The sequence below is a fragment of the Kitasatospora sp. NPDC056076 genome, assembly GCF_042266305.1.
GTDB lineage: Bacteria > Actinomycetota > Actinomycetes > Streptomycetales > Streptomycetaceae > Kitasatospora.
The window spans coordinates 1-110,357 of sequence record NZ_JBHJWG010000002.1 but is presented as its reverse complement, the minus strand read 5'-3'; the positions used below and the strand labels follow the sequence as shown (position 1 = coordinate 110,357).

Sequence of the window (110,357 nt, the reverse complement as noted above, 5' to 3'; positions counted from 1 at the left end):
CGCGGCCGATGAGCTGGACGTCACCACGCTCGGCAAGGAGTAGCGGACACACCGGAGGGCCGGCCCCCGTACGACCGGGGGCCGGCCCTCCGGCACGTCCGGGCTCAGCCCGCGGCGGCGACGCCCGCCTCGCCCATCGCGCCGATCCGCCCGAGCAGGTCGACGATCCGGGACTGGACGTCCTCGCTGGTGGAGCGCTCGGCGAGGAACAGCACCGTCTCGCCGGTGCGCAGCCGGGGCAGTTCGCGCGGGTCGAGGTCCACCGAGGTGTAGACCACGAGCGGGGTGCGGTGCAGCCGGTCGTTGGCGCGCAGCCAGTCCAGCAGTCCGATCCGGCGGCGGCGGATCTGGAACAGGTCCATCACCACCAGGTTGGGCTGCACGCTGCTGGCCCGGGCGACGGCGTCGTTCTCGTCCACCGCGTGCTCGACGTGCATGCCGCGCCGCTCCAGGCTGCTGATCATGGCGGCGGCGATGTCCGGGTCGCCCTCGACCAGCAGCACCCGCGGGGCGTGGTGCTCGCCGTCGCGCGGGGCCAGGGCGCGCAGCAGCACGGCCGGGTCGGCGCCGTACGCGGCGTCCCGGGTGGCCTGGCCGAGGCCCGCGGTCACCAGCACCGGGACCCGGCTGTTGAGCGCCGCGGTGCGCAGCGACTGCAGCGCGGTGCGGGTGATCGGGCCGGTCAGCGGGTCGACGAAGAGCGCCGCCGGGAAGGCGTTCGCCTGGGCGTCCACCTCCTCGCGGGAGCGGACGATCACCGGCAGGTAGCCGCGGGCCTGGAGCGCCTGGCCGGTGGCCGGGTCGGGCTCGGGCCAGACCAGCAGCCGACGGGTGTTGGCCAGTTCACCGGACGCGGCCTGCGGCTGCTCAGTGTCCGGGCGGTCGCTCCGGGCGGCGGGCAGTTCGGCCAGCGCGCGCGGCGCGGCCGGTACGGGCGGCTGCGGGGCGACGGGCACCGGGGCGGCGGACGGTCGCGGCGGCGCCAGTTCGGCCAGTCCGCTGCCGACCGGGCGGGGTCCGCCCGGCTCCTCGGCGGCGGGCAGCGCGGGCCGGGCCGGCTCCAGCGCGCCGCCGGTCTGCGCAGCGGGTGCTCCGGCCGGGGCGTCGGCGCCGGGCCCGGGCGGTACGGAGAGCCGGCGGCGGCGCCCGGTCGGTGCCACGGCGGGTTCGGCCGGGGCGGGTGCCGGACCGGCGGGCAGGGCGTGTTCCAGGCCGGGGTAGACGGGGGTGTCGCCCACGCCGGGGAGCGCGAAGCCGCCCGAGGAGTCCTCGGCGGAGGGCAGGGCGCGGCGTCTGCGCGGCTTGGCCTCGCCGCCGTCCTCGGCGGCGCCGTTCGGCGGCGGTTCGACGGGAGCGGAGGTGGGCGCGGACGTAGGAGCGGAGGAGGGGGTGGCGTCGGCGGGCGCCGGGCCGAGCGCCAGCGGCTCACGGCCGGCCGGCCGGCCCTGCGCGGGGCGCGTGCCCTCCACGGGTACGGCGTAGGCGGGGCCGGAGCGGCCGTCGTCCTTGCCCCAGGGGTCGCTCTGCGCCGCCTCCGGGGCGGCCGGGCCGGGGCGGCCGTAGGCGGGGTCGTTGCCGGTGCCGTTCCACTGCTCGGGGACGGCCCGCTCGACCCGGGCGGGGGCGTTCGGCCACTGGTCGGCGGGAGCGGTCGGGTCGGAGCTCCCGGAGGGTCCGGCTTCGATGGCGGGTCGGCCGCGGCGGCCGCGGCGCTCGGCCGGGGCCTCCTCGGCGGGTGCCTGCTCCGGCTCGGCGGCCTCCCGGGTGACCGGTGCGTCGCCGGGGCGGCCGGGGCCGGTCGGGGTGCCGGTGGGGGTCGGGGTGCCGGAGGCGGGGGCGGGCCGGGTGGATCCGGCGGCGTCGCCGCTGGTGGGCAGCTGCGGAATGCCCGGCAGCTCGGGCAGGACGGCGCTGTCGCCCTCCTTGGGCCGGTCCGAGCGGCCCTCGGCGGAGGCGCGTTCGGCGGCGGCCTTCGCGGCGGCCGGGTCCAGCGGCAGCTCGACCACGTAGGTGGTGCCGGCCTTGCCGGGCAGCTCGTGCGGCTGGAGCACGCCGCCGTGGCGCTCGACCACCGCGCGGGCTATCGGCAGGTGGACGGGGCTGCCGCCGACGCCGGGGCCGCGGATCTCGACCCGGGCGACCTCGCCGCGCTGGGCGGCGGCCAGGACGACGGTCGGCGGTTCGGCGGGAGCCGGCGGGGTGGGCGGGCCGCCCAGCCCGGGCACGGACAGGCCGGGGACGGACAGGCCGGGGGAGGGGGCGGTGGGGGCGTCCAGCGCGAGGCCGGTGCCGCTGACGTCGGCGACCAGGTGGGCCAGCGCCTGGGCGAGTCGCCGCTCGTCGGCGATCACCTCGACCGCGGCGGCGTGCACCGAGAAGCGCACCCGGCCGGGGCCGACCAGCTCGCCGGCCTCCTCGACGGCCCGGCGGACCACCTTGTCCAGGCCGACCGGGACCTGCTTCGCGGTCCGGCGCCCGCCCTTGCCGTCCTTGCCGTCCTTGGTCTCCTTGGCGTCCTTGCCGTCCCGGCCCTCGGCCGGTGCGCCCTCGCCGGCCTCGGAGCGCTGGTGCTCCAGCACGCCGTCGATCAGCTTGCCGAACCGGCGGCACTCGTCGGCGAGCCGACGCAGGGTCCAGTTGGCCTCGGGCCAGAGCTGCCCGGCGGGGTCGGCGGCGAGGCGGTCCAGCCGCTGGTTCAGCGCGCTCAGCGCGCCGCCGAGCTCGTTCTCCAGGACGGCGGTGAGGTGCTCGTTGCGGGCGACCAGGGCGAGTTCGCGGCTGCGGTCGGTGAAGGTCATCACCGCGCCCACCAGTTCGTCGCCGTCCCGGACCGGGGCGGTGGTGAGGTCGACGGTGACCGGGCGGCCGTCCTTGCGCCACAGCACGGTGCCGCGCACCCGGTGCTTGCGCCCGGAGGTCAGGGTGTCCAGCAGCGCGGACTCCTCCAGCGCCAGCGGGGTGCCGTCGGCCCGGGAGTGCTGGATCAGCGGGTGCAGCTCGCGCCCGCCCAGCTCGCTCGCCCGGTACTCCAGGATGTGCGCGGCGGCCGGGTTGACCAGGACGCAGCGGCCTTCGAGGTCCACGCCGAGCACGCCCTCGGCGGCGGCCCGCAGGATCATCTCGGTCTGCTTGTGCTGGCGGCGCAGTTCGGTCTCGACGCCGAGCCGCCCGGAGAGGTCGCGGACCAGCAGCAGGAGCAGGTCGGAGGACGAGGACGCGCGGGGGCCGTCGCGGTAGGGCTCGTAGGGGGAGCGTCCGTAGCCGTCGCCGCCGTCGGTGGCGAAGTCGTTGCCGGAGACCTCGACCGGGAAGGTCGTCCCGTCGGTGCGGTGGGCGGTCATCCGGACCGGACGGTCCAGGGCGTCGGCGTCGCGGGTGGCCGGGCGCATCGAGCCCGGGATCCGGCTGGGATCGAACTCGGGCAGCAGGCCGAGCACGCCCATGCCGACCAGCGAGGTGCCGGGCGCCTGCAGCGCCTGGACCGCTGCGCTGTTGGCGTCCACCACGGTGCCGTTGCTGTTCACCAGCAACAACGCTTCGGGCAGGGCGTCGAGTATGGCGTCGAGGCGAGCAGCGCCTCGGATCGGCCTGCTGCTCACGTCGACAGGTCTCCTCGGCTCAAGGCAGCTCCTCCGGAGTCGGCAGTATCTCATTCTTCTTTGCGGCGGGAGTGACCCGCCTAGTAACGTTGGCGGTGGTTGGTGCCGAGCCCCACGGTTGTGGCATCATCACTGACACACGGAACGGGTCCGCTCGCGCGGGTACGGTCCATGTGGGGAGGCTTCGCCTAGTCCGGTCTATGGCGCCGCACTGCTAATGCGGTTTCGGGGTTATTCCTGATCGAGGGTTCAAATCCCTCAGCCTCCGCCAGCCGGGGAGCCCCGTCGACGATCACGTCGGCGGGGCTCTTCGCATGTCCGGGGCCCGTTCGCCGGCCGGCCGGGACGGGGCCCCGGGTGGCCGTCCCGGGGTCGGATCAATCGATTTCGTCCTACGTCGCAGGTCATGTAATGTTGTCCACGCAACGCCCCGGGGGCATGGTTCACCAGGGCGAGCGCTCATAGCTCAACGGATAGAGCACTTGACTACGGATCAAGAGGTTGCAGGTTCGAATCCTGCTGAGCGCACCAAACTCCGCAAGATCGGGTTCGCCCGTTCCTTGCGCTCATAGCTCAACGGATAGAGCACTTGACTACGGATCAAGAGGTTGCAGGTTCGAATCCTGCTGAGCGCACCAGCGAGAAGCCCCCGGCCACCGGCCGGGGGCTTCTCCGTTTCCGGGCACGGTTTCCGCCGCTGAGCGGGCGCTGGTCACTCCAGGTCGGTCCGGTTGATCCAGGGCACGTCCCGGCGGTCCAGGAACCAGTCCGAGCTGGTCAGCGGCCGGGCCCGGTTGAAGGTCACCGGCGCCGGGTCGTGCCGGACCAGCTCCGGGGCGGCCCCCAGGGCGAGCAGCAGTCCGGCGAGCTCGGCGACCAGCTCCGGCGGCCCGGAGAGGTGGACCTCCCAGCCGGTGAAGTCGCCCTGCCCGAGCAGCGTCTCCCGCAGCAGCGCGGTGGTCGCGCCCGGACCGGCGGGCCGGTCGGGGGCGGCGGTCAGCACCCGCAGCCGGGCCTGGCGGGTGAGCATCCGCCGCACGGTGTCCAGGTCGTACTGCCCCGCCGTCGACCGGGCGGCCAGCAGCACGGTGGCCACCCGCTCCGGCTGCCCGGCGGCGAGCTCCTCCAGCAGCGCCTTGGTCTGCCCCCAGCCGCTGCCCGCGGCGACCAGCAGCAGCGGCCGGTCCGAGGCGGGGGCGAGCACGGCCTCGCCCAGCGGCGGTCCGAGCCGCAGCAGCTCGCCGGGCATCACGTCCTCCACCAGGACCGGGCTGAGCAGCCCGCCGGGCACCCGCCGCACGTGCAGTTCCAGGCTGCCGTCCGGGCGCGGGGCGTTGGCGAGCGAGTACGGCCGCCAGATCCGGGGCCTGCGGGGGCTGCTGAGGGTGACGTACTGGCCGGCCGTGAAGGGGTACGGGCGCATCGGGGCCAGGGTGAGCACGACCAGGTCGGGCGCGGCCCGGCGGCGGCGGGCCACCTCGGCCTCCCACCAGGCGGGGTGGTGCTCCGGGAGCTCCCCGGCGGCCCCGCACATGATCCGGGCGATCACGGTGTAGGCCTCGGACCAGGCCTTCTCGGTCTCCGGTGTCCAGGAGTGGCCGGAGCACTGCCGCAGCGCGGCGATCAGGCTGGCCCCGACGGCCGGGTAGTGCTCGGGCGCGGCCTGGAACTTCCGGTGGTCGCGCCCGAGCGCCCGCAGGTACGCGGTGAGCCGCTCGGGGTCGTCCAGTTGCCGCACGATCCGGGTGAGCGCGGCGAACAGCCGGTCCCGCTGCTCGTGCAACTGGGCCGGGAAGAGCGGACGCAGGCCGGGGTTGTGGCTGAACAGGTGGGCGTAGAAGTAGGTGGTCAGGTGGTCGGCCCGGCGTTCCACGACGGCGAAGCTGGCGCGGATGACCGCGGGGTCGAAGGCCACCACGCCGCTCCCGGCTAGACCGACCGGGCTTCGGTGAGGGCCGCGCCCATGGTGTCGCTGACCACTCCGTAGACGGCGGTCCAGGCGGCCTCGGCCTCCGGGGTCCACGCGTCGCCGGCGTAGTGGGCGAGGGTGGCGAGCAGGCTCGCGCCGACCGCCGGGAAGTGCTCCACCAGCGCGCCGTACCGGGCGTGCCGCGCGCCGAGGTCGCGGAGCAGGCCGACCACGGTGTCGGTGTCCTCCAGGTGGGTGACCAGCGCGCCGAGGGCGGCGAACAGCCGGTCCTGCTGCTCGCCCAGGTGCTCGGCGAAGAGGCCGCGGACACCGGGATTGTGCTCGAACAGGTGCTGGTAGAAGTATTCGGCGACGACCGGGCCGTGGGGCTCCACCGCGGCGAAACTGCGCTTGACGAGTACGGGGTCCATAGTCACGGTGCCCGACTCTACTGAGCGGGTGGGTAATTCGAACAGAGTTCCTCGATGAATGGTCAGGTACCGGACACTGGTGTCCGTCTGATCAGCCGGAATTACCCTCTCTCCGCCATTCGGGTGGGTCCGGGCGTTCCCGGCGGGATCCATTACCGCCTAATGGATGAAATGCAGTCGTTTCGGGTACATCCCGTCCTGCCGCCCGGATGGCCGCCAATCGGGTGGGACGCGGCCAAAAGCGCAGGTGTCGGAGTATGACCGGTCCAGGATCGTGATTCCGTTTTGTCGGATCTTGTGCCCGGACTGCCCGCCGCCCCGGCAGCCGACCGTGAAGGAGAGCCGGATGAGCCGACAGTTTCCCCGCACAGCTGCCGTCCTGGCCGTTCTCACGGCCGGGGCGCTGAACGGTTGGAACGCCCCGCTCTCGGCGGCCCGGCAGGCCCCTGATTCCTGGTCGGCCGAACACCGGGCGGTGCTGCCCTCCGGACTCTCCGTCCAGTTCGACCTCACGGCCGAAACCGGAACGGCGGTCACCGCCGAGGCGGGCCGATTGGCCGATCGTTCCGGAGGGGGGCGTTCCGTCGGGTACGCGGACGGAATGCACGCCGGAGACCCGGCCCAGACCTTCCTCCTCACCCCCGACCGTCCGCAGACGGACGGTTCCTGGCGGACCGTCGGAACCCTCCGGCTGGGTTTCTCCCGGCCGGTCCGCAATCCCCGGCTGCACCTCAGCGGACTCGCCGCCGTCGCCACCGGGAATTCCGGCACCACCAGCACCGCGGCCCGACTGACCCTCACCGGCGGATCCCCCGCCGCCCCCGGCCTGATCGGGCGCACCGACTGGCCCGGCTGGACGGTCGACGGCAACGCCCTGGCACCCGCGGGCACCGACGGCTCCACCGACGCCGCCGCGGGCTCCGCCGCCGAGGGCACCCTGGAACTCACCGGGCCGGTCCGCACCGCGGTGTTCCGGATCGAGCAGCGCTCCACCCCCCGGGCCGGCAGCACCACCGCGCCGCCCGTCCTGCGGCAGGCCTACACCGTCACCGTGGACGAGGACCTCGGCACCGCGCCGCAGGCCTACGGCAACGCCTCGCACGTGCTCTCCGACCTCTTCCTGGGCGCCGACGCCACCGGCCCCGGCCACCGCGACCGCCGCCGCCCCGCCGCCGTCACGGCCGACCGGCCGCTGGTCGAGCTCGACCACGACGCGGTCCGGCGCGGCAACCCCTTCGCGAGCCTGCCCGCCGGCCCGTCCGGCAGCCCGCCGCCGCCCAAGCTCCAGCCCGGCCGCGGCGAGTACCAGGGCGCAGACCCCTCGCTCGGCTTCCCCGACGAGGCCGCCATCGGCCGGTACTACCGGGTCACCGTCCCGGTCGCGGTGGGCGACCAGCCCGCCACCTTGGCCGGCTGGATCGACTTCGACCACAGCGGCCGGTTCGACCCCGCCGACCGGGTGCAGACCGAGATCCCGGCCGGCGCCGACACCGCGACGCTGGAGTGGACCGTGCCGGCCGGCGCCGCCTCCGGCGACACCTGGGCCCGGCTGCGGATCGGCCGCGACACCAGCCAACTCGTGCCCTCCGGCGGCTTCGCCGACTCCGGGGAGGTCTCCGACCAGCGGATCAGGCTGACCGTCGGCGCCGCCCGGCCCGAGGTCGCCGAGCCGGTCGACGGCACCGTGCTGGCCGACGCCCGCCCCAGGATCAGCGGTGAGGGCGCCGTCGCCGGCGCCTCGATGGAGATCCGGGACGGCGACACCGTGCTCTGCCGGGCCAAGGTCGAGCGCAAGGGCGACTGGTCCTGCCGCCCCGGCAGCGCGCTCGCCGCCGGGCCGCACTCCCTGACCCCGGTGGAGACCACCACCGGCGGCGTGGTGCTGCGCGGCGAGCCCGCCAAGGTCACCGTGAAGACCACCCCGCCGACCGCGCCGGTGCTCACCCTCCCCGCCTACACCAATGACCCGGGGCTGCAACTCACCGGCACCGGCGAGGTCGGCAGCACCGTCTCGGTCACCGACCGGTCCGCCCCCGCGTCCACCCCCGCCTCCGCCTCCGCCTCCGCCGAACTGTGCAGCAGCGCGGTCCGCCCGGACGGCGGGTGGTCCTGCCTGCCGGTCGAGAACCTGGCCGACGGCAGCCACCAGCTCGCCCCCGTCGCCGTCGACGCGGCCGGGAACCGGACGGCCGGACAGCCGGTCGCGCTGGTCGTGGACACCGTGCCGCCGGACAAGCCGGTGCTCACCGCGCCCGCTCCCGGGGATGTCCTGCGGGTCAGCCGGCCCAAGCTCGCCGGACGGGCCGAAGCGGGGGCGAACGTGCAGGTCGCGGCCGCTCCGACGGCGGGCGGCGACCGTACGGTGCTCTGCGGGGCCACGGCGGCGCTGGACGGGAGCTGGAGCTGCACCGCCGGACGGGACCTGACGGACGGGGAACAGTGGCTGACCGTCACGGTCACCGACCGCGCGGGGAACGGGACTTCGGCGGATCCGGTGCGGGTGCGGGTGGCGGCTGCGGGGGTGGCGAGCCCTTCGGCGGCGGTCAGTCCTCCGGCGGTCAGTCCTCCGGCGGTCAGTGCGCCGGTCGTCAGTTCTCCGGCGGTCAGTCCGTCCGCGGCCGGTCCGTCCGTGGTCGGTCCTTCGGCGGTGAGTCCTTCGGTGGTCGGTCCGTCAGGGGCGGTTCCGTCGGGGGCGGGTGGGGTGGCATCCGTGGCGGCGAGTGCGAGCGTGAGTGCGAGCCCGTCGGCTTCGGCTTCGGCTGCGCCGTCAGCGGTGGTGGCGCCGACGGCCGTCGGGTCGCCGAGTCCGACCGAGGTGCCGGTGTTCCCGCCGATCCCGGTGGGGCTGCTGCCGATCGTCGTGCCGCCGGTGGCGCCGTCGGTGCTGGTGGCGCCGGCGGTGCCCCCGGTGCCGGTGCCGGCGCCGTCGGTGACGTCCGTTCCCGCGGTCCCGGCGGGGGTCGCGGCCGCCCCGACGTCCCCCGGGGCCTCCACCGGGTCCGGCGCCTCGGCCCGTCCGCCGGTTCCGTTCGTTCCCGCCGGTTCCGCCGTCCCGGCCCCGCCGTCCGGGAGTGCGGTGCCGTCCCCGGGCGTCGGCTCGTCGAGAGCCCTGGCCGCCTCGCCCGGCGGCCGCCCGGCCCCGGTGGCCGCGTCCCCGTCGGAGGTCGCCGCCGTGCCGCTGTCGGCCGCTGACCAGGAAGGATCCAGGGCGAGCGGCACCGCTGCCCGGCCGTTGCCGGCACCCCCGGCCGAAGGGGCGGCGGCCGCCCGGCCCCGGGAGGCCGGCCGGCACGGCCTGCTCGCCGGGGTGCTGCTGGTGCTCGCCGGAATCGGGCTGATCACCCGGCGGGTGTTCGCCCGTGGATCCGGTGCCCGACGGCGCTGACCTGCGCCGAACCGTCCCGACCACCCGACCATGTGCCTGCGCGTCAGGTCAGCTTTGGACGATTCGTCAGCAATTGTCGACACACCTCGGCTCAAATGTCGCATTTGATGACGTATGAACTTAGCCTGACTCTGGCACTGCCCGTCAGATCCGGGCCGCCCGTTGCGCGACACACCAGACCCAGAGGATCCGTGCATGGACGTCACCCGCGATTCTTCGCAGCGACCCGACCACCTGCCCAAGGCGTTCCCCCCGGCCCTGCCGGAACGTTCCGCCTCCGGCGCCAGCCCGCTGCCCAAGGTCTCGACCGTCAAGGCATCCAAGCCGGTCGGCCCGGCCGGCCCGGTCGACGGCGGTCCGGCCACGGCCCCGCTGGCGGTCGTCCCCGCGCCGTCCCCGGCCGGTCCCGTCGACCGGCGGGACCCGCTGGAGGCCGTCGCCCCGGAGACCGTCGAGCTCCCCGAGCTCGGCCCGGCCGATGCCTCCGCCGTCACCACCTCGCGCCGCCCCCCGCGGGCGGACCGGGCGCTGCGGGAGCACACCGCCGCCGTCCTGCCCGGCTGGGTCGCGCTGCTGGTGGTGCTGCTCGGCCTGGCCGCGGTGGGCTACGTGCTGCTGCGCACCGGCGTCCTCCCGCACTGGGACGGGCTGCCCGAACTGCGCGGCCCCGCCGCGCTGGCGAGCGGCCGGGCCGGGATCGACGCCCCGGCCATCGCCGCGGTCAGCGCCGCCGGGCTGCTGGTGGTGCTCGCCCTGGCCGGCCTGCTGGCCAACGCGGGCGGCGAGACCCGGGTGCTGAGCCGCTGGGGCCGCTACCGGGGCACGGTGCGCAGAACCGGCCTGGTCTGGGTCAACCCGCTGCTGCGCCGCCGCCGGGTCGACGTGCGGCTGCGGCACTGGCGCAGCGAGCCGGTCAAGGTCGTCGACCGCACCGGCACCCCGATCGTGGTCCGGCTGCTGATCGTCTGGCGGGTCAAGGACACCGCGCGGGCGCTGCTGGCGATCGAGGACCACGAGGGCTACCTGCGCGAGCAGGTCCAGGCGGTGCTCACCCGCACCGCCTCCACCCTGCCGTGCGACAGCAACGCGGCGCCCGGCCCGGCGCTGCGCGACGGGCAGTGGTTCGCCGACGAGCTGACCCGGGCGCTGGCCGCCGAGGCGGCCCCGGCGGGCCTGGAGGTCTACTCGGTGCAGCCGCTGGCGTTGGACTACGCGCCCGAGGTGGCCGAGTCGATGCGCCGCCGCCGGCTGGCGGACCTGGACGCGGGCCTGCGGACCGTCCTGGTCGACGACGCGGTGGAGGCGGCGGCGCTGGCCGTCCGGCGCCTGGAGCGCGCGACCGCGCACGAACTGGACGAGGCCGCCCGCAGCGCGCTGATGGAACAGCTGCTGGTCGCCTTCGTCGCCCCGGCCGGAGTGGCCGCCTCGGTACCGCCCCCGGCCGCCCGGGCCGGGCGGAAGGAAGGACGACCCGCATGAGGATAGCCACCGGCGCGTACGCCGAACCCGGCACCGGCTCCGACGCCGATCCCGGTCTGATCGGCTTCGAGGAGCGCCTGGGCAGCATCCCCGCGATCACGGGCTGCGGCTGCCCGAACTGCGCGGCCCGGCCGCGCACCGCCCGGGACGCCGCGGTCGGCGGTGGCAGCCGAATACACCGGGCCGTGCGAAGTACCTGCCTGGCCACCACCGTGCTGGCGGGCGCCGGCGTGGTCGGCCTGACGGCCGGTGCGGGCTCCGCGCAGGCGGCGGCCGGCAAGCAGGGCTGGGACGGGTCGAAGTACTGGTTCAAGAACGGCAGCGGTCAGTGGCGTTGGACCAGCCACTACGACGTCTACGCCAGTCGCACCGGCCAGTCCGGCCAGTCCGGCCAGTCCGGCCAGTCCGGTTCATCCGGTTCGTCCGGCTCGAAGACCGTCTCGAACGGCTCGGCCTCCTCCTGGGGCCCGCGCCAGGGCTGGGACGGGTCGAAGTACTGGTTCAAGAACGGCAGCGGCGAGTGGCGTTGGACCAGCCACTACGACGTCTACGCCAGTCGCACCGGCCAGTCCGGCGGCGGATCGGACCAGGGCTCCGGCGGGTCGGGCAGCCGCCCGTCCCCGGACACCACCCCGACCGCCGGGACCACCGAGGCGGCCGTCGACTACGCGCTCGCCCAGCTGGGCAAGCCGTACGTCTGGGGCGGTGACGGCCCGTCCGGCTACGACTGCTCCGGGCTGGTCCAGCAGGCCTTCCGGCGCAGCGGGATAGGCCTGCCCCGGGTGGCCGACGACCAGTACGCGGCGACCACGCCGATCAGCGCGGGCCAACTGCGCCGCGGTGACCTGGTGTTCTGGTCGGACAGCGGCCGGGCCTCGGGGATCCACCACGTGGGGATCTACCTGGGCGGCGGAAAGTTCGTCGAGGCACCCCGGCCGGGCAAGACCGTCCGGATATCGACGCTCAACTCGGGCTACTACCCGACCCACTTCGGGCGGCCGTAGCCGGGGAGCACACCGGGCCCCCGACAGCACGCCGCTGTCGGGGGCCCGGCGCGTGCTCAGGCGGAGGCGTCGGTGAGCAGGGCGGTCTGGGCGGGGGTGAGGGTGAGGGCGGCGGCGGCGAGCAGCGGGGGGAGCTGGTCGACGGTGCGGGCGCTGGCGATGGGGGCGGCGACCGTGGGGCGGGCGGCGAGCCAGGCGAGGGCGACGGTGGCGGGCTCGACGCCGTGGTCGGCGGCGACCTCGTCGAGGGCCGCCAGGACCTTGGGGCCGCGCGGCTCGGCGAGGTAGCGGGTGGCGCCCTCGGCGCGGGCGCTGTCGACGCCCGGGCCGCCCGGACGGTACTTGCCGGTGAGGAAGCCGGAGGCGAGCGCGTAGTAGGGCACGGTGGCGAGGCCGTGCTCGGCGACCACCTCGGCCAGCGGGCCCTCGAAGGTGCCCCGGGACACCAGGTTGTAGTGGGGCTGGACCGCGACGTACCCGGCCAGGCCCTCGCGCTCGGCGAAGGACAGCGCCTCGGCGAGCCGCTCGGCGGAGATGTTGGAGGCGGCGACCGCCCGGACCTTGCCCGCGCGGACCAGCCCGTCCAGCGCCGTCACGAACTCCTCGACCGGGGTGTCGTCGTCCCGGTGGGTGTAGTAGAGGTCGATGTGGTCGACGCCCAGGCGGCGCAGCGAGCCCTCGACGGAGGACTTGATGGTGGCCGCGGCCAGGCCGGTCGCCTCGGGGTGGCTGCCGACCTTGGTGGCGATCACGATGTCGTCGCGGTTGCCCCGGCTGCGCAGCCAGTCGCCGATCACCGTCTCGGACTCGCCGCCGGTGTTGCCGGGTGCCCAGGCGGAGTAGGCGTCGGCGGTGTCGACGAAGTTGCCGCCCGCGGCGGCGTAGGCGTCGAGCACGGCGAAGGACTGCTGCTGGTCGGCGGTCCAGCCGAAGACGTTGCCGCCGAGGGAGAGCGGGTGGACGGACAGGTCGGAGGTGCCGAGGCGGACCCGGCTCTGGTTTCCGGTCATGCCCGCAGTCAACCAGGCCTGTGCGGCGGGTCATTCCGTCGGTCACACGGATTTCACGATCCGGTCGTACCGCCGTCGCACGCGCGGGTGGCGGGTTCGCCCGGAGAGGGGTCCGGGGTGTGCCTGAGGTGGGCGGATTCGTTAGAGTCCCTGCCATGGCTGACAACGACTACGACCCCGCCGGTAACACCCAGATGTTCCGGGCGTTCGTCGACGAGAGCCCGGCGCGTCCGGCACCGGGCTCCGTCTCCACCTACGGCAGCAGCAAGACCGGCGGCAGTCGCACCGGCGTGATCGCGCTGATCGCCGTCGTCGCCCTGGTCGTCCTGGGCGCCGTCGTCTGGCTGGCGGTCAAGTGACCCTCGCGCGGGTGGCCCCGGTGAGGGTCACCCGCGCGACGGGAAGTTCCGGCCTCAGCAGGGCTTGCGCCAGGCGTTGAGGTCGAGTTTCTTCTGCATCGAACTGAACCCCAGGGCCTTGGTCTTGGCGCAGAACTGGTCCGTGTCGAGCTTGTACTCGACGTGGAAGACCGCCTTGCCCGCCTTGACGAAGGGCGCGACCCGGTCGCACTCGTCGAACTGCGAGCACTCCTCGTTGACCGCGAAGTCGAAGTCCGGCAGCAGCGCGGAGATCTGGTCCAGGTCGTTCTTGAGGCCGATGGCGAGGCCGCGTTCGTGGGCGAGCTGGGCCAGCATCCGGTTGTACTTGATCTGGTCGTCCGGGGTCAGCGGGAAGCCGCTGTTCTGGTTGTAGGCCTCGATGGTGTCCGGCTCGATGGCGTCGAAGCCCTTGCTCTTGCACATGTCGAAGCGGGCCGCCATCAGCGGCCGGAGCTGGTCGAGCTTGCGGATGTCGAACCACTTCTCGCCCTTCCAGCCGGTGTCCGAGCCCTGCAGGGCCTTGGCGAAGGCCGCGGAGTCGGGGCGGAAGTCCTCCCAGGAACCGGCGTTGATGTAGCAGATCACCTTGCGGCCCTTGGCGTGCAGCGCGGCGACCACCGAGGCGTCGTTCTCGAAGCCGTCGATGTCGTAGACCGGCACGTCCACCGACTGGTCCACGGGGCCGCCGCCGAGCTGCCACTGCCAGGTCAGGCCCGGGGTGGGCTGCCAGCGGGCGCCGGCCGCCGGCGGGGTGGTGGTGCCGGGCGGGGTGGTGCCCGGCGGGGTGCCCGGGGCGGTGGTGCCGCCCGGGGTGCCCGGGGCCGAGGTGGTGCCGGGGTCACTGGGCGTGCCGGGGGTGCTGGGCGCGGCGGTGCCGGGGGTGCTCGGCGCGGTGGCCGTGGGCGAGGCGCTCTGGGTGCCGTCGGCCGAGTCGTTGTCGTCCTCCGAGCCCGAGCTGCTGCACGAACTGACCAGCAGCGCGGTGACGGTGGCGAAGGCTATGGCGGCGGGCAGCAGCCGGGTACGGCGGTTCACGGTAGTCGAACTCCGGATCGGGTCAGGTCAGTTCAGCGGCGGTCAGGCCGTGCGGCAGGGTACGCCAGGGGTTGTCCCCGGCGCCCGGTACGGCGCAGCCGACGCCGGCTCGCCGGGCGGTGATCAGTGCGGAGGCGTCGCGGGCGGACTCGGCGGGGACGTCGTAGACCAGGTGGCAGAAGCGGGAGGCCGCGTGGCGGCCGGTCCACAGCGGCAGGGTCATGGCGCGGTACGCGTCCCAGTCGCCTTCGAAGGTGACCAGCAGGTCGGCCAGGCCGACCTCGGCGTACGCCGGGTCCGGGTGCTCGCCGTGGCCGAACACCACGGTGCCGCAGCCGGCCGCCCGGGCCGCCGTGGCGAGGCGGCGGTAGTGCGCCAGCGCGCCCGGGTGGGTGGCGACCTGGTCGAGGTACACGCCGGTGATGCCGTGGCGCTGACGGTACGTCAGGATGTCGGCGACCACGGCGGCGTGCGGCCGGCGGCCGTAGTCGGTGTCGGCGTAGCCGACCAACGGCAGCCCGGCGGCGCGGAGTTCCTCGGCGGCATCGGCGAAGACGTGGTCCGGGACCTCGCCCGGACCGTCCGCGAGGTTGAGCACCACGGCGGCGATCCGGGCGGGGTCGGCGGCGGCGACCGCCCGCCAGGCCGCCGGGTCCACCGCGGGGTGGACGTACAGCGGCACCAGCAGGCGGCCGTCGGGGGTGGTCCCGGAGGTCATGCGACCACCGGGGTCGGCGTCGGCTCGGCGGTGCTGAGCCAGAGGTCGCGCAGGGTGTCGGCGAGCCCGGTCTCCGGGTGCCAGCCGAGTTCCCGGGCGGCGGCCGACACGTCGGCCTGCTGCCAGGAGACCGCGGCCGAGCGCTCGGAACCCGCCCCGCTCTCGTCGATCCGGCCGGTGAAGCCGGACGCCGCGACCAGGCCCTCGGCGATCGCCCGGACCCGCTGGGCCCGGCCGGAGGCGAGGTTGAGCACCCGGGGCAGCGGGCCCTCGGCGGTGACGGCGAGGCCGACCGCCCGGGCGATGTCCCGGGCGTCCACGAAGTCCCGGTAGGCGGAGAGGTCCCCGACCGTGACCACGGCGTCGGCGCCCTCGGGCGCCGCCCGGCGCAGTTCGGCCGCCAGTCGGCCGGGCAGCGAGCCCGCCGGGGCGCCCGGGCCGACCGGGTTGAACACCCGCAGCACCACCGCGTCCAGCGGCGAGCCGGCCACCGCGAGGGAGCCGGCCAGCTTGGTCGCGCCGTACACGCCCACCGGGCGGGCGTCGGCCTGCTCGGAGAGCGACTCGCCCTCCGCGCAGACGCCGTACTCGCCGGCCGAACCGACGTGCACCAGGCGGGCCTTCGGGGCGCCCAGGGCGAGCGCCTCGCAGAGCACCGCCGGTCCGCGGGCGTTCACCTCGGCGAGCTTGACCGCGCTGCCGGCCACCGCGCCGGCGAAGTTGACCACCACGTCGGGGGCCAGCGCGGCCAGTTCCTCGCCGAGCGGGCCGGCCTGGGCGGTGCCCAGGTCCAGCCGGAGGTCGTGGGCGGGCCGCCGGCCCGCGGTCAGCACGGTGGCCCCGGGCAGTGACCGCAGGACGTCGGTGGCGTGACGGCCCAGGAAGCCGTCGCCGCCGAGCAGCAGGATTCTCACGCGGCCCGTCCGTCGCTCTCGGCGCCCGCGGTGGCGGGCTGCTCGGCCGTGTCGTCCGGGGCAGTGCGGGCGGCCGGGACCGGCAGTTCCGCGACGCCCGGCACGGTGCCGGCCGACTCGAAGGGCATCAGGACCGGGCGGATCGAGGAGAACTCGGCGTTCGCCCGGTCGTAGTCGTCCGGGCGGCCGATGTCCAGCCAGTAGCCGCCGAAGTCGTACGCGGCCGGCGGGGTGTCGGCGGCCAGCAGGTCGAGCACCAGCTCGTCGAAGCCCAGCGGCAGGCCCGGGGTGTACTTGGCGAGCGCGGAGCGGGAGACGCCGTACACGCCCATCGAGACCCGGTAGTCGATGCTGGGCTTCTCCTGGAAGCCGGTGATGGTGCCGGACTCGGCGGTCAGCACACCGAAGTCGATCTTCACCTGACGGGCGTAGGTGGCGATGGTCAGCGGGGCGCCGGACGTCTCGTGGTGCTTGAGCACCCCGGCGAAGTCCAGGTCGGTGAGGATGTCGCCGTTCATCACCAGGAAGTGCTCGGGCAGGCGGTCCTGCATGGTGAGCAGCGGGCCCATGGTGCCGAGCGGGCTGTCCTCGACGGCGTAGCCGACCCGCAGGCCCCACTGGGACCCGTTGCCGACGTAGGCGCGGATGATGTGGCCGAGGTGGCCGATGGCCAGGGTGACGGTCTTGAAGCCCGAGGCGGCGAGCTGGCGCATCACGATCTCCAGGATCGCGTGCTGGTCGCCGATCGGGACGAGCGGCTTGGGAAGCGCGGTGGTGTAGGGGCGGAGTCGAACGCCCTTACCGCCGGCCAGGATCACTGCGTGCATGGTGTTTCCCCCACGGAAAGGATGTGCAGGCCACGAACCTTGGTAACCAGGACGAGCATGATCGTTACGACGGTCAGACGTTGTAGATGTCGGTCTTGTAGCGGGCCAGGTTGGCCGGGTCGCGGAAGAACTCGATGGTCTGCTCCAGGCCCTGCTCCAGCGTGAACTGCGGCGCCCAGCCGGTGGCCGTGCGCAGCCGGGTGGCGTCCGCGACCAGGCGCATGACCTCGGAGTTGGTCGGACGGATGCGCTGCTCGTCCTCCTTCACCACCAGGTCCACGCCCATCAGCTTGCCGACCAGGGTGACCAGGTCGCCGACCGAGATCTCGCCGCCGGTACCGGCGTTGAAGGTCCGGCCGACCACGGTCTCGGCGGCCGCGGTGCCCACCGTGCGGAAGGCGTTGGCGGTGTCCTTGACGAACATGAAGTCGCGGGTCGGGCGCAGGTCGCCGAGGGTGATCTCGGTCTGGCCGGCCGCGACCTGGGCGATCACGGTCGGGATGACGGCGCGCATCGACTGCCGCGGGCCGAAGGTGTTGAACGGGCGCAGGGTGACGACCGGGGTCTCGAAGCTGGCGTGGTAGCTGTCGGCCAGCCGGTCCCCGCCGGCCTTGGAGGCGGCGTACGGGGACTGGGTGTTGATCGGGTGGTCCTCGGTGATCGGCACGGTCTGCGCGGTGCCGTAGGTCTCGCTGGTGGAGGTGTGCACCAGACGCGGGATCTCCAGGTGGCGCACGGCCTCCAGGACGTTCAGGGTGCCGGTGACGTTGGTGTCCACGTACGAGTGGGGGGCGCTGTAGGAGTACGGGATCGCGATCAGGGCGGCCAGGTGGTAGACCGCCTCGGTGCCCTTGACCAGGCCGTTGACCGAGCCCGGGTCCCGGACGTCGCCGAGGACGATCTCGACCGAGTCCAGCACCTCCGGCGCCAGGGTCTCCAGCCAGCCGAAGGAGGAGAAGGAGTTGTACTGGACCATCGCGCGGACGTGGTGCCCGTCGGCGACCAGGGTCTCGACGAGGTGGGAGCCGATGAAGCCCTCGGCTCCGGTAACCGCGACGCTGCTCATGCGTTTTCGCTTTCTCGTTTTCGGGAGCGGCCGGACGTCTGAGCACGACCGGCCGGTGGTGCCTCGGAAGAGGCGGATTATCAGCGGTGTTGGGTGGTGCGGCCGAGCGCGGGCCCGGCGGTTGCGGTGAGGACGAGGGCGGCCGCCCCGCAGCCGATCAGCTGCAGGACGATCGGGTCCGCACCGGTCAGCAGCCCGACGCTCTCGGCGATCGCGGCGGCCAGACAGATGAGGGCGGTGCTCCAGCTGAACCCGAAGGCGTTCAGCAGCAGCGCCAGCCAGAGCGAGCCGCCCAGGAGCAGCATCGCGCCGAGCTGCGGTACGCCGAGCGACGGGGCGCCCGGCCACAGCACGGTCGCGGCGGCGTCCAGCGCGGCCACGGTGGTGAGGTAGATGAACAGGCAGCCGAGCAGGATCCCGCCGGTGCGGCGGGTGAACTGCCCGGTGGTGTGGCTGGTGCGCAGCGCGGCCACGGCCATCGCCCGGTAGCGGAACAGCAGCCACTCGGCGAGGCCCAGGCTGAGCGTCAGGGCGATCATGGCCGGGCCGGTCGGGGTGGTCCGCACCTCGTGCACGGCGTGCGCGCCCTGGGCCGCGGCGTGCACCGCGGGGCCGGCGGTCCGGACGGCCTGGTGGATGGTCTCGCCGAGCCCGGCGATCAGCGTCAGCGCACCGCAGGCCAGGCCGAACAGCAGGTGCGGGACCTCCTGGCGGATCGGCAGCCTCAGCTCCACGCCGTCCCGTTCGCCGCCGCGGGCCGCGACCAGCAGCTCCCGGACGGCCAGGCCGACCGCGAGCACCACCGAGGCGAGCAGCACGACCGTCCGGACCAGCTCCGGGACGTCGACCGCCAGCACCACGCCCGCGCCGACCGAGGCCGGGGCGAGCGCCAGCAGCAGGAACTTCTCCCGCCCGAGCACCAGCAGCGCGGTGGCGGCCGCCAGGTAGCAGGACTGGCCCGCGGCGAACCACAGGGCACCGAGCGGACCGCCGACCACGTACGCGGACGCGGCGGCCAGCAGCGCGCCGACCGGCGCGCCGACGGCCAGGCAGACCGCGGCGTCCCGGCGGCGCAGCCGGCTCAGCCAGCGGTACGCGCGGTGCGCCAGGGCCTGGTTGAAGCCCCAGCTGACCAGCGTGGCGATGGACAGCGCGAGCATGCCCGAGGGCAGGCCGAAGCGCATCCGGGTGGTCGCGAACAGGTTGGCACCGAGCAGGTAGCCGAGCCCGGGCAGGGCGAACACCAGGCCGCGCACCACGCAGCGCCAGGGATCGGCCCGCCAGGGGTTGGCGAACTCGGAGCTCGGGCCGGGGTAGCGGCGCTCGACCTTCTCGAACAGCTCCTCGGCGACGGTGAACGCGTCGGGGCGGCCGTACAGCAGCGCGGCCTGCTCGTCGGAGAGGCCGTCGGACTCCAGGAAGGCCGCGATCTCGTACGGGTGGACGGCGTCGGCGCAGACGTCGCGCAGGCGCTCGGCCAGTTCGTCCAGCGGGTCGTCGGAGAGGCCGAGCTGCTCGGCGGGGTCGGGCTCGGCCGACGGTGCGGGGCGGCGGAGCTTCAACGGCAGGGTGCGCAGCTGCATCGTCCGCTCCGCGCCGCCCTCGTCGGGAACCAGGCGGATGGGACCGCTCATGCCCCCACCTCGCTGGGCTCGGGGCGGGCGGCGGCCAGCTGCTGGTCCCAGTCCGGGCTGGGGACGGCGTCGGTGACGGCGACCATGCCGCCGGGCATCCAGCGGGCGGTGCCCAGGAGTTCGGTGTAGATGCCCCGGAAGCCGTCGATGTTCTGGCGGAGCGTGAACTGCTCGATGACCCGCAGTCGGGCGCCCTCGCCGAGCCGGGCGCGCCGCGCGGGGTCGCGCAGCAGCTCGATCGCGGCGGCCGCCATCGGCTCGGGCTCGCGCGGCGGGACGACCAGTCCGGTGTCGCCGACCGCCTCGCGCACGCCGCCGACGTCGGTGGAGACGGTGGCGCGGCCGCAGGACATGGCCTCGATCAGGGTGAACGGGAAGCCCTCGCTGATGCTGGAGAGCATCACCACGTTGCCCGCCGCGTACGCGTCGGTGATGTCGGCGACGCGGCCCTCGAAGGCCACCGAGTCGGCGATGCCGAGCTCGGCGGCCAGGGCTATGCAGCCGTCCCGGTACGCCTCGCCGCCCTTGGGGGTGCCCCCGAAGAGCCGCAGCCGCGCCTCGGGGATCTCCTGGTGGACGATGGCGAAGGCCCGGATCAGCGTCTCCAGGTCCTTGATCGGGTCGACCCGGCCGGCCCAGCTGAGGGTCGGCGTCTCGGGTTCCGGCCCGGCGGGCGGGAAGGCGGCCGGGTCCACGCCGTTGTAGACGGTGCGGATGTGGTGGGACGGGGTGCCGCCGCGCTCCTCCCAGCGCCGGTTGTACCGGTTGCCGGGGGTGACCAGCGCGGCCTGCCGGTAGCTCTCCTCGGCGAGCATCCGGTAGAAGCCGAGCAGCAGGGCCTTGACCGGCCAGCGGTACGGGCCGGTGCGGTAGCCGAGGTAGCGCTCGCGCAGGTAGATGCCGTGCTCGGTGAGCAGGAACGGTACGCCGTACTGCTGGGCGGCGATCAGCCCGGGCAGGGTGGCGAGTCCGCCGCTGGCCGCGTGGGCGACGCCGTCGGTGGGCGGGTCGACCGAGAGCGGCCGCAGCGCGTGCTCCAGGAGGTCGGTGGCGTTCAACGCGTCGTGCAGGGTGGGCCGGGAGACCGCGGTGGGCAGGTAGTCGCGGGTCCACACGTGCTGGAGGGTGCGCAGGGCGCGCTCGCTGCGCAGCGCCGGGCTGAGCAGCCCGCGCCGGGCGAGGTCGGCGAAGCCGTACAGCTCGGTGCCGAAGTGGGTGGTGTAGACCGGGTCGAGGATGGAGTGCAGGAAGCGCTCGTACGCGTTGAGGAAGCGGCGCATCTCCTTGCCGCGCGGCGCCCGGGCCTCGGAGGCCGGGCCCCACAGCGGTGCGGTGGTGACCGACCGTACGTTGGCGGGCAGCTCCCAGGCCAGCGGTTCCTGGCCGGTTCCGGTGACGGCGATGACGTCGAAGTCGACGTCCGGCATGCCCTGGACGAGCTGGTCGCACCAGACGCTCACGCCGCCGTGCTGGTGCGGGTACGTCCCCTCGGTGAGCAGGGTGACGCGCATCTCCTGTCCCCCCTCCTGTTCTTGCGTCGGTTGTCCGGCCTGGGTGGCCGGAGCGGGAGCCGTGGCGGGGCCGGGCCGGGCGACCGGCCCGACCCCGCCACGGGGTGCTACGGATTACCGGTTGCCGGGGCGTCCGGTGGTGGTGGTGCCGTGCGAGGCCGTCCCCCCAGAGGCCTTGCCGGAGCCGTTCTGGCCGTTGCCGGCCGGGGCACCGTTGCCCTGGGTCTTCGCGCCCTGGACGACGTCCTTGCCGGGCACCGGGGTGCCGCTGCCGGGGACGAGGGACTGGGCGGGCTTGCGGGTGACGTCGCCTGGGCCGGCCGGGACCGGGGTGGCGACGCCCTGCGGCACGACCTTCTTGTCCGTCGGCGCCGGTGCCGGGACGGACTTGGCGGCCACGTTCGGGGCGACGGCGGCCGGGGCGGCCGGCGCACTGCCGGACGGGAGCTGCAGGGTGATGCCGCTCTGCAGGGCGCCCGGGGACGCCCAACCGGAGAGCGTACCGGCGTAGGACGAACCGAAGGCGGCCGTTCCGATGGCCATCTTCTGAGCAGTTCCGGTCGGCATGGTGGCCTGGACCTGAACACCGGCGGGCGCGTTGACCGTGACGGTGTTGCCGATCTTGTAGGCGGTGACCTGGCCGGCGGCGACCGCCTTGTCCCAGGCCGCGCGCTTCTGGAACTCCTGGCCGATCTCGCGCTCGCCGAGGTTCACGATCGGGGCGTTGTCGGCGTACAGCGAGCGGTAGGTGCCGAGGATCTTCTCCAGCACCGGGTACAGGATGCGGTCCTCGGAGAGGTTCGACTGGTGCACGAAGTGCGGGCGCGGGTCGTTGCTCAGCACGTGGCCGAGGTCGATCCGGGCCTCCAGCGGCACGATGTACGACTGGTAGCCGGTGGTGGTGTCCAGCGGCGCGGGCAGGCAGGTGGAGTTGGCGTTGTTCTCGCAGACGCCGCTGCCGCCGTTGGCCTTGCTGGTGTAGATCCAGTTGTACTCGTCGGCCTCCTCCTTCGCCGAACCGGCGTTGTAGAAGACGTTCATCGGGTACCGCGGCACGGTCAGCGTGGACGAGCCGACGGCCCGCTGGGCGGGCTCACGGGAGGCGTCGCTGCCGGTGAACTTGATGCCGTTGGCGACCAGCGCCGGCGCCAGGTTCGGGTTGTCGCTGGTCTCCTGCGGGGCGGTGAGCAGACCGGAGTGCTCACCGGTGACGAGCACCTGCGGGTCGACCTTGAGGCCGTTGGTGGCGGCCCAGTCGAAGTTCTGCTTGATCTGGGTGGAGATGGTGTTCTGGTCGGTCCAGACGGTGTTGCCGGACGCGTCCTTGGTGCACTTCCACGGGACCACCGAGACGTCCTGCACGCAGCCCAGGTAGGGGTGGGTGTAGGTGTGGTTGACCCAGCGGTAGCTGGTCTGGTCGGTGATCATCTGGGTGGCGGTCGGGTCCACCGTGGTCTGGTGGTCGGACTTCCAGTCCTCGCTGCCGCCACCGTTGAACACCATGTCCAGGGTGAAGTTGTTGGCGGTCTGCCACTGCTTGAGGTACTGCGCGTCGGCGGGGGTCATCCGGATCGGGTTGGCGGTGTCCGGGGTGCCGGGCGGGCAGGTGACGTCGCCGGGGGTGCACTTGAGCGTGGTGTCCCAGCGGTCGTCGGCCAGGAACACGTCGTCGACGTGGGTGGCGAAGTAGTTGCGGTCGTAACCGAGGTGGACGCCCTGGGTGATCCAGTCGACCATGCCGCGGGCCAGCAGCCGGTACTGCTGCTGGTACTGGTTGTAGACGAAGGTGACGACCAGTTCCTTGCGGCCGTCGTGGGTGTACTCACCGACCAGCGAACCGCGGCTGGTCGAGTCGGGTATCGCCGCGTCGACCAGCGGGACGAAGGAGGCGCCGGACGGCAGGTTGGCGAGCGGGGTCGCCAGGTAGCCGTAGCTCTCGCTGACCTTCGGGTCGTTGTCCTCGAACGGGACGCTGCCCTTGAGGTACCCGAACGGGCCCGAAGTTCCGGCCGTGGTGGTGGCGGCCTGGAATCCGTCGAGGGTCCCGACGAATCCCGGATTCTGGGCGTAGTTCAGGCCGACGGCCGGGCTGGCCCAGGTGTAGGCGTCGATCTGCCGGACGTTGAAAGCCGCTTCGTAGGTGGCGATCGCGGTCATCTCGGCGGCGCTGTTCGGGAAGGGGTTTTCGTTGGGCAGCACGATGCCCTGGTACTTGCCCCGGGGGAGCCCGTTCACCGTGTCGCTCAGGAAAGCGGCGTTGATGACGGGGCGGTTGGTGTCATTGAGGCTGACGACCTTGTAGGGCGTGCCCTGGCTCTTGAGCTCGGCGGTGATCGCGGCGACCGACGGGCCTCCGTCGTCGATGACCAGGATCGTGAGGTCGATCCTGGGCGGCGTGGTGTCGCCGTGGGCCAGGGTGGTCTGCAGGCCGCTGGCCAGCAGAACTGCCGCTGCGCAAGCGGCGACTCTTCGGGTCGCTCGACCCATGTCTGATCCTCCCCTTGGGTCAGGCGCCGCGCTGCTTCGGCGCTCGCCTGCCCGTGTAGCTGTTCGCGGGCAGCAGGCTGCCCGGCGCCCATCCTGGTCGAGGGTCGGCAGTCCGGGGGACCAATTGGGCGATAGTGCAGCGAACCTGTTACCAACGTTCATGGTGAAGCCATGGAGGCGCTGATTGTGACCGTAACCGGACCGCTCGCGCAAATAATGAATTGAAAATGAAAAACCGGAAGCCGACTGCTACAGCTGGTTACCGACTGTGCGCCTCGCACGGCCCCGTGCGGCACCTACACTGTCGTCGTTGCGCATGACACTCTTGCACATCCTGCCGCTCCAATGGGCAGGTTCATGCAATATCGGGCGCCGCTGTGCCATGTGACAGTCCGAATATGCAATGGAGGTCGCGGGTGGTCGATCGTCAGATCGCGTCCGAGCGAATCGGGGACGCACGGAATGCGCGCCCGGAGCCCGCCGGAACCATCCTGGTCGGCCGCAGTCTCGGGCTGCGCGGTGCGGTCAACGCCCGCGATCTGGGCGGGTACCGGACGGCCGGCGGAGGGGTGCTGCGGGCCGGCGTGGTCCTGCGCAGCGATGGCCTGAACCGTGTCACCGCCGAGGACCTCGACCCGCTGGGCGCGCTCGGCCTGCGCGCGGTGGTCGACCTGCGCAGCGCCGACGAGGTCCGCGAGGCCGGTCCGGACATCCTGCCCGGCGGTGTGACGGCGCACCATCTCCCGCTGCTGGCAACGGACTTCGACATCCACGCGACGCTGCGCGGCGCCCTGGCGGAGCGCAGCCCGGACAAGCAGCGCACCCTGCTCGGCGACGGCCGGGCGGCCGCCATGATGACCGGCCTCTACCGCTGGTTCGTCACCGACCGGGAGGCCCGCGAGACCTTCGCCGCCCTGCTGCGGCTGCTGGCGGCCCCGGACGGCGTGCCGCTGCTGTTCCACTGCTCGGCGGGCAAGGACCGCACCGGCTGGGCCGCGGCGCTGCTGCTGACCGCGCTGGGTGTGGACCGCGAGACCGTGCTCGCCGACTACCTGCTCACCAACGAGCGGGTCGCGGCCGTGGTCGAGCTGGTGCTGGCGGACTTCGCCGGCCGCGGCCTGATGCGCGAGCCCGAGCTCCTGCTGCCGGTCTTCCGGGCCGAGCGCGACTACCTGGACGCGGCCTTCGCCGAGGTCGCGTCCGGCTGGGGCGACTTCGCCGCGTTCTGGCGCGAGGGGCTCGGGCTGGACGACCGGGTGCTGGCCGGGCTGCGCGCCAACCTGCTGGACGGCGACGGGAGTTGATCCCGCCGCCGTCGGCGGTCAGCCCTCGTTGATGAGTCCCGCGCGGAGCTGGGTCAGCGTCCGGGTGAGCAGGCGGGAGACGTGCATCTGGGAGATCCCGATCTCCTCGCCGATCTGCGACTGGGTGAGGTTGCCGAAGAACCGCAGCATGATGATCCGGCGCTCGCGCGGCGGCAGCTTGGCCAGCAGCGGCTTGAGCGACTCCCGGTACTCCACGCCCTCCAGCGCGAGGTCCTCGTAGCCGAGCCGTTCGGCCAGCGGCCCCTCGCTGTCCTCCTCGCCGGGGCTGGAGTCCAAGGAGGAGGCGGTGTAGGCGTTGCCCACCGCGAGGCCCTCGACCACGTCCTCCTCGCTGACCCCGAGGCAGACGGCCAGTTCGGCGACGGTGGGGGAGCGGTCCAGCCGCTGGGACAGTTCGTCCCCGGCCTTGGTGAGCGCCAGCCGCAGCTCCTGGAGCCGTCGGGGCACCCGGACCGACCAGCTGGTGTCCCGGAAGAAGCGCTTGATCTCGCCGACCACGGTGGGCATCGCGAAGGTGGGGAACTCCACCCCGCGTTCCGGGTCGAAGCGGTCGATCGCCTTGATCAGGCCGATGGTGCCGACCTGGACGATGTCCTCCATCGGCTCGTTGCGGCTGCGGAAGCGCGCCGAGGCGTACCGGACCAGCGGCAGGTTGAGCTCGATCAGGGTGTCGCGGACGTAGGTGTGCTCCGCGCTGCCGGGCTCCAGTGCGGCCAGCCGCAGGAAGAGCGAACGGGAGAGCGTCCGGGTGTCCAGCCCGGAGCCGGGCGGTGCCGCGCCGGCGGCCCCGGCGCCGGGCGCTCCCGGGCCGGGCCTCGCGGGGGACGTGGCCCGCTGGAGCGGGATCCGGTCCCCGGCGACCGCCGTACCCTCGGCCTGACCAGCGTGGATCTCCGCAGTGCCCAGCTCTCCGGACATGCACCCACCCCCTCGTGACTGACAGTTGAACGGGGGCCGTCGCACGGAGGTTCCCGGCGGGGGCCCAACCCCCTGCATACCGGAACACGGTGCACGGCAAACCCGAACGTCGCAAGATGTCACGCCGGGGTAACGCGCTGCAATCTCACTCTTCCCAGGAGTTGCCGGTCCGAAGCCTGGTCAGGATCCGTGAGAGCAGCCGGGAGACGTGCATCTGGGACATCCCCAGTTCGGTGCTGATCTGCGACTGGGTGAGGTTGGCGAAGAACCGCAGCATCACGATCCGCCGCTCCCGCTCGGGGAGTTGGACCAGCAGGTGGCGCACCATGTCGCGGTGCTCGACCTCGGCCAGTGCGGCGTCCTCGTAGCCGAGCCGGTCCAGCAGGGCGAGTCCGCCCTCGTGCTCCTGGGCGGCCTCCAGCGAGGCGGCGTTGTAGGCCCGCCCGGCGTCCAGGCAGGCCCGGACGTCCTCCTCGGGGATCCGGAGGCTGGCGGCGATCTCCGGCACCTTGGGGGCCCGCCCGTGCAGCACCGTCAGCTCCTCCATGGCGCCGCTGACCTGGACCCAGAGCTCCTGGAGCCGGCGCGGGACGTGCATGGTGCGGACGTTGTCCCGGAAGTAGCGCTTGATCTCGCCCAGGATGGTCGGCAGCGCGTAGGTGGGGAACTGGACGCCCCGGGTCGGGTCGAAGCGGTCGATCGCGTTGATCAGGCCGATGGTGCCGACCTGGACGACGTCCTCCATCGGCTCGCTGCGGCTGCGGAAGCGGGTGGCGGCGTAGCGGACCAGGGGGATGTTCACCTCGATCAGGGCGGCCCGGACCCGTTCCCGTTCGGGGGCGTCGGGGGGCAGCTCGGTGAGCCGCTCGAACAGCACCCGGGTGAGCGTCCGGACGTCCACGGCGGGGCGACCGCCGGGGCCGCGGAGCCCGTCCGGGCGGAGCTCGCCGGCCGGACTGATGATCGCGGCCAACACCTCGTCCACGGACACGTCCCCCCTCCCAAATCGACAACGGTGGGCCCTGCGGATCGTGTGTCGCGGCTGGTTCGGTACCTCGCCATGTCCGGCAAAACCGGTCATAGCATCACAAGGTGGGCGCAGGTCGGGCAAGCACCCGGTGGAGGTGTGTTGGTGGGCTGCGCGGCCGGTGGCCACCCGGTCGGCGAGGCGCCGCAAGGGTTGTTCCGGGGCAGACGGAGACGCCCCGCCCGGGAGCCGGGCGGGGCGGGCGCGGGCCGTCCGGGGGACGGCGGCGGGGGTCAGACCTCGATGTCGGCGATCACCCAGGTCGCGAACTCGCGCCACAGGCCGGCCGCGGCCTGGTGCGCGGGGTGGGTCAGGTAGGCCTGGAGGGCCGTGCGGTCCTCGACCAGGCTGTTGATCGCGTAGTCGTACGCGATGTCGCGCTCGGTGGTGTTCCAGCCGCACTCCCACTCGCGCAGCTCGGGGACCAGTGCGCCGAGCTCCTCGAACGCCTTGGCGGCGGCGAGCACGCGCTGCTCGTCCTTGGCGACGCCTTCGTCGAGCTTGAACAGGACCAGGTGGCGGATCACGATTGCCGCTCCTTACTTGATCAGACCGGTCATGAAGGTGCCGACCGCCTTGGCCGCGTTCGAGATGCCCTCGAAGCCCAGCTGGACGAGTTCGGCTGACCGGGCCGGTGAGGTGATGATCGAGTAGAGCACGAAGATGAGCAGGAGGGCCATGCCGATCTTCTTCGCCTGCGCCATCGTGACCTTCCTCCCTGCGGTGGGCCGCCGTCATCCGGTCCCCGAGCAGCCCTGCACGGCAGCTTATCCACCGGACGGGCTATCAAGTGTGCGACGCGTTCGCCCGGCGGGACGAAGGTCCCCGCGAGTGGGGCCTTTCTCCGGATGCCCGGGCCGGGGCCGGGCGGCAGGATGGATGACGTGCCGAGGATCTGGCAGGAATCCCCGGCACGTGGATCCGGAGCCCCCGCTGTGGGACCGGTGGTCGCGGCTTCCCCCCTCGCGGCCCCGGTTGTGGGACTCCGCCGGGGGAGCGGTCAGTCCCCCCGAGCCGCTCCCCCTCCAAGGCTCCGTACGAGCCGGGCAATGGTGGTCATCGGCCCGGAGTACGGAGCCTTCTCCGCGTCCGGGAGCCTTTCCCGCGTCAGGTGGCGCCCCGCCGCCGTCCGGAGCGCGCGAGCGGGCCGGGGTGCGCAAATGCCGAGGGCCCGTCCGTGATCGGACGGGCCCTCGGGCTTTCGAGCGGTAGCGGTGGGATTCGAACCCACGGTGGAGTTGCCCCCACACACGCTTTCGAGGCGTGCTCCTTTGGCCGCTCGGACACGCTACCGAGGGGAACTCTACCGGACGGGTGGCGCGGTCACGAAATCCTTACCGGGCGGGCCGTCGCCGGGCGGCTCAGCGGTGGGTGTCGAAGAAGGCGCGCAGCTGCTCGCCGCACTCCTCGGCGAGCACGCCCCAGATCACCTCGGGCCGGTGGTTGAGCCGGCGGTCGCGCATCACGTCGAAGAGCGAGCCGGCCGCGCCGGCCTTCTCGTCGAGGGCGCCGTAGACCACCCGGTCGATCCGGGACAGCACGATGGCGCCGGCGCACATCGTGCACGGCTCCAGGGTGACCACCAGGGTGCAGCCGCTGAGCCGCCACTCCCCGACCCGTTCGGCGGCCTGCCGGATCGCGACCACCTCGGCGTGCGCGGTCGGGTCGCCGACCGCCTCGCGCTCGTTGTGGCCGCGCCCGATCACCTCGCCGTCCGGGCCCAGGACGAGCGCCCCGACCGGGACGTCCCCGGTGGCCGGCGCCAGGGCGGCCTCGGCGATGGCGAGGCGCATCGGCGCCGCCCAGCGGTCGCGGACCGGGTCGGGGCGGACGGGGGCGGGCAGCGGGGGGACGTACGGGACGGTCAGCGGGGTGGATGCGGGCTGCATGGCATCCAGTGTCGGGCATCCGGTGGCGGACACCGGTGCGACCGGTGCCGCTACCGGACCGCTTCCAGGACCTCGCCGCAGCCCAGGGCCTCGGCGATCTCCTCCAGGGCGTCGCCCGGCACCGCGCCCTCGCCGCTGAGGGAGAGCAGGGCGTCGGCGGCCAGGCCGAACTCGGTCAGCAGGTGGGCGTCGCCGAGCGGGCCGACCGGGACGCCGCCGTGGGCGTCCGCGTCCTCGTCGTCCTGCTCCTCGGTCTCCGCGTCCTCGTCCAGCAGGTGGTCCAGGTCGCCGAACTCGCTCTCGCCGGCCTGGTCGACCAGTTCGTCGGTGAGGACGGAGCCGTAGGAGCTGCGGGCGGCGGCGGCGCCGTCCGACACGAAGATCCGCGGGTCGTCCTCACCGTCCACCCGGACGATGGCGAACCACGAGTCCTCCTGTTCGATGAAGATCAGGACGCTGTCGTCGTCCTGCGCGCAGGCGCGGGCCAGATCGGCCAGATCGGCCAGGGTTTCGACGTCGTCGAGCTCCGTCTCGCTCACGTCCCACCCGTCCTCGGAGCGAGCAAGCACTGCAGCGAAGTACGCCACCAGGGACACTCCCAAGATCATCGGTCTCGGCTGTCGGCGCGCTCGGGCGGCGCGGAATTCTGGCCGCCCCCGCGCCAGAGGCGGTCCGCTTGTTCGGACCGTCCCATCGGAATCGTGACAGAAAGCCCGCCCTCGCGGGGGGTGTTCGGCAGCGCGTCTTTGCAGGTCGTGTCGGAAGGGCCGGGCGGTGCGGGGAGGAGCCGGGCCGGGGCCGTCCGAAGCCGGTCGAATTTCGGCCGGACCGCCCGGTGGGGCCGCGGTGGGGCGGCGGTGGGGGTGGTCAGATCCGGAAGGTGCGCATCCGCATCGCTTCGCGCATCCGCCGTTCCTTGGTCCGCCGGGGCTGGACGCGCTCCCTCAACTCGCGGGCCTCGGCGAGTTCGCGCAGGAAGACGGCCCGCCGCTTGCGGCGCTCCGTCTCGGTCTCCGGGGGCTCCTGCGGCGGGCCGGCGCGAAGGGCCGGCCCGTCGACGGGCTCGTCGGCCGAGCCGTCCCCGGCCCTCGGGTTGCTCGTCATAAGACGTGACATTCCCAGAACGGCCGGGTTGATACCACAGGAGCCGGTTCCGTCCGGACATTCCTGGCACGTCACGGCGTGTCACCGGAAGGTGACCGCCGCCGGTCGACGGCCTGGCACGGCGTGTCGTACAGGCGTCCAGGACCGGGCTAACCTCGGTACATGCGTCTCCACGTCGTCGACCACCCCCTGGTCGCCCACAAGCTCTCCACCCTGCGCGACGAGCGCACCGACTCGCCGACCTTCCGTCGCCTGACCGACGAGCTGGTGACCCTCCTCGCCTACGAGGCCACCCGGGACGTCCGCACCGACGAGGTGGAGATCACCACGCCCGTGGCGGTCACCCTCGGCACCCGGCTCAGCTACCCGCGCCCGCTGGTCGTCCCGATCCTGCGGGCCGGCCTCGGCATGCTGGACGGGATGACCCGCCTGCTGCCGACCGCCGAGGTCGGCTTCCTCGGCATGGTGCGCAACGAGGAGACCCTGGAGGCCTCCACGTACGCCACCCGGATGCCCGACGACCTCTCCGGCCGCCAGGTCTACGTGCTCGACCCGATGCTGGCCACCGGCGGCACCCTGGTCGCCGCGATCAGGATGCTGATCGAGCGCGGTGCCACCGACGTCACCGCCGTGGTGCTGCTGGCCGCGCCGGAGGGCGTCGAGGTGATGGAGCGCGAGCTGGCCGGCCTGCCGGTCACCGTGGTCACCGCCGCCGTGGACGAGCGGCTGAACGAGAACGGCTACATCGTCCCCGGCCTGGGCGACGCGGGCGACCGGCTGTACGGCACGGCCGGCTGAGCGACCCCCCTCCGAACGTCCGAGAGCCCCCCGGCACTGCGTCTGCCGGGGGGCTCTCCTGGTTCCGTGCCGCGCCTCAGCAGCTGCCGGTGGCGCTCGGGGTGGGGGAGGGCTTGACGGCCAGGGCGAGGGCCGCGGCCGCCTGGGTCTCGTCCAGCAGGGCGTTGTAGCTGTCGCCGATCACGAAGTCCACGCTGGTGTCGGTACGGGCGTCGGCGGTCACGCTGGCCCCGGCGATCTGGGAGCCCACCAGGGTGCCGGCCGCGACGCCGGTCGGGCCGGCGATCACCTGGGCGGTGCCGGGCACCTTCTTGTCCAGCTCGGCGGGGGCGTTGCCGACCTTGCCGATGGTGAAGCCGCGCTTCTTGAGCTCGTCGGCGGTCCGTCCGGCCAGGCCGGCCTTGGTGGTGGCGTTGTAGACGTTCACCGTGACGGCCGAGGGCTGCGGGACGGCGTGCGGGTCGACCGGCGCGCCGGAGGCCGCGGGAGCGCCCGGGGTGGCGCCCGCCGTCGGGGCGGCCAGCGGCTTCCCGGACGGGGTGGCGCAGGCCTGGGCGGAGGCGTTCCTGTCCTTGCCGCGGAAGATGTCGTACAGCTGGACGCCGCCGAGGCCGATCAGGGCCAGGGCGAGCAGGGCCGCGAGTGCGGCGATCACCTTGCGACTCTTCTTCGGGGGCCGGCCCAGCCGCGGGTAGGCGTTGCCGGTGACGCGGTACTGCTTCCCCTTGAGGCCTTGGGGAGTCAACATGCTCACGGGTCTGTCTCCCCCTCGTGCCGGGGCGGGGTCGGGATGACGGGTGGGCCAGGGCGGGGGGTCCTCCGGGAGCGGGCGGATCCCCTGGTCGCGGCCGTAGTCAGCAGCGTAGTGCCGGACAGCTGTGAAGGTACTAAACGATCATCATCTGGAGTACCCCGGTACCCGAAAGGGGGTACCCGGGTACGCGCGGAACGCCCTCCGCCGGGTGGCGAGGGGGCGGTCCGGAGTCGGCGGAGTGCGGCCGTCAGTCCATTTCCAGGACACGGGCGTGCAGCACCTGGCGCTGCTGCAGCGCGGCCCGTACGGCCCGGTGCAGCCCGTCCTCCAGGTAGAGGTCGCCGCGCCACTTGACCACGTGGGCGAAGAGGTCGCCGTAGAAGGTCGAGTCCTCGGCCAGCAGGGTTTCCAGGTCGAGCTGGCCCTTGGTGGTCACCAGCTGGTCGAGCCGCACCGGGCGTGGGGCGACGTCAGCCCACTGTCGGGTGCTCGTCCGGCCGTGATCCGGGTACGGCCGCCCATTGCCGATGCGCTTGAAGATCACACGGAAAGCCTACCGTTCGGACGGCGCACGGCGCAGCAGCCGTGCCTCCGCCACGCGCACCGGTGCGAGCTGCGCGGGGGCGATTGCGGCTGTTTGATGGGAAATGTCGCGAACATCGCCCGGTCCCGGCCGGGTTCAGGCCCGGCTTCCGACCGCCGATCCCGTCCAGGAGCGTGCACCGATGGACTCCGCCCCCACCCCGACGACCGTCCGGGAGATCGCCGACGGGTACGCCTTCACCGGGCCCGCCCTCGACCTCGGCGCGGTGCTGCTGGACGGCACCGCCTACCCCGACGCGCAGGTGCGCGTCCCGCTCGCGGTCCTCAACCGGCACGGACTGGTCGCCGGGGCCACCGGCACCGGGAAGACCAAGACCCTCCAGCTGATCGCCGAACAGCTCTCCGCCCAGGGCGTGCCGGTGTTCCTCGCCGACGTCAAGGGGGACGTCTCCGGCATCGCCGCGCCCGGCACGCCCGGCGAGCGCACCGCCGCCCGCGCCGCCGAGGTCGGACAGGACTGGACGCCGCTGGGCTGCCCGGTCGACTTCCACTCGCTCGGCGGGCAGGGTGCCGGCATCCCGATCCGGGCCACCGTCACCAGCTTCGGCCCGCTGCTGCTGTCCAAGGTGCTGGACCTGAACGAGACCCAGGAGTCCTCGCTCAGCCTGGTGTTCCACTACGCCGACCGCAACGGCCTGGAGCTCTACGACCTCAAGGACCTCACCGCCGTCATCGGCCACCTCACCTCGCCCGAGGGCAAGGAGGAGCTGCGTACCATCGGCGGCCTCTCCGCCGCCACCGCCGGGGTGATCCTGCGGGCGCTGACCGTGCTGGAGAACGAGGGCGCCGGGGCGTTCTTCGGCGAGCCAGAGTTCGACACCGCCGAGCTGCTGCGCACCACCGCGGACGGCAGGGGCGTCGTCTCGGTGCTGGAGCTGCCCGCGGTGCAGGACCGGCCGCGGCTGTTCTCCACCTTCCTGATGTGGCTGCTCGCCGACCTCTACCAGGAGCTGCCCGAGGTCGGCGACCTCGACCGGCCCAAGCTGGTGTTCTTCTTCGACGAGGCGCACCTGCTGTTCAAGGGCGCCTCCAAGGCCTTCCTGGAGGCGATCACCCAGACCGTGCGGCTGATCCGCTCCAAGGGCGTGGGCATCTTCTTCGTGACCCAGACGCCGCGGGACGTCCCCGCCGAGGTGCTCGCCCAGCTGGGCAACCGGGTGCAGCACGCGCTGCGCGCCTTCACCCCGGACGACGCCAAGGCGCTCAAGGCCACCGTCTCCACCTTCCCCCGGTCCACCTACGACCTCGCGACGGTGCTCACCTCGCTGGGCACCGGCGAGGCCGTGGTGACCGTGCTCTCCGAGAAGGGCGCGCCGACGCCGGTCGCGGCGACCAGGCTGCGGGCGCCCCGCTCGCTGATGGGGCCGATCGAGCCGGGGGCGCTCCAGGCGGCCGTGGACGCCTCGCCGTTGACGGCGCGCTACCGGGACGCGATCGACCGGGAGTCCGCGTACGAGAAGCTGGCGGCCCGGGCGCCCCGGCCGGACGCGGCACCGGTCGGGCCGGCGGAGCCCGAACCCGCGCCCGCGCCCGCACCCGCTCCGCGGCGGGAGGAACCCCAGGGGGCGGGCGGGCTGCTGGGCTCGCTGCTCAACAACCCGACGGTGAAGTCCTTCGCGCGCTCGGCCGGGAAGCAGCTCGGGCAGGAGATCTCGCGCAGCCTGTTCGGGACGTCCAAGCGGCGGCGCTGAGTTCGGGCCCCGGGCGCCGGGCGCCGCTACCCGGCGAGGGCCGCGCCGATCCGGTCCAGCGAGGACAGCCGCATCAGGCCGTAGTGGTAGAACTCGACCTCGGGGACGCCGAGTCGGCGCAGTTCGGCGAGCTTGGCGGCGAGGTTCTCCGGGCCGTCGCAGTCCGAGGCCATCGGGCGCAGGATCACCGCCATCCGCTCCGGGCGGACGCCGTGCAGGGCGAACGCGGCGACCTTCTCCCGGACTTCGCGCGCGGTCGCGGCGTAGCCGAGGGTCTCGATCTGGTCGGTGGCCCGGGCGAGGGCGGGCAGGTCGATGCCGGACAGCCAGCCCTTGCCGGGGCCGCCGCCGTCCATGAAGCTCAGCCGCATGCCGTGGCGGCGGGCCTGCTCGGTGAGGTCGGCGGCGAGCGCGGTGACGGTGGCGGCGGAGGCGTCCACGTACGCGGCGAAGGCGCCGTCGGCCAGGGTGCTGAGGTCGGCGGGCGCGGCGGCGGCGTGCTGGTCGGCCAGCCGGCGCCGCAGTTCGGCCCGGACGGCCTCGGCGACCCGGTCGGCCGGGACGCCCGCGCGGGTGGCGGCGGCGCGGCAGTGCGGGCAGAAGCAGACGCCGAGCAGGGCCTCGGCGGTCGGGCCCAGCTCCTCGAAGTAGCGCTCGTGGTGGTAGCCGTGGCGCAGGCCGTGGAAGTGCAGGGACTCGGCGCGGATCGCGTCCACGCCGTAGCGGGCGAGTTCCGCCACCAGGGTCAGCGCGTACTCGCGGACCTCGGGGTGGGCCGGGCAGAGCTCGGTGAGGTGGCGGTCGCCGAAGGCGTTGGCCGGGGCGCAGTCGGGGTGGGCGAAGCCGAGCCGGTCGTTGTGGCAGAAGACCGTCCAGGCGTGCAGTTTCAGGCCGCGGCGGCCCGCCTCGGCGGCGGCCTCGGCGAAGGGGTCGCGGTCGCCGATCGCGGTGGACGGCACGGGCGCCAGTCGGCGGCCCTGCCAGCGGGCCGGGTCGGGGCGGAAGTAGGCGGCGCCCGGCTCCAGGTAGCGGATCACCCGGCGGGGGTTGTGCGGGAAGACGTCACGGGCCTCGTGGTAGACGGAGGCCAGGGTGACGCCGCCGACGCCGGCCCGGTCGGTGAGGTTGCCGAAGAAGGTGTCGGCGCCCTCGTCGAGCAGGTCGGTGGCGAAGGCGAGGACGGACGACTCCACGGTGCGGCTCCGGAGCTGGGGGCAGGTGCGCCGTTCACGCTAGCCGCAGGGGTGACAATGGTCTATACCTGACGGGGCCGATCGGCCGCGGGCGCCCGCTCGGCCGGACGGGCTGGACGGGCTGGACGGGCCGGACGGGCCGGACGGGCCGGACCCTAGAGGCCCAGGTCGTCGAGCTCCTTGAGCAGGGCGGCGTTGGGGCTGCCCGGGGCGGGGGTGGCGGCCGGGGCGGGGGCCGCGGGCACCGGCTTCGACCGGGCCCGGTCGCGGAGCAGGACGGCGGCGGCCAGTCCGCCGATCAGCCCGCCGAGGTGGCCCAGCCAGCTGACGCCGGGGAAGACCGGCAGCACGCCGATCAGGATCGTCCAGTAGACCGCGGCGACGCCGAGGCCGACGACCGCGTCCAGCACGTTGCGGTCCAGGACGCCGCGCAGCACCACGTAGCCGAGGTAGCCGTAGACCATGCCGCTCGCCCCGGCCGTCACGTGGTTCGGGCTCTCCAGCAGCCAGACCAGCAGCCCGCCGGAGACCGTGATCACCAGGCTCGCCAGCAGGAACTTCCGCATGCCCCGGTAGGCGGCCAGGAAGCCGAGCACGAACAGCGGCCAGGAGTTGGAGACGATGTGGTCCCAGCTGAAGTGCAGGAAGGGCATGGTGAACATCTCGGGCAGGTCGTCCACCCGCTCCGAGCGCAGCCCGTACTCCCTGGACAGGTCGTAGTCGTCCAGCCAGTTCACCACCTGGACCGCCCAGATGACGGCCTGGATCCCGAGCATGGTCAACAGCGCGCGGCGGGAATCCGAGAGCAACTGGGCGAGTTTCGAGGCCATGAGGTCGACTGTAGGGGCCGCCGGATCGGTCGTGCACCCCATTACAGTGACCGATGTCATCCCGACCGTGAGAGGTGCACCCAATGAGTGTTCGCCCGCCGCTGCCGTACGAGTTCCTGCCGCAGGTGCCGTCCTTCCCGCTGAGCAGCGAGGACTTCACCGAAGGCGCCACGCTGGACCGGGAGTTCATCCACGCGGGCGGCAACCTCTCGCCGCAGCTGGCCTGGTCGGACCTGCCGGAGGGCACCCGGAGCATCGCCGTCACCTGCTACGACCCGGACGCCCCGACCGGCTCCGGCTGGTGGCACTGGCTCGCCCTGAACCTGCCCGCCGACACCGTCGAACTGCCGCGCGGCGCCGGTTCCTCGGACGACGCCCTGCCCGGCGCGGACTCCTTCCACGGCCGCAACGACTTCCCCTCCCACCAGTACGACGGCGCCGCCCCGCCGCCCGGCGCCCCGCACCGGTACGTGTTCGCGGTGCACGCGCTGGACGTCGAGAAGCTCGACGTCGGCGCCGACACCCCGCCGGCCCAGGTGGGCTTCCACCTCACCTTCCACACTCTGGGCCGGGCGCTGCTGACCGGCGAGTACGGGGTCTGAGCGGCGTGGTGCCCGAACGTCCGGTCGAGGTCTGGCGGCTGCCCGAGGAGGAGCGGCGGGCCGGCCGCCGGGCCGTGACCTGGACGGTCGGGCCGGACGGGGACCTGGCCGTCCTGCTGGTGCCGGAGGAGTACGCGGCGCCGGCCGGGTCGTGGCCGGCCGTCCGGCTGCCCTACGACGGCGAGGTGCTGGTGGCACCCGGGACGGCCGGTGAGCGGCGGGTGCCGCTCACCGGCGTCGCGGTGCCGCCGGACCACCTGGCGCTGCTGCCGGGCGGGCGGGTGCTGCTGGCGGCCGTCCGGGCGGACCGGGACGGCGAGGAGTGGCTGCCGAACGGCTCCGTGTACGGCCCCGACGGGACGCCGGGGGCGGAACTCGTCCTCGGTGACGACACGGGTGTGCTGGTGACCGACCGGGACGGCCGGATCTGGATGGCCTACGGCGACGAGGGCATCTACGGCGACCACCCGACGGCCACCGCGGGACTGCTGGCCGCCGACGCCCGGGGGCGGGTGGTGTGGAGTCCGAGCGGCCTGCCGGCCGACCCGCTGGAGGGCCTGGCCGGTGCGACCGAGGGCCGGTGCGCCTGGCTGGCCTGGTACCCGAGCTCCTCGGGCAGCCACCTCACCCGGATCGACCCGGCCGACGGGACGTCGGGCACGGTGCCCTGCCCCGCCCGGCAGCCGGTCGGCTTCGCGGTCCGGGGGCGCGAGGGCGTCTTCCTCACCGGGGGCGGCGAGTTGACCTGGCAGCTGCTGGTCGGGAAGGCCTGGAAGCAGACCGCGCGGCGCAAGCCGGACCTGCCCGGCGAGCTCGACCGGCAGCGGGCGTACGGGCGGGACGGCGTGCTGTGGTTCCGCCGCGGTGACGGCTGGTACCGGGTGTCGGCCTAGGGTGTGTCCGTCCAGGCCCGGTCGGGCCTGGGCCCGTCGTTCGCGGCATTCGCGGCCCGCGCCGCGACCGTGCGCAGGTGCTCGCGCAGCTCCGGGGGTTCGTGCACCTCGAAGTCGCAGTCCAGCATGAGCAGTCCGGCCGCCATCCACTTCAGCGAGTCCGCGCGGGCGCGCAGCCGGCAGCTGCGGTCGTCGATCGGCTCGATCTCGTAGTCGCCCGTCCAGGGCATCCAGCCGTCGACCTCGGCGGCGGGGCGGTGCACGGTGGCCACCATGGAGCGGGTCGGCGAGCGGCGCAGCCGGTTGGCCACGAACACGGCGGCGTCCTCGGCGGGGAGCGGGCGCGGGGTGAAGCGGGCGCCGGTGGCGAAGGGGTCGGCGATCCGGTCGACCCGGAAGAGCCGCCAGTCGTCCCGGTCCAGGTCGTAGCCGATCAGGTACCAGCGGCGGCCGGTGGAGACCAGGCGTTCGGGTTCGACGTTGCGCCGGGTCTCGGCGCCGTCGCGGGCCCGGTAGCCGAAGCGCAGCCGCTCGTGGTTGGTGACGGCGCCGGCCAGCAGGGTCAGCGCCTCCGGGTCGACGGTCGGGCCGTCCCCGGTGAGCAGCGGCACGGTGGCGGAGTTGAGGGTGCCCACCCGGTGCCGCAGCCGGGCCGGCAGCACCTGGAGCAGCTTGCCGAGGGCCCGTACCGAGGCCTCCTCGATGCCGACCACGGCGTGCCCGGCGGCCGCCCGCAGGCCCACCGCGATGGCCACCGCCTCCTCGTCGTCCAGCAGCAGCGGCGGCATCGCGGTGCCCGCGACCAGCCGGTAGCCGCCGACCGCGCCCATGCTGGCCTGCACCGGGTAGCCGAGCTCGCGCAGCCGGTCGATGTCGCGGCGGATCGTGCGGGGGCTGACGCCGAGCCGCTCGGCGAGTTCGCTGCCGGGCCATTCGCGCGGGGTCTGCAGCAGGGAGAGCAGGTTGAGCAGTCGGGCCGGGGTGTCGGTCATGCCGTCCAGCATGCCGGAGCAAGTGGGACAGCTCCTGACCTACATGGCCGTTACCGTCCTCGATGTGGAGAAGCGGACGAGCGAGGAGAACGGCATGAGTACGGCGGGAGCCGACCGGCGGAGGTGGATCGCGCTGGCGATCGTGATGGTCGCCTCCTTCATGGACCTGGTGGACGTGACCATCGTCAACATCGCCATTCCCAGCATCCAGCAGGACACCGGCGCCTCGTTCAGCGCCATCCAGTGGGTCACCGGCGGCTACGCGCTGGCCTTCGCCATCGGGCTGATCACCGGCGGACGGCTCGGCGACATCCACGGCCGCAAGCGGCTGTTCCTGATCGGGATCACCGGCTTCACGCTGGCCTCCGCGCTGTGCGGTCTGGCCGGCGGCCCGGAGATGCTGGTCGCGATGCGGATCCTCCAGGGCGGGACGGCCGCCCTCATGGTGCCGCAGGTGCTGTCGATCATCCACGCGACCTTCCCGGCGGAGGAGCGCGGCAAGGTCTTCGGGATGTTCGGTGCGGTGGTCGGCCTGGGTGCGGTGTCCGGTCCCATGATCGGTGCGCTGCTCACCGAGTGGAACCTGCTCGGCCTCGAGTGGCGGCCGATCTTCCTGATCAACCTGCCGGTCGGCATCGCCGGGCTGCTCCTCGGCCGCCGCTTCATCGACGAGTCCAAGGCCGAGCACGCGCTCAAGCTCGACCTGGTCGGCGTCGCGCTGGCCAGCCTCGGCCTGCTGATGCTGATCTACCCGCTGACCCACGGCCGGGAGGCCGGCTGGCCGCTCTGGGGCTACCTGTCGATGGCCGGCAGCCTGCCGGTGTTCCTGCTGTTCGTGGCGTACGAGAAGGTCAAGACCCGGCGGGACGGCTCGCCGCTGGTCGAGCTGTCGCTGTTCCGGGTGAAGAGCTTCGCGGCCGGGATCTGCGTGCAGCTGGCCTTCGGCGTCGCGCTGGGCATCTTCTTCCTGGTCTGGACCCTCTACATGCAGGTCGGCCTCGGCTGGAGCCCGCTCAAGGCCGGTGCCACCGGCATCCCCTTCTCGATCGCCGTCTCCACGGCGGCCGGGCTGTCGGTGCAGAAGCTGGTGCCGCGCTTCGGGCGCAAGGTGCTCCAGGCGGGCGCGCTGGTGATGGCGGCGGGCGTGCTCACCTACATCTGGGAGGCCGACCGGTACGGGACGGCCATCTCGGCCTGGCAGATGGCGCTGCCGCTGGTCGTGATGGGCCTCGGGATGGGGCTGATCGTCGCGCCGATCACCGACGCGGTGCTGTCCGAGGTGCCGCGCCGGCACGCCGGCTCGGCCTCCGGCCTGATCAACACCGTGCAGCAGGTCGGCAACGCGCTCGGGCTCGGCCTGGTGTCGGTCGCCTTCTTCGGCGCGATGGACGACGTGGTCGCGCCCGACGCGCTGGGGGCGGCCTTCGGCGGGGCGTTCGTGCACGCGATGTGGTGGGTCACGGGGGTGCTGGTGGCGGTGTTCCTGCTGATGTTCGCGCTGCCGCGCAAGCGGGCGGTGGCGCCGGTCGAGGCCGGCGGGTCGGAGGGGACCGACGCGGAGCGGCCCGGTGGCCCGGCGGAGACCGGCGGCTCGGATGAGGCCGGCGGTTCGGAGGAGACCGCGGTGGAGCGGCCGGTCCTGGTCTGAGCCCCGCTCCTTCCGGCCCAGGGCCCCGGTCGCACTGCGCGACCGGGGCCCTCACCGCACACTGGGAGGGTCATGGACCGTACGGCGGTGGACTCCTCGGTGCTGCGCTCGGTCGGGTACGACCCCCGGGCGCGGGTGCTGGAGCTGGAGTTCACCGGCGGGCGGGTCTACCGGTACGCGGGCGTGCCGCCCCGGGTGCACCGGGAGCTGCTCGCGGCGGAGAGCCACGGGCGGTACTTCGTACGGTCGGTGCGCGGGCGCTACGCCTACGCGGCGGTGCCGGCCGGTCGGTAGGTTCAACGGGCCCCGGTGACGGCCGCGGTGACGGACCGACTGGTGGTGCGGGGCTTCGCGGCGGCCTTGGCCTCCTTCGCGGCGCGCTTCGTCTCCTGCTTGAACTCCCGCACCAGGATGAGGGATTCGGGCCCGGTGATGTCGGCGACCGAGCGGTGCGCGCCCTCCTCGCCGTACGCGCCGGCCGCCTCGCGCCAGCCCTCCGGCCGTACCCCGTACTGCTTGCCGAGCAGGGCCAGGAAGATCTGCGACTTCTGCTTGCCGAAGCCGGGCAGCGCGTTGAGCCGGCTGAGCAGCTCCTTTCCGGTGCGGGCGTCCTTCCACAGCGCGGCGGCGTCGCCGTCGTACTGCGCGACCAGGAACTGGCACAACTGCTGGACCCGTTTGGCCATCGCGGCCGGGTAGCGGTGGACGGCCGGTTTGGCCGACAGCAGGGCGACGAACTCCTCGGGGCCGTAGGTGGCGATCTCGTGGGCGTCGAGATCGTCCCCGCCGAGTCGTCGGGCGATGGTCAGCGGGCCGGTGAACGCCCATTCCATCGGGACCTGTTGGTCCAGCAGCATGCCGACGAGCGCGGCGAGCGCGCTCCGTCCGAGCAGTTCGTCGGCCTCGGGCTGCTGGGCGAGCCGGACGGTGACGTTCATGAGGTGGGGCCTCCTCGGAGTTGACGTCGGTCGGCGCCCAGTCTGGATGACGCGGCGTGGGCGGACACCGTCAACACGCCCGTAGCTGGGGAAGTCTTGGTGTTCAAACCCTTGTCAGGCCTGCTTTGTTCGTTGGCGGAGCGGTTGTCGGGGGCTGCTCGCGGGTGCGACGGAAAAATATTTGTCCGTGGCTGTCACATCGGTCGCGCGGGCCGGGTCAGTGCTGTGTCCGACCGGATCCGAGCACATCGGATCGACCACCCACCGAACGGGGAGCACTCCAATGTCCGTCGCCCACACCGTCGTCACCGTCCTCGGCGCCCTCATGGTCGGCTTCTCGGCGTACTCCGTCTTCGCCGGGGCCGAGTACGTCGTGGGGCCGCTCGCCGAGTACGGCGTCCCGCGCGCCTGGTGGACCTGGCTCGGCGTGGCCAAGGCCGCCGGCGCCCTCGGCCTGCTGGCCGGCCTCGCCGTCCCGGCCGTCGGCTACGCGGCCGCCGTCGGCATCGTCCTCTACTTCCTCGGCGCCGTGGTCACCGTCGCCCGCGCCCGCGCCTACGCCCACATCCCCTTCCCGCTGATCTACCTGGCCCCGGCCGCCGCCTCCCTCGCCCTCGGCCTCGCCGCCTGACCCACCCCCCGCCCCCTGGGCCGGCCCACCGCCCGGCGGCCGGTCCCGGGGGCGTTCGTTCGACTACATGGACATATCGCCAACTCGTTTTGTTCGCATGGCTATTCGAGGCGGAAAGAGGAAACGGGAAACCCGCCGAACCCCGTTTGACCGGCTCGGTCGCATGCCAATATTCAGGCGGAAGCGAGGGGTGACCGCTTCCGGCCCACGACGCGACAGACGCATGGGCGGTTGGATTCAGAGCGGGGGTTGGCATGATCGCGTCCAGAGGGTCGTCCGGTGAGTTCGGTCCTGAACTCCGCCGTCGGCGGATCGCCGCCGGACTCACCCTCACCCGGCTTGCCGAACTCCTCAGCTACAGCAAGGGCCACCTCAGCAAGATCGAACGAGGGCACAAGGCGCCACCGCCCGAGCTCGCGCGGCGCTGCGACGTCCAGCTCCGGGCCGGCGGTGAGCTGGAACGCCTGATCGAACCCGCAGAACCGCGACGACGGCGCGTGAGCGCGGCCATCCTCGGACACGAAGCGGAGAGGGACCCGCTCGTCCGGGTCGACCGTGAGGGCATCCATTGGTCCGGTGCGCTCGGGCGACGGCAGTTGTTCGCCGCCGGAGCCACCACCCTGCTCGGCAGCGGCCTCTCCGCGGGAAGTCCGGCAACGATGGCATCGCCGACCGCTCCTCCGGCCGTCGCCGTGGACTCCAGCCCGGTCGAGGTCTTCCGGGCACAGTTCGGTCAGATGCGGCAACTCGGCCAGAGCAGTGATCCCAACCTGCTCCTGTCGCTGCTCACCGTCCAGACCCACACCCTGCGCGAACTCGCCGTCCGGGCGGACGCGACGTGTCGAGGGCCGTTGCTGGTGCTCGCCGCCCGATACGCGGAATACGCGGGCTGGATGGCCCAGGAAGCCGGCGACGACTCCTCGGCGCTGTGGTGGACCGCCCGGGCCGTCGAGCTCGCGCAGGCCGGAGGCGATCACGACCTGGCCTCGTACGCGCTGGTCAGGCGTGCCCTGGTCACCTTCTACGCGGGTGATGCGGCACAGACCGTACAGCTGGTGAAACCCGCCCAGAGCGGAGAGTTGCCACCGCGGATCCGTGGCCTCGCCGCTCAACGTGAGGCCCAGGGCCACGCCCTCGCCGGGGACCTAAGCGCTTGCCTGCGCAGCCTCGACCGGGCCAGGGAACTGCTGGCCCGGGCCGACGTGGAGCACGACGGCGCGCCCGTCCTGGGCACCACCAGCCTGGCCGACCCCGCGGCCGTCGTCACCGGATGGTGCCTCCACGACCTCGGCCGTCCCCGTGAGGCCGCTGAGGTCCTCGACCGCGAGTACCCGAGGATTCCGGCGGATGCCGTCCGCAGCCGCGCCCGGTACGGCCTCCGTCGCGCGCTCGCCCACGCCGGAGCGGGCGAACCGGAACACGCCTGCGAACTCGCTGCGGAGCTCCTGCCGACTGTCCCCGGACTGCACTCGGCCACCATCCGCTCCGACGTCCAACGGCTCGACCGAGAGCTGCACCGCTTCCGGGCGGTCCGCCCCGTGCAGGACCTCCAGCCGCTGCTCGCCGGGGCGCTGCGGCCCTAGGCAATGCCCCGCAACCGGCCCGACCCCGGCCCGACCCTGGCCGTTGGGCCCAGCCGTATCCGCACCCCCTACCCCTCACTCACCGGAGAGGTGATTCGTCATGCCCGACATCTTCGTCAACTACCGCACCAACGACGAGGACAGCACCGCCACCTTGATCGAGCGCGAGCTCTCCCGGCGTTTCGGCACCGATCGGGTGTTCCGCGCCAGCAAGTCCATCAAGGCCGGGGGTCGCTTCCCCCAGGAACTGCTGACCGCCGTCCGCCGCTGCGCAGTGCTGGTCGCCGTCATCGGCCCGCGCTGGTCGGACGCCCGGACGGCGGACGGGCGGCGCGCGCTCGACGACCCGGAGGACTGGACCCGACGGGAGATCATCGAGGCCTTCGAGACCGGTGCGCTGGTCATTCCGGTCCTCGTCGGTCGGGCGACCCGACTCGGGCGGCGCGACCTTCCGGCAGAGATCGCTGAACTGGCCGACTGCCAGTACCGCCGCTTCGACAACCGCGACGCGGAGTCCGGGTTGCGGAGGATCGGCGATGACCTCGCTGAGGCAATGCCCCGACTCGCCGAGGCGGAAAGGAAGATCGCCATGGACAACGGCGGCGTGCGCGAGACGCACAACGAGATCGACCGGCTGAACGGCAGCGCAGTGCAGGCCCGGGACTACCGGCACGACCAGAGCGGGGGCATCGGCAACGTAGGACGGGACGTCGGGACGTTCATCAACAATGCGAACGGGCCGCTGCACACCGGAAGCGGCACGCAGAACAACACCATCCGGCACGGCGGGGTGGAGTTCCACGGGGAGGGCAGCAACTACGTCGAACGCGGCACCGTGAACAACGACTTCGGCGGTCGTTCCCGCGGTGAGGACCGCCGCCGGTGAGCGATGCGGGGGGTAGGACCCAGATCGGCAGCACGCAGGGGCCGACACACACAGGCAGCGGAGACCAGAACAACTACCACTACCACTACGACTCGGAGCGGTTGATCCGTGATGGTGCAGATCCTCTTCGGGTGGCGGTCGAGCGGAGACGGTGGCTGAGCGAGCGGTTCGTGCCGCCCCCCGGGTACGAGAGGGCGGATGCCGGACTGCGAGCTTGCGGCACGGCGGTCCTGATCTCGGGTGCCGATGGCAACGGGCGTCGCACCGCAGCAGTGGTGCTGCTTCACCGAGCGGGAGCGCCAAGCGATCCGTTCCGTGAGGTTGCGCCGGACGAGAAGCTGAGCGAAGCGGGCTCATTGGCGGAGGGTGAGCGGGTTCTGCTGGACCTCTCCGGAGCGTCCGAGCAGCAACTCGTCGACGCACAGACCCTGGTGCAGTCCTACTGGGACAAGGTCGAGGCATGCCGGGGGCGCCTCGCTGTGGTCCTGTCCAGCGAGCACGAGCACCGCTTGCACCAGGACTTCCGTCAACTGATGGTCAGAGTAGGGCGCCCGGCTGGTGACCAGGTGCTGGCCAGGCACCTGCGCGACGTGCCCCTCCCAGCGAGGCGTCGGCCGGAGCTCGGCAAGCTGCTCGACGGTTCCCCGATGCGGGACCTGCAGCGTCTCTCCGAGCTGGTGATGGAGGCGCGCACGGCAGGCGGTGACTCCGGCGTGTGGTTCGCGAAGGCCATCGCCGCTCTGCGCAACCGTGGGCGAGAGGTGGCCCGGCAGATCGCCGATCTCAAGGACGGGCGCCAGCGTGCGCTTCTGTTCGCAGCAGCGATGTTGGACGGGGCCTCCACGGACGCGGTCTTTCGGTTCGCGGAGCAACTGCTCAGGAAGGTCGGCCATCCTGAGGACGAACGGCCACGCTTCGATCACGTTGACCTGAAACAACGGTTGACCGAGTTGCGGGTGGACGTGGTGGGCGGGCGTGTTCATTTCGCTGCACTGGCGTACGCCGGCGCCGTCCGTACGCATTTCTGGCAGTACTACCCGGACCTGCGCGCGGCTTTCGGGGAGTGGGTGGGGGACGTCGTCGGCACGACGGCTGGGCTGGAGACTCCTGACAGGCGCAGACTGGTCGATCGGTTCACGGAGCAGGCACTGAGTTCCGGCGACGTCCAGGTCCTGACCGGAATGGTGGAGTCGTGGGTGGCGGAGACGCGGTTGCTGCCCGAGGTCATGCGGGTTCTGGAACAGGGGCTCAGAAGTGAGACCAGTGGTTCCGCCTTCCGGAAGAAGACCTACGACTGGTCGGTGACACCGAGATTGCACCCCAGCCTGGTGCAGGCCTTGGCGCTGATCTGCGTCGACGTCATGGCTCCGGAGCGTCCTGACCAGGCACTTGTCCGTCTGCACCAGCTCGCGCGGCGGGAGCCTGACGGGGTGCCGAGGTATGCCAGGACGGCGCTGCTCGAACTGGCAGGCAGGAAAGAACAGTTGTACCTGAGACTGCTGGGCCGTGCGATTGAGGGAATGGAGCGGACGCCTCCGTGGCGGGCTGATTCCGGGATCTTCCAAGCGCTGGTGGAGGCACTGCTGTCGGCGGCCCGCCAGGAGCAGGACGGAGGCGAGCGGCTGATGGGGATCCTCATCGACGCCGCCGAAGGTGGGAATGTCGCGCTCAATCGGCTCTACCTGCATGCTCGCGCTTGGGCCGCCGGGCCGGATGACGTTCCCGGCCGGCTGAGCCGGGCGGAGGTGGCGGTGCGGTTCTGTCGGCGTATCGACGAGGCACAGGGGATCGGACCGCTGGTCGGGGGGAGCAGGCGATGAGGGGCGTGGGCAAGATTCCGACGGTCGGGTTGGCCTTGGCGGCAGGGACAGCGATCGTTCTGCTCGGGGTGTCGGCCCGTTGGCCGGTGTGGTTGTGGGCGGTGCCGGCAGTGGTGGCTCTGGTGCTCGCCGTACTGTTGGCGACGGCACGGGTGCCGAGGGTGGAACCGGCCGAACCGCCCTGGGAGAAGACCCGGGTGACCGGGGTAGCACTGCCCAGTCTGGTACCGGACTACGACTTCCACTTCTCGGCGACGGTCTGGTGGCGACCGGTCCTGAACGCGACCGGCACGGTGCACGCGGATCCGGCGGGCTTGGCGGTCGAGACGGTGTTGTCCCGGGCGCGAAAAGTGACTGAATGTGAGGTGCCGGGGCGCCTGGATCTGCTGCAGCACCGTTTGAACGGGGTGCTCGGCACGACGAGCCGGGACAGATCGGAGCTGGTGGAAGCGATGGGTGGGCGGGTTGAACTCAGGCTTTCGGACGACGACTGGCGCCGTCTGGGAAAGCTGTCCGAGGTGCGAAAGACCGAGGAGGTCTGGGAACACGAGCGGCGGTACGAGCAGAGCCGGAGGGCATACCTGGGTGAGGACGTGTTCAAGTCGGCCGGCAGCGCGGCGATGTGGTGGCTGGCCCGGCATGACGACCGGATCCAGGAGGCCGTCGATCTGATCGGCCCGCTCGCGCAGCTCTCGGCGGCAGCGAACAACCAGGCGGTGAGCGAGCTGTACGAACACCTGGTGCCCGGGGCGTTCCCGGAGGGAGAGGGGCCGGACGGGCCTGATGCGGAGCCGCCGGTGGTCGGTCCGCTCGGCCGGATGATGCGAGACATGAGGATGCAGAGCTCCTCCCCCGAGGGGCAGGTCTATGTCCACCGGGTGGCCGATGCGACGGATGTCGCCGGTCGGCCAGCCGACGCCGGACTGATCCGGGAGAGCTTCATCGAGGACCAGGAGCCTCCGGCCGGCCCGGGCGTCCGTTTCACGAAGTTCAACGGCTCCGTGAACGGGTTCGCGACGAATGGTACTTCGCCGGAACCCGAGGAGTAGGAACCATGGCTCATCTCGTATGACTGTTTCGGTTGTGGCGGTGCCGGGAGGTGACGGGGGGTCATTCTTGATCCCCAACGACGTGTCGAGAAAGGCCCGCCGCCGTGAGCCAGCCGTTCGAACTGCCGTCCTTCTACGTGCCGCACCCGGCGCGCCTCAATCCCCATCTGGAGGAGGCACGGGCCCATTCCTCGGTCTGGGCCCGGGAGATGGGGATGCTGGAGGGGTCGGGGATCTGGGACCAGGCCGACCTGGACGCCCACGACTACGGGTTGCTCTGCGCGTACACCCACCCCGACGCCTCCGCCGAGGCACTGTCGCTGGTGACCGACTGGTACGTGTGGGTGTTCTTCTTCGACGACCACTTCCTCGACATGTACAAGCGCACCAACGACCGCCGGGCCGGCAAGGCGCACCTCGACCGGCTGCCGCTGTTCATGCCCGCCGATCCGGCCGCGCCGGTGCCCGAGCCGGAGAACCCGGTCGAGGCCGGGCTGGCCGACCTGTGGCGGCGCACCGTGCCGGTGATGGGCGAGGACTGGCGGGTCCGGTTCGCGGAGAGCACCCGCAACCTGCTGAACGAGTCGCTGTGGGAGCTCGCCAACATCGACGCGGGCCGGATCGCCAATCCCGTCGAGTACATCGAGATGCGCCGCAAGGTCGGCGGCGCGCCGTGGTCCGCGCAGCTGGTGGAGTACGCGGCCGGGGCCGAGGTGCCCGCGGAGGTGTCGGGCTCGCGGGCGCTGCGGGTGCTGATGGACGCCTTCTCCGACGCCGTGCACCTGCGCAACGACATCTTCTCCTACCAGCGCGAGGTCGAGGACGAGGGTGAACTGAGCAACGGGATCCTGGTGTTGGAGCGCTTCCTGGAGTGCTCGACCCAGGACGCCGCCGAGGCGGTGAACGACCTGCTCACCTCGCGGCTGCAGCAGTTCGAGAACACCGTGTTCACCGAACTGCCGGTGCTGTTCGAGGAGACCGGGCTGGACCCGGCGGGCCGGGCCCGGGTGCTGGCGTACGTCAAGGGGTTGCAGGACTGGCAGTCCGGCGGGCACGAGTGGCACATGCGGTCGAGCCGGTACATGAACGGCGGTGGTGCCGCGGCGACTTCGGCCGGTGGGGCGGGTTCGGCCGGCGGGGTGGCGCCGGGCAGCGGGGGCGGGCTGCCGGGGTTGCCGGGGTTGCCGGGGCTGCCCGGGGCCGGCAACTGGTGGGACCAGTACGCGATCGGCGGGATCGGGACCTCGGCCCTGGACATCCTGCGGAAGGGTGCGGCCGGCGGCGGTGCACCGGCGGGCGGTGGGTTGCCGTCCGGCACCGGGCCGACGGCGGCACCGGCCGTGCGGCGGGCGCGGTCGTACGCGCACCGGCCGTACCGGGCCGTCGGGCCGTCCCGACTGCCGGAGTTCGAGCTGCCGTTCGGCCTCACCCTGAGCCCGCACCTGGACGGTGCGCGGGAGCGGGTGATCGAGTGGGCCGAGCGGGTCGGGCTGCTGGACGCGGCCGTCCCCGGCGTCCCCGGCTCGGGCATCTGGGATGCTGCGTCGATGCGCGACTACGACCTCGCGCTCTGCGCGGCCGGCCTCCAGCCGGACGCCACCGTCGACGAACTCGACGTCGCCTCGGCCTGGTTGGCCTGGGGCACCTGGGCCGACGACTACTACCCGGTGGTCTACGGCCGCACCCGCGACCTGGCCGGGGCGAAGGCCGCCACCGCCCGGCTGCCGCTGTTCATGCCGGTGGACGGCACCCCCGCGCCCGAGCCCGCCAACGTGCTGGAGCGCTCCCTCGCCGACATCTGGGAGCGCACCGCCGCCCCGATGACCGTCGAGGCCCGGGGCCGGCTGCGGGATTCCGTCGAGGTGATGACGGCGAGCTGGATCTGGGAGCTCGCCAACCAGATCCAGAACCGGATCCCGGACCCGGTGGACTACCTGGAGATGCGCCGCACCACCTTCGGCTCCGAGCTCACCACCCTGCTCGCCCGGCTCGGCCACGGCCGGACCGTGCCGGAGGAGGTCTACCGGCACGGCTCGATGCGGGCGCTGGAGAACTCCGCGATGGACTACGGCGCCATGGTCAACGACCTGTTCTCGTACCAGAAGGAGATCGAGTACGAGGGCGAGCTGCACAACATCGTGCTGGTGGTGCAGAACTTCTTCGACTGCGACTACCCCTCGGCGGTCCGGATCGTCGACGACCTGATGCACTCGCGGCTGGAGCAGTTCCAGCACGTCGCGCAGAAGGAACTCCCGGTGATGTACGAGGACTTCGGGCTGTCGGCGAAGGCCCGGGGGCTGCTCGACGGGTACGTGCGGGAGCTGGAGAACTGGCTGGCCGGCGTGCTGAACTGGCACCGGGAGTGCCGCCGGTACCGGACCGAGGACCTGGAGCGGCACTTCGGCGCGGAGCGGGACCTCGCGGGCGCGGTCCGGGACCGGGCGGGGACTGCTCCGGCGGGCGCGAACCCGGCGGGCGCTCCGGCGGCCTCGACCCCGGCAGCGGCGCAGGTGCCCCGGCCCGGCGTGGGTGCGGCCGCGGGGCCGCTCGGCCCGACCGGTCTGGGCACCGCCTCGCTGCGCCCCCCGTTCGGCGCGGCGGCCCCGGCGAACTGACCTGACCCTCCCGGACGGAGCCCTCCTGGACGGAGGCGCACCTGGACGGAGGCGCACCCGCGCGGCCAGCCCGCGCGGGTGCGCCGCGTCGTGGCTAGGCTGGCGAGTCGGGGGCCGTGCGCGCCTTCCGGCGCGCGCCCGCACCGTCGTACACGAGGGCTGAGAGATGGCAGTGCTACCTGAGGGCACACCCTGCTGGGCCGACGCGATGTTCACCGACCTGGAAGGCGCCAAGGCCTTCTACGGGGACGTCCTCGGCTGGACCTTCGGCGAGAGCTCGTCGGAGTACGGCAACTACACCCAGGCCTATTCGGACGGCAAGGCGGTGGCCGCGATCGTGCCGCCGATGCCCGGCCAGCAGGCGCAGTCCGCCTGGTGCCTGTACCTCGCCTCGCCGGACGCCGCCGCCACCGCCGAGCGGATCCGCACCAACGGCGGCGAGGTGGTGATGGGGCCGATGCAGGTCGGCGACTTCGGCACCATGGTGATCGCCAAGGACCCGGGCGGGGTCGTGTTCGGGGTCTGGCAGGGCGGCACCCACGAGGGCTTCGAGAAGCAGGACGCGCCCGGTGCGTACGCCTGGGCCGAGCTCGTCACCCGCGAGCCCGGGAAGGCCGACGCCTTCTTCCCGGCCGTCTTCCCGTACGGCGTGCGGAAGATGGACTCCGAGCAGTTCGACTACCGGATGTTCCTGGTCGGCGGCCGGCCGGTGCTGGGCCGGATGGGCGCGGAGGGCGACTTCCTGCCGCCCGAGGCGCCCTCGTACGTGAGCGTCTACTTCGCCGTGGACGACACCGACGCCGCGATCGGACGGCTGACGGCGCGCGGCGGCAAGGTGTACTTCGGGCCGATGGACAGCCCGTTCGGGCGGTTCGCGGCGGTCGGCGACCAGCAGGGTGCGGCCTTCGGGCTGATCGACCTGGGCCGCACGGTGGGGGACCAACCGCCGACGGTGGACGTCTGATGGGCGAGCGCGAGGACCTCGTCGAGACCCTGGACAAGCACCGCGGCCTGCTGCGACGCACCGTCCGGGACCTCACCGACGAGGAGGCGGCGCGGCGCACCACCGCCAGTGAGCTGTGCCTGGGCGGTTTGATCAAGCACGTGGCGGCGGTGGAGGCGCGCTGGGCGCGGTTCATCACCGGGGGAGCGGAGGCGATGCGCGGCGGGGACGGCGGCTCCGGTGGGCACGGCGGCTCCGGTGCCGGCGGCGTCGACGAGTGGGCGGCGCAGTTCCGGATGGCCGAGGGCGAGACCCTGGCCGGGCTGCTCGCCGGGTACGAGGCGGTGGCGCGCGGCACGGACGAGCTGGTCCGGAGCCTGCCCGACCTCGACCACGGCCACCCGCTGCCGTCGGCGCCCTGGTTCGAGCCGGGGGCGAGCTGGTCGGCCCGGCGGGTGCTGCTGCACCTGATCGCGGAGACCGCGCAGCACGCCGGGCACGCGGACATCATCCGGGAGGCGCTGGACGGGGCGAAGTCGATGGGCTGAGCGGGTGGTCCCTGACACCTCGGCTCACACCTCGGCTCACACCTCGGCTCACACCTCGACGCCGAGCAGCTCGCGCAGCGCCCGGCCGCCGTCCGGGGTGACCCGCAGGGCCCGGCCGGAGCCGATCCGCTCGACCCAGGCGCGGTCCAGCGCGGTGCGGCAGAGCGCCGCGCCGAGCGCGCCGCCCAGGTGGCTGCGGCGCTCCGTCCAGTCCAGGCAGCTGCGCACCACCGGGCGCCCGCCCGGGCGGCCGGCCCGGGCCGGTAGGTCGATCCGTTGGGCGGCCAGCCAGGCGTGGCCGCGCTCGGTGACGGCGAGCCCGGCGCGGTCGCTGACCAGGCCGCGGTCGATCAGGGCCTCGGCGACGGCCACGCCGAGGCGCCCGGCCAGGTGGTCGTAGCAGGTGCGGGCGCGGGCCTCGGCGCTCTGCCGGGTGGCCTCGCGCAGGGTGCGGGGCGCCGGTCCGGCCCGGCGGGCGGGCCCGCGGGGACTCCCGTCGGCCGTACCCCCGGCGGGCTCCGGGCCGGTCTCGGCGAAGACGGTGAGGTCCTCGATCAGGGTCGCGACGGCGGGCGAGGCCAACCGGACGTACCGGTGCCGCCCCTGGCGTTCCTCGCTCAGCAGGCCGCCCGCGATCAGCCGGGACAGGTGCTCGCTGGCCGTGGACGGCGCGACCCCGGCCGCCCGGGCCAGCTCGCCCGCCGTCCAGGCGCGGCCGTCCAGCAGGGTGGAGCAGAAGGCGGCGCGGGTGGGGTCGGCGAGCAGCGCGGCGAGGGCGGCGAGCGGGGAGCCGCGGTGGTCCACCGGCGTGCGTTCGTGGTCGGGCATGCCTCCATGGTCGGCCCGGCACGGTTCGGCCGGGGCCGAAACGACTCGGGGCCACGATGACGGCATGAACGAAGTGATCTTCGCCCGCTACGAGGACGTGACCGCGGCCCTGGCCGACCCGGCGCTGGTCCCGCCGCCCGCGACGCCCGGCCGGTACGGCACGGTGGCCTGGCTGCGGTCCACCGTCGCCCGGTTCAGCGCGGGCGAGCCGCACGCCCGCCGCCGGGCGCTCGTCCTCGCCGACCTGGCCCGGCTGGACCCGGGCCGGCTGCGGATCCTGGCCGCGGGCGGCTACGAACCGGACGTACGGCTGCGGGTGGTGCGGGTGCTGGCGACGGCGCTGGGGCTGGCCGGGCCGGAGGCCGTCGCGCGGGACGTGAAGGCGGTCGCCCGGGCGTACTTCGACCCGGCGCCGGACGGCTCGGCGCCATCTGGCTCGGTGGCGGAGGCGGACGCGGCGGTGGCCCGGCTGCTGCCCGCGATGGGCGACGCCGACGCGGAGACGGCGGCGAACCGGATCGGCCTGCTGGTGCAGGCCTGCGAGGCCACCGCGGCCCTGGTCGAGCACGCCCGGCACGGCGGCGGGGTACCGGACCTGGCGGCGGTGCTGCGGGAGGACCCGCCGGTCCGGGCGATGCGCCGGTTCGCCGCCCGGGCGACCGTGGTCGGCGGGGTCGCCGTGCCGGCCGGCGCGCGGGTGCTGCTCGACCTGGACGCCGCCCGGGAGCCCGGGCGGGAACCGCTGGCCTTCGGTGCCGAGCCCCGGCTCTGCCCGGGCCGCGCGCACGCCCTGGTGATCGCCGAGGGCATCCTGTTCGGCGCCTCCGACCCGGCGGACGGCTCGGGCCCGCCGGCCGGGGAGCAGCCCGGCCCGGCCGAACCGGCCGAGCTGATCCCGGCGGCGGTCCGGCACGTGCTCGCCCTGGCGGACACCTGGACGGCCTGGGACGGCCGACCGGTGGTCAACGCCGACGGCCGGACGTACACCCCGCACAAGGTGGTGCGCCGGGTCGCCGACCACCTGCTCGACCACTTGGCCGAGGTGGAGGCCCGGCTGGCCGGCGAACCGACGGCGCCCGACCACTGGCACGCCTCCCTGGTCACCACCCCGGCCGACCTGGCGCCGTTCACCGTCGCCGACCTGGACGAGGCCCGCAGCCGGCTCACCCGGCTCGGCGCGATCTGGGCCCACCGGGTCGCCGCGCTGCCGGAGCGGCAGCTCGACGACTCGCCGGGGACGGGCTGGAGCATCCGGCAGATCGTCCGTCACCTCGCCGAGGCCGCCGCCTACTACGCGGACTCGCTGGGCCCCGTCGGCCCGGTCGGAGCCGCTCCGGCCGCACCCGCCACCACGACCGAGGAGCAGACCCGATGACCACCCTCGCACCGCCGATCGCCCCCGCACCGCCGACCGCCTTCGCGGCCCTGCACCACCGCCCCGGCCGCCCGCTGCTGCTCCCGAACGCCTGGGACCACGCCTCGGCCGCCGCCCTGGCCGCCGCCGGCCACCCCGCGATCGGCACCACCAGCCTGGGCGTGGCGGCCGCCGCCGGACTGCCCGACGGCGCCGCCGCCACCCGTGCGGAGACCGTCCGACTGGCCCGCCGGCTGGGCCGCGACGACTACCTGCTGAGCGTCGACGTGGAATCCGGATTCAGTGACGACCCGGTCGAAGTGGCCGCGCTGGCCGTGGAGTTGGCGGGCTTCGGGGCGGTCGGCATCAACCTGGAGGACGGCCGGCCGGACGGCACCCTGGCGCCGGTCGAGCTCCACGCGGCCAAGGTCGCCGCGGTGAAGGCCGCCGTGCCGGAGCTGTTCGTGAACGCCCGCACCGACACCTACTGGTGCGGGCACGACGAGCCGGAGCCGGAGACCGTACGACGGCTGGACGCGTACCGACGGGCGGGCGCGGACGGCGTGTTCGTGCCCGGGCTGAGCGAGCCGGCGGCGATCGCCGAGCTGGTCGGAGGGCTGTCCGTCCCGCTCAACGTCCTCTGGATGCCGACCGGTCCGAGCCTCGCCGAGCTGGCCGGGCTCGGGGTGGCCCGGGTCAGCACGGGCGGGCTGCTGTACCGCGCGGCGCTGGCGGCGGCGGTGGCGACGGCCGCCGCGGTGGCCTCGGGCGGGCCGGTCGGTCCGCTGCCCGGCTACGCCGAGGTCCAGGCGCTGAGCGGGAGTTGACGACCTGCCGACGGGGCGCGGCGGTCCGGGCTCAGGCCCTGGACCGCCGCGCCTCGACGCCGTCCAGGAGAATGTTGAGGCCGCGCAGGAAGCTGCTGTCCCGGCCCGCGTCGATCTCGTCCGGTACCTGGGTGGTGTACAGCCGGTGCAGTCGCGGGTGCGAGCGGGTGGCCTCGACGACGGCGGGCAGCAGCCGGTCCATGAACTCCTGCTCGCCCTGTCCGCTCCTGGTCAGCGCGCTCAGCCAGGCGGCCTCCACGGTGGCGGTGCCGATGGTGTAGCCCATGACGACGCCCATCACGTCGTTGGCCTCGCCGAGTTCGAAGCCGGCCGTCTCCATCAGGCCCAGCAGCGCCTCGGAGAGCCGCATCCAGTTGGGGCCGAGGTAGACCATCCCGACGTCGCCGATCATCGAGACCATCCACGGGTGGCGGACCACGGCCGCGCGCAGGCCCTCGGTGCACTCGACGATGGCGGCGCGCCAGACCGCCGGGTCCTCGGCGCCGGTGGCCCGGGGCAGCGGGAGTTCGCCGAAGACCTGGTCGACGACCAGGGCGAGCAGTTCTTCCTTGTTGGCGACGTGGGTGTAGAGGGAGGTCGCGCCGGCGTTGAGCCGGGCGCCGAGCTTGCGCATGCTCAGCGCCTCGATGCCGTCGGAGTCCAGCAGGGCGAAGGCCTCGGCGACGATCTGCTCGCGGCTGAGGGCCGGCTGGGTGCGCCGCTTCTGCGGGCGGTTCCACGGCGAGGCGAGGCCGGGCTGCGCTTCGGTCCGGTGCTCCGGCGCGGTGTCCTCCGACTTGGCCGTCATCTGGCCCTCCATTCCACGTGCCCCCTGGTCGGGTGCGGTCCGTCCAGCATAGGCCCCGGCGCCGAACACCGTACGGTCTTGCGAACACTGTGCGGCGGGCGCACACCGTACGGCCTTGCGCACAGTGTTCGGCCTCCGTACAGTGTTCGGCGTAGCGCACACCGTTCGGTCGGGGACGGCGGACGGTGTGCGCCACGGGGACTTCCGCGCGGCTGCCGCCGACGCGAGGACGTGCGCAGGGCTGCGGCCGACGCGCCGAACCGAAGGGGGAACGCGGTGGATCGTCACCCGCGTCGCTGGCTCATCCTGGTCGTGCTCTGCCTCAGCAGCCTGGTGCTGGTGATCGACAACATGGTGCTCACGGTGTCCATCCCGCCGATCGCGGAGGACCTCGGGGCCGGGGCGCAGGACATCCAGTGGATCATCGATTCGTACATCCTGGTCTTCGCCGGCCTGCTGCTGACCTCGGGCAGCCTGTCCGACCGGTTCGGGCGACGAAAAGTGATGATCATCGGACTGGTGCTGTTCGGCGCCGCCTCCCTGGTCGCGTCCGTCGCCTCCAGCCCCGGTGAACTGATCGCCGGCCGGGTGCTGATGGGCGTCGGCGGGGCCCTCGTGATGCCGAGCACGCTCTCCATCCTGATCACCGTCTTCGACGACGCGGAGCGGCCCAAGGCGATCGCCGCCTGGACCGCGGTGGCCATGGTCGGCCTGGTCGGCGGCCCGGTGCTGGGCGGCGTGCTGATCGCCCACTTCTGGTGGGGCGCGGTGTTCCTGCTCAACGTGCCGGTGGCGGCGGTGGCCGTCGTCGCGGCGATCGTCCTGATGCCCGAGTCCAAGGGCCCCTGGCGCAGGACCGACCTCCCCGGCATGGTGCTCTCGATGGTCGGCATGACCGCGCTGGTCTGGTCGATCATCGTCCTCCCGAAGGACGGCTTCGCCCACGTCAACACCCTCGGCCCGCTGGCCGTCGCGATCGCCGCACTGGTCGGCTTCGGCATCCGCCAGGTCCGCACCGATTCGCCGATGGTCCCGCTCAAGCTGTTCCGCAACCGGGTCTTCACCGGCGCCAGCTTCTCCCTCGTCCTGCTCACCTTCGCCACCGGCGGCCTGATGCTGGTGCTCACCCAGTACCTGCAGTTCGTGCTGGAGTTCTCGCCCACCGACACCGGTCTGGCCTTCATCCCGCTGGCCGTCGCCTCGCTCGCCTTCAACGTGATCGGCGCCGCGATCGGCAAGAAGGTCCCCGCGCGGGTGGTGACCTCGATCGGCATGGTGGTCATCGCGGGCGGCTTCGGCCTGCTGGCCACCCTCTCGGTCGGCGACGGCTTCCCCAAGGTCGCCCTCGCCATGCTGGTCCTCGGCGTCGGCTCCGGCCTCGGCATGCCGGCCGCCGCCAACGCGCTGATGGGGGCCATCCCCGGCGAGCACGCCGGCGTCGGCTCCGCGCTCAACGACACCATCCAGCAGTCCGGAGCCGCCCTGGGCGTGGCCGTCCTCGGCACCGTGCTCTCCAGCACCTACACCGGCGCCATGCCCGCCGACGCCCCCGCCGCGGCCCGGCACGGCATCACCGACGCCCTCGCCCTCTCCGCCGGCAGCGGCGACGGCGCCCTGGCCCGGGTCGCCCGGGAGGCCTTCAACACCGCCACCTCCACCACCTTCACGGTCGGCGGGATCGCGGCCCTGGTCGCGGCGGCACTCACCCTGGTGCTGATGCGGGGCGGGCCGGCGGGCGGGGCGGGGCCGGCGGCTGCGGAGGGCACCGAGGGGCCGGAGGGCGTTGAGGCTTCGGAAGGTGCCGGGGCCGCGGTGGCCGCCGCCGAGGTGGCGGCCTGACCGTACGCCCTGGGGCCGTAGGCACCCCGAAGGCACCCCGAAGGCCCCGACCGGTTCGCCGGTCGGGGCCTTCGGACGCTCCGGAACGCGGTGCCCGTGCGGCGCGCGTAGCCTTCGAACATGCCCACCGACTACGCGGAACGCGCGTCCAGGCTGCCCGGGGCGGTGCTGTGGACGAAGGGCCCGAGCGTGGGCGCCGACGGCGGTGGCCTGGTGCTGCCGGACGGCTGCATGGACCTGCTCTGGACCGAGGGCCGGCTGCTGGTCACCGGACCGGACACCCGGGCGTTCCGGCCCGGCCCCGAGCTGCCCGGCCCGTGGGCCGGCGTCCGCTTCCGGCCCGGCACCGGGCCCCTGCTGCTCGGCGTACCGGCCTCCGAACTACGCGACCGCCGCGTCGGGTTGGCGGACCTGCTGCCCGGCGCCGAGGTGCGCCGACTGACCGGGCGGATCGCCGCCGCCCCCGACCCGGCCGCCGCCCTGGAGGAACTGGCGCTGCACCTGGCCGCCGCGGCCCGGCCCGAGGACCCGCTGGTACGGGCGGTGGCCGGCGCGCTCGCCGCCGGGCGCAGCGTCGCGGCGACCGCCGAGGCGGTCGGGCTCGGCGCCCGGCAACTGCACCGCCGCTCACTGGCCGCCTTCGGCTACGGGCCCAAGACACTGGCCCGGATCCTGCGGCTGCAGCGCGCCCTACGGCTGGCCCGCGCCGGCGTCCCGCTCGCCGACACGGCGGCCCGGACGGGCTACGCCGACCAGGCTCACCTGTCGCGCGACGTACGGGAGTTGGCGGGCGTCCGGGTGACGGACCTGCTGCCGGGCGGGCCGTAGCCCGGATCCCCGGACGGGCGCGTCGGAGCGGGCGTCGGAGCGAGCCTCGGACAGGCCTCGGACGGACCTCGGACGGGCCTCGGAGCGGGCCCTGCCGTCAGCCCTGGAGCGGCGCGAGCAGGTCGACCCCGTTGCCGTCCGGGTCGCGCAGCGAGGCGTAGCGCTGGCCCCAGAAGGCGTCCCAGGGCTTGAGTTCGCCCTGGTACCCGGCCTCGGTCAGCTCCTGGTACACCGCGTCCACGTGCGCCGGGCTCTGGCAGCGGAAGGCCAGGGCGGCCCGGGCGCCGCCGGTCGGCGGCTGCCAGTCCGGGTGGAAGGAGCGGATGGTCGATTCGGCGTCCAGGACCAGGAGCAGCCCACCGGGCAGCTCGGCCTCGACGTGCGGCTCCTGCTCGGAGCCCTCGGGGAAGACCAGTCCCAGCCGCCGGTAGAAGGCGACGGAGGCGGCCATGTCGGAGACGGCCAGGCCGATGAAGGCGAACCGTGGTGCGGATGTGCTGTCCATGGCTCCGACGGTAGGCGGCCCGCGGGGGCGGGGTCTTGAAGGAATCGGACGTCCCCGCCCGCTACCCTCCGGTCATGTCGAACAGCACCTCCGACCTGGACGAACCGATCCACGTCGTCCCGTACGACCCGGCCTGGGCCGGTCTCGGCCGGGCCCTGGCTGAGCGGCTCGCGGCCGGGCTGCGCGGGCTTCCGGGCGCGGTCGGGCTTCCGGGGGCGGTCGGGGTCGAGCACATCGGCTCGACCTCGGTGCCCGGCCTGGCCGCCAAGCCGGTGCTCGACGTACAGGTCGGCTGCGCGCCCGGGGACGTCGACACGGTGGTCGCGCACGTCCGCGCCCTCGGCTTCGAGGACCTCGGCGAGTCCGGCGTACCCGGTCGGCGCTACCTGCGGCGGCGGGCGGAGCAGCCGGCCAACGTCCACGTGGTGGCGCTGGGCGGCGGGCTGTGGACCGACAACCTGCTGCTCCGCGACCACCTGCGGGCCCACCCGGAGGCGGCCGCCCGCTACGCCCGGGCCAAGCGGGAGGCGGCCGCGGCCACCGGGCGGCTGCTCGCGTACTCGGCGCACAAGGCGGCGACGGTGGCGGAACTCCTGGCCGAGGCACGGGAGACGGGGGCCTGATCGGCCCGCCGTCGGCCGCTCCTTGTACTGTCGATCACACTGTCGATCTTGGGAACAGTGACACCAGTACGGGGGAATGACGCATGTTCAGGACCGATCCGGAGACGCCCGACGCCTACCGCACCCCGGTCGAGGAGGTCTTCATCCGCAACCACCTCGGCCGGCGACCGGAGCTCGACGCCGACAGCTGGTCGCTCACCGTCGAAGGCCTGGTGGAACGGCCCCTGCGGCTGGACTTCCGGGCCCTCCGGGGGCTCCCGCAGACCAGGTTCACCGCCGTCCACGAGTGCTTCGGCAATCCGCTGCACCCGACCGTGCCGACCAGGGCCGTGACCAACCTGGACTGGGAGGGCGTCCCGCTCGCCGAGGTGCTGGCGCTGGCCGGCCCGCTCCCGCAGGCCCGGCACGTCTGGCTGGAGGGCGCCGACCGGGGCGACTTCGCGGGGGAGAGCGACGTGAGCTTCCTCAAGGACCTCCCGCTGGAGCAGGCCCGCACCGAGGTGGTCCTCGCGCACCGGATGAACGGCGAACCGCTGGCCCCCGACCACGGGCACCCGGTGCGTGCGGTGGCGCCGCGGATGTTCGGCACCAACTCGGTCAAGTGGCTGACCAGGATCGTGCTGGCCGCCGAACGCGCCGAGCACCTCTTCACCACCCGCCTGTACACCCGGGTCCTGCCGGGGGAGAGCGAGGTCCGGCCGGTCCGCGAGAAGGACGTCTGCAGCAAGCTGCTCAGCCTCAAGGACGGCTCCACCGTCCCCGCCGGGGTCCGTGAACTGGCGGGCTACGCCTGGAGTTCCACCGAGGTGACGGCCGTCGAGGTCGCGGTGGACGACGCCGACTGGCAGCCCGCCGAGCTGGACGGGCGCGGCCCGGACCCGAGTTGGCAGCGGTTCCGGCTCCGGCACGACCTCGCTCCGGGGGCGCACCGGATCCGCTGCCGGGCCACCGACTCCGCGGGGCGGGTGCAGCCGCTCACCGGTGACCGGAACGCCGTCCACGAGATAGCCGTCGTGGCGGTGTGACGCCTGCCCGCCTCTCCGCGGCTCCGCGGTGACACCCGTCCGCGGCTCTGCTGTGACACCCGTCGGTCGCTCCGCTGTGACACCCGTCGGCCGGATTCAGTGGCTGACGGGGCCGGCGGTGATCGCCGGGCGGACCTTGGTCAGCATCAGCTGGAGGAACCGGTCGGGGTGGCGGAAGCTCGCGAAGTGGCTGGCGTCGTCGATCAGCGCGAAGTCCTTGACCGGCGCGGTCACGTCGTCGAAGAAGCGGCGGGCCGGCGCGGGCGGGGTGAGGACGTCGTCGGCGCCCTGGAAGACGAAGAACGGGATGCGGAAGTCGGTGCCCTCGGCCCGCTCGTCGAAGGTCGCGGCCTCCAGCTGGAGCTGCTCGGAGAACTCCATGGCCTTCAGGTAGGACCGCAGCCCGCGCAGGGTGTGCAGCGGTGAGAACCAGAGCGAGCGCATCACCACGGTCTTCATGGTGTCGTAGGAGAGCGGGTCGCTGGTGAGGACCAGCTTGTTGTACTCGGCGACGTCCTTGGTGGTCCACCGGGTGCGGTCCGCGCCCATGGCCAGGGCGGTGGCCAGTTCCTTCTCCTTCTTCCGGCCCGCCGCGCGCAGCCGGGCGACGAGGGCGTCGTAGGCGGTGCGCTCCCGGCCGCCGTCGATGATGTTCTGGTCGGTGCCGACGTAACCGGAGTACAGCTCCGGGTGGTTGCGGGCCAGCCGCAGGCCGAGGACGGTGCCGAAGGAGTTGGCGACCAGCAGCAGCCGGTCGACCCCGAGCCGGGTGCGCAGGTGCTCGGTGACCTCCAGGGCGTCGCGGTACAGCTGCGGGTAGCTGAGCTCGCCCTGCCCCTCCGGGCCGCCGGCGGCGAAGGTGAAGCCGGCACCGCGCATGTCCCAGCGGACGATCGTGAAGTGTTTCTCCCAGCTGTGGGTGCGGGGGAGGAAAACCAGGTTGGAGGCGCCGGGGCCGCCGAGGATCTCCAGGATCACCGGGTTGCGGCGGTCCTCGCCGCGGACGGAGACCCACTGGTCGATGCCGCCGATCCGGACGAAGCCGGACTCCTCGATGCCGTTCGGCGCGGTGATCCGCAGCTTCTTCGCGAACGCCGCGCGCTTGAGCTGCCGGTAGCCCAGCAGTCCGGCGACGGGAGTGGCGAGGGCGGCGGTGGTGACGGTGGCGATGGTGGCAAGCATGGTGTATCCCCCAAACTGTTTACCGCGTCAGCAGATGTGTTTAAGGTATATACAGTTCTGGGTGCTGTCAACGGGCGACGCACGGGCGCCGCGCACGGACATGGCACGGACATCGCATTGGATTCGAGGAGGAGACCGGGATGGCCAAGGAGAAGGCACGCGATCTGCGCGCGGGCGTCGCACTGCTGTGGGGCGAGCAGGAGCAGCCCACCCGCGGGCCCAAGCCCAGCCTGACCCCCCAGCGCATCGCCGCCGCCGCCGTGGTGATCGCCGACGCCGAGGGGCTGGACGCGGTCTCCATGAGCAAGGTCGGCGCCGAGTTCGGCGTCTCGGCCATGGCGCTCTACCGCTACGTGCCCGGCAAGGCCGAACTGGTCGAGCTGATGGTCGAGTCCGTGCTCGCCGGTGCCCCCGACCTGTCAGCCGCCGGCGACGGCTGGCGGGAGCGCATCACCGAGTGGGCCCGCCGCTCCGCCGCGATCCACCGCGCCCACCCGTGGCTGCTGGCCGCCACCGCCATGCGCCGCCAGCTGATGGGCCCCCACCAGCTCGGCTGGCTCGACGCGGCCCTCGCCGCCCTGGAGCCCTCCGGCCTGAGCGCCGCCGAGCAGCACCGGGTCTTCGTCCTGGTCGCCGGCCTGGTCCGCACCCTCGTCCAGCAGGACCTCGACTTCGACGAGCAGCACAGCCGGGAGTGGAGCCGCCTCACCAACGAACTCCTGGAGCGCCACGCCGACCGCTTCCCCACCCTCACCCGGGCCATCGCCGCCGGCGCCTTCGCCCCCGACCCCGTCGACCCCCTGGAGTTCGGCCTCGCCCGCATCCTCGACGGCGTCCAACTCCTCCTCGACCGCCCCACCGCCCCCGCCCCGCCGGCCTGACCCGGCCCGCCTGGCCCCACCCCCGCCTGGCCCCACCCCGCCCCCGGCCCGGCCCGCCGCAGCAGCGATCCGGACCGGGGGCGGTCGCGGTCGGACGTTACTTCGCCAGCAGGATCGCGTACTCGCGGATCAGTGCGGCGGTGCCGTCCTCGATCCGGGCGAAGACGAACACCTCGTCGAGCGAGCTGAACGACCCGAGCTCCTGGCGTGCCGCCACGATGCTCTCGGCCAGGGCGGGTTCGATCGAGCAGGCCGCGGCGATCGCACCGGCCGGCGCGTGGTTGAGGTCGATGAGGCCGCCGTCGTCGTACTCGCGCGACAGGTCGGGGCGTCCGATGTGCAGGTCGCGGGCCAGCACCGGGTCGTTCTGGGCGAGGGCCCGCGCCTCGTCGCGGCGGGCGCGGGCGGCGAGCCGGGCGGCGACCACGGGATCGGCCGCTGCGGGGTGGGGCGGCCGGTCCGCTCCGGCGGCCGGGCCGAAGACCTCCCGGCGGAGCGGGACCAACTGGTAGCAGGCGGTCACGATCACGGCGATCGCGAAGAGCACGGTGATGCCGCTCAGCACGTTGCCGACCGCGCCGACCGCGTTCCCCTTCGGGTCCTTCGGCGTCAGTGAGGAGAGCACCCCGAAGACGACCGCGGCGCCCGCGTAGCACCCGGCGCGGACCAGCAGGTCCTTGCGCTGCAGCCGGGCCGCCGCGTGGGCGAACGGGACGGCGCTGAACATCCCGGCCGACAGCAGGACGACGAGGAAGTACCAGAAGCCGGGCCGCCGTTGCCGGCCCGTCGGGGCGGGCGCCTCCCCGGTCGGCTGCGGGGTGCTGCTGCTGGTGGCGGTGTGGCGGATGCCGGTCCCGGGGACGGACAGCGTGGTCTGGACCCGGCCGTCGGTCCGCCTGGTCACCCGGGCGCCCTTCGTCCCGGCGGAGTAGCTCAGGCCCGACTTGGAGGCCGTGACGCGGAACGGGCCCGCCTTGAAGCTCTTGCGGGAGGAGAAACCCATGCGGATGGCGCCCTTCGATGGTTCGTCGAGGGCGCCAGCCTTCCAGAGCGGATCCGCGTCGTGACGGACCGTTGTCGACTTGTGATGGTCATGTGACGGCCCCGGGCCCGGGCGGGGACGACCGACTCCGGGCCTGCGCACACGTGCGATCCCGTACCGGTCTACCGTCGTCCGACGCGCGCTACCGGTCGGCGGGGGCGTCGCCCGTGCGGAGGGTGAGGACGGTGATCTCGCTCGGGGCGAAGATCCGGAAGGGCGGGCCCCAGAAACCGGTGCCGCGGCTGGTGTAGAGCCTGGTCCGCTGCCCGTGCAGGCTCAGGCCGTGCACCACGGGCTGGTCGATCCGGACGAGGAAGTTGAACGGCCAGATCTGGCCGCCGTGGGTGTGTCCGGAGATCTGCAGGTCGATGCCGGCGGCCGCGGCCTGCGGGACGTACTTGGGCTGGTGGGCGACGAGCAGGACGGGCAGGTCCGGGTCCGCCCCCGCGAGGGCGCCGGCCAGGTCGGTACGGTGCCCGGCCAGGCCGGAGGACTCCGCGGTGACGTCGTCCACGCCGGCCAGCACCAGGGTGTCCCCGCCGCGCTCCACCAGCACGTGGCGGTTGTGCAGGGGTTCCCAGCCGAGGTCCGCCATGCGGTCCAGCCAGCCCTGGGCCTCCCCGCCGTACTCGTGGTTGCCCGTGACGTAGACCTTGGCCAGCCGGGCCCGGACGGTGCCGAGCGGCGCGGACTGCTCGCGGCGCTGGGCGGGGGTGCCGTCGGCGATGTCCCCGGCGTGGACGACCACGTCCGGGTCGAGCGCGTTGACCGCCTCGGTCACCCGCGCCGACCAGTCCGCCCGGTCGATCGGCCCGTAGTGGGTGTCGGCCAGCACCACGACCCTGGTCCCGTCCAGCCCGCCGCCGAGCCGCGGCAGGTGGACGTCCAGCCGCTTCACCCGGGGCACCCGCATCGCCTCGTGGTGCCCCCAGGCCAGCAGCCCGGCCGAGACCGCGGCCACCGCCACGGCCACCGTCCTGGCCCGGTCGGCGCCGCCGACGTCGAGCCCGCCCAGTACGAGGTTCACCAGGCCGCCCAGCACCGACCAGGTGAACAGGACCCACATCACCCCGAGGCTGGTGTCCCCGAGGCGCGCCGCCCGGTCGTTCCGCCGCGATCCGTGGCCCGCGACCATCAGGAACGGGAACGACACCAGCCAGACGGCGAACACCGCCGTGCCCGCCACGACCACCGGCAGCGGCCAGCCGGCCCCGGACCCGAGGAGCGTCCACCAGGGCGGCAGGCACAGCACCAGCAGGACGAACACCAGAACGGCCACCCGCCGAACCACCGACCGCCGCCGCCCCGGCCCCGCCGCCTCCGTCCCACCCGCAGGCCGTGCGGCAGCCGCGACCGCCCCGCCCTCCGCCCCGCCCTCCGCCCCGACCCCTGCTCCCGACCCGCCGGATCCGCTGTCAGCCACTGCGTCGCCCCTCACGTCTGGACCCCCTGCCCTCCCCATCATCCGCCACCCGCCACCCCACGAGCCCCGGCCGGCTCAGCCCCCGAGACTGCGGAGGTCCTGGGCGGTGAGTCGGCGCACGAAGTGCAGGCTCACCGGTACCCGGGCTGGCTCTGAAGCACCTCAGCAAACCCCTGCCCCACTAACCCCGCCAAACAACGAAGGCCCGGACCGTCGAAACGGTCCGGGCCTTCACGAAGCCGGAGAGTACGAGATTCGAACTATGGACCTCCAACCCGGTCGTCGCGGTCAGCCAAGCCGAAGCGTGTCGACTCAGATCGGGTCGGGCAGGCTTCGTAGGCGAAGCGATCGACGCTCTGGAGCAGGTTCTCAGGCGACGCGCAGGTATGCCGGTCGGTAGGCGCTCGTCACCTTCGTCCGACAGAACTCCAACCACTGGCGGTCCCAGTCCGAGAGCCTCTCAGCGGCTTCCGCCCTGCCCAGCTCGTCCACGGCGGCCATCAGTTGTCCAATCCCCACGAAGGCGATGTTCTCGGCGATGTAGTCGCGGACATCGCTGTCGCTCAGGGGTGAGATGTCCTCCACGGCGTCGAACGTGAAGCTGTAGAGCGCTGCTGTGAGGTGGAACTCGTCGAGCTCGAGGTCCAACCGGACGTGGAACTTGTGTCCGTGCTGGTCGTCCATGGCGATGTGAGTCATGATGACGCCTCTCGCGTCCGCGAGCGCTTTCTGCTCGCGCTTGTACGGAGAGAGCCCCGCAGCCCCGGGCGATTACATGAGTTTCCCGCCTCCATCTGAACGGCATCCGGACCGGGATGGGCCGCCCCGGATGGGGTCGGGCGACGGCTCGCGCGCACTGCGCGGTCGGTGGCAGAGCTCGGTTCACGGGACGAGGCCGGAGGGTCCTACGGGGCTGAGGTGGCGCGTCGTCAGTACACCACGGACACTGTCCTCGACATCCCACTCCTACGCGTCGACGGCTCCCTGCACGTCGTCGAACTCAAGCGGGTCAATGTCAGGACCTTGGCCGTTCGCCGCAACGGGCACCTGATGGTGGGCGCGCCGCCCCACCAAGCGGTTTCCCCGGCGCAGAACTACCTGAGCATTCTGGACGAGAACCGACGGACCATCCAAACATCAGGCAGCGTTTGAACGATGGCCTGTCAGCGAGCCCGGTTGTCCGCCGATGCGTCACGATTTTCCGCTGGTCGCGTTGGTAGGTGTGTGAATCAGATCCTTCCTCACCACAGCGGTTCGAGCGGTCATCCCAGCATCCTCCTGCGTCCGTTGTATGCGGCCCGCTTGGACCGGTCGTTCGTGTTGGAGCTCCAGGCCACCGAGTTGTTGCCCCTTGTCGTCGGTCCGGGCGTGGGCAAGCGCCTCGACACTGCGCGCAAGTACCTTCACGACAGCACGCCGAACCGGGAGTTGCAGCGCCTCGCCCGCGAATCTCCGGAGGCATTCGGTCTGATCGACTGGATCACGCTCGGCGCTGACTCGATGAGCCCGGCAAGTGGACCGGGGGGACGCTTCGCAGACCGCATCCGGCTCGACGGTGCCGAGCTCATCGATGGCAACCAACGACTCAGGACGGTGGCCTTGGTGCTGGACGAGTTGGGCGAGGAGCACTTGGCGAAGATGCGGTTGAAGGTGGAGGTCTTCTTCGGAGCGGAACGAGACCAGGCGCGCCTGCTTCACGGGACGGCGGATCGCTACCGCAACCTTCGGACCGCTCAGGACCGCCTGATTCTCTGCTCCAACATTCGGAGGTTGGCGCACGCGAACTGGGAGCGCTTGGGCTTCGACCCGCGACGGGGAGTGTCCGCAGGCCCGAACAGCGACGACTTCTCCATGGCGGAGGTGACCCGTGCCCTCGCCTGCCTGTCTCTCCGCGGGCCGGAGGCGGCCCATATGGCCAGCACAGTCGAAGGGCTGACTGGACTCTGGGAAGACCAGCGATCGCTCCTCTACCTGGACCTATTCCACGCCGAGATGACCCCACTGGGGGTGGTGCGCGCGGTTGAGGCGCGGCGGGCGGCACGGGGCGCGTTGGAGGAGCTGCCGAAAAGCCGCCAGAAGGGCCATGGCCGACTGATCATGTATGCCCCGGAGCTAATTTACTGGGCCAGTTGCCGCTACCTCCCGCTTGACCGGCTACACGAGGAGTCACGTCAGTTCGATTGGAACGGCGCTCTTCGCCAGCACATGAAGGAGGCGACACTGAAGGCTGTGGACCGGTTGGTCAAGCTCTACGAACGATTCTTCCCGGTGGTGGGGGCGACGGCCGGCCACTACAGCAAGACCGCTCCCGACCTGTCGGTTTGGACGGCCCTGGTCGAAGGATGAGGGCCGTCTACTGTCAACCGCGGCTCCAGTCGATAGTTCCCGGATTCTCCTTCCGGGTGGTCGTTGTCTGCTGGCCCGGAAGGCTGAGGGCACTCTCGACATCGGGGGCGGTGATGCGGGGTAGGTTCTGTGCTGAGGCCACCTCGAGGACGGTATGTGCCTTGCGAAGGACGTCGCGTGGCTTCCGGGCGGAGAGTTCGAAGAGACGGTCCACGGCGTCACTGGTGAACGGATAGATGTCGCTCTCCCGTTCCGTCCCCTGCTTGGCGGCTGCGGCCAGGTAGAGCCTCAGCAGCTGGGCTACTTGATCGGCGTTGCGCAGGGGTGGCATCTCCATCGTGCTCATCTGATTGGCTGGAGTGAGGTCGAAGCTGGGCAGATCGGCAAGGTCCCAGGCGCGCTTCATGGCCAGCGAGGCGCGCGGGTGGAGTGTGGTGACGAGGGCGACCATGTCGGCCATGGGAAGCGTTTCCACGACGATGTCGCGGAACCGTTCGACCTCGAGTTCCCGTTTGGCCTTCGTGGTGGTGGTGCTGGCAAGGTCCTCCAACTGGTCGCAGCAGAGCAGGACATGCTTAATGCCGGCGGCTTCCGCGAAGACGAGGAAGGTGGCGAAGTGGACGGCCCCGTTGCGTGAGCGGGACATGGGTGTGATGTTCCCCAGGTAATTGACGGCGGCCTGCGGGTCCTCGTCGCAGAGCGCGACGATCAGTTTGTCGTTCGGTGGTCCGAGAGTCCGGCCGCGCAGGGAGCGGTGAGCGTCCGCGACTGTCTTGGTCAGTACTTTCACGTCGTCGTCGCCGACTCGCTCGATCAGCCGATCGCGGAGTGTTCTGGCCAGCGGCTTGGTGTCATTCAGGTGAAACCTGACCGCGTATTCGACAGCAGTGAACAGGGCAGCTCCGAGGGATTTGACCTGGGTGGTGTCAAAGCTGGTGAAGAGCGAGCAGATCGGCACTTCCGCAGCGTCGGATTCGTCCAGCCCGGAGTCCTGGTAGGCGGTCGCGCCGAAGTCAGCGTTGATTAGGCCGGTCAGGTGCTGCAGGAAGACGGACTTGCCGAATCCTCGGGCATCGGAGTCGTTGGGAGAGGTGCCGGCCGACCACAGATAGCCGAATTTGAGCCCGGAGAAGGCCATTCCCAGGACGAACTTGTCGATGGCCTCCCGTAGTTGTTCGGTGTGCACGCCCGGTTCGTAGAGCTGACCGTTTTCGCGGTCGTCGTTGCCCCCGACCCGGGCCATTCCGGTGGCAGGGAAGGGATTCTTGAGGAGCTTCCATTCCCGTTTGATCCAGACGACGCCGTTGATCGGGGTGGCGGGGGTCATCCGGCCAGCACCTCCTCGGTCTGTCGAGCCCCGACGAGGCTCATCACGTGGAACACCCGCTCCCGCCCTGTGCCTTGGCCCAGGACGAGCGGACGGACCGAGCCGGGGGTCCTGAGGTTGCTCGCCTCATCCAGGTGCACTCGAAACCCTAGTTCTGAGAAGTTGCCCCGGTATGCGGCCTCGATCGCCGCGTCGAATTCCTCGTCACTGATCCGCAAGTCCCAGCAGACGGCGGCCCGGATGCGCCACACCGGGTGGTAGGAGGCGTCGTCGAGCAGCCCGTTCGTCGAGCTCCAGATCCGGGGGAGCGCCCGGAGTGCGGCCAACCGAACCTGCTCCCCGACGTTCCGGTCGAATCCCGGGGCTTCCCCGCTCCCCTCGACCAGGCCAGTGGCCCACAGGCGCAGCGCTTGTGGCCCCGGGGCGTAGTAGCTGAAGTTCGCGAGTCCGAGAAACCTTGTCCAGCGACGGAGCAGCTCATGGCTGATGTAATCCATGGAGCAGCCTGCTGCCGTGAACGCGAGACGGACCGCGGCCTCCTCGCAAAGGATTGCGAACCGTTTGCGGGTGATCGGTGGGGCGGGAGCTGTCCCGCCCTGGCTGGCTCGGGCTTGGGAGCGGAGCACGGCTCGGTTCACGTAGCCCCGCAGCCCTTCCTCGACAGCTTCGGATGAAGTCGTCCAGCCCAAGCCACCTGCGAGGACCGCTTCCGTGACGTGGGAGACGAATGCGTCCAGGTAGTGATTGTGATCGCCGGCGGGCGGTCCGTCGTTGCGCAGTAGCGGGATGGTCAGGTGATCGGAGGCGCTGTCCGGGCGAGCTCCGACAAGCCGCAGGTAGCCCTCGAACTGGGGGTGCGCCGTCAGCAGTGCGCCGGTCAGCGCGTTGTAGCCGGCCGGTCGGTCCTGGCGGATCAGATCGGCCCATGCGCGTCCGGCCGCAGTCGGCTCGTAGGTGACATGGGCGTGGGCGTAGGCGGAGCGCGGAGTTGAGGGCAGCACGTGGCGCTCCACCCAGCCCAGCCGCATCAGCTCCTTGAGCACGTCAACGGTGTTGTGCACATAGGCCATCGAATTGGCACGCCGCTGGTTCCACTTCTTCTGGTCGAAGAGGCCGTCGTGGTCCCCGTTGAGGGCGATCATCTCGGCCTGCCGGAGGATGGCCAGACGGATTTGTTCGAACGGTTCGCGGGCAGCCACGGCCAGAGCCGCAGATTCGATGTACGTCAGCTCCTGGAGGCGAGGAATGCCCGCGCCACCCACGCTCATCGGAACAACTCCAGGGCAAGCCTTTTAAGGCTGATCATCCTATGATTCGGAATATTCACTGCGACTTCCCTTCCGTGACGTCCTCATAGGGCATGAGGCCAGTATGCGGCCCAGGGGAGGTGCGGCAGGCCAATTGGTGGAATTGCGGCAAGGTCGTGCCCGGGGGTCTAAGTAGCTGCGAGCTCTCATGGGGCATGGGTGGAGCTGAGAAGATTTTGTCCAGGCGGGCCGTTTTTTCGGGACGGGGAGCCGGGGGTTCGCCTACAGTTCATCCCGACCGCTTCCCCGGAGTTCAAGGGAATGCGTGATCGAGGCTTCTGTTCAAGCTTTCGAAATCAGCCGACCCTCGTTGCGCCCGGGCATTCTTGTGTCCGAAGGTGCAGGAAATGAGATGAAATGACCGACGCTACGGGTTCCGGCCTCATCGAGGTGACCTTCCCCACCGCTTTCTTCCCCGGCTGGAGCCGTCTGCCTGGGATCCGGGTCGACGGAAGGACGGTCGTCATCGACCCGGGCAAGTACTTCTTCCGTTTCCAGTCGGCCACCTGGCTGGTCGCGGACTGGAGGAAGGTGCGGGCCGAACTGCTCCCCGTGCGGGAGACCGCCAGTAGCGCGGTCGAGCAGTTGACCCTGGACTTCATCAAGGCGAACGCGAGGCCGACCAGCGACCCGGTGCTGCTGCTGCGCACCGCCTACGAGGTGTACGCCCACCTCTTCCGGCCTGAACTGCTCGTGGAAGCCGGCCTGCTGGGCGTCACGGCCGAGCACCTGCGCATGCTGCACGAGGCGGCCACGTTGATGGCGCTCAACAAGGTGGAACTGGACGGGCGGATCTCCAACGTCGGCCCGTGCTGGTTCTTCCCTGCGGCCACCTCGGTGGTCTTCGGCCTCGATGACGCGGAGGGCCGGATGCTCGACGAGCTCTACCACGGGGGGTGGTTCAACGAGCACCGGCGGATCGAGTCCGTCAAGGCCCACGCTGCGCTGGGCGGGCGGCTGGTGCACGGGTGCCAGGCCGCCGCTGACCAGTCGGGTGGTGTGGTGGCGCCCTACGGTGCGGCCATGACCGTCTTCCGGGAAGACCTGGACTCCTTCAAGGCCGACTGGATCGCTCGGGTCTACGCGCACCGGGGCGAGCTCGCGAGCTGACTGCCTCCGCCGCCGGGGAGGCGGTTGCCCCGGCGGCGGTGCTCGCCGCACCGCTGTGCCTGTGAGAACGCCACTGCTTGGAGACCAGTGTGATCAACACCTGCCCATTGTGGTCCGCTTACGCCCGCCACTTCCCACCGCCCTCAAGAGAGAGGTCACGGCCGCCCTCTCGCTTCGAGTGGGGTTCCCACCCCGGTGCCGGGAAGGGTGCCCTGGCCCTCGGCGGCGCACTCCAGGGAAGGAAGATCCTGGAACTCGGCTGCGGCTCCGGGCAGAACGCCGCCCACCTCGCCGCCTGCCATGGTGCGGTGGTCACCGCCGTCGACCTGATCGATCTCCAGGTGCGGTACGCCTGCGACCAGTACGGGCACCTACCCGGTTTGCACTACCTCACCTGCGATGCCCTGCGTTACTTGCGAACGGGCGGGGAGATGTTCGACGTCATCTACTCGGTCTTCGGGGCGGTGGGTCTGATTGAGCCCGGGCAACTGCTGACCGCCATCTCGGGCCGGATCAGGCGCTACGGACTGCTGGCGTTCTCCGTGCCCCATCCGCTGCGTACCGGTGCGCCGCTCTGGAAAGGGCCTCAGCCCCGCAACAGCCACCTGCGGTTCCCGAACGGAAGTCGGCGCCCGGTTCCCCGGTGGGAGCTGGACGGGCCCGGATGGGCCCGGGTCGTGACTCGCGCCGGTATGCGAGTCACCGCCGTCGAAGATCTTCGCGACCCCTTGAGCGGCCGCCTTTCAGGGCTCATGCTCACTGCCCGTCGGACCTGAGTCCCGGGCCTCTGACAACGAAGGCCCGGGCCGCTGAGCGGTCCGGGCCTTCGTGAAGGCGGAGGATACGAGATTCGAACTCGACTTTTGCTGAGATTTGACCTGCGGTGATGCTCAAAATCGGGACATACCGTCTCAGGTTGCATGCTGGTTCGTGTTGGCCAATGCCCACTCGTGTCGCACCGTGCTGACATGGCAGCACAGATGATCATGGTCGCATTGGTTGCTCGCCCGCGCCCTGGGCTCGCCCCGATCGTCACTCATGGTCACATGGGAGTGGGGGTCGGGTTGGTGTCGCTGCCGGTCGCCACAACGACGGCGGCCCCCGCCGGGAAGCGGGGGCCGCGCGTGGTGGAGCAGCATTCGGGGCTAGCGGTCGATCAGCGCTCGCAGGCTCGGCGCGCACGTCGGGCAGCCCCAGACCGTGAAACCGGGACCGGTGGCGCCTTCGATGCTGCCGACGGCCACCACGTCGGGGCCGCTCCTGTGGCAGCCGTGGCAAGTGCGGACGGCGGTGCCATTCTGCTCGGGAGTGGAAGCCGTCATCAGGCCACCGCCCCGGCGAGGGTGTGTGGGACGCCGGTCGTTACGGTGTCGAGCCAGTGGATCGGGTCGGGCAGGCCGGTGTCGGCGGCGAAGGCGGCGGCGCGGCGGGCGCGCTGTTGTTCTGCGGTGTCGCGGCGGCGCTCTCGTTCGGCGGCTACCGTCCTTTGCCACCTCGACGCGACTGCCTCGGCGTGCTCGGTCAAGATGCGCTGCTGAGTGGCCTTGGGAGTCTGCTCCCACGCTACTTGCCGGCGGGGGACCAAGCCCCGGAGCGGCGGAACGGCCAAGATGGTCAGCGCGAGTTCGAGTACCGGCACCGGCGCCGTCGGGGCACAGATGGTGGCGCGCCGCCTCGGGACGGTGAGCTTCACGGGTTCCGTGGGCGCGCAGATGATCAGGGGCCGGCGGCGGTGCTTGCCGCGGGCGGGCAAGATCAGGTGAGCGACCCAGAGCAGGGCGAGAACGGTAAAGTGTCGCAAGTCAGCTCCCAACAGCTGGCGGGCCCCGGTGACTGTTCGCGCAGTTCCGGGGCTATTTGTGTTACGACGGTAATGCCACTTGTCTACCCCTGTCTAGGCATGTCTAACTCTGTCTAAGTGGGCGTGGGGTGGGGGTGCCGTTTACGCTTCGGCGCATGGCAGAGACCCCGATTGATCCCCGCAGCCGGCTTGCGCCGTACCGACAGGTGGCGGAGGCGATCAGCCGAGAGATCAACGCCGGGCTGTACGGCGAGGACGGCCCGATTCCGTCCGAGCCCGAACTGTGCAGGAGGTTCGGCGTAGCGCGCGAGACTGCACGGCGGGCGGTAGCCACCCTGCGGGAGGCGGGGCAGGTTGAGACCCTGCGGGGCAGGGGGTCGTTCGTGATCAAGCGCGGTGGCGCTGTCTCCGAGGACGAGTAGGCCCCGCCCGGGCGGACCCGGACGGGGCTCGTCGGCTCAGGGCCGGACGATCGTGGCCGACCACCGGCCGCGGGACAGGTGGATCACGCCGTCCGGAGTGATGACCGCTTTGCAGCCATAGAGGGGCAAGCCCCCTTCGACTTCGCGCCAGGTTCGGATCGATTCGAGTTCCGACCACAGTTGGCGGGGGCCGGATTGGCGGACGGTCGGCGCCTCGTACTTCTCCGCTTCCGCGCGGGCCCATGATCCGTCGGGGTGGGCGAGGTAGGCCGTGCGGCGGTCGGCTGTCTGCTCGTAGTCGATCTGGATTCCCGGGTGGGTGATCGTGAGCATCGACCACACCTCCCAGGCGTTCCGGATGTCGGTGACCGGGTACCGGAACGTTCGGTCGGCGGCCTCGCCGTCCTCCTCACGGGCGCGCTGGAACAGGCTGTCCAGCCCCGGTGGGTACGTCGGGCCGTGCCGGGCCACCATGAACCCGGCCCAGTCCCGTTCGACGTGGCCCTCGGCCCCGCCGTCGGGCGTCTGCCAGGCGGTCAGGATGAGCGCCGTGTCCGCGATGGTGGTGACGAGCCGGCCCCCGCGCCGGAGCGCTCGGAGCCACGGGACCGGTACCGGGCGGGCGGATACCGTGGCGATGATCCGGTCGTAGTCACCGGGAAGAGGCTCGGTGGCGTCCTGGGCGTGGAACCTGGGTTCCAGCCCCATACCGGCTAGCCGGTCCTTCGCGGCTTCGACCAGGTAGGGGTCGATGTCCACGCTCGTCACGTGCTCGGCGCCCAAGCGCCGGGCCGCGATCGCGGTCAGCCCGCCGGCGCCGGTCCCGATGTCGAGAACATCGTGTCCGGCGTTGATCCGGCCGTGTCTGAGCATCTTGATCACGAGCGGTGTGAGCGTGGCGGACGACGTGGGCGAGCCGGTCGGTTGGTCGTCCGGCTTCGCGTGGTCCGCGTGCAGGCCGTCCACACTGGTGACCAGGGACTCGCTGCCGTACGCCGCGTTGAGCCATCGGTCCGGGTCGTCCTCGCCGATCCGGAGCGTCCAGCGTCCGTCTTCGGCCTGCTCCCACCACCGGGGCACGAGTTCGTGCCGGGGGACACTGGCGACGGGGATTCGCCACCGGGAATCCGGGTCCGTCGACTGGGCGGCCAATTCGGCCGCCCACCCCTCCCACTGAATGCGGTTCATACCTCAGCCTCTCAGTACTTCGGGGCGCACGCCTCGGTGTTGGCCGGTCCGCAGTCGTTGCTGTCGTTCGGCGGGCACCCGCCGAGCAGGACCGGGAGGAGGCCCGACGTTGTGACCTTGGGGACGCACAGCTCCGCGGTCGTGGGCTTCGGCGCGACGTAGGCCGGGGCGCAGGCCTCGGTGTTGGCCGGGTTGCAGTCGTTCGAGTCGTTCGGCGGGCACCCCAGCATGACCGGTGCGACTTCCTGGGGCGCGCATCCGGTCGGGGCGCACGAGCTTCCGTCGTTGGGGCCGCACGCCTGCTGACGTCGGGGGATGCTGGCGGCGGTCGTCGCCCACTGGGGGCTGGCGAGGACGGCCCGGAGTCCTCCCGAGTCCGTGACGTTGCCCGTCGGCAGGAACCGGCCGAGGACGCACGGAACGACCGTCCCGTCGGGCAGGATGGCGGCTTTCCCGAGCGCGCACTGCCCGCACAGCGCGTCCATGGTCGGCTCGTCTTCGCCGGCCGCCCGCCCGACGGCGCGCGCTCCGTCCAGGGTGACCCGCTCGACACCGAGCGCGCGCAGTTCTGCGACAGCCAGTTCTTCGAGCTGCCCGTCGTGGCAGCGGACGACTCCGGCCCGGATCGGGATGCCGAGTTCGACGGCCTTCTCGATGTTCGCCCGGGTCCGCTCGTGGCTGCCCGGCTTGGTGGTCACCCGGTCGTGCTGGCCCGCGTTGACGGAGTAGTACGACGTGCCCAGGGAGACACCGGGCTGCGAGAGCACCCGCCAGCCCTTCGCGGTCACGTGGTAGAGGTTGGAGAACACCTCAACTCGGAGCCCCAGGGCCAGAGCGTGGTTCACCAGCTTGTCCCAGCCGGGGAACACCGTGGGTTCGCCGCCGATGAGCTGCACGCCCTTGACTCCGAGCGCGGCACACTCGTTGATCACGCGCGTCCAGTCGTCCAGGGTCATGGTGCCGTGGGGCACGGACGGGCTTGAGGTGCTGAGGCAGTGCCCGCACGCCAAGTTGCACTTGTCGGTCAGTTCCAGCTCCACCGTGCTCGGCACGGCCGGCGCCGAACTCATGATCGTGGTCACGTTGCGCTCCCTTCCGGGGTGTTGGTTCGGATGGGGCCCGCCCCGGCCGGATTCCCAGTGAGCAGCGGCCGGGGCGGGGGTATGTGGGGTTACCTGACGGACGTCGGCGGTCGGCTGTCGCGCTCCGCCTCGTACCGGTTCTCGACGTGCAGCGGGCCGGCGCACTTCAACGCCCACGTGGCGGTGCGCCCGTCGCTGTTGACGCACTCGAACTTCACGGCGGTCTGCACGATGGCGCCGGACAGTGGGTCATGCCGGGCCTTGCGCAGGACGAGCGTGCCCGTACGCCCGTCGTAGTGCACGTACCAGCCACCGCGCGGCGGGAGGCCAAGGCTCTGTACGCACAAGCCGGCGGCCCGCTGCGGGCACTGGCAGTCGCTCGTGTCGACCTCGAACTCCCGCACCCACGCGCCGCCGTCGGGCTCGGCGTGCGGGTCGGGCCCCACCCGTGCGGCGCGTGGCCGTTTCGGAATGGGCATGCTCTCGCCTCCCTGGTGGTCTTGGTGGTCTGGGCCCGCTCCGGCCACGGGGCCGTGTCGGGGCGGGCGGTGGTACCCCGTTCTGGCGGTTCGGTTCCCCAACAGGTCCGCCAGAACGGGAGTCCTGGCTAGCTGTCCTTCCGGAGCAGCGTCACCTTGGCGTCGAGGGACTGGGCGCGCTCGGCGTCCGCCACGGAGGGGCGTCCCACGTCCCACACGGGGCAGTCCCAGATGTGAGCAGTCGTTCCGGGCTCGCGTAGGAACGCGACTCCGTGGCCGAGGTGGTGCACGATTCCGATGCGACCGCCGGCCCGCGTGTCGACCGCCACGGAGCCGACCGACGGGCCGAACGAGCGGCGGAACCGCTGTGCTGTGACGCCGAGTTGGGCCAGACGCATCCGGATGGTCCGCTCGGTGCGGCCGAGCCCGCGCCCTGCCATCCGAGCCTCCTGTTCGAGTGCGATGTGCGGGCGGCCCACCCCGGCCGGTCTCGCTGCCAAGTGCTCCCGGCCGGGGCGGGGTCGATGGTGGGCGCCTACGCGGCGACGAGTTCCTCGACGTCCGCGCCCAGGTACGGCCACGGCAGCTGGACGAGCAGCCGCGCGGCGGTGTGGGCGGCGCGGATTCGGTGCTCGGTGAACGCGAGTACGTACGCGTGCAGCTGGTCGACCGGGGCCCAGTCAACGGCGGTGAGCCGCTCGGTGTCGACCGGCAGGGACAGGGCGCGTGCCTCGGCCGTGGTCATCACCCCGCCGTCGACGACGACGGTCACAACCTCGACGGCCCCGGTGTCGAAGTTGTGGCCGGCGCAGTCGATCGCGCGGACCGCCGTGATCGGCCTGTGGATCTGCAGGCTGTCGACGAGCACTCGTGCGGCAGCGTCGGCGATCGACTCCCCGGGGTGCACACCACCGCCCGGCAGCAGCATGTCGTCGCGGTACGCCGGCTGGACCAACAGCACCCGGCCTCGCGGGTCACGGACGAGCACGGACACCTCGACTCGACGCCCGAGGGGGCGAGACTCAATACGGGTCATTTCCAAGGCAGTTGATCCGTTCGGTTGGTGGGATTCGATCGGCCGGGCCCCTGCCCCGCGAGCCATGCGGGGCAGGGGCCGGCGTTGCGCGCGTCGACGGGGTCACCCGCCCCCGGAGCGCGGTCCCGGCACAGCGCGGACCCTCGTAGCCGCGTGTACCGAGTTGCGGGGGCCGAGCCCCTGCCCGTCGAGCTGAGGTCCGGGCAGGGACTCGGCGGACGCGCCCGGGATGCCATCTATCCGGGGCGCTTCCCGGCACGTGCGGCCCTGTTTCCGCGTGCCGGGCGTGTGCCCCCGTCCTGGTCGTCCGTGTGATGACACGGCGCTGCGCCAGGACGGGGGTCCGGTGCGAACTCCAGCCGTCGCACCGGGGGCCCGCTCGGGTCACGGATCTGGGGGGCACGTCACCTAGGGGGAGGGGTGGGCGTGCGCGTGACGAGAGCGGGGGACTTGGGGGAACTCGGCCCCGACCGACCGGGTGTCGGGCGATCAGCCGGGGCCGAGCCGGATACCGCCGAGCTGCGGGGCGGTACCTCAGCCCGTACCGGGGACGTCCCGCGGCGAACGGGACCGGCACGGGGGCTTGGGGCGGGCGCTAGGCGGCGAGCAGCCCGGCCGCGGCGTCGAGCGCGGCAGCGTCCGCGGTGTTCTGCGTGCCGGAGCAGGCCAACGAAGCCGGGGTGTCGTCCTCGGGCGGGTTGTCGCCCTCGGGGGTGTCCGGGGTGCCGGTGGTCGTGATGGTCTCGGTGTCGGTGTTGGGCGGCGCGGGCATGGCTTCCTTCCGTGGTGCGTCGGGCGGAGTCCTAGGTCGGGCTCTGCGGTTCAGCGCGGTCGGTTGGGCGGCCGGCGGGAACGGGGGCGGCGGGTCACGCGGCCAACTCCCGCCTGGCTGCGGCGTACGCGACCGCGAAGGCTGCGGCGGTGCCGGTGTGCAGGCTGGTCGGTCGGGTGTTGTGGTGCAGTCGTTCGAGCTTCCACGCGCAGGCGAGGCAGGCGTCGAGCTGTACGGCCACGGCGCCGACTGTCAGCTCACCGATCACGGTCACCTGCACGGCACGTTCGCACTTGAAGCAGGTGCCGAACTGCCAACCGGTGTAACGGTGGTGGAACTCGGTGGGTGGGTTGCGGTCCAACTCAAGCCACCGCGTTTCGGTGCGCGCTGCGGTTCCAACCGAGGACGGCGAGCGGTTCCTCGAACGGCTGGTCAATCAGGTACGCGGTCGACCACGCGATGCCCCACCGACCGCACTCGCAACTCCACGTGCGGCCAGTCTCGGTGGCATCGTCCCGCAGGGTCGCCGGCCTACCGCAACCCCTCCCGGGGCAGAGCGGACCCGCGGTCACCGCAGGTGGTTCTGTCTGCGAGGGCGGGGGTGGCCGGCGGTCTCGTCCATGGCCGGATCGCGGAACTGCGCGGTGGGGGGCGTGGGGGGTCGCTGACGCAACACAGCAGGGCTCCGTTCCGTAACGCAATGGCTACCGGGTGCGCCAACTGTGCTCTAGGCTTGCGCAGTTATCAACCAGTCCTAGCTGGTTAGATTGGTAGGACGAATCGTCATGAGCGAACGCGAGTCCGATCCACAAGGCGACTCCGCCATCGAGTTCGGGACACTGCTCCGCACGTCACGAGTGCAACGAGGCTGGACGCAGGAACACCTTGCGCACCTGTTGGGGTGCAGTGCGGCGTACATCTCGGCGCTTGAAAACGGCAGGAAGAAACCAAGTCAACCATTTGTAACCAGACTTGACCGCGTGTTTGAGTCCGGAGAACAGTTCCTTAGAGAGTGGGGGAAATCAGGGGGACACGCCCTGTTCGAAGGCTTTGACGAGTACCTGCGTAGCGAGGCGAGGGCTGTGTCGCTTCGAATCTTCGAAGTCAACATCCTGCCGGGCCTGTTCCAGACTCGGGAGTACGCCACCGCCTACCAAAACGCGCCGGTGATCCGGGGCGCCGCAACCCGCCAGCAAGCTGACGACCGGACGGAGCGACTACTTCGCAGACAACTGGTACTCGCCCGTGATCCTGCGCCCGTCATCACGGCGGTGATAGACGAGAGCGCACTACGGCGGGTGATCGGGGGCCGTGACGTCATGATCGCGCAACTGGAACATCTAGAGACCCTTGCCGCACAACCACGCTACCTGGTGCAGATCTGCCCTGCCTCGGCAGGAGAGAACCGGCCGTTCGGGCATCCAATTACGTTGCTGACCATGCCGAATCGGGCCACCCTGGGGTATGGCGAGACGGAGCGGCGAGGCTTCCTCGAACGTGATCCGGCAACGCTAGCCGCGTGGACCAGTGAGTACGATCACCTCCAGGCCGAGGCGTTGCCGCGGGCGCCGAGCCTGGAGTTCATCAGAGACGTCCGGAAGGGTCTTGAGCATGGATGATCTGCAACGTGTTACCTGGTACAAAAGCTCCTACAGTACCCAGGCAGGAAACTGCATCGAGGTGGCCAATGGACTGCCCGATGCCACCCCCGTCAGGGACTCCAAGGACCCCGAGGGTCCCGTGCTGGTCTTCCCGGCCGGCGCCTGGTCGTCTTTCGTTGCTTCGGTTCGCTCTGGCGAGTTTGGCGCCGTCTGACGTACCAGCAACGACGAAAGCGCCCCCTGTACCGGCCGGAGCCGGTACAGGGGGCGTTGGTGTTCAGTGGCCGGCGGCCTGCCAGATGAGGGCGACGGCGGCGGCGACGGCGGACGCGATGCTGAGTGCGGAGTGGGGCAGGCGGCGTTCCTCCAGGCCGCGGAGTCGGCTTTCGTGGTCGGCGATCCGGCCGCGGTGTTCGGCGAGGGCGTCGAGCTTTCCGTCGACCCGGACGAGCGCCTCGCGGATGCCTTGGATTTCCCGGTAGACCGGGTCGGGCGGGGTGAGGATCTCGCCGGGCGGGCTGGTCATCGGGCCTCCGGCGGGACGGCGGCCGGTGGCGTCGACGGGGTGGTCGAGGTCTTGCGGAGCCAGGCGGGCATCAGCTGGTCGACGACGTCGAGGTTCATCACGCGGGTGACGCCGCCGGCGACGGCGAGCGCGAGGGCGACGCCGGGCAGGGCTTCGGGCAGGCCGGCGGCGTGGATGATCAGGGGGAGGCCGGCGGCGAGTGCGAGCACGGTCTGCAGGACCGTGCGGACGGTGCGCCGGGTGGAGTCGGTCACGGGGTACCTACCTCTCGGGTCGGTGGGTGATCAGGCGGCGGGAACGTGCAGGGCCTCCCAGGACGCCTGTCCGGGTATGCCGTCGGCGGCCGACCCGGTGTAGCCGAGCTGGCGCTGCCATGCGGCGTAGGACGCCTGGTCGGCCGCGCCCCAGGACGGGCCGGGACCGACCCGGTAGTGGGAGCAGCCGACGGCGACGAGGCGCCGGCCCATGCGGGTGATCACGTCGGAGTTCTGGCCCGGGTGGAAGAAACCGGCGCCGGGGAACGGCTCGTCGCCGGCGCCCTGGTCGCCGAGCAGGCGCTGCAGGGAGGCCTCGCCGGGCACGCCGTCGGCGTCCGCACCCGTGTACCCGATGCTGCGCTGGAAGTCGGCGTAGTTGAGCGTGTCGGCGTCCGTCCACGTCGGGCCGGGGCCCTGGGCGTAGTGCTGGCCGAAGCCGGCGGCGACGAGCGCCTCGCCGACCCGGGTCACCTGGGCGCCCTCGGCGCCGTACCCGTAGGCGAGACCGCCGATGGTGACCTGGTAGCGGGCGGGGATAGCCGGTGCCGGGTCCGGGGAGGGGGCGGGCGTGCTCGGCGTCGGGTCGGGGGCGGGACTCCACCGCCACTCGGTGACGGCCGGGCCGCCGCGGGGGTCGGCCGGGTCCGCGGTCGGCGGGCACACGCCGTCGCCGAAGTGCGGGGCGAGGTAGCCGGTGACGTAGGAGTCGGTCCGCAGGTGGCTGTGCGACCAGACGCCGTTGCCCTGCCCGCGGTCGGTGGCGCCGTCGGCGACCGAGTTGCCTCCCTTGGTGTAGACGAACCGGCTGTCGAAGCCGATCACCACCTCGCAGTGCTGGCCGTTGCCGAAGTTCGTCCAGCTGCCGACGCTGGGGTACTCGCTCCACTGTCCGTGGGCGCGCGCCCAGTCGGTGAACACCGAGACGTTGTCGGTGCGGGGCACGATGTCGTCGAGTCCGAGGTCGTGGAACATGTCCCACGCCCAAATGACGCACCACGAAACGCCGTTCTCTCCGAACTCGGCGCCCCACGGCGTGATGTTGTCCCAGCCGTCCGAGCTGTTCCAGCCCTCGTAAATCCTCTCCGGGACGTTCATCACATGGTCGGTGAGCTGCTGCCACTGCGGCGCCATCACGCGCCCTCCATCTTCGTTGTGGTGTTGGTGAGTTGGGCGATCTGGTCGCGTTCCTCGCGCAGCAGCGCGAGTTCTTCGAGCACGGCGTCGTGGGTCTCGGTGGCGCGCCGTTCGGCGGCCCGGCCGAGGACCTGCTGCCCGACCATGAGGAGCGGGAGCGCGACGAGCTGCACGCAGTTCGACCAGTAGAGGAGCTGGGCCTGCTGGTCGGGGAAGACGAGCGGGAGCAGGCTGAACGCGACCAGGGCGTAGCAGGCCCACATGGTGCCGAACCCGCGGGTGGCGACCACGGCAAGCCGCTCGTTGAAGGGGGTCACGTGATCAGCCCCGGAACGTACAGCTGCGCCTGCCAGTCGGCGTGGCTGGCGACGTGGGCGCCGCCGGCGCCCCTGTGGTGGAAGGAGCAGAGCCATCGGAACTCGCCCGGGGAACTCTCCAGCCACCGGGCGATCTCGTCGGCCGTGGCGTCCGCGGCAATCTCGGGGAAGTCCTTGTGCAGGGCGGCCGGGTCGGCGGCGTTGGCGACGGCGAACTCCAGCACGGAGTGGTGGAGTTCGAGTTGGCCGGTGCACTGGGCGTGGCCGGCGCGTTCGCCGACGTAGCAGCGGGCGCCGGCGCGGTGGTGGCGCCGGAATGCGTTGAACGCGGCGTAGTGCGGGTCGCCAGCGCGCGGGGCGTGGTCGGGGAAGTGCATGGTGTACCGGTGGGTGGTGGTCGCCGCATGGGCGGCGACGGTGCGGTGCGGGTGACGGTTCATCACGGCGTCTCCGGGCATGAGAAAGCCCCCGGCGCCGCCGGGGGCAGGACAGGTCAGAGGGACGGCGTCGCCGGGGCCGGGGCTGGCGGCGTTGTCGGGGTGGCGGCCGCGGGGACGGCCCACCCGGTCGGAAGCGTGGTGGGAGCGGGCGCCGGGGCGGCCGGGGCCGGGAGCGGTTCGGGCGTGCACGTGCAGCCGGCCGGCCCGGGCGCAGCGCAGGCGGGGCTGTGGATGCGGGCCGCGGCGGCGAGGCTGATGGCGTGCGCCGCGCAGGCGAGGACCGGCACCGTCACGTCGGGCAGGGCGGCGTGACGGCGCCGCCACTGCACGACCGGGGGCGTTGCGCACGCGCCGCATGCCGGCGCCGGTGCGGTGCCCGGGAGCAGGTCAGACATGGGACCACCGGGCCCACAGCGCCGACGCGATGTCGGAGTAGACCGCCGTGTTGAGCGGGTTTCCGCAGTTCTGGTAGGCCGCCACTTCGAGGACGTCACCGGCGTTGAGGCGGACGTCCCGCGTGGGTGTGGGAACGGCCATGTCGACGCCGGCCCCGGACGGGATGAACGCCCCGGTGCCCTGCACCGGCGCGCCGTTGACGTGCAGGCGGGCGCCGCGCGGCCCGGTGCCGTTCTGCGAGATGCAGGCGACGCCGGCGCAGGTGTACCAGCCGGTCACGGGGGCGACGTACCGGCTGGTGTTGCTGGTGGTGCTGTGGCCGCCGTAGCTGTCCAGCGGCGCAGTGTCCAGCGCGAGCGCGGTCCAGGTCCCGTTCGGCAGGGACTGGGCGATCGTCTGGACGCCGAGGAAGGCGGGCGGGCTGATCAGGAACAGGAGGGCGTCGCGGGTGGTGTTGCCGATGGCGGCGGTGAACGTGTCGCCCACCGACCAGGAGTAGGGCACGGGTACGGGCAGGTTGGCCAACAGGGGCTCCCGTGGTCAGTAGGCGGCGCGGGGGCCGCCGGTGGCGGTGAGGGTGGCCGAGGCGTCGAGCGCGGCCGGGTAGACGGCGCCGGCCGGCAGGGTGACCGGGCCGGGCAGGGGCTGGCACACCGCCTCGCCGGTGATGTGGCCGTTCGCGAGTGGGGCGGTGAGGGTGACGGCGACGGTGGTGTAGCCGGGGCTGGTCGCGGCGACGCCGCCGGGCGCGACGGTGACCTGCTCGGCGGCCGCGGTGCCGTAGCCGACGGTCAGCACGGTGCCGGCGGGTAGCACCGCGGAGGCGGGGTTCGCCGCGGCGCCGGTGAGCGCGGCGAGCGTGACCACCTTCGCCCCGGCGGCGGCCGGTGCGACGAGGGTGGTGTGCAGGGCGGCGGCGACCATCCACCCGGAGTACGGTGCGGCGGCGCCCTGCTGCACCGACACCGTCAGCCCGCCCTTGTCGTCCCCCTTCCACTCGACCTGTTCGACGTAGGTGTCGAGCTGGATCGGGGCCGCGGCGTTGGGGCGGCGCATCGTGCGCGCGCGGGTGCCGAACTGCAGGGCGAGCAGCTTGGGCCAGACGCCGGGGGTACCGACCGGGTCGATGGTGATGCGTGAGACCCGCGGTACTGGGGCCGCGTACTGGCCGGCGAGGTAGGCGGCGGCGTACCGGGCCTCGTTCGGGTCCTGCACGTTGATCGTCCGGGCCAGGCTGGACGGGAAGAACGCGGCCTGGCTGACCGCATTGCTCGCGTAACTGTCCGGCTGCTGGGGCGCGTTGGGGGCGACCTGGTTGGTGACCTGCACCGTGTTGTAGACGTGGTCGGGGTCGAGGTCGACCTCGACGTCGCCCAGGTAGGGCACTTCGCCGGCCGCGGCCTGCTCGCCGAAGACGACGGCCGGGGCGTTCTGCAGGTAGCGCCAGCGCCGGCCGGCGAGGGTGATGGTGCCGGCCGGGTCGGCGTAGACCTGCCCGGCCTCGGAGTCGGCGACCATCTGCAGGGCCGCGCCGGCGTTCTGGCCGGCCATGTTGGCCGCGCCCATGACCGTCTGGGTGTCCAGCGCGGCCACGCTCCCGGGGTACCCGGAGGCGGTGAGGATGCGCTGCGCCCGGGTGGCGCTCGACTCGCCGGCCCAGCCCTGGGCGAAGCCGCGGCCCAAGTCCAAGGCGGTGCCGACGTCGAGTTCGACGGGCACCTCGACGGCGTAGGCGATGTCGCCGGTGAACATGGCCGTGCTGTAGCCGGTGACCATGACCCCGGCGATGATGTCAGTAACACAGCCGGTGGGGTGGCAGTCCCCCGTCGTGGTGTTGAAGTACGCCGTGTTGTCCACGCTAAGCGTGACCATGCTGCCGTCGGGGCTGACCTTGGCGAGCGCCAGGTGCCAGTTCCCGTCACGGACGTTGCCGGGGACGGTCACGGAGATGCTGGCGGAGCTGTCGGCGTTGTTGACGTTCGCGGTCACCGTGCCGTCCGCATTGATCAGGAGCACGAACCCGGACCGCGGGCCGGCGTAGACCTGCGCGCCGCCGCTCATCAGGGCTCCGGGCCCGTGGCTCGACCACAACGCCATGGGCCCGGCCGGAGTCGCAGTGGTCCGGAAGACGATCAACCGCGTCCAACCCCCGCTGGACGGCGGGCCGACCGCGGCGCCGGCCGGTGCGCTGAGCATGACGCCGGGCGGCGACTTCGAGGCGCCCGCGTTCGGGTTGGAGAGGGTCACCACGGGCCCGGTCGCGCCGACGAACCCGACACCCTGCAGCGAACTGCCGGCGGCCACGGTCCCCCCGCCCGCGCCGGACGGCGAGGTGGCCACCGTCCACGCCGGGCGCCGGCCGGTGGCGTCCGCGAACTGGCTCGACCCGGCCGGCTCGTTGAACGGGTACAGGAAGTTCGGGCCCAGATTGGCGAGGGACTGCTGAAAGCCAGGCTGCAGGGTGAGGCGGGCGAGCGGTGCGAGGGGGTCGACGCACGGCAGGGTGACGGTGCCGTACGCGGTGCCCCGCCACCGCTGCTGGAACCGCTCGACGAACCCAGCCCACAACGGGTAGGTGGTTCCCGGGTCCGCCCACCCGGTCGCCGCGGCCGCCTGCTCGAACTGCCACCCGGTGAGGTACACGGTGGTGGCGGTGGTGGTCACGGTGGGGGCCGGGCTGATGACGGCCGGGCGCGCCCAGACAGCGCCGGACGGGGCCGTGGCCGTCACAGCAAGGCGCGTCCACCCCGGCGCCGTTGCGACGGTGACGGCGGCGGCGTCGCTCGGCGCGATCCGGGTTCCGTCCTGCCGGTACCAGCTGATGCGGGCGTTCAACAGGAGCCCGGCCTGTCCGCCGGCGGCGACCGCGGCGTACACGGTGAACGTCCACGGTTGGCCCGGGACTTGCCCGGGCTGGCCCAGGACCGGAACGGCGTCCGAGTCGCAGCCGACCCAGTTGTTGTTGGTGGCGCCCAGCCCGCAGGCCTGCCCGCCGGAGATCGCCGGGTAGACCCAGGCGATCGCCTGGGTGTGGCCGGACGGCGCGGCCGCCACCGCGGCGACGGTGCGGGTGCCGTTGGTGGCCTGCACATCGGCCAGCGAGCTGCCGTTCGCCAGGCCCTGGGGCAGCAGGTTCTGCGAAGGCGGCCACGTCGCGGTGAGCCTCACCCGCCGGTACGGCTGAATGCTGCCGGCGTACGGCCCGGCCGCGTTGGCGGAGTCGAGCGCACCGTCGGTGTTGTCCAGGGTGAACGTCGCCGTCCCGGCCTGCACCGCGTCTTGCTCGTACTGCCGGCCGCCCTGGGTGGCGGTCCACGTCTCCCGCAACCTTGCCGTGAGGTCGGTGAAGAACGGCACCGTCCCGCTCGTCCCACCGACGTTGAACGCCACGGCGAACGACAGCCGCGGCCAACTCGCCAACATCTGAACGGACATGGTGAACGCTCCTCCCTTCGGTCAGGCGGCGGCCCGGGCGTAGACCAGGCCGGGCCGCGGGTTGCGGCGGTCGTTGCGCAGCGCGTGCGGCTGCACCGCGCGGAAAAGCTCGTGTCCGTCGAGCTGCACGATCGTCGTCACCTCGGCCACGGCCCCACCGGAACCGGCGCCACCTGCTGCGCCCACCGAGCTTCCGGCGAGGGCGAGTTGCGGGGTGACGGTCTGCGCGGACAGGCCGGCGGACAGGGCGGCGACAGCGCCGGCCGCCACGTGGGCGTGGTCAACAACGCCCTGCGCGATGCCGTGCGGAATCCACCGGCCGACCTCGTCCGCCATGACCCGACTGGGGCTGTTGATGCCGAGGAACTTCTTCGCCCCGGCGAGCGCGTCGGAGGCCAGGTGCTTGAGCTTGTCGACGACCCAGTGCCCGGCGCCCTCGATGCCGTGCACGATCCCCATCACGATGTTCTTGCCGACGTCGAGGAACTGCCCGCCGACGTCGGCGGCGCTGTGCAGCGCGGCCGACAGGGCGGAGCCGACGGCGTGCGCGATCTTCCCGAACACGCCGGACACATCGCGCCACACCTGCAGCACCGGCTCAAGGATTCGCTCACGAATCTGCGCCCAAATTCGCGCCGCGAGATTCGATATCCGCTGCCAGTTCTCCGACAGCCAGGAGGCGCAAATCTGCCACAACGAGACGATGTCCGCGTAGAGTTCGCGAAGGGGCTGAATGATCAGCATCTGCGTGTAGCGCCAGGAGAAATCGGCCGCCGCGGCGATGGCCCGCCAGATCGCCGAAAAGAAGTCGGCCACGGCCGACCACACGGATTTCGCCGTTCCGATGATCTCTTCATGCCAGTGGTTCCAGATCGCCAGGAGAATCGCGATCGGCGGCGCGAAAATGACCAGGAGCAACGGCCACCATTTGCGGAAAAACGCGGCTATTCCACCGAAAATTGCGGTCGTCAGATTCTCGACAAACCGCCAGCCGGCGACGACGGGGTCGGCGACAGCGTGCCAGGCGGTGGTGAAGAAATTCGCGATTCCGTGCCAGGTGTCCGACAGCCAGCCGGTCAGCCGACGCCAGATCGACGACGTTTCGTCTGCGACCCACCGCCAGGTGCCGGTGACGACCCGACCGACCTCGACCGCAACGCCCTTGACCACCCCCCAGGCGCTGCGCCAGTGGGTGACCAGCAGGACGACCACCGCGATGACGGCGACGATCCCGACGATCACCCAGGTCACGGGGTTGGCCAGGGCCGCGGCGGTCCACGCCCACATCTGGGCGGTGGCCGCCGCGAGGGCAATCACCAGGACGCCGCCGATCACACCCGCGGCGACCTGCGAGGCGACCTTGTGCCGTCCCAGCCAGCTGGCGCCCGAGGCGATCAGAGCCACCGCTCGGGATGCCACCGGCATGAGGTACTGGCCGACCTGAATAGCCATGGCGCCGGTCGCCGCCTTGGCTTCCGCCATTTTCTGGTTAAACGTTCCCTGAACGTCGCCCCAGCCCTCGATCTCCTTTCCGCCCTTTTTCACGTGCTCGGAGATCGCGGCGGTCTTCGCCTTGAAATCCTCCATGTGCGGGCCCGTCAGCTGCAGAGCCGCCATCATACTTTTGGTGCCGCCGACCATATTCGCCAGAGAGGCGATATAGGTCTGCTGCTCGGGCTTGAGGTCGGCGAGGACCTTTTCGTAGTCGGTGGTGCCCTGGGCAGCTTTCCGCAAATGCTCGATGAGCACGGTGCCGCTCGGGCCCATGCGCTTTTCGATCGCGTTGGTCAGCATTTCCAGGGTCGACGCCAGGCCGTTCTTCCCCAGGTTCTGGCCGACCTGTACGGCGTCCAGTCCCAGCGATTTCATCTGCTGGGCCGCCTTGCCGGTCGGGTTGCTGAGCGCCCCGATCGTCTGGCGAAGGTAGGTCGCCGCGACCGCCGCCGGCGTGCCCTGCGACGTCATGGTCGCCATGGCGCCGAGCACCTCGTTCAGGCCCACGTGCGCGGCGGCGGCCGTCGGCAGGATCGACGACATCGAGGCGGCGAGCGCTTCGAGGTTCGTTTTGCCTTCGCTCTCCGTCGCGATCAGGGCGTTCGTCGCCGAAGCCGAGTCCGACGCCGACATCTTGTAGGCGTTCATCGCCGTCGTGGTCGCGTCCGCGACCGTTGACAGCTCCGCCGCGCCCACTCGGGCGCCCTCGGCCGAGTTGCGCAGCACCGTGAGCGCGTCGGCCCCGTGGTAGCCGGCGCTCTCCACCTGGTAGAGACCCGCGGTCAGGTGCTCGGTCGACTGGCCGACCTCGCCGGCCATGGACAGCACGCCGGCGGACACCGCCCGCATGTTGCCCGCGAGTTCACCGGCGCCGGTGCGCACCCTGACCATTTGCGTTTCGAAATCGGCGGCGGCCGTGATGGTGTGCTTGGCGGCCTCGGCGGCGGCGACCGCGACGCCGGCGAGCGCCGCCTTCCCCAGCTGGCCGGTCTTCTGGAACGCGCCGGCGCCCTCGGCGTCGGCCGCCGCAAGGGAGGTCTTGACGTCCGCAAGCGCGGTCTTGACGCCCTTGGCGGACCCGAGGAACTCGATGAAAACCGGGGGCAGGCTCGACAACTCGCCACCCCCCGACCGCTGTTCAGTTGTTGTTCAAGAGGCCCGTGTCAGTCCCACCGGGCCGTGGCACGCTGCCATGCGGCAGCCCACACGGTGGCCATCTGCGGCTCGGCCGCCCTCAACCCGGGCTGGACGTAGGGGAATCGGGCCTCAACGCGCTTCTTGTAGAGGTTGGCGGCCCGGCCGCCGACGCCGACACCGCCGGCGACGGTGCCGGCGACCGGGTTGATCGTCGGGCGGCGCACGCCGCCGACGCCGCGGTGCAGGCCGCCGGACAGCCGGCCCGGGCCGCCGCCGCGGGCCGCGTGGTGCGGGTTCAAGTCGAGGTTCACGGCGGGGCCGGTGCGGGTCGAGGCGCCGCGGTGGTCCCACCGCGGCCGGGCACGCATCCCCGCCCGAATGGAACGTTTCGCCAGGTTCTGGCACGCGCGCAGCGCCCGCAGCGAGGCGACGTCGATGCGCCGCTCGGCCCGCGTGATCGCGGCCTCGGCCTGGGCCACGCCGCGCACGACGGCGGAGACGTCACCCACGGGCCGCCTCCTCTTCAAGGTTGCGCCGGGCCTCGGCGACGGTGTCGTCGACGGCGAGCACCCAGTCGAGTTGCTCGGCCGGCAGGTCGAGCCAGGAATCCGGCGGCCCGACCACCTGACACAGGCGCCACGTCCGGTAGGCCTCCATCGGCAACTGGTCGGCGGTGTAGGAGAATCGCCCCTCCAGCGCGTACCTCAGGCGGCGGAGGGCACGGTAGGGCTGTTCTCGTCCTGGGAGGGGCCGGTGTCGAGACCTGCGTCGAGAGCACCGTCGGCGCACAGCGCGCGCAGCTCGTCGTACGCCGCGCCGGGCAGATCCTGCAGAGCGTCGAGGGTGACGTCCGGCCCGAACGACCACCCCATGACCCGCGAGATCACGAGGCGGTCGTTCAGCTGGTCGATCAGGTCGTAGGAGTCGCCCATCTGCGTGACCATGGCGGCCGCCTGCTCGTCGGAGATGTCCGACACCGCGGCCACACCCTTCGTGGTGGCGTCCTTGACGACGTCGGCGAACGCCGGCGAGGCGGCGAGGGCCATCTGCAGGCGGCGCACCGGACGGCGCAGCCGCTCGGGCACCTCCGCCGGCGGGCGCAGGTCGACCCAGCCGCCGGCCTTCAACATGACGTGCTGCATCAGGAGTTGCTCCCTTACTTGTAGGTGCCGGACGGCATCGCGTTGGTCACCGTGGCCTTGATCGGGCTGTAGCCGCCGGACGCGCCGACGTCGGCGGTGTTGCCGAGGCCTTCCCAGGTGACCGGAAGCTCGATGTAGTCCTTGCCGTACGTCGGGCTGCCCTCGGTGTAGACCGCCTGGGAGCAGTGGAAAGCGAGGCCGCTCTGCGTCGCGCCGGACCCCTGGGTGAACGAGACGTCCAGGCTCTGCGGGGTGACGTTCTGGAACGCGGTTCGCTGGCTGGTGTCCTCCATGACCAGGGTCAGCTTCCCGTCGACCTCGACGTCGCCGGACCAGATCCTGTACGGGTTCTGGGTGCCGTTGGCGCCGCGGATCGCCTCGACCTTGCGCTTGATCGTCAGCTCGCCGTCCTGAACGAAGACCGGCACGTTGTTGATCTTGACGGTAATGCCCCAGTTCGGCTGTGGCCGCAGCGCGCTGTACGACGTCGTCGGCGTGGTGCCGATGACGTAGCCCCAGCCGATGCCCTTGGCCGAGTACTCGACGAACCCGTCGGCGCTGAACTTGATCTGCAGCTCGGACACCTGCAGCCCCGGGTACTGCCACGTCCCGAGCGGGTCGTAGATGGTGGCGGTGAGCGCCGGGGGCTGGGTGTCGCCCGTACACAGCACGCTGAACGCCGTGGTGTAGGGGGCGGCCGCGCCGGTGACGACGACGTCGGGCAGCAGCGAGACGAGCGGCCAGCCGATCACGTCGGCGATCACGTCGCCGCCCCAGTCGAGGGAGGACCCGCGCGGGCCCGCCTGGGCGCCCATGGTGGCGACCGGCGCCCCGCGGTTGCCCTCGTCCTTGATGATCTTCACCTCGTCCTTGGGCGCGAGGGATTTCCACGGCGCCCACATGGTCGCCGGCACGGCGGTCCCGGGCACCGCTTCCTTGCCGAGGCCGAACTGTGCGAGATGGGACGGCTTAGGCACCGGCGCTCACCCCCTTCTGTGCTGGCTTGGCGGTGGCGGGCGCCGGGTCGGCGGCCGGCGGCGCGGCCGCGGTGGGGGCGGCGGGTGTCCACCGGCCGTCGCCGGGGTCGACGGGCAGGTCGGTGGTGTCGCCGGGCTGGGCAGTGAGGGCGAGCGCCGGGTAGTAGCGGCCCGGGTCGCCCGTGTACGTGTAGGAGGTCAACTAGCGGCTCCTTAAAGGACTTTGAGACAGTCGATGTGCAGCTCGATCGCTGCGGTTCGGCCCTTGTGGTCCGCCTCCCACCCGGTCGCGTGGGTGGCGCTCGCCGGACGAGCGCGGTCGACGGCGCCGCCGAGCGAGGGGTCGGCGCGCACGACGGCGACCACGGCGTCGGCCAGAGCGCGGGCGCGCGCGAAGACGGCGACCGGGTTGTCACCGCCGCGGAAAATGTCGATGTGGACGGTGACCGTGTAGTCCTCGGTCAGCCACTGCGCGCCGCCCGAACCGGAGTTGGCGTGAGGGCTGTAGGTCTGGTGGACGTCGCCGAGGTAGACGATGTCGTCGGGCTGCCACGGTCCGGGCTCGCCGTCGCACACCAGCAGCTCGGATGCCGGGGACTGCGGGTCGGCGGTGAGCGTCGCCTGCAGCTGGGCAAGCAGCCACGCCCGGGCGGCGGGGATGGAACTCGACGGGATCACAGGGGCCGACATCAGGCGATCCCCGGGGGCCGCCGGTAGGGCGCCCACAACTCGACCACCCGGTCGGGCAAGGCGAACCCCGAGGGGACGTGGACCTCGCCGCCGTCCAAGGCGCCGCCGCCGATCCGGGGCCGGCCGCCCTGTTGGGTGAGCTGCCACAGATGCCGAATCAACTCCAGCACCCCGAGCCGCACCGTGTAGGGGACCTGCCCGGCCCTCCCGACCGTGTAAACGATCTTGACGTTCTTCGAGCCGACGGCGAACAGCGCGGACTGCCCGCCGAAGGTGCGCCGCACGATCGCGCCCGTCCGGTAGTCGACGGTGAACGCGAACGCGTTCATCTGGCTGCCGAGCGGCTGTTCGGTGAGCGGGAACGCCGACAGCCCGTAGTACTCGGTGATGCTCTGCACCGTCGCGACCGGCAACCAGTCGGGGACGATCACGCCCCGGCCGCCGTCGTGGAACTCGGTGTGCTGCTCGGGCAGGAACGGGCCGCAGACGTCCCTCGCCAGCTCACCAGCGGCGAGCACGAATCCGGCGAGTTCGTCGTCGTTGGCCGTGCTGCTGGCCGGCATGCCCAAATGCGCCTTGACGCTGGGCAGGTCGACGAGCTGCTCGACCCCCAACGGCCTTACCTGGAACTGCCCTTCGGCCGCCCAGCTGCCGGCGATGCCCGGGCCGGTGGCCGTCCACCGGTACAGCCACACCCCGGCGACGGACACCGACGGCACCACCGCGGCGTACCCGCCGCCGGTCGCCGCTGCCGCCGGTGTGCTGATGGTGCCGGCCGGGTCGGTCACGGTGAGCGTGACCACCACCGCGCCGGCCGCGGGGGTCCCGGCGTCGGTCAGGACGACGGTCGTCAGCCCGACGTCCTGCCCGGAGAAGTAGACGAGAGGCACGAGGCACCGCCCCCCTTCCAGGCCGGCACTCACCGGATCAACAACGCTGCAGGTCAAGTTGGTTGGTGAGGCGGTAAACACATCCGGGGGCGGTGAGGCCCTATGCTGAACGGGTGTCCCGTCCGATCGCGATCGAGGTTCCGCAGATCACCTCGCCCGACCACTCCCGCTTGCGACGCCCGTCGCGCAAGACGCCGGAGCACTCAGTCGAGCCATGGCTCAGCGCGGTCTCGGTGGGCAACTTCCGGACCGTTGTGACACCCCCCGGATGGCACGGCGACGATCAAGCCCCTGCCCACATCCTTGTGAGTACTGCACCCGGATCGGGCAAGACCAGGCTGTCGGGGGCCTTTTGGTCCGCCATCATGGAAATGACCGCCAAACCTGACTGGCGCGAGCTGCTTGGCAGTCGGCGCCACAGGGTTGCCAAACCGGATTCGCTACAGAGGTTGCTGGGCTTCCTCGACCGGGGCCCGGAGCCGCACTCACCGCCCAGCCCCCTTCGCCGAGCGGTGGAAGCTGGCCAGAGGGTGGAGGCTGAGCCGATCCCGGCCCCGGCAATGGACGCTGCTGTGGTCTCGGGTGCGCGGGTCTTGCGCCGATTCGCCGTCGCTCTCTCCGCCGCGCTGCTGTTCTACTCCCTGTGGTGTCCCTATGTGCTGCCACGAGAGCCCACCGTGGTCGCACCGGACTGGCCGCCGGTAGACCGATTGTCGATCGCCTGTGGCCTCACACGGCTGCGGGTGGCCTTGGTGCCCAGGGCTCCGGGGTGCGTCGCCGCAGGTGGCGGCGCACCAGGGAGTGCGAGCGCATGCCCCCAGAGCGGTTTCCGTCTGGCTGCCTAGATCGTCTGGGTAGACGCTCTCCCGTTCAATCTTCCTTTGAGCAACGGGAGTTGTTATGCAGGACGACCAGTTTCCTTGGTCGGTGGAGAAGTTCGCGGCGAGCCTGCTCGCGAACCTGATCGTCAAGGGCGCTGAGGCGCTGGTTCGCCTCCGGCAGCAGCGCAAGGGCCGCGAGGACGAGCAGACCCGCGCCGTCCGGGGCCGCCGGGCGACGGGGAACCGTCGGCCGGGCGGCAGCACCCGCCCGCCGCAGAAGGACGCGGCGCCCGGGCGGCGTTCCCGTCGCCATGGTCGGCGCAGCAAGCACTAACGAGTACTGACAGGGTCCGGCGTCCTCGGACGCCGGGCCCCGCGCCGTTCGGCTACCGGTAGCGACGGTGCTGCCGGTGGGTGGAGCCGCGGCGGTGCTGGTGGTGGGCCGTGCGGTGGTGGCCGGCGCCGTGGTGGGCCCGGCGGTGGGCGAGGTGGCTGCGGCGTTGGCGCCGGTGGTGGGCGCTGGTCAGCCGGTGGTGGTGCACCGTTCGCCGGTGGCGCGCCCGGGCCCGGTGACGCTGGACGTGGCGGGTGTGGCGGTGCTCGGCGCGGGCGTGCCGGCGGTGGTGCAGGTGGGTGCGGTGGTGGCGCCGCACCCGGTGAGCGTGGCGCAGGTGGCGGCCCTTGGGATGGCGCTTGACGTGCCGAAGCCGCGGTCCGGTGTGGTGGCGGTGCTTGTGGTGGTGGGTCTGCTTGTGGTGGTGGCCGTGGGCGCCGGGTCGGCGGCGGTGGGTGGTGCCGACCCGGCTTCGGTGGCCGGAGGCCGGGCGCCGGGGCCGGTGCTCGGACCGGACCCGGCGCAGGTGGCTGCCAAGCGGATCGCGCTGCACGGCTACGCGGCCGGCGGGCCCGGCTGCTCGGCCGGCGCCGGGGTGGCCGGCGGGGTGAACCCGGCTGCCGGCTTCGCCGGGGCGGGCTTGGCGTCGGCGAGCGCCTGGTCGAGCCGCTCGTCGACCGCACGGAGCTCGGCGGCGACCGGGTGCTCGACGGCGTGCAGGTCCGACAGGGTGCGGACCTCGGCGCCGGCCGCGGCCGCGGCGCGCGGGAGTTCGGCCTTCACGTCGGGCGCGATTCGCTTGATCTCGGCCCGGACCCGGTTGGCGACGGCCTTCGCTTCGGTGCGCACGGCGCCGTCGAGTTCGTCGAGCAGGCCGCGGACGTAGTTGATCAGGTTCATGGGCGGTGGTCCTCTTCGGGAGGGGGCGGCCCGGCCGCGGAGTAGTCGGCCGGGCCGCCCGGGCGGGGTTAGAAGGTGGGGGCGGTCAGCCCGGTGCCGCCGACGACGGAAATGGACTGCGGGTAGCGGCCGGGCTGGAAGCTCACGTAGTTGTAGAGCCTCACCAGGACCGAAAGATTCGCGGCGTAGGTCTGCTGGAAGGCTTCCGCCCGGACGGTGGATTCCCAGAGCAGCAGGTCGGACATCCGGGCGACCAGGATGACGTCCTGGTTGGTGCCGGCGCCCAGGTTGGTCGGCAGCGTGGCGTCCGCGTACACCGGTAGGCCGAGCATGGAGCCGACGTAGCCCTGCGCGGCCTGCGCGCCGAGGTTGCCAACGGCGTTGAACGGGCCGCCGGCGGCCGGGACGACCAACGGCCGGTTGTTGGCGTCGAGCTGGGCCTCAATCCAGGCCCACCGGTTGGGGTGCATGATGATCGCGTCCGGCGGCAGGTACCGGCGGGTGTGGATCGCGGCGATCGCGCCGGCCAACTTGGAGTAGAGGGCGCCCAGGGCAGGCGTGGCGGACGTGTAGGTGACGGCGTTCGTGCCGGCGAGGGTGAGCGCGCCGGTCAGGGTGCCGCCGGTGCCGGTGCCGCTCAGGATCTGCGTGTTCAGCTGCCGGGCGTAGTCGGCGGCGAGGTCGCGCAGCACGATGCCGTCGATGTTCACGGGGCTCTGTTCCAGCAGCTGCAGCGACATCGTCTGTCCGCCGGCGATCGTCACGACCGGGCTGGACACGCTGGTGGTGGTGATGTCGGTCTGCTGGATGCCCGTGTTCTGGGCGGCCTGCGGCGCCGTCGCCGTACCGCTGTTGACCTTGGGGATGTTGATCGAGTCGGTTCCCGGCGGCAGGCCCTCGGTGGGGATCAAGTTGGCGGTGATGCGGCCCGGGCGCACGAAGTTGACGAAGTCGGACTCCAGCCACTCCGGTGGGACGAACTCACCACCGCCGCCGTTCACGGTGGAGATGGCGCGCTGCTCGTTGACCATCCGGTCGTTGCGCAGCAGGCGCTCGACGGCGTCGCGGTCGCCCTTGTTGCGGGCGAGGTGCAGGTCGCGGAAGTAGCTGCGTTCGCCGCCCTTGCGGTAGACCTCGGGCTCGCTGGTGATGGTGGCGCGCGGCGTGAGGTAGCGCTTCGCGACGTCGGCGGCGGCCTCGTCACGCTTGATCTGCTCGTCGAGTTCGGCGACCCGGGCGTCGATCTCGCGGATCTCGCCCTCGCCGGCGTCGAACCGGCCGCGTTCCTCTTCGGTGAGGGTGGTGCGCTGGTCGGTGCGGACGGTCTCCAGCAGCGAATCGAGGCCGGAACGGATCTCGGCACGCCGCGAGAGAAGACCGTTGATCATGTCCCGCTTGTTCACGGGCAATCTCCCTGTCTGGTCGGGTGGTTGGCGGTGTGCCTGCCGTCGGGGGCTCGGGTGGTGGCCCGGGTGGTGCCCCCGCGGCGGGGGTCCGGCGCGGGCTCCGGCGCGGCGGCCGGGCAGGCGGAAGCGCCCGGCCGCCGCGGTGCGGCGCCGGGTCGGCGGATCGGTGGGGTTACAGGGCCAGCAGGCGGCGGCGCAGCTCGAACAGCTCCATGCCGTCGGCGCGTTCGCCGTCGCCCGGGTCGGGGTCGGCGTCGGGGTTCGGGACGTCGAGCACGGAGGCGAGCAGCGGCTGCGCGACGTCGACCGCGCCGTCGGCGGCGGCGATCAGCTGCAGCACCTGGCCGAGTGTCTCGACGGTGTCCGGGGTGAGCGTCTGGCCGGCGCGCAGTTCGCGCAGCGCGGTCGCCACGTCCCGGGCCCGCAAGTGGGCGGAAGTCGCAGGGTTGGCACCGTAGTTGACGATCGAGACGTCGCCGCGGTTCAGGTTGACCTCGTGGATGTCGCGTTGGGTGTAGTCGGCGTTCCAGGTCTGGCGGACCGGGCGGAACGCGAACGACATTTCGTCGAGATCGTGGCGCTCCATGGCACTTTGCAGGCTCTGCACTTCGGGCGAGCGCGGGTCGAGGTCGGCGTCGACGTGCAGGCCGGTCGAGTCCTCTGCCAGGCGCATGGTCCCGCTCTTCGTGCGGGCGAGCGTGATCCCGCTGTGGTTGACCTTGAAAGGGACGTCGGCGGCCTCGCCGAGGGACTTGGCGAACGCCCCCCGGCGGATGATCTCGGTGAACTGACCGGCCCAGTCCTCGACTTCGTACGGCGACTCGGTGATCGACGCGTATCCCTCGAACCGGAGCGTCCCGGCGTCGACGGCGCGCAGCTCCATGCCGGTGAACGGCACGGCCCGGCGCTGGACGCTGCGGCCGGCCGCGCGGTGGGACAGGTCCACGACTACGGCTCCTTTCCTGATTCAGCCGCCGACTTGGGCGTCTGCGCGCCCGGGTCGGCGCCGTCCGTCGGAGTGGTGGCGGAGGAGTTGAGCGGGACGAACGGGTCGGCGCCCTGCCCGTCGGGAAGGGGGGCGAGGTCTTCCTTCGCCCGGATCTCGTCGATCGTCAGCAGGCCGGCGTTGCGGGCCATCATGTAGACGGCGAACCGGCCGGCGGTGTCCGTGCGCAACAGCCCCTCGACGTTGAATTTGGCCACCTGAGGGGCGGGCAGCATTGCACTCCACGCGTCCTCGAAAAGGCCGATCCAAGAGGCGAGAGTGTATTTCAGAAATCCCAGGGATTGCTGTTCAATTCCGGTTCCCCACGATGTGGTGCGATCCACTTGCCCGAGCATGTGAGGCGGAATTCCGAAAAGCATCGCGATATCAAGATTCTGTGCTGCTCGGGTCCCCAGGAATTGCGCGTCCTCGGGGGTGACGGAGATCGGTTTCCACTCTGCGCCGCCGGTCAGGACCCCTACAGTGTGGGCGTTCGACAGTCCGCCGTGCGATGCCTGAAATGATTCCTTGAGCTGCCGGGCGCGTTCCCGGTCGAGGTCTCCGGGCACCTGGACAATGCCCGACATGTGCGCCCCGGAGCCGAAAAATCGGCTTCCGAATTCCTCGGCTGCGAGACCCAAGCCGATGCTCTGGCGGGCGGCCTGAATCACCGAAACGCCCTTCGGGGATTCGGGCGGCGCCATGGCAGCGATATGCACGATGTCGTCGGCGTCCACCGGCAGGCGGTTCACGGTGTACTGGCGCCGGCCGGTCGCGTCGAGCGCGACGTCGACCCGGTCGGGGTGCAGGACCTGCAGCATGGTCGGCCGGTAGTACCGGTCGCGCTGCAGCACGACGGCGTAGGCGTTCCCGCGCAGCAGGCAGGACACGGCCATCTGCTGGATGCCGACCCGGCGGGTCAGTCGCGCCAGGCTGTTCGTCCCGCCGAACGGGTCGGAAACGATGAGCGGGGGCGGGTCGAGCGGCCGGCGCACCTCTCCCTGCATCCGGACGGCGTCAAGTGGCAGACCGGACAGGGCAGTTGAGATGATTCGGACGCAGGCATAGACCGCGATGAGCTGCATCGCGGTTTCCTCGGTGACCGGCACGCCGGCAGCCGTGTACGAGGCCAGCGAGCCGTTGGTCGGGATCGTCCACGGGTCGCCGCCGCCGGAGGGCACGAAGAACCGCCGCTCGCGAACACCGCGGGCGGCTCGTCGGAGCAGGCTCACCGGTCGACCACCCACCCGGCGACGACCAGCGCGGCGCCCAGGACGACCAGGCCGGCCGTGGTGCACCACGACCAGGCGGCGGCGTCGAGGGCGGCGAGGCCGGCGACGTCGAGCAGCTCGGAGACGGCCTTGCGGGAGATGCGCAACCGCATCCGGCACCCCCTCTACAGGTCGGCCCAGCTGTAGAACTGGGGTGGTGGCGGGGGGAGTTCGGGCGGTTGGCATGCCCGGTCGAGTGCCATCACGGCGGACACCGCGAGGTCGATGCGCCGGGTGCTGTGGCGGTGCTCTTTCGTGAGCCGGGTGCCGCGGGCGTCGGTCTTGATCGCGCAGTTCGCTATGTGGCGGGCGAGCCGCGGGTCGCCGGACTGGCTCAACTGGGTGTTGACGGCCGCTTCGTAGAACCTCTGCGTCGCGGGGATCATGCGGGCCGGAGACTGGGGATACTCGACGATCGGCAGGCCCTCGGACTCCAAGATCTGATACGTCCGGGCCCACCGGTACGGGTCACAGACGATCTCCCGGACCTGCCACCGTGCGCAGGCGGCCCGGATCGCGGCCTCGACGTCGAGGATCGGCACCTGCCAGTCGCCGACGACGGTGTCGGGGCGCTCCCACGCCTCGACCACGTCCACGTGGGGCAGTTCGCCGTCGTCCGTGGGGCACGAGACGACCGTCAGGGCAGTGCTGTCGCCGTTGTAGGACCCGTCGAACCCCAGGACGACTTCCGTGCCGTCGGGGATGGGCCCGGGGCGCTCGCACGCCTCCCACGCCCCGGTGGGCAGCCACCGCTCGGCGACCGTCGTCCAGACGCCCAGGTGGTAGCGGGCGAACTCGTGCCGGGGAATCTGGTAGAAGCGGGCGGCGACGTCCGCCACGTTCAGGAACCTGTCGGCGGCCGGGTTCGCGTCCCGGACCGCCTGCAGCAGCTGCTCGTGGTCGTTGAGGTCGTAGCGGTCTTCCGGGCAGCCCCACGTCGCGAAAAGGAACTCGGGGTCGTCGATCTCGCCGGCGTTGACCCGCAGGCCGTACTCGTGCAGCCGGCCGGCCATCGAGTCGAGGTCGGCGCCCGGTGTGGTGGTGTTGACCACCAGCGAGCCGGCGCGCTTGGCCGCGCCGTTGGCGATCACGAGGTGGACGCGCGCTCTGTTGCCGGTCCACTCGTGGATTTCGTCGGCGAAGAACGCCGAGGGGCGCTGTCCGTCGTTGGTGCCGGCGACGGCGGCGATCTTGTACGCCCGGCCGGGGCCGTCGGCGACCTGCACCTCGCCCTCGAAGGCGCGGAACAGGTGCCGGAGGGTGGGGGATTCGGCGATCGTGGTCCGCAGGTCGCCAAACAGCAGCTCCGCTTGTGCGTAGCTGGCGGCGGCCACCGGGATGACGGCCGAGCGCTGCGTCGCCAGCAGGTACGCGGCGACCCAGGAGGCTATCGGGGTCTTCCCGTTGCCCTTCGGCACCTCCAACAGAGCGCGCCGGTAGCGCCGGGTGCCGTCCAGTTTCAGCTCGAACAGCCAGTGCAGGAAGATCTTCTGGAACAGCTCCAGCCGGACGGGCTGGCCGAACTTGTCGCCTTCGCCGTACCGGCAGTGCCGTTCGATCCAGCGGGCGACCTTGGCGCCGTCGCTGCGGGCGGCGGTCAGGGGCGGCGCGGACAGCGGGCGCGGCACCCCGGCCGGCCACGGGACTTCCTCAGGGCCCGCCGGCGAGGAAGGCGAGCGGGTCATCGTCGCCCCCCGCCTCCGCATCATCTGCGGTGATGTCGGAGAGCGACGTCTGCACCTCGGCCAACTTGAGCCCGAGGCGCAACCTGTTCAACGGGCCGATGCCGAGCTGCTGCTCGTCGGCCCGGATGCTGGCCTCGATCTGGTAGGCGAGGGCGTACAGGCCGTTGGGCTTGGGCTGGCCGGTGGAGCCAGTGACGACCGGCTCGGCGTCGGCCAGAGCCAGCGTCTGGTGGTAGCGGTCGAGGTTGCGCACCCACCTGTCGACGAGCGACGCGTCGCTCGGGCGGAGCGCGCCGGCGACCACGTCTCCCCAGTACGCCGACCACCCCTCGGCCGCGGGTCGACACAGTCCGTCGGGCGGCTGCGGCGGCTCACCGGGCGGCGCGGTGACGGCGCCGAGGTCCCGGGCGTTGCGGCGCTGGCGCTCCTCGGGCGGCTTGGGGAGGGGGCCCGGCATCCGATCACCGCCCCCGGTCACACTCCGTGCCTGCCGGGCGAGGGCCGGGCGGCGCCGCCGGCGGCCAAAAAACCGGGCAGAACCCGTACAGAAGACTTTGGGGCGGGGGGCCGGGTCCGGGGATGATCATCCCCGCGACATCTACCCACCCCCCGGTATTCGGCTGCGGGGCGGGGCCGCCGCTACGGTGCGTCACCCCGTTTGCGCTGCGTGCGGGTCACCGGTTGTGCTTGCGGCTGTTGCAGGCGCGGCACAGCACAGTGAGGTTCTCGCGCTCGTCGTCGCCGCCGCGGGACTTGGGCAGGATGTGGTCGACGGTGAGATCGGTCGAAGGGTGCGCCGGCGCGCTGTAGCCCGGACAGACCGCGCCGTGGGTTCGCCGGTGGTCGGCCAGCACGGCGGCGGCGTTGCGTTGGTAGGCGGCGCCGTAGCCGCGCTGGGTGGCGCTTCCCCGCCGTCGGTCCTGCTCGGTCTGCCATTCGGCCTGGTGCTGATCGCACCGGGAGGGGTTGCGGGTGAGTCGGCCGCACACGAGACAGGGACGACGGCGCATGGCCACCTCCTCTTGAGCCTTGCGACTATGCCCCCGCAGGCCGGGGCAGGAATCTTGCCCCAGGGGGCGGTGGACCACGGAACCTCACCCCCGGACTCGGTCAGCCCGGGCGTTGCCGGTCCGCGTGGCCTTGGTTCGCCGCCGCCGATCGTCGGCGCAACTCGCTTCTTGATCGATACCGCCGGTAACACGCCACCGACCTGCGGCGATCGAGAAATTCTTGCTGCACCCCGGCCGCGCCCATAGCGTTCTCGGCGGCGCGACGAGCGCCAGTCTGGGCCGCCCTGGGGATGCGAGAAGCCCCGCCGAGGGGCGGGGCTGACGTCGTTGAACTTTCGGGCACGCCGGAAGCGCTTCGAACTTTAGATCACGGATTAGTAACGGCGCAAGAGGGTTCGGGCTTCGGGGGCTTGATGCATGACACCTTCCGTTGCTCGACCCTTTGGGCTAGAGTTTTAGGCTCCGGATCAGACCTAAACAAGAATGGGAGGGGGCGCAGATGGTGGACTGGGGCATCGAGCTCGGCGAACGGCTCAAGCGGGTCGCGATCCATGAGACCTACGGGGGACGGCGTCAAGGGGGCATCGGTCCATCCCGCGTGTCCGAGAACGTCCTGCTCTTCACCGACCCGGCCACCGGCCACAAGCACGGTTACTTCGACGGCTGGGCAACCGACGGCTGCTACCACTACGCCGGCGAAGGCCAAGTCGGCGACCAGAGGATGACGCAGGGGAACCTGTCCGTCCTCAAGCACAAGGAAGAGGGCCGGGCGCTGCGCCTCTTCCGCGCCGGGGTGGCGCCGGGCATGGTCGAGTACCTCGGTGAGTTCGAGCTCGACGCGGATGAGCCTTGGTACCAGACGGATGCACCTGAGACGAACGGCGGCCCGATTCGCCGAGTGATCATGTTCAAGCTTCGGCCAGTCACGGTGGGGGCGTCGACGGGGCCGAAGTTGCCGCACACCCCGACGGCTCACCGCTCGGTCGAACTCGTTGACGTCGAGCAGCAACGGACCGAACAGTACTTCGTCGATCCCTCGCACGAGCCGTACGAGGCCGAACGTCGTGAGGCGAGCCTCGTAGCCGAGTACGCCGGCTACCTCCGGTTGGAGGGCCACGAGGTGCGCCGCCAGATGATCAAGCCAGCGGGCGAGCTCAAGCCCCTTCTGACCGACCTGTACGACGTCACGACGGGCAAGCTGATCGAGGCCAAGGGCACCGTGACGCGGGAGGCTGTCCGCATGGCCCTCGGGCAGTTGCTGGACTACTCGCGCCACATCGAGCCGACCCCCTCGCTCGCCATCCTGGTGCCGTCCGAGCCCCGTCCCGATCTGCTCGACCTTTGCGACTACGCAGACGTCGAGGTCATATGGCCGGTCGACGGAGCGTGGCACAGCACCGGTGATCGCCAGCCGCGGACGAGCACCCGCTCTGCTCCGTAGCCCCAGAACTGCAGGACCCTGGTGTCCTGCTGCACAAAAGCGTGAGCCACCCGCGGCGCCTAGGAAACGTGCGGGTGGCTCGTGCTCCAGTTCCAATCCGAGAAGAGGAGCAGGTCAAGTATGGCCGAAAGCAGGACGGATCAGTCCGTACTCATCATGCGCGTAACCATGTACTGGGGCGCACTCGCCGCGGGTGTGCTGCTCATCCTGGTCGGGAAGGTCTCGCCGGTCGAGGCCGCGGGCTACATCGCGCCGTTCCTGGTGCTCGTCGAAAAGGTCAGCCGGCGGGCGTAACCCCCTGAGGATCTACCGGCCGGATCGTGAGTTGGCGATCCGGCCGGTTCCTCTTCCGCTGCGCACGAACCCCGGTGATCCGCTACGCGGCTCGGTCGGCGGCGCCGGCCTGTTCGAAGGCGGCGGCGAGCGGCCCAAGGTCGGTCACGCCCCACACCCGGTGCTGTTGGTCGTCGAGCGGCACGGGGGCCGGGCAGGTCGGTCCGGTCGAGCAGGTGACCCGGGGCGCTTGGCCGTCGGCGGTGTGCAGCACCATGTCGCCGCCGCACCACGGGCACGGCCGGCCGGCCGGGGTCGAGCGGGCGTCGAGCTGTAGCGCGCGCAGCACCAGCCACTCGCACTGGCCGGCGACCCGGATCGCCTCGTGTGCGAGGTGCTCGGGCAGGAGGCCGAACAGGGCCGGGCGCAGGACCTTGTCGCCGTGGTGCTCCGGGGCGGTGTCCTCGGACAACAGGCGGCCCTCGACCCAGACGGCGGCCCAGTGCACGCCGTGGGCGCGGCTACCGGGATCGGTGGCGCTCGGGAAGCGCCACCGGCGCGGGTCGGCGGCATCGACCGGGTCGTCGTCCCACACCGGTATCCGGCCGGGGGAGTTGACCAGGCGGCGGGCGATCGGGCGCTGCACGGCGGCGGCCAACGTGTCCGCCGTATCGAACAGCAGCCGCTCGGCCCGGGTCGCGGCGTCGAGGGCATCCAGGTTCAGCGGCGCGGGGTGGCGGCGCAGGACGAGCGGGGTGCGGTCGACGACCGACGCCCCGGCATCGTCGTCGCCGGCCTGCTGCTGTGCGAGGTGTGTGGACAGCTGCGCCGGCGGCCACACCGCGGCGGGCGGAGTCTCGATCGCGGCCAGCAGCGCCCCCCATTCCTCGCGGACGGTGCGCAGTTGGGCGACGGCTCGGTGAAGGCGGGCAGGCGGGTACACGCGATTCTCTCCATGCTTGTCCGGTTGGGCAGTTGGCGGGCCCGGGCGCCCCTCTGCGGGTTACGGGGGCGCCCGGGCCGGTCAGGAAGCCGCCCGACCGGGCGGGACGGCGGCCGGGCGGCGGCCGGTGGTGAGGCGGGGCAGCAGTTGGGCGGTGAGCAGCTGCTCGTACGCGTCCTGGACCGGTTCGACCTCGGCAAGCACCGCCCGCAGGCCGCGCAGCTCGGCCTCGGCCGCCGCGGTGCGCCGGGCCCGGCCGAGCGCCCGGCCGAGCGCCCGGCGAAGCATCGCGATGCGGACGCGGGCCGCGACGGCGTGGCGGGACCACTGCGCGCACCAGTCGCGGTAGGTGGCCATGTCGCGGACGCCAGCGCGCAGCAACTCGGCCTCGGCCGGGAGCAGCGCGCCGCGCTCGGCCCGGTCGACCAGGTGCAACAGCGCCTCGACGTCCCGCTCGGTGGTGGTGGTCATGCGGCGTGCTCCCTTCGGGAAGTGCGGGCGGCGGCGTCCTCGATGCGGCTGGGGTGCGGGGTGCGGCGCCGTGTCCAGCTGCCCGGCCGGTCGCCGGCGGCGTTGGTGCGGCGCCGGCACTGCTCCCCGACAGGGGCCCGGCACCACCCGCACGACACGGCGAAGGCATCCGGTCGGCCGGCCGCCGCCGCGGCTTCGCGGGCAGCGCGGGCGGGTCGGAACGGGGCGAGCGCGGCGGCGGGCCCCGCGGGCAGCGTGCGGCCGGCCGGGATGCGGCCGGCGACGGCCGGGTGCGGGCCGCCGGTCAGCTGCCGGGCGCTGCTCGGCGCCGCCTGCCCGGTGGCGACCGCGTGCCGCTGCGCCCGCATCGCGTCCTGGTAGCCGGCGACGTCGTCGGGGTCGACGTCGGGTCGCGGGTCGGTGTGCAGGGCGAGCAGCGTGCGGCGGTGGGCGGCCCACGGTCGGGTGATGTCCACCGGCAGCACCGGGTACGGGCTGCTCGCCACGTGCCGATGCAACACCGCGCCGGCGTCCCAGCCGCCCGGCGCGGTCGCGGGCACCTCGGCGAGCATCTCGCACCAGTTGGTGAGTTGGGCGGCGGTCTCGGCGGCGTCGAGGTAGGCGGTACGCGGGTCGATCCGGCCGGCGTAGGCGAGCAGCGCGGCCACCTGTTCGCGGGTCACGCGGTGCCCTCCGTCCGGTTGCCGGTGTTCATCTGGTCGAGGGCGGCCTGCAGCGCGGCGGCGTGCTGGTCGGCACGGGACAGCCGGTTGGACGGGACGGCCTGTAGGTGGCGGCCGGGCGGCGGCGTCTCGGGCCGTTCCCGGGTGATCCACTGCTGCCAGTCGAGGCGCCACTGCTCGACGGTGCGCCGCGGCCCGGTAGCCCGGTGGGTGCGCCACTTCACCGTGGCGCGATCGACCCCGTCGAGTCCCAGTCGCTGCATGTGGCCGGCGGCCATGGCCCAGGCGAGCAGCGCGTCGTCGGGCTCCCAGTCGGGTGGCAGGGCGCAGAGAGCAGCAGGTGCCGGCCCCCTACGGTCTGCACTCTCTCTACTACCCCCACCACTTACGGCCCGGGTCGGGCCGGGCCGGGACAGGCGGGACGCTCCCGCACGGTCCGGGTGGGACGCCCCGCCGTGACCTGCACAATCTTCGGAATCCGGGAGCGAATCCGTGCCCGTTTCGTCGGCGTCCGGGTTCGGATCGGCACCGGTTCGTGGCGCGTTCGCTGGTGAATCGGCGCCTTTTCGCTGGCGGGTGCGCCCGCGCTGCTTGCGCTCGGCTTCCCGCCGGCGGGTGTCCTCGACGGCCAAGCGGGTCGGGTTGTAGGCGAGGAAGTCGTGCATCAGGTAGCCGTCGTCGACGGGCCGGCATCGCGGGCAGGTGTGGCCGGCCTCGTGCCACAGCCCCGTCTTGACGAGCCGGGCGATCTGGGGGCCGGTGCCGAACATGGCGGCGACCACGGCCGGGACGCGTCCCTCGGTTAGGTGCTGCGCGGCGTAGGCGCCGGCGCGTAGCCACAGCCCCACCGCCGCATTTCCGGCCTTGATCAGCTTAGGGTGCGAGTAGGTAGAGTCGTCAACTTTGAACCACGGCACGGGACTTGGACCCCTCATCTGGGATTGGGCGGGCGGTCGGCGCGGGCTCGGCCAGCGACGTGATGACGTCGAGGCCATCCAACTGGCCCGGAACAATGGGCAGTTCTGCGTCCGCTGCGGCCGGGCGGCGCCGTCGACGGCGGGTCGGCGAGACGGGCGCTCGGACCGTCTCCAGGTAGGGAACGGCGCCACCGTCGACCGCAAGCTGTAGGGCCGGCGGGCGGTCGCTGCTCATGCCGCGATCGGCACGGGCCCGGCGTCGGAGCGGGCGCGGCCAACGGCGGCGATCCGGTCGAGGTACCAGCGCGGCTGACCGGCCGCACGGGCGGCGAGCCAGATCCGGCGAACGTCCTCAACTCCCGCAGCGACGGCAGCCTCGGCGAGGAACAGCCGCCCCGACCCGGAGGCCGGTGCACGGCCGGTCGCCGGGTTCATCGGTCACCCTCGATGGCGACCAGGCGGCGGCCGGCGACGGTCTGCGCGGCGAGGCTGCGCAGCCGGTCGCCTAGCTCGACGGCCGTGCGGTAGGACAGGTCGACGGCGAGCAGACCGTCGAGCGGCGGCAGCTGGTCGAGCAACGCGGCCTGGCGCCGCTGCACGAGGGCCGACCACGGACGGCGCCGCCGCATGCGCGACAGCGTGAGCCGCAGGCCGCGGCGCGCATCCTCGCGGGCTGCGTCCCGCGCCGCGGCCGCCGAGTCGACGTCGTACTCGACTGCGGCGGGGTTGGTTCGCCGCGCCTGGTGACGGCCGGTTGCGGCGGCGAGCGCCCGCAGCAGCTCGCCGACGTGCTGCTCGTCGTCGACGTAGGCGACGGCGACGAGGTCGAGCAGCCGTTCAGCGGCATCGGTGACGTCGAGGCGGACGGTGTAGCCGTCGGGGTGCAAGAACGCACGGATCATCGGACCCTCACATACAGGCGCTGGCGGCCGTCAGTGTCCGGGTACGACTTGGAGACTCGGACGATCATGAGGTTCGCGTTCGCCCGTAGGGCGGAGAGCACGGCATCGATGAGCGCGGGGTCGGCGGTGATTCGGAGGTGTCCGGTGCGCGGGTTGCTCATCGGGCGCCCCGCGGTACAAGGTCGGCCGAGCCGCGCCGGGGGCGGATCGCGGGTATCACCGCGTGCATGGCCCGGATCGCTTCGAGGTGCTCGGGGCCGAAGCGGACGTACTTCCCGTACTTCTCGTGCGGAATCCGCCTGATGTTCCGACGCAGCCACGTCTCGGGAAGGTCCAGGAAGTCCGCGGCGCCGGCGTAGTCGAGCAGGGTAGCCATTTGCGCTCCTTTGTGCCCGTTGGTGTTGCTTCCGTTCTGCTCCGTGACGCTACAGCTTCGCGTTCGCGAACGCGAATGTTTTCGGGGCGAGTGTCGCCGGCATAGTCCAATGGCGCCACGCCGGTTCCGTGTTGGCGTGTTCGCCGCATGTTGGCTTGGACCGATGTGGGATTACCCGTTGTTGACTGTTAGCCTCATTCGCGAACGCGGCGGGAGTTGTCTAGACCCTGCTGTCAGTACTTCGGCGCGATGCGGGGCGTCGGAGGAAGCGTGCGAAGGGAACCGGGGATGTCCAACGGCACAGCGGGCAGCGATGCCCTCACGCAGATGGTGCGCGCCGCGCTCGACCGGCCCGACATGTCCTATCAGGCGCTCTCGACCGCTGCGGTCGACCCGGAGAGCGGCGAGCGCGTCAGTACTACCTGGCTGCACAAGCTGGTTCAGGGCAACGTGGTCCGCGCGCCGGAGGTCCGGGTCCTGCGGGCCCTTGCGGCGGCACTGCGCGTGCCGCTGCTCGAAGTGCAGCGGGCCGCGGCCGAGCAGTGGCTGCAGTACACCAGCACCGAACTCTCCGGGCTGCCGGAAGACGTGCGGGCCATTCTCGGCCATCTGTCGGGGATGAAGCCGGGGGACCTGTCCAAGGCTCGCGCCGTCATCGAGGCACTCAGTACAAAATCGAACGAATCTTCGCCCGAAGCGTCCTGATTCCTCCGCATACACGCCCCTTCACGCAATTGGATCGTCCTAGCACTGACCGTTACGCGGGCGTATGGTCGGACAGGTTTTGCGCAGGTGGGCGCAGCCGCGGGGGCCGACCGCGTGCTGCCCGGAGGAGGGGGGATGCGTGGACACCGTCACGCACGCGCTGGCGGAACTCGACGACGGCGTTCCGGTCATGCTGGTGGTGCTTTCCGGTCGGCTCGTGCTGGTGGGTGACCCGCGGGTCGTGCCGGCCGAGCACCTGCTGCGGCATGCTGCGGACGTCCGGGCGTGGATGGCCGGCGGCGGGGGCGACGCCGGCCGGGCGGCTGATGTTCTGGCCGGTCAGATCGAGTGCCTGATCAAGGGCGAGCCCCTCGTCCTGCCTGCGTCCTAAGACGACGCGAGAGTGCCCCCGGACCGATCACGGTCCGGGGGCACTGTGCTGCCGGGGGTCAGGCCGCCGCGGCGACGTCCCCACGGACGAGCAGGACATCGGCCGGAGGAGCGGCCAATGTCAGGGTGAACGCGTGGTCGACGGCGGCGATCACCTCGTCATCGAGGATGTCGAGCAGATGCCCGTACCGGTCCACGGTGGTCTGGATCGACTCGTGTCCCAGCCTGGCCTGAATCGCCGGGAGGGGAATCTTCGCGGCGATCATCCACGAGGCGTGGGTGTGGCGCAGGTCGTGGACACGCGGAGTCTTGGTCAGCCCCTCCGCCTGCGCCTTCTCGATCGCGGGCAGCCACCGCTGCCGGCGGAACGTCGCGGGCAGCCACGCGCCGCCCTCCGGCGCAAGGAACAGCAGCTCGTCCGCCGCCTTGCCCCGGGCCGCACGCTGGACGATCGCACTCAGGCGGGGCGTCAGCACGATGGTGCGCCGAGACTTCTTCGTCTTCGGCGGCCCCGTGTACCGCTTGCCGTTCTCGTCGAGCTTCCACGTCCGCTGGATCCGCAGCGCGGGCCGGCCGCCCCGGCGCACGATGTCCCGCTTCTGCAGGGCGGACAACTCGCCCCACCGTATGCCGGTCCCGACCGCGAGTTCGACGATGTCGGCGGCGTCGGCCTTCAAGTGCTTGTGGAGCAGGGCGTACTCCCAGTGCTCCAGGAAGCACATCTCATCACTGTCGGTGTCGTCCGGGCGCGGCAGCCGGGTGCCCGCGCACGGGTTGGTGGCACGCAGGCCGGCCACCACGGCGGCTTTCAGGATGCCCGACAGCAACCCGTGGTTGTCCCGGACTGTCTTCGCCCGGTACTTGCGACGCTTCCGCGCCTTTTCGGGCGGGTACGGTCCCCACCGCCCCTCTTCGAGGTCGTTGACCCACAGCTTGATCGCGTCGCCGGGAATGGACAGCTCGCCGTCGGCGACCGAGAAGTCGCGGAACCACGGGACCATGTTGCACACGACCATTTGCCGGTACTTCGCCTTGCTGCCGCCCTGCACGCCGGTCAGCAGGTCGACGTACTTGAGCGCGTACGCCTCGAACATCGTCTCGGGGTCGACCTCTGCCTCGGGCTCGGCCGGCTGCTCCTCGACGAACCCCTTGCCCTTGACCCAGCCGGGCGGCCACTGCTGGCCGTGGCCGTTCACCAGGTCGCGGAAGCGCTCGGCCGACTTCTCGTCGTCGAACTTCTCGTCGTCTTGCCTGCCGTTGCGGCTGCCGCCGTCACGCCACGTGACCGTGTAGGTGATGCCGCCGTCTTTGCGTTCGCGAACGCGAATGGATGCCATGTGCTGAACGTACACCGGTCCGTGCTGACACGGTGCTGTAATCCGACCTGGGAAAACACAAGGGGCTGACCTGCTTTCGCAGGTCAGCCCCTATGTGGTGCTGGCGGAGGATACGAGATTCGAACTCGTGAGGGATTGCTCCCAACACGCTTTCCAAGCGTGCGCCCTAGGCCTCTAGGCGAATCCTCCGTGGGAGAGCTTAGTACATGTTTCGGGGTGCTCGCGACCAGCTGTCCCGCAGGCTGAGGGGTGGGGGTGGCCTGTGGATCGTCGGGGCCGGGATCCGGTACTGTGGGGGTCAGCCCCTCGTGTGGCGTCATCTCTCTGAACCCCCCCAGGGCCGGAAGGCAGCAAGGGTAGGAGGGCTCTGGCGGGTGCACGAGGGGTCTTTGCGTTCCCGGGGGCGTGTGGGCCGTGGGGAGAGCGGGGCCGGGGTGAAGGGGCGACGCGTTTGTCCGTCCGTCCCGATATCGTCGGGGGTGTGTCCCTAGCCCTGTACCGCCGCTACCGCCCCGAGACCTTCGCGGAGGTCATCGGGCAGGAGCACGTGACCGCTCCGCTCCAGCAGGCCCTGCGCAACAACAGGGTCAACCACGCGTACCTGTTCAGCGGGCCGCGCGGCTGTGGCAAGACGACGAGCGCGCGCATCCTGGCCCGTTGCCTGAACTGCGAACAGGGGCCGACGCCGACGCCCTGCGGGGAGTGCCAGTCCTGTCGGGACCTCGCGACCGGTGGGCCCGGCTCGATCGACGTGATCGAGATCGACGCCGCCTCGCACGGTGGTGTGGACGACGCGCGCGAGCTGCGTGAGCGGGCCTTCTTCGCGCCGGTGCACAGCCGGTACAAGATCTTCATCCTGGACGAGGCGCACATGGTGACCTCGGCCGGGTTCAACGCGCTGCTCAAGGTGGTCGAGGAGCCGCCGGAGCACCTCAAGTTCATCTTCGCGACCACCGAGCCGGAGAAGGTGATCGGGACGATCCGGTCCCGCACCCACCACTACCCGTTCCGGCTGGTCCCGCCCGGCACCCTGCGCGACTACCTGGCGGAGGTCTGCGGCCGCGAGGGCATCCAGGTCGAGGACTCGGTGTTCCCGCTGGTCGTACGGGCCGGCGCGGGCTCGGTGCGGGACTCGATGTCGGTGATGGACCAGCTGCTGGCCGGTGCCGCGGAGGGCGGCGTGACGTACCAGATGGCGACGTCGCTGCTCGGGTACACCGACTCGGCGCTGCTGGACGAGGTGGTGGACGCCTTCGCCGCGCAGGACGGCGCGACGGTGTTCCAGGTGATCGACCGGGTGGTCGAGGGCGGGCACGACCCGCGCCGCTTCGTCACCGACCTGCTGGAGCGGCTGCGCGACCTGGTGATCCTCGCCACCGTGCCGGAGGCCGGGGAGAAGGGGCTGATCGACGCCCCGGCGGACCGGGTCGCGGTGATGCAGGCGCAGGCGGACGCCTTCGGCGCGGCCGAGCTGAGCCGGGCCGCGGACATCGTCAACACCGGGCTGACCGAGATGCGCGGCAACGCGGCGCCCCGGCTCCAGCTGGAGCTGATCTGCGCCCGGGTGATGCTGCCGGGCGCGTACAGCGACGAGCTGTCGTTGCAGGCGCGGCTGGACAAGTTGGAGCGCCGGGCCGCGGCGGGCGGCTTCGCCGCACCGGCCGGGATGGCGCCGATGGCACCGATGGCACCGGTGGCCGGGGTGGCCCCGATGGCGGCCCCCGTGGCCGTTGCGACGGCGGCGCCGGCGGTCCCCCAGGCTGCCCCGCCGGTGGAGGTGCCCGCTCCGGTGCCCGCGCCGGTCGTGGCGGCCCCCGCCCCCGCGCAGGCCCCGGCACCCCCGGCCCCGGCCGGGCCCGCTCCGGGCGCCTGGCCGATCGCGCGCAGCTTCCCGCCCGCCGGTGGCGCACCGGCCCCCGCTGCTGCTGCCGCCCCCGTGCCGCAGCCGCAGGCCGCCCCGCAGCCCGCGCCGACCCCGTCCCCGGTCCAGCCGACCCCGGCCCCCGCCCCCGGCGGTCAGCCGTCCGCGGCCGCGCAGCAGGGCGCCGGGCAGGTCCGGCAGCTGTGGCCGCAGATCCTGGAGGCGGTGAAGAACCGCCGCCGCTTCACCTGGATCCTGCTCAGCCAGAACGGCCAGGTGGCCGGGTTCGACGGCAGCGTGCTCCAGGTCTCGTTCATCAACGCCGGCGCCCGGGACAGCTTCGTCGGCAGCAACAGCGACGACGTGCTGCGCCAGGCGCTGTCGGACGCGCTGGGCGTGGACTGGCGGATCGAGTGCATCGTCGACCCGTCGGGCGGCGTGGGTGCGCCGGCGGCGGCCCCGGCCCCGGCCGGCGGCGGCTGGGGGGCCCCGGCCCGTCCGGCGGC

The 110,357-nt window shown here is 72.2% G+C and carries 113 protein-coding genes, 5 tRNA genes, 1 other RNA gene and 1 pseudogene (1 of these 120 running past the window's edge); 44 read left to right on the top strand and 76 right to left on the bottom strand.

The features are described from left to right. Positions 1-43: the end of a long-chain fatty acid--CoA ligase gene (locus tag ACFC1T_RS02675; RefSeq protein ID WP_375882629.1), read on the top strand. The gene continues 1,619 nt to the left of window position 1, outside the view; the window shows 43 of its 1,662 coding nt (coding positions 1,620-1,662); its start codon lies beyond the left edge, outside the window; its stop codon occupies positions 41-43. A gap of 61 nt (positions 44-104) precedes the next feature. Here the strand turns inward: ACFC1T_RS02675 and ACFC1T_RS02670 are convergent, their stop codons facing one another. Continuing rightward, positions 105-3,599, bottom strand: a complete 3,495-nt coding sequence (locus ACFC1T_RS02670) for a PAS domain-containing protein (protein ID WP_375882626.1) — start codon at positions 3,597-3,599, stop codon at positions 105-107. A gap of 177 nt (positions 3,600-3,776) precedes the next feature. Between ACFC1T_RS02670 and ACFC1T_RS02665 the strand changes: the two genes are divergently transcribed. The 3 genes from ACFC1T_RS02665 to ACFC1T_RS02655 all read left to right on the top strand — a co-directional run bounded on the left by ACFC1T_RS02665 (position 3,777) and on the right by ACFC1T_RS02655 (position 4,237). Next, a tRNA-Ser gene (locus ACFC1T_RS02665) sits at positions 3,777-3,870 on the top strand. 184 nt (positions 3,871-4,054) lie between these two features. Continuing rightward, positions 4,055-4,130: transfer RNA gene (locus ACFC1T_RS02660), tRNA-Arg, on the top strand. Between the two features lie 31 nt (positions 4,131-4,161). Beyond that, positions 4,162-4,237, top strand: a tRNA-Arg gene (locus tag ACFC1T_RS02655). A gap of 74 nt (positions 4,238-4,311) precedes the next feature. Here ACFC1T_RS02655 and ACFC1T_RS02650 read toward each other — a convergent pair. Together ACFC1T_RS02650 and ACFC1T_RS02645 are read right to left on the bottom strand one after the other, a co-directional pair. Beyond that, positions 4,312-5,514: a globin domain-containing protein gene (locus tag ACFC1T_RS02650; protein WP_375882625.1), complete on the bottom strand. Its 1,203-nt coding sequence runs from the start codon at positions 5,512-5,514 to the stop codon at positions 4,312-4,314. A 14-nt stretch (positions 5,515-5,528) separates the two neighbouring features. Continuing rightward, a complete protein-coding gene (locus ACFC1T_RS02645) occupies positions 5,529-5,939 on the bottom strand; it encodes a globin domain-containing protein (RefSeq protein WP_375882924.1) in 411 nt (136 codons plus the stop codon). Between the two features lie 346 nt (positions 5,940-6,285). Here ACFC1T_RS02645 and ACFC1T_RS02640 point away from each other — a divergent pair, with 346 nt between their 5' ends. The 3 genes from ACFC1T_RS02640 (at position 6,286) to ACFC1T_RS02630 (ending at position 11,807) form a co-directional block, all read left to right on the top strand. Next, entirely contained in the window at positions 6,286-9,324 is a 3,039-nt protein-coding gene (locus ACFC1T_RS02640; RefSeq protein ID WP_375882623.1) for an Ig-like domain-containing protein, read from the top strand. A 195-nt stretch (positions 9,325-9,519) separates the two neighbouring features. Then, the gene (locus tag ACFC1T_RS02635; protein ID WP_375882621.1) at positions 9,520-10,803 is read left to right on the top strand and encodes an SPFH domain-containing protein; all 1,284 of its coding nucleotides are present in this window, start codon (positions 9,520-9,522) and stop codon (positions 10,801-10,803) included. After that, positions 10,800-11,807 (top strand): C40 family peptidase, encoded by a 1,008-nt coding sequence (locus ACFC1T_RS02630; protein ID WP_375882619.1) that lies wholly within the window; start codon positions 10,800-10,802, stop codon positions 11,805-11,807. The genes ACFC1T_RS02635 and ACFC1T_RS02630 overlap by 4 nt, the downstream gene beginning before the upstream one ends. 56 nt (positions 11,808-11,863) lie before the next feature. Here the strand turns inward: ACFC1T_RS02630 and ACFC1T_RS02625 are convergent, their stop codons facing one another. Then, the gene (locus ACFC1T_RS02625; RefSeq protein WP_375882617.1) at positions 11,864-12,817 is read right to left on the bottom strand and encodes an aldo/keto reductase; all 954 of its coding nucleotides are present in this window, start codon (positions 12,815-12,817) and stop codon (positions 11,864-11,866) included. 155 nt (positions 12,818-12,972) lie between these two features. On the opposite strand from ACFC1T_RS02625, the gene ACFC1T_RS02620 reads away from it, so the two are divergent. After that, positions 12,973-13,176: a hypothetical protein gene (locus ACFC1T_RS02620; protein WP_375882615.1), complete on the top strand. Its 204-nt coding sequence runs from the start codon at positions 12,973-12,975 to the stop codon at positions 13,174-13,176. A gap of 54 nt (positions 13,177-13,230) precedes the next feature. Here ACFC1T_RS02620 and ACFC1T_RS02615 read toward each other — a convergent pair whose 3' ends face one another. The 8 genes and pseudogenes from ACFC1T_RS02615 to ACFC1T_RS02580 form a co-directional block, all read right to left on the bottom strand. Continuing rightward, positions 13,231-14,232 carry an endo alpha-1,4 polygalactosaminidase gene (locus tag ACFC1T_RS02615; RefSeq protein WP_375882612.1) on the bottom strand — a complete coding sequence of 334 codons (1,002 nt, stop codon included), beginning with the start codon at positions 14,230-14,232 and terminating at the stop codon, positions 13,231-13,233. A 22-nt stretch (positions 14,233-14,254) separates the two neighbouring features. Continuing rightward, positions 14,255-14,950, bottom strand: coding sequence for a spherulation-specific family 4 protein (locus ACFC1T_RS02610; protein WP_375882610.1), 696 nt, complete (start codon positions 14,948-14,950; stop codon positions 14,255-14,257). Further along, positions 14,947-15,864: an NAD-dependent epimerase/dehydratase family protein gene (locus ACFC1T_RS02605; protein WP_375882608.1), complete on the bottom strand. Its 918-nt coding sequence runs from the start codon at positions 15,862-15,864 to the stop codon at positions 14,947-14,949. The genes ACFC1T_RS02610 and ACFC1T_RS02605 overlap by 4 nt, the downstream gene beginning before the upstream one ends. Before the next feature lie 125 nt (positions 15,865-15,989). Next, a pseudogene (locus tag ACFC1T_RS02600) lies at positions 15,990-16,691 on the bottom strand (NDP-sugar synthase); the annotation flags it as partial. A gap of 73 nt (positions 16,692-16,764) precedes the next feature. Next, positions 16,765-17,757, bottom strand: a complete 993-nt coding sequence (locus ACFC1T_RS02595; protein ID WP_375882606.1) for an SDR family NAD(P)-dependent oxidoreductase — start codon at positions 17,755-17,757, stop codon at positions 16,765-16,767. Between the two features lie 80 nt (positions 17,758-17,837). After that, on the bottom strand, positions 17,838-19,391 hold the full coding sequence (locus ACFC1T_RS02590; protein ID WP_375882604.1) for a hypothetical protein: 1,554 nt from the start codon (positions 19,389-19,391) through the stop codon (positions 17,838-17,840). Next, a complete protein-coding gene (gene pelF, locus ACFC1T_RS02585; protein ID WP_375882602.1) occupies positions 19,388-20,902 on the bottom strand; it encodes a GT4 family glycosyltransferase PelF in 1,515 nt (504 codons plus the stop codon). The genes ACFC1T_RS02590 and pelF overlap by 4 nt, the downstream gene beginning before the upstream one ends. A 114-nt stretch (positions 20,903-21,016) precedes the next feature. Beyond that, positions 21,017-23,389, bottom strand: a complete 2,373-nt coding sequence (locus tag ACFC1T_RS02580) for a hypothetical protein (RefSeq protein WP_375882599.1) — start codon at positions 23,387-23,389, stop codon at positions 21,017-21,019. A gap of 416 nt (positions 23,390-23,805) precedes the next feature. Here ACFC1T_RS02580 and ACFC1T_RS02575 point away from each other — a divergent pair, with 416 nt between their 5' ends. After that, complete coding sequence (locus ACFC1T_RS02575) at positions 23,806-24,693, top strand: tyrosine-protein phosphatase (protein WP_375882597.1); 888 nt, start codon at positions 23,806-23,808, stop codon at positions 24,691-24,693. 18 nt (positions 24,694-24,711) lie between these two features. Here the strand turns inward: ACFC1T_RS02575 and ACFC1T_RS02570 are convergent, their stop codons facing one another. From ACFC1T_RS02570 to ACFC1T_RS02535, 8 genes are all read right to left on the bottom strand, one after another. Then, positions 24,712-25,632, bottom strand: coding sequence for an RNA polymerase sigma factor SigF (locus ACFC1T_RS02570; protein WP_375882596.1), 921 nt, complete (start codon positions 25,630-25,632; stop codon positions 24,712-24,714). Between the two features lie 145 nt (positions 25,633-25,777). Next, positions 25,778-26,617, bottom strand: a complete 840-nt coding sequence (locus ACFC1T_RS02565) for an RNA polymerase sigma factor SigF (RefSeq protein ID WP_375882921.1) — start codon at positions 26,615-26,617, stop codon at positions 25,778-25,780. A 275-nt stretch (positions 26,618-26,892) separates the two neighbouring features. Then, positions 26,893-27,186 (bottom strand): Dabb family protein, encoded by a 294-nt coding sequence (locus tag ACFC1T_RS02560; protein WP_375882594.1) that lies wholly within the window; start codon positions 27,184-27,186, stop codon positions 26,893-26,895. 12 nt (positions 27,187-27,198) lie between these two features. Continuing rightward, positions 27,199-27,363 (bottom strand): hypothetical protein, encoded by a 165-nt coding sequence (locus ACFC1T_RS02555; RefSeq protein ID WP_188304848.1) that lies wholly within the window; start codon positions 27,361-27,363, stop codon positions 27,199-27,201. A gap of 502 nt (positions 27,364-27,865) precedes the next feature. Further along, positions 27,866-27,952 (bottom strand) — tRNA-Ser (locus ACFC1T_RS02550). A 68-nt stretch (positions 27,953-28,020) separates the two neighbouring features. After that, positions 28,021-28,548, bottom strand: a complete 528-nt coding sequence (gene tadA, locus ACFC1T_RS02545; protein WP_375882590.1) for a tRNA adenosine(34) deaminase TadA — start codon at positions 28,546-28,548, stop codon at positions 28,021-28,023. A gap of 50 nt (positions 28,549-28,598) precedes the next feature. Further along, positions 28,599-29,156, bottom strand: a complete 558-nt coding sequence (locus tag ACFC1T_RS02540; RefSeq protein WP_375882588.1) for a tRNA adenosine deaminase-associated protein — start codon at positions 29,154-29,156, stop codon at positions 28,599-28,601. Between the two features lie 259 nt (positions 29,157-29,415). Beyond that, the gene (locus tag ACFC1T_RS02535; RefSeq protein ID WP_375882586.1) at positions 29,416-29,652 is read right to left on the bottom strand and encodes a hypothetical protein; all 237 of its coding nucleotides are present in this window, start codon (positions 29,650-29,652) and stop codon (positions 29,416-29,418) included. Positions 29,653-29,814: 162 nt separating this feature from the next. Between ACFC1T_RS02535 and upp the strand changes: the two genes are divergently transcribed. Then, the gene (upp, locus tag ACFC1T_RS02530) at positions 29,815-30,450 is read left to right on the top strand and encodes a uracil phosphoribosyltransferase (RefSeq protein WP_049650159.1); all 636 of its coding nucleotides are present in this window, start codon (positions 29,815-29,817) and stop codon (positions 30,448-30,450) included. Between the two features lie 76 nt (positions 30,451-30,526). Here upp and ACFC1T_RS02525 read toward each other — a convergent pair whose 3' ends face one another. Together ACFC1T_RS02525 and ACFC1T_RS02520 are read right to left on the bottom strand one after the other, a co-directional pair. Continuing rightward, entirely contained in the window at positions 30,527-31,198 is a 672-nt protein-coding gene (locus ACFC1T_RS02525; RefSeq protein ID WP_375882919.1) for a LytR C-terminal domain-containing protein, read from the bottom strand. A 253-nt stretch (positions 31,199-31,451) separates the two neighbouring features. Continuing rightward, a complete protein-coding gene (locus tag ACFC1T_RS02520) occupies positions 31,452-31,748 on the bottom strand; it encodes a type II toxin-antitoxin system VapB family antitoxin (protein ID WP_014136828.1) in 297 nt (98 codons plus the stop codon). 181 nt (positions 31,749-31,929) lie between these two features. Here ACFC1T_RS02520 and ACFC1T_RS02515 point away from each other — a divergent pair, with 181 nt between their 5' ends. Continuing rightward, positions 31,930-33,498 carry a helicase HerA-like domain-containing protein gene (locus tag ACFC1T_RS02515; protein WP_375882583.1) on the top strand — a complete coding sequence of 523 codons (1,569 nt, stop codon included), beginning with the start codon at positions 31,930-31,932 and terminating at the stop codon, positions 33,496-33,498. A 26-nt stretch (positions 33,499-33,524) separates the two neighbouring features. On the opposite strand, the gene ACFC1T_RS02510 is transcribed toward ACFC1T_RS02515, so the two are convergent. Both ACFC1T_RS02510 and ACFC1T_RS02505 read right to left on the bottom strand, forming a co-directional pair. Next, positions 33,525-34,691, bottom strand: coding sequence for a hypothetical protein (locus ACFC1T_RS02510; RefSeq protein ID WP_375882581.1), 1,167 nt, complete (start codon positions 34,689-34,691; stop codon positions 33,525-33,527). Positions 34,692-34,846: 155 nt separating this feature from the next. Continuing rightward, on the bottom strand, positions 34,847-35,521 hold the full coding sequence (locus tag ACFC1T_RS02505; protein ID WP_375882579.1) for a rhomboid family intramembrane serine protease: 675 nt from the start codon (positions 35,519-35,521) through the stop codon (positions 34,847-34,849). 83 nt (positions 35,522-35,604) lie between these two features. On the opposite strand from ACFC1T_RS02505, the gene ACFC1T_RS02500 reads away from it, so the two are divergent. Together ACFC1T_RS02500 and ACFC1T_RS02495 are read left to right on the top strand one after the other, a co-directional pair. Then, a complete protein-coding gene (locus ACFC1T_RS02500) occupies positions 35,605-36,123 on the top strand; it encodes a YbhB/YbcL family Raf kinase inhibitor-like protein (RefSeq protein WP_375882577.1) in 519 nt (172 codons plus the stop codon). Between the two features lie 8 nt (positions 36,124-36,131). Beyond that, positions 36,132-37,016, top strand: coding sequence for a hypothetical protein (locus ACFC1T_RS02495; RefSeq protein WP_375882576.1), 885 nt, complete (start codon positions 36,132-36,134; stop codon positions 37,014-37,016). On the opposite strand, the gene ACFC1T_RS02490 is transcribed toward ACFC1T_RS02495, so the two are convergent. Continuing rightward, complete coding sequence (locus ACFC1T_RS02490) at positions 37,013-38,008, bottom strand: helix-turn-helix transcriptional regulator (RefSeq protein ID WP_375882574.1); 996 nt, start codon at positions 38,006-38,008, stop codon at positions 37,013-37,015. The genes ACFC1T_RS02495 and ACFC1T_RS02490 overlap by 4 nt on opposite strands. Positions 38,009-38,102: 94 nt before the next feature. Between ACFC1T_RS02490 and ACFC1T_RS02485 the strand changes: the two genes are divergently transcribed. Both ACFC1T_RS02485 and ACFC1T_RS02480 read left to right on the top strand, forming a co-directional pair. Next, a complete protein-coding gene (locus tag ACFC1T_RS02485; protein ID WP_375882572.1) occupies positions 38,103-39,656 on the top strand; it encodes an MFS transporter in 1,554 nt (517 codons plus the stop codon). Positions 39,657-39,728: 72 nt separating this feature from the next. Next, positions 39,729-39,950: a KTSC domain-containing protein gene (locus ACFC1T_RS02480; RefSeq protein WP_375882570.1), complete on the top strand. Its 222-nt coding sequence runs from the start codon at positions 39,729-39,731 to the stop codon at positions 39,948-39,950. A 2-nt stretch (positions 39,951-39,952) separates the two neighbouring features. On the opposite strand, the gene ACFC1T_RS02475 is transcribed toward ACFC1T_RS02480, so the two are convergent. Further along, positions 39,953-40,594, bottom strand: coding sequence for an HhH-GPD-type base excision DNA repair protein (locus ACFC1T_RS02475; protein WP_375882569.1), 642 nt, complete (start codon positions 40,592-40,594; stop codon positions 39,953-39,955). A 283-nt stretch (positions 40,595-40,877) separates the two neighbouring features. On the opposite strand from ACFC1T_RS02475, the gene ACFC1T_RS02470 reads away from it, so the two are divergent. The 8 genes from ACFC1T_RS02470 (at position 40,878) to ACFC1T_RS02435 (ending at position 50,669) form a co-directional block, all read left to right on the top strand. Continuing rightward, positions 40,878-41,225 carry a DoxX family protein gene (locus ACFC1T_RS02470; RefSeq protein WP_375882567.1) on the top strand — a complete coding sequence of 116 codons (348 nt, stop codon included), beginning with the start codon at positions 40,878-40,880 and terminating at the stop codon, positions 41,223-41,225. A 254-nt stretch (positions 41,226-41,479) separates the two neighbouring features. Beyond that, entirely contained in the window at positions 41,480-42,808 is a 1,329-nt protein-coding gene (locus tag ACFC1T_RS02465; protein ID WP_375882565.1) for a helix-turn-helix domain-containing protein, read from the top strand. Between the two features lie 100 nt (positions 42,809-42,908). Then, positions 42,909-43,694 (top strand): toll/interleukin-1 receptor domain-containing protein, encoded by a 786-nt coding sequence (locus tag ACFC1T_RS02460; protein WP_375882563.1) that lies wholly within the window; start codon positions 42,909-42,911, stop codon positions 43,692-43,694. Further along, positions 43,691-45,514, top strand: coding sequence for a hypothetical protein (locus ACFC1T_RS02455; protein ID WP_375882560.1), 1,824 nt, complete (start codon positions 43,691-43,693; stop codon positions 45,512-45,514). The genes ACFC1T_RS02460 and ACFC1T_RS02455 overlap by 4 nt, the downstream gene beginning before the upstream one ends. Before the next feature lie 5 nt (positions 45,515-45,519). Next, on the top strand, positions 45,520-46,563 hold the full coding sequence (locus ACFC1T_RS02450) for a hypothetical protein (protein WP_375882558.1): 1,044 nt from the start codon (positions 45,520-45,522) through the stop codon (positions 46,561-46,563). A gap of 104 nt (positions 46,564-46,667) precedes the next feature. Continuing rightward, positions 46,668-49,178, top strand: a complete 2,511-nt coding sequence (locus ACFC1T_RS02445; RefSeq protein WP_375882556.1) for a germacradienol/geosmin synthase — start codon at positions 46,668-46,670, stop codon at positions 49,176-49,178. Between the two features lie 166 nt (positions 49,179-49,344). Beyond that, positions 49,345-50,142 carry a VOC family protein gene (locus ACFC1T_RS02440; RefSeq protein ID WP_375882555.1) on the top strand — a complete coding sequence of 266 codons (798 nt, stop codon included), beginning with the start codon at positions 49,345-49,347 and terminating at the stop codon, positions 50,140-50,142. Next, entirely contained in the window at positions 50,142-50,669 is a 528-nt protein-coding gene (locus ACFC1T_RS02435) for a DinB family protein (protein ID WP_375882553.1), read from the top strand. Before ACFC1T_RS02440 ends, ACFC1T_RS02435 begins: the two co-directional genes overlap by 1 nt. A gap of 48 nt (positions 50,670-50,717) precedes the next feature. On the opposite strand, the gene ACFC1T_RS02430 is transcribed toward ACFC1T_RS02435, so the two are convergent. Beyond that, positions 50,718-51,497, bottom strand: coding sequence for an ArsR/SmtB family transcription factor (locus tag ACFC1T_RS02430; RefSeq protein WP_375882551.1), 780 nt, complete (start codon positions 51,495-51,497; stop codon positions 50,718-50,720). A 64-nt stretch (positions 51,498-51,561) separates the two neighbouring features. Between ACFC1T_RS02430 and ACFC1T_RS02425 the strand changes: the two genes are divergently transcribed. Together ACFC1T_RS02425 and ACFC1T_RS02420 are read left to right on the top strand one after the other, a co-directional pair. Beyond that, positions 51,562-52,872, top strand: coding sequence for a hypothetical protein (locus tag ACFC1T_RS02425; protein WP_375882549.1), 1,311 nt, complete (start codon positions 51,562-51,564; stop codon positions 52,870-52,872). Continuing rightward, entirely contained in the window at positions 52,869-53,678 is an 810-nt protein-coding gene (locus ACFC1T_RS02420) for an isocitrate lyase/phosphoenolpyruvate mutase family protein (protein ID WP_375882546.1), read from the top strand. The genes ACFC1T_RS02425 and ACFC1T_RS02420 overlap by 4 nt, the downstream gene beginning before the upstream one ends. A 31-nt stretch (positions 53,679-53,709) precedes the next feature. On the opposite strand, the gene ACFC1T_RS02415 is transcribed toward ACFC1T_RS02420, so the two are convergent. Further along, complete coding sequence (locus ACFC1T_RS02415; RefSeq protein ID WP_375882543.1) at positions 53,710-54,486, bottom strand: TetR/AcrR family transcriptional regulator; 777 nt, start codon at positions 54,484-54,486, stop codon at positions 53,710-53,712. Between the two features lie 276 nt (positions 54,487-54,762). Between ACFC1T_RS02415 and ACFC1T_RS02410 the strand changes: the two genes are divergently transcribed. Next, the gene (locus tag ACFC1T_RS02410) at positions 54,763-56,325 is read left to right on the top strand and encodes an MFS transporter (RefSeq protein ID WP_375882541.1); all 1,563 of its coding nucleotides are present in this window, start codon (positions 54,763-54,765) and stop codon (positions 56,323-56,325) included. A 120-nt stretch (positions 56,326-56,445) separates the two neighbouring features. Further along, positions 56,446-57,153, top strand: coding sequence for a helix-turn-helix domain-containing protein (locus tag ACFC1T_RS02405; protein WP_375882538.1), 708 nt, complete (start codon positions 56,446-56,448; stop codon positions 57,151-57,153). Positions 57,154-57,250: 97 nt separating this feature from the next. Here ACFC1T_RS02405 and ACFC1T_RS02400 read toward each other — a convergent pair whose 3' ends face one another. Beyond that, a complete protein-coding gene (locus ACFC1T_RS02400) occupies positions 57,251-57,658 on the bottom strand; it encodes a VOC family protein (RefSeq protein WP_375882535.1) in 408 nt (135 codons plus the stop codon). A 74-nt stretch (positions 57,659-57,732) separates the two neighbouring features. Between ACFC1T_RS02400 and ACFC1T_RS02395 the strand changes: the two genes are divergently transcribed. Beyond that, positions 57,733-58,281: a GrpB family protein gene (locus tag ACFC1T_RS02395; protein ID WP_375882533.1), complete on the top strand. Its 549-nt coding sequence runs from the start codon at positions 57,733-57,735 to the stop codon at positions 58,279-58,281. An 83-nt stretch (positions 58,282-58,364) separates the two neighbouring features. After that, entirely contained in the window at positions 58,365-59,306 is a 942-nt protein-coding gene (locus tag ACFC1T_RS02390) for a molybdopterin-dependent oxidoreductase (protein ID WP_375882531.1), read from the top strand. A gap of 96 nt (positions 59,307-59,402) precedes the next feature. On the opposite strand, the gene ACFC1T_RS02385 is transcribed toward ACFC1T_RS02390, so the two are convergent. After that, complete coding sequence (locus ACFC1T_RS02385) at positions 59,403-60,488, bottom strand: alpha/beta fold hydrolase (RefSeq protein ID WP_375882530.1); 1,086 nt, start codon at positions 60,486-60,488, stop codon at positions 59,403-59,405. A gap of 140 nt (positions 60,489-60,628) precedes the next feature. On the opposite strand from ACFC1T_RS02385, the gene ACFC1T_RS02380 reads away from it, so the two are divergent. Next, positions 60,629-61,369 carry a TetR/AcrR family transcriptional regulator C-terminal domain-containing protein gene (locus ACFC1T_RS02380; protein ID WP_375882528.1) on the top strand — a complete coding sequence of 247 codons (741 nt, stop codon included), beginning with the start codon at positions 60,629-60,631 and terminating at the stop codon, positions 61,367-61,369. Between the two features lie 97 nt (positions 61,370-61,466). Here the strand turns inward: ACFC1T_RS02380 and ACFC1T_RS02375 are convergent, their stop codons facing one another. The 3 genes from ACFC1T_RS02375 to ACFC1T_RS02365 all read right to left on the bottom strand — a co-directional run bounded on the left by ACFC1T_RS02375 (position 61,467) and on the right by ACFC1T_RS02365 (position 64,533). Further along, complete coding sequence (locus ACFC1T_RS02375) at positions 61,467-62,372, bottom strand: DUF4236 domain-containing protein (RefSeq protein WP_375882525.1); 906 nt, start codon at positions 62,370-62,372, stop codon at positions 61,467-61,469. Positions 62,373-62,553: 181 nt separating this feature from the next. Continuing rightward, positions 62,554-63,690, bottom strand: a complete 1,137-nt coding sequence (locus tag ACFC1T_RS02370; RefSeq protein ID WP_375882523.1) for a metallophosphoesterase — start codon at positions 63,688-63,690, stop codon at positions 62,554-62,556. Positions 63,691-64,203: 513 nt separating this feature from the next. Continuing rightward, a complete protein-coding gene (locus ACFC1T_RS02365) occupies positions 64,204-64,533 on the bottom strand; it encodes a hypothetical protein (protein WP_375882520.1) in 330 nt (109 codons plus the stop codon). A 219-nt stretch (positions 64,534-64,752) separates the two neighbouring features. On the opposite strand from ACFC1T_RS02365, the gene ACFC1T_RS02360 reads away from it, so the two are divergent. Both ACFC1T_RS02360 and ACFC1T_RS02355 read left to right on the top strand, forming a co-directional pair. Further along, a complete protein-coding gene (locus ACFC1T_RS02360; RefSeq protein WP_375882517.1) occupies positions 64,753-64,986 on the top strand; it encodes a hypothetical protein in 234 nt (77 codons plus the stop codon). A 72-nt stretch (positions 64,987-65,058) separates the two neighbouring features. Beyond that, positions 65,059-66,180, top strand: coding sequence for a hypothetical protein (locus ACFC1T_RS02355; protein ID WP_375882515.1), 1,122 nt, complete (start codon positions 65,059-65,061; stop codon positions 66,178-66,180). Positions 66,181-66,193: 13 nt separating this feature from the next. On the opposite strand, the gene ACFC1T_RS02350 is transcribed toward ACFC1T_RS02355, so the two are convergent. Beyond that, the gene (locus tag ACFC1T_RS02350) at positions 66,194-67,507 is read right to left on the bottom strand and encodes a hypothetical protein (protein ID WP_375882512.1); all 1,314 of its coding nucleotides are present in this window, start codon (positions 67,505-67,507) and stop codon (positions 66,194-66,196) included. Beyond that, a complete protein-coding gene (locus ACFC1T_RS02345) occupies positions 67,504-68,775 on the bottom strand; it encodes a hypothetical protein (protein WP_375882509.1) in 1,272 nt (423 codons plus the stop codon). The genes ACFC1T_RS02350 and ACFC1T_RS02345 overlap by 4 nt, the downstream gene beginning before the upstream one ends. 396 nt (positions 68,776-69,171) lie before the next feature. Here ACFC1T_RS02345 and ACFC1T_RS02340 point away from each other — a divergent pair, with 396 nt between their 5' ends. Beyond that, positions 69,172-69,924, top strand: a complete 753-nt coding sequence (locus ACFC1T_RS02340) for a hypothetical protein (RefSeq protein ID WP_375882506.1) — start codon at positions 69,172-69,174, stop codon at positions 69,922-69,924. An 89-nt stretch (positions 69,925-70,013) separates the two neighbouring features. Beyond that, positions 70,014-70,700 (top strand): class I SAM-dependent methyltransferase, encoded by a 687-nt coding sequence (locus ACFC1T_RS02335; RefSeq protein ID WP_375882504.1) that lies wholly within the window; start codon positions 70,014-70,016, stop codon positions 70,698-70,700. 545 nt (positions 70,701-71,245) lie between these two features. Here ACFC1T_RS02335 and ACFC1T_RS02330 read toward each other — a convergent pair. After that, positions 71,246-71,449, bottom strand: a complete 204-nt coding sequence (locus tag ACFC1T_RS02330) for a hypothetical protein (protein WP_375882502.1) — start codon at positions 71,447-71,449, stop codon at positions 71,246-71,248. A gap of 431 nt (positions 71,450-71,880) precedes the next feature. On the opposite strand from ACFC1T_RS02330, the gene ACFC1T_RS02325 reads away from it, so the two are divergent. Continuing rightward, complete coding sequence (locus tag ACFC1T_RS02325) at positions 71,881-72,147, top strand: GntR family transcriptional regulator (RefSeq protein ID WP_375882500.1); 267 nt, start codon at positions 71,881-71,883, stop codon at positions 72,145-72,147. 36 nt (positions 72,148-72,183) lie between these two features. On the opposite strand, the gene ACFC1T_RS02320 is transcribed toward ACFC1T_RS02325, so the two are convergent. The 7 genes from ACFC1T_RS02320 to ACFC1T_RS02290 form a co-directional block, all read right to left on the bottom strand. Further along, positions 72,184-73,299, bottom strand: a complete 1,116-nt coding sequence (locus ACFC1T_RS02320) for a 50S ribosomal protein L11 methyltransferase (RefSeq protein WP_375882498.1) — start codon at positions 73,297-73,299, stop codon at positions 72,184-72,186. A 47-nt stretch (positions 73,300-73,346) separates the two neighbouring features. After that, a complete protein-coding gene (locus ACFC1T_RS02315) occupies positions 73,347-74,417 on the bottom strand; it encodes a radical SAM/SPASM domain-containing protein (RefSeq protein ID WP_375882495.1) in 1,071 nt (356 codons plus the stop codon). 89 nt (positions 74,418-74,506) lie between these two features. Continuing rightward, complete coding sequence (locus tag ACFC1T_RS02310) at positions 74,507-74,896, bottom strand: hypothetical protein (RefSeq protein ID WP_375882492.1); 390 nt, start codon at positions 74,894-74,896, stop codon at positions 74,507-74,509. 128 nt (positions 74,897-75,024) lie between these two features. Further along, positions 75,025-75,336, bottom strand: a complete 312-nt coding sequence (locus ACFC1T_RS02305) for a hypothetical protein (protein WP_375882490.1) — start codon at positions 75,334-75,336, stop codon at positions 75,025-75,027. Between the two features lie 95 nt (positions 75,337-75,431). Continuing rightward, positions 75,432-75,932, bottom strand: coding sequence for an NUDIX domain-containing protein (locus tag ACFC1T_RS02300; RefSeq protein ID WP_375882488.1), 501 nt, complete (start codon positions 75,930-75,932; stop codon positions 75,432-75,434). A 595-nt stretch (positions 75,933-76,527) separates the two neighbouring features. Next, on the bottom strand, positions 76,528-76,704 hold the full coding sequence (locus ACFC1T_RS02295; RefSeq protein WP_375882485.1) for a hypothetical protein: 177 nt from the start codon (positions 76,702-76,704) through the stop codon (positions 76,528-76,530). Between the two features lie 94 nt (positions 76,705-76,798). After that, the gene (locus ACFC1T_RS02290) at positions 76,799-77,065 is read right to left on the bottom strand and encodes a hypothetical protein (protein WP_375882482.1); all 267 of its coding nucleotides are present in this window, start codon (positions 77,063-77,065) and stop codon (positions 76,799-76,801) included. Between the two features lie 424 nt (positions 77,066-77,489). On the opposite strand from ACFC1T_RS02290, the gene ACFC1T_RS02285 reads away from it, so the two are divergent. Together ACFC1T_RS02285 and ACFC1T_RS02280 are read left to right on the top strand one after the other, a co-directional pair. Beyond that, positions 77,490-78,323 carry a Scr1 family TA system antitoxin-like transcriptional regulator gene (locus tag ACFC1T_RS02285; protein WP_375882480.1) on the top strand — a complete coding sequence of 278 codons (834 nt, stop codon included), beginning with the start codon at positions 77,490-77,492 and terminating at the stop codon, positions 78,321-78,323. Next, on the top strand, positions 78,316-78,519 hold the full coding sequence (locus tag ACFC1T_RS02280; RefSeq protein WP_375882477.1) for a DUF397 domain-containing protein: 204 nt from the start codon (positions 78,316-78,318) through the stop codon (positions 78,517-78,519). Before ACFC1T_RS02285 ends, ACFC1T_RS02280 begins: the two co-directional genes overlap by 8 nt. A gap of 63 nt (positions 78,520-78,582) precedes the next feature. On the opposite strand, the gene ACFC1T_RS02275 is transcribed toward ACFC1T_RS02280, so the two are convergent. The 15 genes from ACFC1T_RS02275 to ACFC1T_RS02205 all read right to left on the bottom strand — a co-directional run bounded on the left by ACFC1T_RS02275 (position 78,583) and on the right by ACFC1T_RS02205 (position 91,140). Beyond that, positions 78,583-78,831, bottom strand: a complete 249-nt coding sequence (locus tag ACFC1T_RS02275) for a hypothetical protein (protein WP_375882474.1) — start codon at positions 78,829-78,831, stop codon at positions 78,583-78,585. Next, positions 78,828-79,085: a hypothetical protein gene (locus ACFC1T_RS02270; protein WP_375882472.1), complete on the bottom strand. Its 258-nt coding sequence runs from the start codon at positions 79,083-79,085 to the stop codon at positions 78,828-78,830. The genes ACFC1T_RS02275 and ACFC1T_RS02270 overlap by 4 nt, the downstream gene beginning before the upstream one ends. Positions 79,086-79,115: 30 nt before the next feature. Beyond that, complete coding sequence (locus tag ACFC1T_RS02265; protein WP_375882916.1) at positions 79,116-80,219, bottom strand: peptidoglycan-binding protein; 1,104 nt, start codon at positions 80,217-80,219, stop codon at positions 79,116-79,118. Further along, positions 80,219-80,539 carry a hypothetical protein gene (locus ACFC1T_RS02260; RefSeq protein ID WP_375882469.1) on the bottom strand — a complete coding sequence of 107 codons (321 nt, stop codon included), beginning with the start codon at positions 80,537-80,539 and terminating at the stop codon, positions 80,219-80,221. The genes ACFC1T_RS02265 and ACFC1T_RS02260 overlap by 1 nt, the downstream gene beginning before the upstream one ends. After that, a complete protein-coding gene (locus ACFC1T_RS02255) occupies positions 80,536-80,979 on the bottom strand; it encodes a hypothetical protein (protein WP_375882466.1) in 444 nt (147 codons plus the stop codon). Before ACFC1T_RS02255 ends, ACFC1T_RS02260 begins: the two co-directional genes overlap by 4 nt. A gap of 387 nt (positions 80,980-81,366) precedes the next feature. After that, complete coding sequence (locus ACFC1T_RS02250; protein WP_375882463.1) at positions 81,367-81,900, bottom strand: hypothetical protein; 534 nt, start codon at positions 81,898-81,900, stop codon at positions 81,367-81,369. A gap of 15 nt (positions 81,901-81,915) precedes the next feature. Beyond that, on the bottom strand, positions 81,916-84,810 hold the full coding sequence (locus ACFC1T_RS02245; RefSeq protein ID WP_375882460.1) for a hypothetical protein: 2,895 nt from the start codon (positions 84,808-84,810) through the stop codon (positions 81,916-81,918). 21 nt (positions 84,811-84,831) lie between these two features. Next, the gene (locus ACFC1T_RS02240) at positions 84,832-87,420 is read right to left on the bottom strand and encodes a phage tail tape measure protein (RefSeq protein WP_375882457.1); all 2,589 of its coding nucleotides are present in this window, start codon (positions 87,418-87,420) and stop codon (positions 84,832-84,834) included. Between the two features lie 47 nt (positions 87,421-87,467). Continuing rightward, a complete protein-coding gene (locus tag ACFC1T_RS02235; RefSeq protein WP_375882454.1) occupies positions 87,468-87,950 on the bottom strand; it encodes a hypothetical protein in 483 nt (160 codons plus the stop codon). Beyond that, positions 87,943-88,098, bottom strand: a complete 156-nt coding sequence (locus ACFC1T_RS02230) for a hypothetical protein (protein WP_375882451.1) — start codon at positions 88,096-88,098, stop codon at positions 87,943-87,945. Before ACFC1T_RS02230 ends, ACFC1T_RS02235 begins: the two co-directional genes overlap by 8 nt. A gap of 47 nt (positions 88,099-88,145) precedes the next feature. After that, entirely contained in the window at positions 88,146-88,583 is a 438-nt protein-coding gene (locus ACFC1T_RS02225; protein ID WP_375882448.1) for a hypothetical protein, read from the bottom strand. Positions 88,584-88,597: 14 nt separating this feature from the next. Continuing rightward, positions 88,598-89,560 (bottom strand): phage tail tube protein, encoded by a 963-nt coding sequence (locus ACFC1T_RS02220; RefSeq protein ID WP_375882445.1) that lies wholly within the window; start codon positions 89,558-89,560, stop codon positions 88,598-88,600. Continuing rightward, positions 89,553-89,762: a hypothetical protein gene (locus tag ACFC1T_RS02215; protein ID WP_375882442.1), complete on the bottom strand. Its 210-nt coding sequence runs from the start codon at positions 89,760-89,762 to the stop codon at positions 89,553-89,555. The genes ACFC1T_RS02220 and ACFC1T_RS02215 overlap by 8 nt, the downstream gene beginning before the upstream one ends. 11 nt (positions 89,763-89,773) lie before the next feature. Next, on the bottom strand, positions 89,774-90,250 hold the full coding sequence (locus tag ACFC1T_RS02210) for a hypothetical protein (RefSeq protein WP_375882439.1): 477 nt from the start codon (positions 90,248-90,250) through the stop codon (positions 89,774-89,776). Next, positions 90,250-91,140, bottom strand: coding sequence for a hypothetical protein (locus ACFC1T_RS02205; protein WP_375882437.1), 891 nt, complete (start codon positions 91,138-91,140; stop codon positions 90,250-90,252). The genes ACFC1T_RS02210 and ACFC1T_RS02205 overlap by 1 nt, the downstream gene beginning before the upstream one ends. 900 nt (positions 91,141-92,040) lie before the next feature. Between ACFC1T_RS02205 and ACFC1T_RS02200 the strand changes: the two genes are divergently transcribed. After that, entirely contained in the window at positions 92,041-92,295 is a 255-nt protein-coding gene (locus ACFC1T_RS02200; RefSeq protein WP_375882434.1) for a hypothetical protein, read from the top strand. Between the two features lie 52 nt (positions 92,296-92,347). On the opposite strand, the gene ACFC1T_RS02195 is transcribed toward ACFC1T_RS02200, so the two are convergent. From ACFC1T_RS02195 to ACFC1T_RS02155, 9 genes are all read right to left on the bottom strand, one after another. Further along, positions 92,348-92,848, bottom strand: coding sequence for a hypothetical protein (locus ACFC1T_RS02195; protein WP_375882431.1), 501 nt, complete (start codon positions 92,846-92,848; stop codon positions 92,348-92,350). A 2-nt stretch (positions 92,849-92,850) separates the two neighbouring features. After that, positions 92,851-93,195 carry a hypothetical protein gene (locus ACFC1T_RS02190; protein ID WP_375882429.1) on the bottom strand — a complete coding sequence of 115 codons (345 nt, stop codon included), beginning with the start codon at positions 93,193-93,195 and terminating at the stop codon, positions 92,851-92,853. 68 nt (positions 93,196-93,263) lie between these two features. Then, complete coding sequence (locus ACFC1T_RS02185; RefSeq protein WP_375882426.1) at positions 93,264-94,598, bottom strand: phage major capsid protein; 1,335 nt, start codon at positions 94,596-94,598, stop codon at positions 93,264-93,266. A 175-nt stretch (positions 94,599-94,773) separates the two neighbouring features. After that, entirely contained in the window at positions 94,774-95,547 is a 774-nt protein-coding gene (locus ACFC1T_RS02180) for an HK97 family phage prohead protease (RefSeq protein ID WP_375882423.1), read from the bottom strand. Between the two features lie 2 nt (positions 95,548-95,549). Beyond that, positions 95,550-96,818 carry a phage portal protein gene (locus ACFC1T_RS02175; RefSeq protein WP_375882420.1) on the bottom strand — a complete coding sequence of 423 codons (1,269 nt, stop codon included), beginning with the start codon at positions 96,816-96,818 and terminating at the stop codon, positions 95,550-95,552. After that, entirely contained in the window at positions 96,815-96,970 is a 156-nt protein-coding gene (locus tag ACFC1T_RS02170) for a hypothetical protein (protein WP_375882417.1), read from the bottom strand. The genes ACFC1T_RS02175 and ACFC1T_RS02170 overlap by 4 nt, the downstream gene beginning before the upstream one ends. 12 nt (positions 96,971-96,982) lie before the next feature. Then, positions 96,983-98,542: a terminase TerL endonuclease subunit gene (locus tag ACFC1T_RS02165; RefSeq protein ID WP_375882414.1), complete on the bottom strand. Its 1,560-nt coding sequence runs from the start codon at positions 98,540-98,542 to the stop codon at positions 96,983-96,985. Next, positions 98,508-98,999 carry a hypothetical protein gene (locus ACFC1T_RS02160; RefSeq protein WP_375882411.1) on the bottom strand — a complete coding sequence of 164 codons (492 nt, stop codon included), beginning with the start codon at positions 98,997-98,999 and terminating at the stop codon, positions 98,508-98,510. The genes ACFC1T_RS02165 and ACFC1T_RS02160 overlap by 35 nt, the downstream gene beginning before the upstream one ends. 217 nt (positions 99,000-99,216) lie before the next feature. After that, entirely contained in the window at positions 99,217-99,552 is a 336-nt protein-coding gene (locus ACFC1T_RS02155) for an HNH endonuclease signature motif containing protein (protein ID WP_375882408.1), read from the bottom strand. Positions 99,553-100,051: 499 nt separating this feature from the next. Between ACFC1T_RS02155 and ACFC1T_RS02150 the strand changes: the two genes are divergently transcribed. Both ACFC1T_RS02150 and ACFC1T_RS02145 read left to right on the top strand, forming a co-directional pair. Beyond that, positions 100,052-100,993 carry a restriction endonuclease gene (locus tag ACFC1T_RS02150; protein ID WP_375882405.1) on the top strand — a complete coding sequence of 314 codons (942 nt, stop codon included), beginning with the start codon at positions 100,052-100,054 and terminating at the stop codon, positions 100,991-100,993. Between the two features lie 156 nt (positions 100,994-101,149). Further along, positions 101,150-101,287: a hypothetical protein gene (locus tag ACFC1T_RS02145; protein ID WP_375882402.1), complete on the top strand. Its 138-nt coding sequence runs from the start codon at positions 101,150-101,152 to the stop codon at positions 101,285-101,287. A gap of 82 nt (positions 101,288-101,369) precedes the next feature. Here the strand turns inward: ACFC1T_RS02145 and ACFC1T_RS02140 are convergent, their stop codons facing one another. The 7 genes from ACFC1T_RS02140 to ACFC1T_RS02110 all read right to left on the bottom strand — a co-directional run bounded on the left by ACFC1T_RS02140 (position 101,370) and on the right by ACFC1T_RS02110 (position 105,558). Continuing rightward, a complete protein-coding gene (locus ACFC1T_RS02140; RefSeq protein ID WP_375882399.1) occupies positions 101,370-102,209 on the bottom strand; it encodes a hypothetical protein in 840 nt (279 codons plus the stop codon). An 81-nt stretch (positions 102,210-102,290) separates the two neighbouring features. Further along, positions 102,291-102,680: a hypothetical protein gene (locus ACFC1T_RS02135; protein WP_375882396.1), complete on the bottom strand. Its 390-nt coding sequence runs from the start codon at positions 102,678-102,680 to the stop codon at positions 102,291-102,293. After that, complete coding sequence (locus tag ACFC1T_RS02130) at positions 102,677-103,363, bottom strand: hypothetical protein (protein ID WP_375882393.1); 687 nt, start codon at positions 103,361-103,363, stop codon at positions 102,677-102,679. The genes ACFC1T_RS02135 and ACFC1T_RS02130 overlap by 4 nt, the downstream gene beginning before the upstream one ends. Continuing rightward, positions 103,360-104,211, bottom strand: a complete 852-nt coding sequence (locus ACFC1T_RS02125; protein WP_375882390.1) for a hypothetical protein — start codon at positions 104,209-104,211, stop codon at positions 103,360-103,362. Before ACFC1T_RS02125 ends, ACFC1T_RS02130 begins: the two co-directional genes overlap by 4 nt. A 300-nt stretch (positions 104,212-104,511) precedes the next feature. Next, complete coding sequence (locus ACFC1T_RS02120; protein ID WP_375882387.1) at positions 104,512-104,715, bottom strand: hypothetical protein; 204 nt, start codon at positions 104,713-104,715, stop codon at positions 104,512-104,514. Next, entirely contained in the window at positions 104,712-105,182 is a 471-nt protein-coding gene (locus tag ACFC1T_RS02115) for a hypothetical protein (protein ID WP_375882384.1), read from the bottom strand. The genes ACFC1T_RS02120 and ACFC1T_RS02115 overlap by 4 nt, the downstream gene beginning before the upstream one ends. Positions 105,183-105,339: 157 nt before the next feature. After that, on the bottom strand, positions 105,340-105,558 hold the full coding sequence (locus ACFC1T_RS02110) for a hypothetical protein (protein ID WP_375882381.1): 219 nt from the start codon (positions 105,556-105,558) through the stop codon (positions 105,340-105,342). Positions 105,559-105,846: 288 nt separating this feature from the next. Here ACFC1T_RS02110 and ACFC1T_RS02105 point away from each other — a divergent pair, with 288 nt between their 5' ends. Together ACFC1T_RS02105 and ACFC1T_RS02100 are read left to right on the top strand one after the other, a co-directional pair. Further along, on the top strand, positions 105,847-106,263 hold the full coding sequence (locus ACFC1T_RS02105) for a hypothetical protein (protein ID WP_375882378.1): 417 nt from the start codon (positions 105,847-105,849) through the stop codon (positions 106,261-106,263). A gap of 139 nt (positions 106,264-106,402) precedes the next feature. Further along, positions 106,403-106,654 carry a hypothetical protein gene (locus ACFC1T_RS02100; RefSeq protein WP_375882375.1) on the top strand — a complete coding sequence of 84 codons (252 nt, stop codon included), beginning with the start codon at positions 106,403-106,405 and terminating at the stop codon, positions 106,652-106,654. Between the two features lie 58 nt (positions 106,655-106,712). Here ACFC1T_RS02100 and ACFC1T_RS02095 read toward each other — a convergent pair whose 3' ends face one another. Together ACFC1T_RS02095 and ACFC1T_RS02090 are read right to left on the bottom strand one after the other, a co-directional pair. Beyond that, on the bottom strand, positions 106,713-107,990 hold the full coding sequence (locus ACFC1T_RS02095; RefSeq protein ID WP_375882372.1) for a tyrosine-type recombinase/integrase: 1,278 nt from the start codon (positions 107,988-107,990) through the stop codon (positions 106,713-106,715). 101 nt (positions 107,991-108,091) lie between these two features. Then, positions 108,092-108,179 (bottom strand) — tRNA-Ser (locus ACFC1T_RS02090). A gap of 111 nt (positions 108,180-108,290) precedes the next feature. Here ACFC1T_RS02090 and ffs point away from each other — a divergent pair. Both ffs and ACFC1T_RS02080 read left to right on the top strand, forming a co-directional pair. Then, positions 108,291-108,381, top strand: an RNA gene (ffs, locus tag ACFC1T_RS02085) — signal recognition particle sRNA small type. 90 nt (positions 108,382-108,471) lie between these two features. After that, the coding region (locus tag ACFC1T_RS02080; protein WP_375882369.1) for a DNA polymerase III subunit gamma and tau at positions 108,472-110,357 on the top strand (1,886 nt) is incomplete at its 3' end.

Coding starts and splice junctions, on each gene's coding strand:
- ACFC1T_RS02325 (WP_375882500.1), top strand. CDS start 71,881: ATGGCAGAGACCCCGATTGATCCCCGCAGCCGGCTTGCGCCGTACCGA.
- ACFC1T_RS02555 (WP_188304848.1), bottom strand. CDS start 27,363: ATGGCGCAGGCGAAGAAGATCGGCATGGCCCTCCTGCTCATCTTCGTG.
- ACFC1T_RS02280 (WP_375882477.1), top strand. CDS start 78,316: ATGGATGATCTGCAACGTGTTACCTGGTACAAAAGCTCCTACAGTACC.
- ACFC1T_RS02535 (WP_375882586.1), bottom strand. CDS start 29,652: ATGACGAGCAACCCGAGGGCCGGGGACGGCTCGGCCGACGAGCCCGTC.
- ACFC1T_RS02365 (WP_375882520.1), bottom strand. CDS start 64,533: ATGACTCACATCGCCATGGACGACCAGCACGGACACAAGTTCCACGTC.
- ACFC1T_RS02430 (WP_375882551.1), bottom strand. CDS start 51,497: ATGCCCGACCACGAACGCACGCCGGTGGACCACCGCGGCTCCCCGCTC.
- ACFC1T_RS02245 (WP_375882460.1), bottom strand. CDS start 84,810: ATGTCCGTTCAGATGTTGGCGAGTTGGCCGCGGCTGTCGTTCGCCGTG.
- ACFC1T_RS02265 (WP_375882916.1), bottom strand. CDS start 80,219: ATGGCGCCGCAGTGGCAGCAGCTCACCGACCATGTGATGAACGTCCCG.
- ACFC1T_RS02230 (WP_375882451.1), bottom strand. CDS start 88,098: ATGGAGGCCTACCGGACGTGGCGCCTGTGTCAGGTGGTCGGGCCGCCG.
- ACFC1T_RS02160 (WP_375882411.1), bottom strand. CDS start 98,999: ATGCCGGGCCCCCTCCCCAAGCCGCCCGAGGAGCGCCAGCGCCGCAAC.
- ACFC1T_RS02295 (WP_375882485.1), bottom strand. CDS start 76,704: ATGCCCGCGCCGCCCAACACCGACACCGAGACCATCACGACCACCGGC.
- ACFC1T_RS02105 (WP_375882378.1), top strand. CDS start 105,847: ATGTCCAACGGCACAGCGGGCAGCGATGCCCTCACGCAGATGGTGCGC.
- ACFC1T_RS02515 (WP_375882583.1), top strand. CDS start 31,930: ATGGACTCCGCCCCCACCCCGACGACCGTCCGGGAGATCGCCGACGGG.
- ACFC1T_RS02170 (WP_375882417.1), bottom strand. CDS start 96,970: ATGCGGTTGCGCATCTCCCGCAAGGCCGTCTCCGAGCTGCTCGACGTC.
- ACFC1T_RS02480 (WP_375882570.1), top strand. CDS start 39,729: ATGGACCGTACGGCGGTGGACTCCTCGGTGCTGCGCTCGGTCGGGTAC.
- ACFC1T_RS02400 (WP_375882535.1), bottom strand. CDS start 57,658: ATGGACAGCACATCCGCACCACGGTTCGCCTTCATCGGCCTGGCCGTC.
- ACFC1T_RS02375 (WP_375882525.1), bottom strand. CDS start 62,372: ATGGGTTTCTCCTCCCGCAAGAGCTTCAAGGCGGGCCCGTTCCGCGTC.
- ACFC1T_RS02645 (WP_375882924.1), bottom strand. CDS start 5,939: ATGGACCCCGTACTCGTCAAGCGCAGTTTCGCCGCGGTGGAGCCCCAC.
- ACFC1T_RS02350 (WP_375882512.1), bottom strand. CDS start 67,507: ATGACCCCCGCCACCCCGATCAACGGCGTCGTCTGGATCAAACGGGAA.
- ACFC1T_RS02580 (WP_375882599.1), bottom strand. CDS start 23,389: ATGGGTCGAGCGACCCGAAGAGTCGCCGCTTGCGCAGCGGCAGTTCTG.
- ACFC1T_RS02225 (WP_375882448.1), bottom strand. CDS start 88,583: ATGCAGCACGTCATGTTGAAGGCCGGCGGCTGGGTCGACCTGCGCCCG.
- ACFC1T_RS02610 (WP_375882610.1), bottom strand. CDS start 14,950: ATGACCTCCGGGACCACCCCCGACGGCCGCCTGCTGGTGCCGCTGTAC.
- ACFC1T_RS02210 (WP_375882439.1), bottom strand. CDS start 90,250: ATGTCGGCCCCTGTGATCCCGTCGAGTTCCATCCCCGCCGCCCGGGCG.
- ACFC1T_RS02190 (WP_375882429.1), bottom strand. CDS start 93,195: ATGAACCTGATCAACTACGTCCGCGGCCTGCTCGACGAACTCGACGGC.
- ACFC1T_RS02640 (WP_375882623.1), top strand. CDS start 6,286: ATGAGCCGACAGTTTCCCCGCACAGCTGCCGTCCTGGCCGTTCTCACG.
- ACFC1T_RS02390 (WP_375882531.1), top strand. CDS start 58,365: ATGTTCAGGACCGATCCGGAGACGCCCGACGCCTACCGCACCCCGGTC.
- ACFC1T_RS02540 (WP_375882588.1), bottom strand. CDS start 29,156: ATGATCTTGGGAGTGTCCCTGGTGGCGTACTTCGCTGCAGTGCTTGCT.
- ACFC1T_RS02500 (WP_375882577.1), top strand. CDS start 35,605: ATGAGTGTTCGCCCGCCGCTGCCGTACGAGTTCCTGCCGCAGGTGCCG.
- ACFC1T_RS02505 (WP_375882579.1), bottom strand. CDS start 35,521: ATGGCCTCGAAACTCGCCCAGTTGCTCTCGGATTCCCGCCGCGCGCTG.
- ACFC1T_RS02120 (WP_375882387.1), bottom strand. CDS start 104,715: ATGAACCCGGCGACCGGCCGTGCACCGGCCTCCGGGTCGGGGCGGCTG.
- ACFC1T_RS02405 (WP_375882538.1), top strand. CDS start 56,446: ATGCCCACCGACTACGCGGAACGCGCGTCCAGGCTGCCCGGGGCGGTG.
- ACFC1T_RS02595 (WP_375882606.1), bottom strand. CDS start 17,757: ATGAGCAGCGTCGCGGTTACCGGAGCCGAGGGCTTCATCGGCTCCCAC.
- ACFC1T_RS02490 (WP_375882574.1), bottom strand. CDS start 38,008: ATGACCGACACCCCGGCCCGACTGCTCAACCTGCTCTCCCTGCTGCAG.
- ACFC1T_RS02385 (WP_375882530.1), bottom strand. CDS start 60,488: ATGCTTGCCACCATCGCCACCGTCACCACCGCCGCCCTCGCCACTCCC.
- ACFC1T_RS02625 (WP_375882617.1), bottom strand. CDS start 12,817: ATGACCGGAAACCAGAGCCGGGTCCGCCTCGGCACCTCCGACCTGTCC.
- ACFC1T_RS02115 (WP_375882384.1), bottom strand. CDS start 105,182: ATGATCCGTGCGTTCTTGCACCCCGACGGCTACACCGTCCGCCTCGAC.
- ACFC1T_RS02415 (WP_375882543.1), bottom strand. CDS start 54,486: ATGACGGCCAAGTCGGAGGACACCGCGCCGGAGCACCGGACCGAAGCG.
- ACFC1T_RS02635 (WP_375882621.1), top strand. CDS start 9,520: ATGGACGTCACCCGCGATTCTTCGCAGCGACCCGACCACCTGCCCAAG.
- ACFC1T_RS02590 (WP_375882604.1), bottom strand. CDS start 19,391: ATGAGCGGTCCCATCCGCCTGGTTCCCGACGAGGGCGGCGCGGAGCGG.
- ACFC1T_RS02425 (WP_375882549.1), top strand. CDS start 51,562: ATGAACGAAGTGATCTTCGCCCGCTACGAGGACGTGACCGCGGCCCTG.
- ACFC1T_RS02380 (WP_375882528.1), top strand. CDS start 60,629: ATGGCCAAGGAGAAGGCACGCGATCTGCGCGCGGGCGTCGCACTGCTG.
- ACFC1T_RS02630 (WP_375882619.1), top strand. CDS start 10,800: ATGAGGATAGCCACCGGCGCGTACGCCGAACCCGGCACCGGCTCCGAC.
- ACFC1T_RS02345 (WP_375882509.1), bottom strand. CDS start 68,775: ATGAGCGTGGGTGGCGCGGGCATTCCTCGCCTCCAGGAGCTGACGTAC.
- ACFC1T_RS02305 (WP_375882490.1), bottom strand. CDS start 75,336: ATGGCAGGGCGCGGGCTCGGCCGCACCGAGCGGACCATCCGGATGCGT.
- pelF (WP_375882602.1), bottom strand. CDS start 20,902: ATGCGCGTCACCCTGCTCACCGAGGGGACGTACCCGCACCAGCACGGC.
- ACFC1T_RS02620 (WP_375882615.1), top strand. CDS start 12,973: ATGGCTGACAACGACTACGACCCCGCCGGTAACACCCAGATGTTCCGG.
- ACFC1T_RS02525 (WP_375882919.1), bottom strand. CDS start 31,198: ATGTTGACTCCCCAAGGCCTCAAGGGGAAGCAGTACCGCGTCACCGGC.
- ACFC1T_RS02255 (WP_375882466.1), bottom strand. CDS start 80,979: ATGAACCGTCACCCGCACCGCACCGTCGCCGCCCATGCGGCGACCACC.
- ACFC1T_RS02440 (WP_375882555.1), top strand. CDS start 49,345: ATGGCAGTGCTACCTGAGGGCACACCCTGCTGGGCCGACGCGATGTTC.
- ACFC1T_RS02200 (WP_375882434.1), top strand. CDS start 92,041: ATGCAGGACGACCAGTTTCCTTGGTCGGTGGAGAAGTTCGCGGCGAGC.
- ACFC1T_RS02155 (WP_375882408.1), bottom strand. CDS start 99,552: ATGCGCCGTCGTCCCTGTCTCGTGTGCGGCCGACTCACCCGCAACCCC.
- ACFC1T_RS02165 (WP_375882414.1), bottom strand. CDS start 98,542: ATGACCCGCTCGCCTTCCTCGCCGGCGGGCCCTGAGGAAGTCCCGTGG.
- ACFC1T_RS02420 (WP_375882546.1), top strand. CDS start 52,869: ATGACCACCCTCGCACCGCCGATCGCCCCCGCACCGCCGACCGCCTTC.
- ACFC1T_RS02570 (WP_375882596.1), bottom strand. CDS start 25,632: ATGTCCGGAGAGCTGGGCACTGCGGAGATCCACGCTGGTCAGGCCGAG.
- ACFC1T_RS02110 (WP_375882381.1), bottom strand. CDS start 105,558: ATGGCTACCCTGCTCGACTACGCCGGCGCCGCGGACTTCCTGGACCTT.
- upp (WP_049650159.1), top strand. CDS start 29,815: ATGCGTCTCCACGTCGTCGACCACCCCCTGGTCGCCCACAAGCTCTCC.
- ACFC1T_RS02285 (WP_375882480.1), top strand. CDS start 77,490: ATGAGCGAACGCGAGTCCGATCCACAAGGCGACTCCGCCATCGAGTTC.
- ACFC1T_RS02395 (WP_375882533.1), top strand. CDS start 57,733: ATGTCGAACAGCACCTCCGACCTGGACGAACCGATCCACGTCGTCCCG.
- ACFC1T_RS02135 (WP_375882396.1), bottom strand. CDS start 102,680: ATGACCACCACCACCGAGCGGGACGTCGAGGCGCTGTTGCACCTGGTC.
- ACFC1T_RS02150 (WP_375882405.1), top strand. CDS start 100,052: ATGGTGGACTGGGGCATCGAGCTCGGCGAACGGCTCAAGCGGGTCGCG.
- ACFC1T_RS02485 (WP_375882572.1), top strand. CDS start 38,103: ATGAGTACGGCGGGAGCCGACCGGCGGAGGTGGATCGCGCTGGCGATC.
- ACFC1T_RS02340 (WP_375882506.1), top strand. CDS start 69,172: ATGACCGACGCTACGGGTTCCGGCCTCATCGAGGTGACCTTCCCCACC.
- tadA (WP_375882590.1), bottom strand. CDS start 28,548: ATGCAGCCCGCATCCACCCCGCTGACCGTCCCGTACGTCCCCCCGCTG.
- ACFC1T_RS02465 (WP_375882565.1), top strand. CDS start 41,480: ATGATCGCGTCCAGAGGGTCGTCCGGTGAGTTCGGTCCTGAACTCCGC.
- ACFC1T_RS02435 (WP_375882553.1), top strand. CDS start 50,142: ATGGGCGAGCGCGAGGACCTCGTCGAGACCCTGGACAAGCACCGCGGC.
- ACFC1T_RS02095 (WP_375882372.1), bottom strand. CDS start 107,990: ATGGCATCCATTCGCGTTCGCGAACGCAAAGACGGCGGCATCACCTAC.
- ACFC1T_RS02275 (WP_375882474.1), bottom strand. CDS start 78,831: ATGACCAGCCCGCCCGGCGAGATCCTCACCCCGCCCGACCCGGTCTAC.
- ACFC1T_RS02145 (WP_375882402.1), top strand. CDS start 101,150: ATGCGCGTAACCATGTACTGGGGCGCACTCGCCGCGGGTGTGCTGCTC.
- ACFC1T_RS02470 (WP_375882567.1), top strand. CDS start 40,878: ATGTCCGTCGCCCACACCGTCGTCACCGTCCTCGGCGCCCTCATGGTC.
- ACFC1T_RS02460 (WP_375882563.1), top strand. CDS start 42,909: ATGCCCGACATCTTCGTCAACTACCGCACCAACGACGAGGACAGCACC.
- ACFC1T_RS02475 (WP_375882569.1), bottom strand. CDS start 40,594: ATGAACGTCACCGTCCGGCTCGCCCAGCAGCCCGAGGCCGACGAACTG.
- ACFC1T_RS02300 (WP_375882488.1), bottom strand. CDS start 75,932: ATGACCCGTATTGAGTCTCGCCCCCTCGGGCGTCGAGTCGAGGTGTCC.
- ACFC1T_RS02310 (WP_375882492.1), bottom strand. CDS start 74,896: ATGCCCATTCCGAAACGGCCACGCGCCGCACGGGTGGGGCCCGACCCG.